The organism is Stenotrophomonas sp. MYb57 (assembly GCF_002966815.1).
In the GTDB taxonomy this organism is placed as follows: domain Bacteria; phylum Pseudomonadota; class Gammaproteobacteria; order Xanthomonadales; family Xanthomonadaceae; genus Stenotrophomonas; species Stenotrophomonas indicatrix.
Map to the genome: position 1 here is coordinate 426837 of NZ_CP023271.1, position 110377 is coordinate 537213.

105 protein-coding genes and 1 pseudogene (1 of these 106 running past the window's edge) are annotated in these 110377 nt (G+C 65.7%); 65 read left to right on the forward strand and 41 right to left on the reverse strand.

The window, feature by feature from the left end:
* Positions 1–673, forward strand: the final stretch of a protein-coding gene (locus CLM74_RS01945; RefSeq protein WP_105163316.1) for a VOC family protein. 689 nt of this gene lie to the left of the window's left edge; only the last 673 of its 1362 coding nucleotides appear in the window; its start codon lies off the left edge, out of view; the stop codon is at positions 671–673.
* A 128-nt stretch (positions 674–801) separates the two neighbouring features.
* Here CLM74_RS01945 and CLM74_RS01950 read toward each other — a convergent pair whose 3' ends face one another.
* A complete protein-coding gene (locus CLM74_RS01950) occupies positions 802–2316 on the reverse strand; it encodes an acetyl-CoA hydrolase/transferase family protein (protein ID WP_080150722.1) in 1515 nt (504 codons plus the stop codon).
* Between the two features lie 375 nt (positions 2317–2691).
* On the opposite strand from CLM74_RS01950, the gene glnE reads away from it, so the two are divergent.
* Entirely contained in the window at positions 2692–5487 is a 2796-nt protein-coding gene (glnE, locus tag CLM74_RS01955; protein WP_105163317.1) for a bifunctional [glutamate--ammonia ligase]-adenylyl-L-tyrosine phosphorylase/[glutamate--ammonia-ligase] adenylyltransferase, read from the forward strand.
* Between the two features lie 292 nt (positions 5488–5779).
* Here glnE and CLM74_RS01960 read toward each other — a convergent pair whose 3' ends face one another.
* From CLM74_RS01960 to CLM74_RS01985, 6 genes are all read right to left on the reverse strand, one after another.
* Positions 5780–6340 (reverse strand): queuosine precursor transporter, encoded by a 561-nt coding sequence (locus tag CLM74_RS01960; RefSeq protein ID WP_025878224.1) that lies wholly within the window; start codon positions 6338–6340, stop codon positions 5780–5782.
* Between the two features lie 74 nt (positions 6341–6414).
* Positions 6415–6930, reverse strand: a complete 516-nt coding sequence (locus tag CLM74_RS01965) for a hypothetical protein (RefSeq protein ID WP_025878222.1) — start codon at positions 6928–6930, stop codon at positions 6415–6417.
* A gap of 32 nt (positions 6931–6962) precedes the next feature.
* Positions 6963–7457, reverse strand: a complete 495-nt coding sequence (locus CLM74_RS01970; protein ID WP_105163318.1) for a hypothetical protein — start codon at positions 7455–7457, stop codon at positions 6963–6965.
* An 18-nt stretch (positions 7458–7475) separates the two neighbouring features.
* A complete protein-coding gene (locus CLM74_RS01975; RefSeq protein WP_099782573.1) occupies positions 7476–8324 on the reverse strand; it encodes a DUF2145 domain-containing protein in 849 nt (282 codons plus the stop codon).
* A gap of 57 nt (positions 8325–8381) precedes the next feature.
* Positions 8382–8600 (reverse strand): hypothetical protein, encoded by a 219-nt coding sequence (locus CLM74_RS01980; protein WP_032975596.1) that lies wholly within the window; start codon positions 8598–8600, stop codon positions 8382–8384.
* Positions 8601–8751: 151 nt separating this feature from the next.
* On the reverse strand, positions 8752–9711 hold the full coding sequence (locus tag CLM74_RS01985; RefSeq protein ID WP_025878217.1) for a mitochondrial fission ELM1 family protein: 960 nt from the start codon (positions 9709–9711) through the stop codon (positions 8752–8754).
* Positions 9712–9833: 122 nt separating this feature from the next.
* Here CLM74_RS01985 and CLM74_RS01990 point away from each other — a divergent pair, with 122 nt between their 5' ends.
* Both CLM74_RS01990 and CLM74_RS01995 read left to right on the forward strand, forming a co-directional pair.
* Positions 9834–10424 (forward strand): malonic semialdehyde reductase, encoded by a 591-nt coding sequence (locus CLM74_RS01990; RefSeq protein WP_025878215.1) that lies wholly within the window; start codon positions 9834–9836, stop codon positions 10422–10424.
* An 85-nt stretch (positions 10425–10509) separates the two neighbouring features.
* Positions 10510–11220, forward strand: coding sequence for a YceI family protein (locus tag CLM74_RS01995; RefSeq protein WP_025878214.1), 711 nt, complete (start codon positions 10510–10512; stop codon positions 11218–11220).
* Between the two features lie 285 nt (positions 11221–11505).
* Here the strand turns inward: CLM74_RS01995 and CLM74_RS02000 are convergent, their stop codons facing one another.
* Positions 11506–11907, reverse strand: a complete 402-nt coding sequence (locus CLM74_RS02000; protein WP_093820972.1) for a hypothetical protein — start codon at positions 11905–11907, stop codon at positions 11506–11508.
* A 260-nt stretch (positions 11908–12167) separates the two neighbouring features.
* Here CLM74_RS02000 and CLM74_RS02005 point away from each other — a divergent pair, with 260 nt between their 5' ends.
* Positions 12168–13001 (forward strand): hypothetical protein, encoded by an 834-nt coding sequence (locus CLM74_RS02005; RefSeq protein ID WP_105163319.1) that lies wholly within the window; start codon positions 12168–12170, stop codon positions 12999–13001.
* 73 nt (positions 13002–13074) lie between these two features.
* On the opposite strand, the gene CLM74_RS02010 is transcribed toward CLM74_RS02005, so the two are convergent.
* Both CLM74_RS02010 and CLM74_RS02015 read right to left on the reverse strand, forming a co-directional pair.
* Positions 13075–13872 carry a siderophore-interacting protein gene (locus tag CLM74_RS02010; protein WP_025878209.1) on the reverse strand — a complete coding sequence of 266 codons (798 nt, stop codon included), beginning with the start codon at positions 13870–13872 and terminating at the stop codon, positions 13075–13077.
* A gap of 59 nt (positions 13873–13931) precedes the next feature.
* On the reverse strand, positions 13932–14492 hold the full coding sequence (locus tag CLM74_RS02015; protein WP_025878208.1) for a PadR family transcriptional regulator: 561 nt from the start codon (positions 14490–14492) through the stop codon (positions 13932–13934).
* Positions 14493–15129: 637 nt separating this feature from the next.
* On the opposite strand from CLM74_RS02015, the gene aceE reads away from it, so the two are divergent.
* The 7 genes from aceE (at position 15130) to CLM74_RS02050 (ending at position 30686) form a co-directional block, all read left to right on the forward strand.
* Positions 15130–17817, forward strand: a complete 2688-nt coding sequence (gene aceE / locus CLM74_RS02020) for a pyruvate dehydrogenase (acetyl-transferring), homodimeric type (protein ID WP_025878207.1) — start codon at positions 15130–15132, stop codon at positions 17815–17817.
* Between the two features lie 163 nt (positions 17818–17980).
* On the forward strand, positions 17981–19297 hold the full coding sequence (locus tag CLM74_RS02025) for an ATP-binding protein (RefSeq protein ID WP_105163320.1): 1317 nt from the start codon (positions 17981–17983) through the stop codon (positions 19295–19297).
* Positions 19294–20013, forward strand: a complete 720-nt coding sequence (locus tag CLM74_RS02030; RefSeq protein ID WP_158684090.1) for a hypothetical protein — start codon at positions 19294–19296, stop codon at positions 20011–20013. Before CLM74_RS02025 ends, CLM74_RS02030 begins: the two co-directional genes overlap by 4 nt.
* 496 nt (positions 20014–20509) lie before the next feature.
* On the forward strand, positions 20510–21805 hold the full coding sequence (dcm, locus tag CLM74_RS02035) for a DNA (cytosine-5-)-methyltransferase (protein ID WP_105164918.1): 1296 nt from the start codon (positions 20510–20512) through the stop codon (positions 21803–21805).
* Between the two features lie 1297 nt (positions 21806–23102).
* The gene (locus CLM74_RS02040) at positions 23103–23822 is read left to right on the forward strand and encodes a hypothetical protein (RefSeq protein ID WP_105163322.1); all 720 of its coding nucleotides are present in this window, start codon (positions 23103–23105) and stop codon (positions 23820–23822) included.
* Positions 23819–25255, forward strand: coding sequence for a hypothetical protein (locus CLM74_RS02045; RefSeq protein WP_158684091.1), 1437 nt, complete (start codon positions 23819–23821; stop codon positions 25253–25255). Before CLM74_RS02040 ends, CLM74_RS02045 begins: the two co-directional genes overlap by 4 nt.
* Position 25256: 1 nt before the next feature.
* On the forward strand, positions 25257–30686 hold the full coding sequence (locus CLM74_RS02050; protein WP_105163324.1) for a DNA translocase FtsK: 5430 nt from the start codon (positions 25257–25259) through the stop codon (positions 30684–30686).
* 12 nt (positions 30687–30698) lie between these two features.
* Here CLM74_RS02050 and CLM74_RS02055 read toward each other — a convergent pair whose 3' ends face one another.
* Positions 30699–31085 carry a very short patch repair endonuclease gene (locus tag CLM74_RS02055; protein ID WP_325051199.1) on the reverse strand — a complete coding sequence of 129 codons (387 nt, stop codon included), beginning with the start codon at positions 31083–31085 and terminating at the stop codon, positions 30699–30701.
* A 207-nt stretch (positions 31086–31292) separates the two neighbouring features.
* Between CLM74_RS02055 and CLM74_RS21615 the strand changes: the two are divergent.
* Positions 31293–31497, forward strand: a pseudogene (locus CLM74_RS21615) (transposase); the annotation flags it as partial.
* 94 nt (positions 31498–31591) lie between these two features.
* Positions 31592–31774 (forward strand): integrase core domain-containing protein, encoded by a 183-nt coding sequence (locus tag CLM74_RS21620; RefSeq protein ID WP_059036081.1) that lies wholly within the window; start codon positions 31592–31594, stop codon positions 31772–31774.
* Between the two features lie 103 nt (positions 31775–31877).
* On the opposite strand, the gene CLM74_RS02065 is transcribed toward CLM74_RS21620, so the two are convergent.
* The 3 genes from CLM74_RS02065 to CLM74_RS02075 all read right to left on the reverse strand — a co-directional run bounded on the left by CLM74_RS02065 (position 31878) and on the right by CLM74_RS02075 (position 33512).
* Complete coding sequence (locus tag CLM74_RS02065; protein WP_234003409.1) at positions 31878–32240, reverse strand: hypothetical protein; 363 nt, start codon at positions 32238–32240, stop codon at positions 31878–31880.
* 158 nt (positions 32241–32398) lie between these two features.
* Positions 32399–32767, reverse strand: a complete 369-nt coding sequence (locus CLM74_RS02070) for a hypothetical protein (protein WP_105163327.1) — start codon at positions 32765–32767, stop codon at positions 32399–32401.
* Between the two features lie 523 nt (positions 32768–33290).
* Complete coding sequence (locus CLM74_RS02075; protein ID WP_105164919.1) at positions 33291–33512, reverse strand: hypothetical protein; 222 nt, start codon at positions 33510–33512, stop codon at positions 33291–33293.
* A 658-nt stretch (positions 33513–34170) separates the two neighbouring features.
* Between CLM74_RS02075 and CLM74_RS02085 the strand changes: the two genes are divergently transcribed.
* The 8 genes from CLM74_RS02085 (at position 34171) to CLM74_RS02120 (ending at position 41452) form a co-directional block, all read left to right on the forward strand.
* Positions 34171–34635, forward strand: coding sequence for a hypothetical protein (locus tag CLM74_RS02085; RefSeq protein ID WP_234003410.1), 465 nt, complete (start codon positions 34171–34173; stop codon positions 34633–34635).
* A gap of 9 nt (positions 34636–34644) precedes the next feature.
* Positions 34645–35583: an XVIPCD domain-containing protein gene (locus tag CLM74_RS02090; protein ID WP_105164920.1), complete on the forward strand. Its 939-nt coding sequence runs from the start codon at positions 34645–34647 to the stop codon at positions 35581–35583.
* 136 nt (positions 35584–35719) lie between these two features.
* Entirely contained in the window at positions 35720–36646 is a 927-nt protein-coding gene (locus CLM74_RS02095; RefSeq protein ID WP_105163330.1) for an XVIPCD domain-containing protein, read from the forward strand.
* On the forward strand, positions 36646–37272 hold the full coding sequence (locus tag CLM74_RS02100) for a hypothetical protein (RefSeq protein ID WP_105163331.1): 627 nt from the start codon (positions 36646–36648) through the stop codon (positions 37270–37272). The genes CLM74_RS02095 and CLM74_RS02100 overlap by 1 nt, the downstream gene beginning before the upstream one ends.
* 3 nt (positions 37273–37275) lie before the next feature.
* Positions 37276–38283, forward strand: coding sequence for an XVIPCD domain-containing protein (locus CLM74_RS02105; protein ID WP_059065804.1), 1008 nt, complete (start codon positions 37276–37278; stop codon positions 38281–38283).
* A 179-nt stretch (positions 38284–38462) separates the two neighbouring features.
* Positions 38463–39611 (forward strand): YncE family protein, encoded by a 1149-nt coding sequence (locus CLM74_RS02110; protein ID WP_105163332.1) that lies wholly within the window; start codon positions 38463–38465, stop codon positions 39609–39611.
* Between the two features lie 143 nt (positions 39612–39754).
* Entirely contained in the window at positions 39755–40330 is a 576-nt protein-coding gene (locus CLM74_RS02115; protein ID WP_105163333.1) for a hypothetical protein, read from the forward strand.
* Positions 40331–40366: 36 nt separating this feature from the next.
* Complete coding sequence (locus tag CLM74_RS02120) at positions 40367–41452, forward strand: hypothetical protein (RefSeq protein ID WP_105163334.1); 1086 nt, start codon at positions 40367–40369, stop codon at positions 41450–41452.
* A 62-nt stretch (positions 41453–41514) separates the two neighbouring features.
* Here the strand turns inward: CLM74_RS02120 and CLM74_RS02125 are convergent, their stop codons facing one another.
* Positions 41515–41913: an XVIPCD domain-containing protein gene (locus tag CLM74_RS02125; protein ID WP_223483326.1), complete on the reverse strand. Its 399-nt coding sequence runs from the start codon at positions 41911–41913 to the stop codon at positions 41515–41517.
* A gap of 186 nt (positions 41914–42099) precedes the next feature.
* Between CLM74_RS02125 and CLM74_RS02130 the strand changes: the two genes are divergently transcribed.
* Positions 42100–42606 (forward strand): hypothetical protein, encoded by a 507-nt coding sequence (locus CLM74_RS02130; RefSeq protein WP_158684093.1) that lies wholly within the window; start codon positions 42100–42102, stop codon positions 42604–42606.
* A 22-nt stretch (positions 42607–42628) separates the two neighbouring features.
* Here CLM74_RS02130 and CLM74_RS02135 read toward each other — a convergent pair whose 3' ends face one another.
* The gene (locus tag CLM74_RS02135) at positions 42629–43108 is read right to left on the reverse strand and encodes a DUF4440 domain-containing protein (RefSeq protein ID WP_105163336.1); all 480 of its coding nucleotides are present in this window, start codon (positions 43106–43108) and stop codon (positions 42629–42631) included.
* A 229-nt stretch (positions 43109–43337) separates the two neighbouring features.
* Between CLM74_RS02135 and CLM74_RS02140 the strand changes: the two genes are divergently transcribed.
* Both CLM74_RS02140 and CLM74_RS21625 read left to right on the forward strand, forming a co-directional pair.
* Entirely contained in the window at positions 43338–44150 is an 813-nt protein-coding gene (locus CLM74_RS02140) for an alpha/beta hydrolase (RefSeq protein ID WP_105163337.1), read from the forward strand.
* A gap of 24 nt (positions 44151–44174) precedes the next feature.
* Positions 44175–44345: a hypothetical protein gene (locus tag CLM74_RS21625; RefSeq protein ID WP_189487072.1), complete on the forward strand. Its 171-nt coding sequence runs from the start codon at positions 44175–44177 to the stop codon at positions 44343–44345.
* A gap of 4 nt (positions 44346–44349) precedes the next feature.
* On the opposite strand, the gene CLM74_RS02145 is transcribed toward CLM74_RS21625, so the two are convergent.
* Positions 44350–45066 carry a hypothetical protein gene (locus CLM74_RS02145; RefSeq protein WP_158684094.1) on the reverse strand — a complete coding sequence of 239 codons (717 nt, stop codon included), beginning with the start codon at positions 45064–45066 and terminating at the stop codon, positions 44350–44352.
* A 92-nt stretch (positions 45067–45158) separates the two neighbouring features.
* Here CLM74_RS02145 and CLM74_RS02150 point away from each other — a divergent pair, with 92 nt between their 5' ends.
* From CLM74_RS02150 to CLM74_RS02160, 3 genes are all read left to right on the forward strand, one after another.
* Positions 45159–45803: a hypothetical protein gene (locus CLM74_RS02150; RefSeq protein WP_105163339.1), complete on the forward strand. Its 645-nt coding sequence runs from the start codon at positions 45159–45161 to the stop codon at positions 45801–45803.
* Between the two features lie 56 nt (positions 45804–45859).
* The gene (locus tag CLM74_RS02155) at positions 45860–46405 is read left to right on the forward strand and encodes an RNA 2'-phosphotransferase (protein ID WP_105163340.1); all 546 of its coding nucleotides are present in this window, start codon (positions 45860–45862) and stop codon (positions 46403–46405) included.
* 88 nt (positions 46406–46493) lie between these two features.
* Positions 46494–47462, forward strand: a complete 969-nt coding sequence (locus CLM74_RS02160; RefSeq protein WP_105163341.1) for a polysaccharide deacetylase family protein — start codon at positions 46494–46496, stop codon at positions 47460–47462.
* 3 nt (positions 47463–47465) lie between these two features.
* On the opposite strand, the gene CLM74_RS02165 is transcribed toward CLM74_RS02160, so the two are convergent.
* The 4 genes from CLM74_RS02165 to dmeF all read right to left on the reverse strand — a co-directional run bounded on the left by CLM74_RS02165 (position 47466) and on the right by dmeF (position 50264).
* The gene (locus CLM74_RS02165; protein WP_025879203.1) at positions 47466–48308 is read right to left on the reverse strand and encodes an MnmC family methyltransferase; all 843 of its coding nucleotides are present in this window, start codon (positions 48306–48308) and stop codon (positions 47466–47468) included.
* A 76-nt stretch (positions 48309–48384) separates the two neighbouring features.
* Entirely contained in the window at positions 48385–48708 is a 324-nt protein-coding gene (locus tag CLM74_RS02170; protein WP_105163342.1) for a hypothetical protein, read from the reverse strand.
* Between the two features lie 75 nt (positions 48709–48783).
* Entirely contained in the window at positions 48784–49200 is a 417-nt protein-coding gene (locus CLM74_RS02175; protein WP_025879201.1) for a hypothetical protein, read from the reverse strand.
* 92 nt (positions 49201–49292) lie between these two features.
* Positions 49293–50264 carry a CDF family Co(II)/Ni(II) efflux transporter DmeF gene (gene dmeF / locus CLM74_RS02180; protein WP_105163343.1) on the reverse strand — a complete coding sequence of 324 codons (972 nt, stop codon included), beginning with the start codon at positions 50262–50264 and terminating at the stop codon, positions 49293–49295.
* A gap of 50 nt (positions 50265–50314) precedes the next feature.
* Between dmeF and CLM74_RS02185 the strand changes: the two genes are divergently transcribed.
* Positions 50315–50599 (forward strand): metal/formaldehyde-sensitive transcriptional repressor, encoded by a 285-nt coding sequence (locus tag CLM74_RS02185; protein WP_080150663.1) that lies wholly within the window; start codon positions 50315–50317, stop codon positions 50597–50599.
* Positions 50600–50675: 76 nt separating this feature from the next.
* Here the strand turns inward: CLM74_RS02185 and CLM74_RS02190 are convergent, their stop codons facing one another.
* Entirely contained in the window at positions 50676–51053 is a 378-nt protein-coding gene (locus CLM74_RS02190; RefSeq protein WP_025879198.1) for a MerC domain-containing protein, read from the reverse strand.
* A 70-nt stretch (positions 51054–51123) separates the two neighbouring features.
* Between CLM74_RS02190 and CLM74_RS02195 the strand changes: the two genes are divergently transcribed.
* Positions 51124–52449 carry a GTP-binding protein gene (locus CLM74_RS02195; protein WP_105163344.1) on the forward strand — a complete coding sequence of 442 codons (1326 nt, stop codon included), beginning with the start codon at positions 51124–51126 and terminating at the stop codon, positions 52447–52449.
* Between the two features lie 90 nt (positions 52450–52539).
* On the opposite strand, the gene CLM74_RS02200 is transcribed toward CLM74_RS02195, so the two are convergent.
* Both CLM74_RS02200 and CLM74_RS02205 read right to left on the reverse strand, forming a co-directional pair.
* On the reverse strand, positions 52540–54147 hold the full coding sequence (locus CLM74_RS02200; protein ID WP_105163345.1) for an ATP-binding cassette domain-containing protein: 1608 nt from the start codon (positions 54145–54147) through the stop codon (positions 52540–52542).
* A 166-nt stretch (positions 54148–54313) separates the two neighbouring features.
* The gene (locus tag CLM74_RS02205) at positions 54314–55213 is read right to left on the reverse strand and encodes a LysR family transcriptional regulator (protein ID WP_033830227.1); all 900 of its coding nucleotides are present in this window, start codon (positions 55211–55213) and stop codon (positions 54314–54316) included.
* A 228-nt stretch (positions 55214–55441) separates the two neighbouring features.
* Between CLM74_RS02205 and CLM74_RS02210 the strand changes: the two genes are divergently transcribed.
* Both CLM74_RS02210 and CLM74_RS02215 read left to right on the forward strand, forming a co-directional pair.
* Complete coding sequence (locus CLM74_RS02210) at positions 55442–56620, forward strand: serine hydrolase domain-containing protein (protein WP_105163346.1); 1179 nt, start codon at positions 55442–55444, stop codon at positions 56618–56620.
* On the forward strand, positions 56617–57801 hold the full coding sequence (locus CLM74_RS02215) for an MFS transporter (protein ID WP_099841818.1): 1185 nt from the start codon (positions 56617–56619) through the stop codon (positions 57799–57801). The genes CLM74_RS02210 and CLM74_RS02215 overlap by 4 nt, the downstream gene beginning before the upstream one ends.
* A gap of 198 nt (positions 57802–57999) precedes the next feature.
* On the opposite strand, the gene CLM74_RS02220 is transcribed toward CLM74_RS02215, so the two are convergent.
* On the reverse strand, positions 58000–59619 hold the full coding sequence (locus tag CLM74_RS02220; RefSeq protein WP_080150651.1) for an EAL domain-containing protein: 1620 nt from the start codon (positions 59617–59619) through the stop codon (positions 58000–58002).
* Positions 59620–59847: 228 nt separating this feature from the next.
* Here CLM74_RS02220 and cycA point away from each other — a divergent pair, with 228 nt between their 5' ends.
* Both cycA and CLM74_RS02230 read left to right on the forward strand, forming a co-directional pair.
* Positions 59848–61221 carry a D-serine/D-alanine/glycine transporter gene (gene cycA / locus CLM74_RS02225; RefSeq protein WP_105163347.1) on the forward strand — a complete coding sequence of 458 codons (1374 nt, stop codon included), beginning with the start codon at positions 59848–59850 and terminating at the stop codon, positions 61219–61221.
* A gap of 693 nt (positions 61222–61914) precedes the next feature.
* Positions 61915–62691: a lytic transglycosylase domain-containing protein gene (locus CLM74_RS02230; RefSeq protein ID WP_105163348.1), complete on the forward strand. Its 777-nt coding sequence runs from the start codon at positions 61915–61917 to the stop codon at positions 62689–62691.
* 7 nt (positions 62692–62698) lie between these two features.
* Here the strand turns inward: CLM74_RS02230 and CLM74_RS02235 are convergent, their stop codons facing one another.
* Complete coding sequence (locus CLM74_RS02235; protein WP_105163349.1) at positions 62699–64222, reverse strand: hypothetical protein; 1524 nt, start codon at positions 64220–64222, stop codon at positions 62699–62701.
* A gap of 174 nt (positions 64223–64396) precedes the next feature.
* Here CLM74_RS02235 and CLM74_RS02240 point away from each other — a divergent pair, with 174 nt between their 5' ends.
* Positions 64397–66478, forward strand: a complete 2082-nt coding sequence (locus tag CLM74_RS02240; RefSeq protein ID WP_105163350.1) for an SMP-30/gluconolactonase/LRE family protein — start codon at positions 64397–64399, stop codon at positions 66476–66478.
* On the opposite strand, the gene CLM74_RS02245 is transcribed toward CLM74_RS02240, so the two are convergent.
* The gene (locus tag CLM74_RS02245; RefSeq protein ID WP_049464203.1) at positions 66456–66863 is read right to left on the reverse strand and encodes a YciI family protein; all 408 of its coding nucleotides are present in this window, start codon (positions 66861–66863) and stop codon (positions 66456–66458) included. The genes CLM74_RS02240 and CLM74_RS02245 overlap by 23 nt on opposite strands.
* A gap of 723 nt (positions 66864–67586) precedes the next feature.
* Between CLM74_RS02245 and CLM74_RS02250 the strand changes: the two genes are divergently transcribed.
* The 13 genes from CLM74_RS02250 (at position 67587) to CLM74_RS02310 (ending at position 80242) form a co-directional block, all read left to right on the forward strand.
* The gene (locus tag CLM74_RS02250) at positions 67587–68003 is read left to right on the forward strand and encodes a YciI family protein (protein WP_032977081.1); all 417 of its coding nucleotides are present in this window, start codon (positions 67587–67589) and stop codon (positions 68001–68003) included.
* A 39-nt stretch (positions 68004–68042) separates the two neighbouring features.
* A complete protein-coding gene (locus CLM74_RS02255) occupies positions 68043–68465 on the forward strand; it encodes a VOC family protein (protein ID WP_025878381.1) in 423 nt (140 codons plus the stop codon).
* 37 nt (positions 68466–68502) lie between these two features.
* Entirely contained in the window at positions 68503–68913 is a 411-nt protein-coding gene (locus CLM74_RS02260) for a VOC family protein (protein ID WP_025878382.1), read from the forward strand.
* Positions 68914–68937: 24 nt separating this feature from the next.
* Positions 68938–69294, forward strand: a complete 357-nt coding sequence (locus tag CLM74_RS02265) for a DUF1428 domain-containing protein (RefSeq protein WP_025878383.1) — start codon at positions 68938–68940, stop codon at positions 69292–69294.
* 45 nt (positions 69295–69339) lie between these two features.
* Positions 69340–70602, forward strand: coding sequence for an RNA polymerase sigma factor (locus CLM74_RS02270; RefSeq protein WP_105163351.1), 1263 nt, complete (start codon positions 69340–69342; stop codon positions 70600–70602).
* 107 nt (positions 70603–70709) lie between these two features.
* Positions 70710–71906: a hypothetical protein gene (locus CLM74_RS02275; RefSeq protein WP_025878385.1), complete on the forward strand. Its 1197-nt coding sequence runs from the start codon at positions 70710–70712 to the stop codon at positions 71904–71906.
* Positions 71897–72997 (forward strand): hypothetical protein, encoded by a 1101-nt coding sequence (locus tag CLM74_RS02280; RefSeq protein WP_025878386.1) that lies wholly within the window; start codon positions 71897–71899, stop codon positions 72995–72997. The genes CLM74_RS02275 and CLM74_RS02280 overlap by 10 nt, the downstream gene beginning before the upstream one ends.
* A gap of 134 nt (positions 72998–73131) precedes the next feature.
* Positions 73132–73806 (forward strand): hypothetical protein, encoded by a 675-nt coding sequence (locus tag CLM74_RS02285; protein WP_025878387.1) that lies wholly within the window; start codon positions 73132–73134, stop codon positions 73804–73806.
* 16 nt (positions 73807–73822) lie between these two features.
* Positions 73823–75469, forward strand: a complete 1647-nt coding sequence (locus CLM74_RS02290) for a CsgG/HfaB family protein (RefSeq protein ID WP_025878388.1) — start codon at positions 73823–73825, stop codon at positions 75467–75469.
* 403 nt (positions 75470–75872) lie between these two features.
* The gene (locus CLM74_RS02295; RefSeq protein WP_032977069.1) at positions 75873–77522 is read left to right on the forward strand and encodes a M28 family metallopeptidase; all 1650 of its coding nucleotides are present in this window, start codon (positions 75873–75875) and stop codon (positions 77520–77522) included.
* Between the two features lie 323 nt (positions 77523–77845).
* Complete coding sequence (locus CLM74_RS02300) at positions 77846–79105, forward strand: histidine kinase (RefSeq protein WP_032977067.1); 1260 nt, start codon at positions 77846–77848, stop codon at positions 79103–79105.
* A complete protein-coding gene (locus CLM74_RS02305; protein WP_033830239.1) occupies positions 79095–79865 on the forward strand; it encodes a LytTR family DNA-binding domain-containing protein in 771 nt (256 codons plus the stop codon). The genes CLM74_RS02300 and CLM74_RS02305 overlap by 11 nt, the downstream gene beginning before the upstream one ends.
* Before the next feature lie 32 nt (positions 79866–79897).
* Positions 79898–80242 (forward strand): hypothetical protein, encoded by a 345-nt coding sequence (locus CLM74_RS02310; RefSeq protein ID WP_025878392.1) that lies wholly within the window; start codon positions 79898–79900, stop codon positions 80240–80242.
* 39 nt (positions 80243–80281) lie between these two features.
* On the opposite strand, the gene CLM74_RS02315 is transcribed toward CLM74_RS02310, so the two are convergent.
* Positions 80282–80896: a hypothetical protein gene (locus CLM74_RS02315; RefSeq protein WP_025878393.1), complete on the reverse strand. Its 615-nt coding sequence runs from the start codon at positions 80894–80896 to the stop codon at positions 80282–80284.
* Between the two features lie 309 nt (positions 80897–81205).
* Between CLM74_RS02315 and CLM74_RS02320 the strand changes: the two genes are divergently transcribed.
* Positions 81206–82135 (forward strand): oxygenase MpaB family protein, encoded by a 930-nt coding sequence (locus CLM74_RS02320; protein ID WP_105163352.1) that lies wholly within the window; start codon positions 81206–81208, stop codon positions 82133–82135.
* 134 nt (positions 82136–82269) lie between these two features.
* Here CLM74_RS02320 and CLM74_RS02325 read toward each other — a convergent pair whose 3' ends face one another.
* The gene (locus tag CLM74_RS02325) at positions 82270–84381 is read right to left on the reverse strand and encodes a M13 family metallopeptidase (RefSeq protein WP_105163353.1); all 2112 of its coding nucleotides are present in this window, start codon (positions 84379–84381) and stop codon (positions 82270–82272) included.
* 174 nt (positions 84382–84555) lie between these two features.
* Between CLM74_RS02325 and CLM74_RS02330 the strand changes: the two genes are divergently transcribed.
* Positions 84556–87618, forward strand: coding sequence for an EAL domain-containing protein (locus tag CLM74_RS02330; RefSeq protein ID WP_032952063.1), 3063 nt, complete (start codon positions 84556–84558; stop codon positions 87616–87618).
* Positions 87619–87853: 235 nt separating this feature from the next.
* Here the strand turns inward: CLM74_RS02330 and CLM74_RS02335 are convergent, their stop codons facing one another.
* Positions 87854–88735, reverse strand: a complete 882-nt coding sequence (locus CLM74_RS02335; protein WP_105163354.1) for a LysR family transcriptional regulator — start codon at positions 88733–88735, stop codon at positions 87854–87856.
* Between the two features lie 94 nt (positions 88736–88829).
* Between CLM74_RS02335 and CLM74_RS02340 the strand changes: the two genes are divergently transcribed.
* The 4 genes from CLM74_RS02340 to CLM74_RS02350 all read left to right on the forward strand — a co-directional run bounded on the left by CLM74_RS02340 (position 88830) and on the right by CLM74_RS02350 (position 91975).
* The gene (locus CLM74_RS02340) at positions 88830–89240 is read left to right on the forward strand and encodes a DoxX family protein (RefSeq protein WP_105163355.1); all 411 of its coding nucleotides are present in this window, start codon (positions 88830–88832) and stop codon (positions 89238–89240) included.
* Positions 89241–89283: 43 nt separating this feature from the next.
* Positions 89284–90093 carry a class III extradiol ring-cleavage dioxygenase gene (locus CLM74_RS02345; RefSeq protein ID WP_105163356.1) on the forward strand — a complete coding sequence of 270 codons (810 nt, stop codon included), beginning with the start codon at positions 89284–89286 and terminating at the stop codon, positions 90091–90093.
* Complete coding sequence (locus tag CLM74_RS21790) at positions 90090–90221, forward strand: hypothetical protein (RefSeq protein ID WP_263930282.1); 132 nt, start codon at positions 90090–90092, stop codon at positions 90219–90221. Before CLM74_RS02345 ends, CLM74_RS21790 begins: the two co-directional genes overlap by 4 nt.
* A 110-nt stretch (positions 90222–90331) precedes the next feature.
* Positions 90332–91975 carry a Na+/H+ antiporter gene (locus CLM74_RS02350; RefSeq protein ID WP_025878400.1) on the forward strand — a complete coding sequence of 548 codons (1644 nt, stop codon included), beginning with the start codon at positions 90332–90334 and terminating at the stop codon, positions 91973–91975.
* A gap of 81 nt (positions 91976–92056) precedes the next feature.
* On the opposite strand, the gene CLM74_RS02355 is transcribed toward CLM74_RS02350, so the two are convergent.
* Positions 92057–92305, reverse strand: a complete 249-nt coding sequence (locus CLM74_RS02355; RefSeq protein WP_025878401.1) for a DUF3297 family protein — start codon at positions 92303–92305, stop codon at positions 92057–92059.
* 90 nt (positions 92306–92395) lie between these two features.
* On the opposite strand from CLM74_RS02355, the gene CLM74_RS02360 reads away from it, so the two are divergent.
* Positions 92396–92938, forward strand: a complete 543-nt coding sequence (locus tag CLM74_RS02360; protein ID WP_025878402.1) for a hypothetical protein — start codon at positions 92396–92398, stop codon at positions 92936–92938.
* An 87-nt stretch (positions 92939–93025) separates the two neighbouring features.
* Here CLM74_RS02360 and CLM74_RS02365 read toward each other — a convergent pair whose 3' ends face one another.
* The 5 genes from CLM74_RS02365 to msrB all read right to left on the reverse strand — a co-directional run bounded on the left by CLM74_RS02365 (position 93026) and on the right by msrB (position 96323).
* Positions 93026–93301: a DUF4031 domain-containing protein gene (locus tag CLM74_RS02365; RefSeq protein ID WP_025878403.1), complete on the reverse strand. Its 276-nt coding sequence runs from the start codon at positions 93299–93301 to the stop codon at positions 93026–93028.
* 13 nt (positions 93302–93314) lie between these two features.
* Positions 93315–93824 carry a hypothetical protein gene (locus CLM74_RS02370; protein ID WP_032977057.1) on the reverse strand — a complete coding sequence of 170 codons (510 nt, stop codon included), beginning with the start codon at positions 93822–93824 and terminating at the stop codon, positions 93315–93317.
* A gap of 133 nt (positions 93825–93957) precedes the next feature.
* Positions 93958–94896, reverse strand: a complete 939-nt coding sequence (gene motB / locus CLM74_RS02375) for a flagellar motor protein MotB (protein ID WP_059065863.1) — start codon at positions 94894–94896, stop codon at positions 93958–93960.
* A 3-nt stretch (positions 94897–94899) separates the two neighbouring features.
* Positions 94900–95754, reverse strand: a complete 855-nt coding sequence (gene motA / locus CLM74_RS02380; protein WP_012509934.1) for a flagellar motor stator protein MotA — start codon at positions 95752–95754, stop codon at positions 94900–94902.
* Positions 95755–95855: 101 nt separating this feature from the next.
* Positions 95856–96323: a peptide-methionine (R)-S-oxide reductase MsrB gene (gene msrB, locus CLM74_RS02385; protein ID WP_025878406.1), complete on the reverse strand. Its 468-nt coding sequence runs from the start codon at positions 96321–96323 to the stop codon at positions 95856–95858.
* A gap of 138 nt (positions 96324–96461) precedes the next feature.
* Here msrB and CLM74_RS02390 point away from each other — a divergent pair, with 138 nt between their 5' ends.
* Positions 96462–96836: a classical arabinogalactan protein 4 gene (locus tag CLM74_RS02390; RefSeq protein WP_105163357.1), complete on the forward strand. Its 375-nt coding sequence runs from the start codon at positions 96462–96464 to the stop codon at positions 96834–96836.
* A 417-nt stretch (positions 96837–97253) separates the two neighbouring features.
* Positions 97254–97406 carry a hypothetical protein gene (locus tag CLM74_RS02395; protein WP_025878408.1) on the forward strand — a complete coding sequence of 51 codons (153 nt, stop codon included), beginning with the start codon at positions 97254–97256 and terminating at the stop codon, positions 97404–97406.
* Between the two features lie 57 nt (positions 97407–97463).
* Here CLM74_RS02395 and CLM74_RS02400 read toward each other — a convergent pair whose 3' ends face one another.
* A complete protein-coding gene (locus CLM74_RS02400; protein WP_025878409.1) occupies positions 97464–97943 on the reverse strand; it encodes an AsnC family transcriptional regulator in 480 nt (159 codons plus the stop codon).
* 149 nt (positions 97944–98092) lie between these two features.
* On the opposite strand from CLM74_RS02400, the gene CLM74_RS02405 reads away from it, so the two are divergent.
* Together CLM74_RS02405 and alr are read left to right on the forward strand one after the other, a co-directional pair.
* Positions 98093–99397: a D-amino acid dehydrogenase gene (locus tag CLM74_RS02405; protein ID WP_032976409.1), complete on the forward strand. Its 1305-nt coding sequence runs from the start codon at positions 98093–98095 to the stop codon at positions 99395–99397.
* Positions 99376–100446, forward strand: a complete 1071-nt coding sequence (alr, locus tag CLM74_RS02410) for an alanine racemase (RefSeq protein ID WP_099782682.1) — start codon at positions 99376–99378, stop codon at positions 100444–100446. Before CLM74_RS02405 ends, alr begins: the two co-directional genes overlap by 22 nt.
* A gap of 209 nt (positions 100447–100655) precedes the next feature.
* On the opposite strand, the gene CLM74_RS02415 is transcribed toward alr, so the two are convergent.
* Positions 100656–101222, reverse strand: coding sequence for a DUF3016 domain-containing protein (locus CLM74_RS02415; RefSeq protein ID WP_025878412.1), 567 nt, complete (start codon positions 101220–101222; stop codon positions 100656–100658).
* Between the two features lie 249 nt (positions 101223–101471).
* Between CLM74_RS02415 and CLM74_RS02420 the strand changes: the two genes are divergently transcribed.
* Positions 101472–103457, forward strand: a complete 1986-nt coding sequence (locus CLM74_RS02420) for an ATP-binding protein (protein ID WP_223483302.1) — start codon at positions 101472–101474, stop codon at positions 103455–103457.
* 44 nt (positions 103458–103501) lie between these two features.
* A complete protein-coding gene (locus CLM74_RS02425) occupies positions 103502–103792 on the forward strand; it encodes a DUF3247 family protein (RefSeq protein WP_025878414.1) in 291 nt (96 codons plus the stop codon).
* A gap of 202 nt (positions 103793–103994) precedes the next feature.
* Here CLM74_RS02425 and CLM74_RS02430 read toward each other — a convergent pair whose 3' ends face one another.
* Positions 103995–104258 carry a hypothetical protein gene (locus tag CLM74_RS02430; protein ID WP_025878415.1) on the reverse strand — a complete coding sequence of 88 codons (264 nt, stop codon included), beginning with the start codon at positions 104256–104258 and terminating at the stop codon, positions 103995–103997.
* Between the two features lie 156 nt (positions 104259–104414).
* Here CLM74_RS02430 and CLM74_RS02435 point away from each other — a divergent pair, with 156 nt between their 5' ends.
* From CLM74_RS02435 to CLM74_RS02445, 3 genes are read left to right on the forward strand one after another with little or no spacing between them, the layout of a single operon-like run.
* Entirely contained in the window at positions 104415–105485 is a 1071-nt protein-coding gene (locus tag CLM74_RS02435) for a class I SAM-dependent methyltransferase (protein WP_025878416.1), read from the forward strand.
* Positions 105482–106183, forward strand: coding sequence for a 16S rRNA pseudouridine(516) synthase (locus CLM74_RS02440; RefSeq protein ID WP_059065872.1), 702 nt, complete (start codon positions 105482–105484; stop codon positions 106181–106183). The genes CLM74_RS02435 and CLM74_RS02440 overlap by 4 nt, the downstream gene beginning before the upstream one ends.
* Positions 106180–106863 carry an HAD family phosphatase gene (locus CLM74_RS02445; protein ID WP_032976401.1) on the forward strand — a complete coding sequence of 228 codons (684 nt, stop codon included), beginning with the start codon at positions 106180–106182 and terminating at the stop codon, positions 106861–106863. Before CLM74_RS02440 ends, CLM74_RS02445 begins: the two co-directional genes overlap by 4 nt.
* A 259-nt stretch (positions 106864–107122) precedes the next feature.
* On the opposite strand, the gene fabB is transcribed toward CLM74_RS02445, so the two are convergent.
* On the reverse strand, positions 107123–108331 hold the full coding sequence (fabB, locus tag CLM74_RS02450; protein WP_025878419.1) for a beta-ketoacyl-ACP synthase I: 1209 nt from the start codon (positions 108329–108331) through the stop codon (positions 107123–107125).
* The gene (gene fabA / locus CLM74_RS02455; RefSeq protein WP_025878420.1) at positions 108331–108846 is read right to left on the reverse strand and encodes a 3-hydroxyacyl-[acyl-carrier-protein] dehydratase FabA; all 516 of its coding nucleotides are present in this window, start codon (positions 108844–108846) and stop codon (positions 108331–108333) included. Before fabA ends, fabB begins: the two co-directional genes overlap by 1 nt.
* A 191-nt stretch (positions 108847–109037) precedes the next feature.
* Between fabA and dinB the strand changes: the two genes are divergently transcribed.
* Positions 109038–110132 (forward strand): DNA polymerase IV, encoded by a 1095-nt coding sequence (dinB, locus tag CLM74_RS02460; RefSeq protein WP_080150135.1) that lies wholly within the window; start codon positions 109038–109040, stop codon positions 110130–110132.
* Positions 110133–110377 lie beyond the last annotated feature (245 nt).

Here is a 110377-nt window from a genome sequence, read left to right on the forward strand (position 1 = left end):
GCTGGACATCGACGCTGCGCAGGTGGCGATGATCGAGCACGGCATGGCCGCCAAGGCGGTGATCGAGGGCCCGCCGCGCCGCGCCTGCCCGATCCTGCTGCGGCAGACCAGCTTCAAGGCGCTGGAAGAGGCGGTGCACTTCCCGGGCAACGAAGGCGGCGACGCCGGTACCCATACCGCGCGCTTCGGCGAGATCGAGCAGCGTGGCCTGGCGCTGACCGCCAAGGGCCGCGCGCTGTACGACCAGCTGCTGACGCAGGCGCGCGATGCCGACGGCGCGGGCAGCACCGGTGGCGACTATGGGCAGCGCCTGCAGGCGGTGTTCGCCAGCTTCCCGGATGACCACGACACCCTGCGCCAGGAAGGCCTGGGGTATTACCGCTACCAGCTGACCGACGCTGGCCGCGCCGCGCCGGAGCGCGTGGCCGATCTGCCGGCCGAAGTGCTGGTTGCTGCGGGCCTGGCCACGGCCGATCCGATCGTCTACGAGGACTTCCTGCCGGTCAGCGCCGCAGGCATCTTCCAGTCGAACCTGGGCGGCGGTGAGCAGCGCGCGTACGCCGCCCATGCCAATCGCGAGGCCTTCGAACAGGCGCTGGGCGCGGCGGTGAACGATGAGTTCGAGATCTACGAGCGCATCCAGGCCGAATCGCTGGCGAGCCTGCGCACCTGATGCGGCACACCCGCCGGGCATGGCCCGGCGCTACCAAGGTGCGATGCGGAACACCGCCGGGCATGGCCCGGCGCTACCAAGTTGCGATGCGGGGTAGCGCCGGGCCATGCCCGGCGAACCGGCAATACTCAGGCTTTCATGGTGCCCGTATCCAGCCACCGCTGGTGCCACGACAGCGCCTCCGGCAGCAGGTGCGGGGTGTGCTTGCCGTAGCTCTCGCGGCTGGCGCGGTCGAAGTAGTCCTGCAGCTGCGCGCGGAAATCCGGGTGCGCGCAGTTGTCGATCAGCACCTGCGCGCGCTTGCGCGGGGTCAGGCCACGCAGATCGGCCAGGCCCTGTTCGGTCACGATCACCGACACGTCGTGCTCGGTGTGGTCGACATGGCTGGCCATCGGCACGATCGCCGAAATGGTGCCGTTCTTCGCCGTCGACGGGCTCAGGAACGCAGACAGGAAGCCATTGCGCGCGAAGTCGCCCGAACCGCCGATGCCGTTCATGATCCGCGTGCCCATCACGTGCGTGGAATTGACGTTGCCGTAGATGTCCACCTCGATCATGCCGTTCATGCCGATGCAGCCCAGGCGGCGCACCAGTTCCGGATGGTTGGAGATTTCCTGCGTGCGCATGATGATGCGCTCGCGGTAGAAATCGATGTTCTCCTTGAACGTCTCGTTGGCCTGCGGGCTCAGTGCGAAGCCGGTGCACGAGGCATAGCTCAGCACGCCGTCGCGCAGCAGGTCGAGCATGCCGTCCTGGATCACTTCGGTGAACGCGGCCAGGTCGCGGAAACCACTCTTGGCCAGGCCGGCCAGCACCGCATTGGGGATGTTGCCCACGCCCGACTGCAGCGGCAGCAGGTTGGCCGGCAGGCGGCCGCGTTTCACTTCGTGCTGCAGGAACTCGATCAGGTGCGCGGCAATCTGCTCGCTGGTCGCATCGATCGGACTGAACGGGCTGTTTCGGTCCGGGCCATTGGTGCGCACCACGGCCACGATCTTGTCCGGGTCGCAGCGCAGCGCGGTCTCGCCGATGCGGTCGTTGGCATTGACCAGCGGAATCGGCTTGCGGTGCGGCGGCAGCGCGGTGCCGTAGTAGATGTCATGCATGCCGTCCACGCCGGCCGGCTGCCACTCGTTGACCTCGATGATCACCTTCTTGGCCAGGTCCAGCCAGGTCTTGTTGTTGCCCAGCGAGGTGGACGGCACCAGCGAGCCATCCTCGCGGATCGCCGAGACCTCGACCACGGCGGTATCGATCTCGCCGTAGAAGCCGAACCAGACGTGCTGGGCGACGTGGCTGAGGTGGATGTCGATGTAATCCAGCTTGCCCTCGTTGATGCGGTTGCGCGCATCCGGGTCGCTCTGGAACGGCATGCGCATGGCGATGCCATCGGCCTTGGCCAGCGCGCCATCGAGTTCCGGCGCGGTGGAGGCGCCGGTCATCAGGCTGATCTGGAAGGGCAGGCCCTGGGCATGCACCGATTCGATGCGGCGGGCCAGCTCAACGGGAACGGCCTTGGGGTAACCGGAGCCGGTAAAGCCGCTCATGGCCACGGTTTCACCGGGCTGGATCAGCGCGGCTGCGGCCTCGGCGGAGACCACGCGGTCACGAAGACGCGCGTTGGCGATGCGATCAACAGTCATGACGACAGCGTTTCTGGGGGGAATCCCGATTATCGGCCATCCCCTGCCGTACGGGGGGTTCTACCTTCGTGGAATGGTGTTTCCGGCAAGGCCTCTCCCATACCCGTCAGTTTTGTTTTGCAGTGCAGCGTGCAAAGTACTTTCGTACACCGCACGATGGCCCTGCATCCCGACGTGGGGGAGGGAGCAGAGCCCGCTGGCAGTTCGCTGCAAGCGGGCTTTTTTATTGCCTGTCGCCCAAGATGAATGCGCGGATTCCATTTTCGGTAGTGCCGGCCGCTGGCCGGCAACCCCAGCAACCTTCGGCGATATCGCAGCAAGCGGTCACAGCCCTTCGCCGTTGGCAAAGGGATGCGACCCCGCGAGAATCAGTGCATGACCCTCGCCCCCGCCGAATTGCCCGCCACCCTGCAGCCCCTCGTCCACCGCGCGCTGGCGCGCCTGGCCCAGGCAGTGCCCGATCCCATCCCGGCCGAACTGCAGCCGCTGCTGGTGCAGCTGGCCATCAGCAGCGACTTCGCCCTGGACACCCTGGTGCGCCAGCCCGGCCTGCTGGCGCAGCTGGCCGCGCCGGGCTGCCCGCCGCTGCCGGCGCCGGTGCTCGACCCGCTGCAGCCCAGCGACTGGCCGGCACAACTGCGACGCTGGCGCACGGCGATGTCCACCCGCTTGATCTGGCGCGACCTGGCCGGGCTGGATGACGTGCCGCAGACTCTGGCGGGCGCTACCGCGTTGGCCGAGGACTGCCTGCGCTTGGCGCTGGACGCCCTGCAGCAGGAGTTCGCCCAGCGCCACGGGGTGATCACCGATGACCACGGCCAACCGCAGCAGCTGGTGGTGTTCGGGCTGGGCAAGCTGGGCGGTGGCGAGCTCAACTTCAGTTCCGATGTCGATCTGGTCTACGCCTACGTGCAGGGCGGTGAATCCGACGGTCCGCGTGCGCTGGCGGCCGAAGAGTACTTCGCCCGCCTCGGCCAGCGCTTGGCCAAGCTGCTGGATGAAACCACCGTCGATGGCTTCAGCCATCGCGTCGACCTGCGCCTGCGCCCGTTCGGTAGCGCGGGCCGTGTCGCGCTGTCATTCGCTGCGATGGATCAGTACTTCCAGCGCGAAGGCCGTGACTGGGAGCGCTATGCCTGGTTGAAGGCGCGTGCGGTGGCGGGCGATATCGCCGCTGGCGAGGCCTGGCTGCAGACCCTGCGTCCGTTCGTGTACCGCCGCTACCTCGATTTCACCGCGCTCGACGGCCTGCGCGAGATGAAGGCGGCTATCACTGCAGAAGTCGCCCGGCGCGAGATGCACGACGACATCAAGCGCGGTGCCGGTGGCATCCGCGAGATCGAATTCCTGTGCCAAGCGCTGCAGCTCATTCGCGGTGGCCGTGAGCCGGTGCTGCGTGAGCGGCGGTTGCTGGTCGCGCTGGATGCCCTGGTGGCTGCGGGGCAGATCGCCCGCGATGATGGCGCCGCACTGCGCGAGGCCTATCTGTTCCTGCGCCGGCTGGAAAACCGCTTGCAGATGCTGCGCGATGCGCAGACCCATGTGCTGCCCAGCGATGCGCTGGATCGCGAGCGGATTGCCGTCGGCCTCGGCTATGCCGATTGGGATGCGCTGCGCGACGCACTGCGTGTGCAGCAGCAGCGCGTCAGTACCGAGTTCGGTGCGCTGCTGGCACCACGCAAGGGCCAGGCAGCGCCGGATGCGCTGGCCAACTACTGGCGCAGCCTGCCCGAAGGCAGCAACGCGCCGCTGCTGGCCGAGGCCGGTTTCCTCGATGCCAATGGCGCCGATCAGTCACTGCGCGATTTCGCCCAGGGCACGGGCGTGAAGTCGCTGTCCGATGCGGCGCGTGCGCGCCTGGACCGCGTACTGCCGGCACTGCTGCACGCCGCCACCCGTTCACCGCAGCCCGATGCCGCACTCAAGCGCGTGCTCGGCCTGCTGCAGGCAGTGCTGCGCCGTACCAGCTACCTGGCGCTGCTGGACGAACAGCCCAGCGCGCTCGCGCGACTGGTCGACGTGCTGGCACGCAGCGCGCTGCTGGCCGAGCGCCTGGCCGCGTATCCGCTGCTGCTGGACGAACTGCTGGACGTACGCGTGTCCGGGCCGATGCCCGACGCCGCCGGCATGCTGGCCGAATGCCGGCAGGTGCTGCCGGTGGAAGATCCCGAATCGCAGCTGCGCTGGCTCAATGAAACTCGCCTGGCGTTGAGCTTCCGCATGGCCATGGCCACGCTGGATGGCCGCCAGGGCGCGGTCGACAGCACCCGGCAACTGGCCGAACTGGCGCAGGCGGTAGTCATCACCGTGTTGGCGATGGCCGAGGCCGATATGCACGCCGCGCACGGCGCTATCGCCGGCGGCCGCTTCGCGATCATTGGTTACGGCAGCCTGGGCGGCCTGGAGCTGGGTTTCGGCTCGGATCTGGACCTGGTGTTCCTGCACGATCACCCGCCGGGTGTGGAAGCCAGTGACGGCGCGCGCCCGCTTGAGCCGGGCCGCTGGTATGCGCGCCTGGCCCAGAAGGTGATGGCGCTGCTGGCTGCGGTCACCGCCGCCGGCCGCCTGTACGACATCGACGTGCGCCTGCGTCCGGATGGTGGCAAGGGCTCGCTGGTGTCTTCGCTGGCCAGCTACACCGAGTACCAGCGCGATCGCGCATGGACCTGGGAGCACCAGGCGCTGGTGCGCGCACGCGGCGTGGCCGGCGATGCCAGCCTGCTGCAGGATTTCGAACAGGTACGTGCGCAGACCCTGGGTCGCGAACGTGATCGCGCAACGCTGTATGCCGATGTGGTGAAGATGCGCGGACGCATGCGCACCGAACTGGACCGCAGCGATGCCGCGCGACTCGATTTGAAGCAGGGCGCGGGTGGCGTGGTCGACCTGGAATTCCTGCTGCAGACCGGCGTGCTGGCATGCAGTGCGCAAATCCCTGCATTGCTGCAGCCGCGTGCCACGCCTGCATTGATCGACGCGCTGGCGGCGGCGGAGTTCCTGCCCGAAGCCACCGCACAGGCCCTGCATCGCGCGCATGCCACGCTGCTGGAGGTCGGGCTGGCCTGCACGCTGGATCGCCGGCCGCGCTTGGCACCGACGACGCCGGCCATCGAAGAGGCGTGTGCGGCGATCCGCGCCGCGTGCATCGCCGCGGAGCTGCCGTTCGCCTGAGTTCTTGCAATGGCGGTAGCAGCTTTGGGTAGGTGCCGACCGTGGCACCCACCAGATCAATGGTCTGGCGATGGCTTTTCATTGGTAGGTGCCGACCGTTGGTCGGCACAATCCCTCAGCTGCGATGAACCCTGAAGAAGCGTGCCGACCAACGGTCGGCACCCACCGGGTTCAGAGAGTGCGCCAACCAAGGTTGGCAGCTACCGGGTTCAGAGAGTGCGCCGACCAACGGTCGGCACCCACCGGGTTCAGAGAGTGTGCCAACCAAGGTTGGCATCCACCGGTGAGGCGGTCAGCCCGCTGTACGCAGCGGCGCCATCTTCCACAGCAGCGCGCGGAACGGGGCCAGCAGGCACACGCCGATCGCCAGCTTCACAGCCAGGTCGCCCGCCGCCCAGCTCACCCACGGCAGGGTGGAACCGGCGAAGGCGATCGACCAGAAGATCGTGGTGTCCACCGTGGCGCTGCAGGTGGTGGCCACCATCGGTGCGCGCCACCAGCTGCCGCGGCGCAGGCGATCGAATACGGTGATGTCCAGCAACTGGGCCACGATGAAGGCCGAGCACGAGGCGATCGCAATGCGCGGCGTCGCCACCCACACCGACAGCAGCACCGCCACCGCAAATCCGATCCACGCCACGCGGCGGGCCGGGCCCGGGCCGAAGCGGCGGTTGATCAGGTTGCTGACCAGAAAGGCCACCGGGTAGCTGAAAGCACCCCAGGTCAGCCAGTCATTGATCGGGTACTGCACCAGCACGTTGGACAGCAGCACCACCGCGCCCATGGCCAGCACCGCCAGCACCAGGGCGCGGGCGGTCAACGGGGCAAAAACAGGCGCAGGACGCACGGACATGGCGAGCCAGGGGACAAAAGGGATCGCCCATTATCCGCCCGGCCCGCCGCAAAGCCAAAAACGGCCGTTCAGTTTTACAGCTGCTCGCTCAGCGCGTCGCCGGCGGCATAGGCGGTCGGCACATAGGCCAGGGCCTTGCCGTCACTGTTCTTCACTGTCCAGCCGGCACCGGCATCGGTCGGGTCGAAGCGCACCTGCTGGCCGACCACGAAACCGGCCACCGGGTCTTCGCCCTCGATCGCCGGCCACTGCAGGGTGGCGGTCTGGTCGGCCTTGTCCGGCACCTGCAGCTGCACCTGGCGCTCGCCAGCGGCGGTGGTCGCCACCTGCTTCACTTCCATCGGCGGCAGCGGTACCGCAGGGGTGCGCTCGGCCACCCGGCCATTGCGCTCGCTGGCCTTGAACGGCGCCTTGGACAGCGCGGCCAGGCCCATCGAGGTGGCCAGCGGAACCGACACCACGATCAGCGAAGTGACCAGCACGCTGGCCTGGCCGCTGTTGATGTGCGGGGCGGCACCAGCGTGCACGGTCGGCACCGTCAGGGCCGAGAGCAGCAGGGCGGCGGCGGGGGCGCGCAGGGAACGAAGCATGGTGACCTCCTGGTCAGGGTGAAGGCAGCGGCTCAGCGCTGCGTATCGAAAATGTCGCGCGGACCGGTGGCTTCGGGCAGGTATTCCAGCGGCCGGCCCTGGTTGTCGCTCACCCGCCAGCCGTTGCCCGATTCAGCAGGCTCGAAATTCACGGTCTGGCCCACGTTGAACTGCACGGCCGGGTCACCGGGGCGCTTGGGCCATTGCATGGACGCGGTGTTCTGCGGGTTGGCGGGGTCCTGCAGCAGCACTTCACGGCGGCCATCGACGGTGGTGGAGATGGCGCTGACCTGCATCTGCGGCAGCGTCACCCGCGGGCCCTGGCCGGGGGGCATGCCCCCATCGTTGGTTTCCCCAGCCGCGGCTGCGCGCGCCCGTTCCACCATCGGCGCGGACATCTCCAGGCTCGGCCCCTCGGGCACGCTGTTCTGGATGATCACGATGCGGCGCTCGGCATGTGCCGGCGCTGCAGACAACAGGCTGCCGCACAGAAGCACGGCCAACGCGGAAAACTGCAGGTTGCGCATCATCTTCTCCTTGTCAGGTCAGGGCGCAGCGGCGGCAGTGTCGGCCGTCGCATGCGCAATGGTCAGTTCCTGCTGCAGCTGGCTGCGCTGGTGCAGGAAGTCGAATACCGATTCCACCGTCACCACCGAGTAGTTGCCGGAAATGCGTTCGCTGGCCGGATGGTCGGTGGTGGTGGCGTTGGCCACGAACAAGCGCGCACCCACGCGCTTGCCCAGGCCGATATGCAGCACGCTGGGCTGGTACTTCTGCGCGCGCAGCCATTGCTGTGCCTGTTCGCGCTTGACGATGACCGGGCCCCCTTCGGCCTGCGCCATCGCTGCGGCCAGCACTTCCAGGATCCACTGGTTGGAATTCTGGAAGTCGGTAGCGAACGGATAGGCCACCACGTTGTAGTTCGATTCGTGCAGCGCCTTGGGCTGGATCGCCGGCGCTGCCAGCATCCGCTTCAGTGCAGCCTGCAACGCCGGGGGCGGCACGCCGATGCGCAGATCGGTATGGGTGCCGCTTTCACCGACGAAATTGCCCAGGCCCTCGCGGTACAGCTGCGAGCTGTCGGTCTTGCAGCGGTTGAGCAGGTGCATCGCACGCCAGCGGCCGTCGTCCTCGCGCAGCAGGAAGGCCAGGTGGCTGTGGCGCAGGCCGTAGCGGCTCAGGTCCTGGCCGCCACGCGCGGCGATCACCACGTCCACGTCGGGCAGCGCATCCAGGCGCTCGGCCGTGGTCCACGCCACATCGAACATCGCCGCCTGCGCGGCCACGCTGGGGTAGCGCTCGCGGCAGGTGCCGCTGTCGGCCCATGCCGGCACGGTGGCCAGCAGGCCCATCGACAGCAGCAGGGCGCAGCGCAGGCGATGCAGACGTTCCATGTATACCGCTCCAGACGCGGGCAGGCCCGCGCGCCGATCATACCCGCATCGCTGGAATCAGCGCTCCACGCCCTTGCGCCGCAGTTCCTTGTCGCACGCATCGCTGATCGGCGCGATCGGCAACGGCGGGCGCTCGTTGCGCGGATTGCGCAGGGCCGGCTGCTCGCGGTAGGCATCCAGTTGCTGCTGGCAGGCGTGCGAGAGCGGGTCCAGTTCGGTAGGGGTGGTGGAGCAGGCGGCCAGCAGGGCCAGCGGCAGCAGAAGCAGGGTACGCATGGGGGACGTCCAGTCCGAGGGGGAGGCTGGACTCTAACCGCGCTGCGGGATCGAAATGTTCAAAAAACGCTGGAGGGGGTCGTGCCGGCCGCTGCCCGGCAACCCCATGATCTTCGGCCACGTGCACCTGGTTGCCGGCCAGCGGCCGGCACTACCGTGATGCCAGGCGCGCTTTGACCTCGGCGGCAATCCGCGTGGTTTCGCGCAGCGGTTCGATGCGGTCGTACTGCCAGTCCAGCCAACGCGGCTGCAGACGCCCGCGCTCGCGCAGCTGCTGCTGGAAGCGCGCCAACCGTCCCTGTGCGGTATCGGCCAGGGCCACCATCACCGGCATGCGGGTGGCGCTGGCCTCGGACAACAGGTTCACCGAATCGGGCGACACCACCACCCGGTTGGCCCAGCCGAGCAGGCCGGCATACGGGTTCACGCCATCGCCGCCATCGCCCCAGATCACATGCGGCAGATCGGCGAACTTCGCGCGCAGGATCTCGGCCAAGGCCGGCGGCGTGCGCCGCGACGTCGTCGCCAGCAGGCTGCCGCCCTCGCTGCGGATCTGCTCGGCCAATGCTTGGAACACATGCACCATCGCGGTTTCGTCCCACGGCGCCAGCGGCGTCGGGCCACCCACCAGCAGCGCGGTGCGCGGGCCGGGCAGGGTGCTGAAGCTGGCGAACGCCGCGCGGCCCCAGGCCAGCCAGTCATCGTCCACCGGGTTCAGGCTGCCGATCAGGGTCAGCACGTTGCTGCCGCGCAACGCGTCATGTTCGGGCACCACCACCACGTCCCAGTGGCGGGAACCGATGCGCGGGTCGAGGATCTGCACCACCTGGCTGCCGCGCGCACGCAGTACGCGCAGCGCGCCGGCGGCCTGGCGGCCACAGCCGATCGCCAGCGCGGGCGCATCGGCGGCGAGGGTTGCCAGGGCTTGGCCGTAGCCGTGCACATCACCGGGCAAGCGCCGCGGTGCCAGCCAGCGCCATGGCGCCCGGGGCTGCAGGATCAGGGGGCGGTGGGTGCCTTGGCGCAGCGCCGAGGCCAGCGCGACCGCCTGCCGGACATTGCCGGCACGGCCGTCGGTGACCGTCCAAGGCGCGCTCGATCGTTTCACCATTGGCATTAATTCGTTTCAGCCCTGCTGGGTGTTGCAACAGTCGCGACACTCTACACTGCGGATCGACGTTTCGCCCCGCGCCGCCCGCGGGCACAGACCTTAGCCGCCCTGGAGATCCACCGATGTCCCACGCGCTCGACGCTGCTGCACTGGACCAGTTGTTCCGCACTGCCCGTACCCAGAACGCCTTCCTCGACAAGCCGGTCGAAGACGCCCAGCTGCACGCCCTGTACGACCTGCTGAAGTGGGGCCCGACCGCCGCCAACGGCAGCCCGGCGCGCTTCGTGTTCGTGAAGTCGGCCGAAGCCAAGGCCAAGCTGGCCCCGGCCCTGTCCGAAGGCAACCACAACAAGACCCTGGCTGCCCCGGTCACCGTCATCGTGGCCTTCGACCAGGACTTCCACGAGAAGCTGCCGTACCTGTTCCCGCACACCGACGCCAAGGCCTGGTTCGACGGCCCGCGCGAAGGCCGCCATGAAGGCGCGTTCCGCAACGGCAGCCTGCAGGGCGCTTACCTGATCCTGGCCGCACGCGCGCTGGGCCTGGATGCCGGCCCGATGTCCGGCTTCGACAACGCCAAGGTCGACGAAGCCTTCTTCGCCGGCACCAGCATCAAGTCGAATTTCCTGGTCAACCTGGGGTACGGTGACGATTCGGGCCTGTTCCCCCGTCTGCCGCGCCTGTCCTTCGACGAAGCGGCGCGCATCGCGTAAGTCGCTGTATCGGTTTCGGGCCCGCCCGCCGTGGCGGGCCATTGCTGCACTATGTTCCCACCCTACGATCCGGAGAGTTCCTGAGATGAGCGCCACCCGTAAACTGCTGCTGCCGCTGGCCCTGACCCTGGCCATCGCCGCCTGCTCCAAGCCGGCCGACACCGCCGCCCCGGCGGCCGATGCTGCTGCCCCGGCCGCCACCGAACAGGCTGCCACCACCCCGGCCGCCGATGCCGCTGCTGCCGCCCCGGCTGCTGCCGCCATCACCATCGCCTCGGGCACCTACAAGCTCGACCCGACCCACACCGACGTGCTGGCGCAGTGGAGCCACTTCGGCTTCTCCAACCCGAGCGCGCACTTCGGCAACGCCGAAGGCACCCTGGTGTACGACGCCACCGACGTCACCAAGTCCACCGTGGAAGTGAAGCTGCCGCTGAGCGGCCTGAACAGCTTCACCGCCAAGTTCGACGAGCACCTGAAGAGCGCCGACTTCTTCGACGCTGCCAAGTTCCCGGCTGCCAGCTTCAAGAGCACCAAGGTTGAATCGGCCGGCACCAACAAGCTGACCGTTACCGGCGACCTGACCATCAAGGACATCACCAAGCCGGTCACCCTGGACGTCACCGTCAACGGCGGCGGCGAGCACCCGATGGCCAAGGTTCCGGCCGCCGGCTTCGATGCCACCACCACGATCAAGCGCAGCGATTTCGGCGTCGGCGCCTACGCCCCGAACGTCAGCGATGAAGTGAAGATCCGCATCACCACCGAAGCCACCGGCGAGAAGCCGGCGGCTTGATCCCTCCCGCTCACTCGTCGTGAGAAGGCAGAAGGCCCGCTGAAAAGCGGGCCTTCTTTTTTGGCTGCGTCCTGGACGGGTCGCTCGATTGCCTGATTGGCCGATTGCCGAATCAATTGGTGGCCCGATCGTCTGGTAGTGCCGGCCGCTGGCCGGCATCTGCATGCATCCAACTACACCGAGGTTGCCGGCCAGCCGCCGGCACTACCTGGTAGGTGCCGACCTCGGTTGGCGCACGAGCTCTCCGCAGGCCAACCAAGGTTGGCCACTACCGGGTACGGGCGCTCAGCGCAGCGTACCCAGCCACGCCGCCGACGCTTCGCTCGGGCTCTGCTTGGCCTTCACCGCCAACCCGCTTGCACGCACGAACGTCTGCGCCGCCTGCGCCACTACCTGGCGGGCGATCAGCGCGGCCTGCTTGGTCGTTGCCTGCTGCTTGCGCAGCTGCACGATATGCACCGACGGGCGACCCACCGGCGCGTACTTCTGGTCGCGGCGCAGGATGTCGGCCACCTGTGCCACTTCGTGTTCGGCCTGCAGGTAGCGGTGCTGTGCCTCGACCAGCTCACGCAGCGGTGCGCGCGCCGCTGCCGGGTCGGCAAAGGCGGACAGCGCTGCATCGCAGGCGGCATCATCAGTGAAGCGGGTACGCAGCGTGTCCACGCTGGCCAGGGTCAGTTTGGCCATGTGGGCCTCGTTGCTGCAGGAAAGGAGTGCGATTGTCGCATTGCTTGCCGGGTCGTGCCGGCCGCTGGCGGGCGACTGCGTGGGGGAGTGCGGACCAACGGTCCGCACCCACCGGCGGACCAACGGTCTGCACCCACCGGCTGGCCGACGGTCTGCACCCGCCGGCTGTCCAACAGTCTGCACCTGCCGGCGGCAGAGAGCAGCCGAGCATCGGGTCGCGGTTACCATGGCGGCCGCACTGAACCACGGAAGGCAACACCATGCAGGAAGCGCAGTACTGGCTTGGCGAATTCTGGACCGGCCTGAGCGTGCTCGATCTGATCGGCGGCAGCGTGCTGGGCACGCTGTTGGGGCTGGTGCTGGGCATCTTCGTCTGGCGCGGGCTGCATCGACGCGGTTGGCTGCGGCGGCAGCGGCGTTGGCACCACGGGCTGCTGGCCTCGTATGTGGTGCTGCTGCCGTTGCTTGTCGCGTTCTTCGGCCTGCAACTGGGCTTCACCGCCGGCGCGCACCGCGCGCTGTTCAAGCAGCTCGACCACTTCCAGCCGCACCTGCAGACGATGGTGGAAGGGTGGAGCAGTGGCTTCACCGCCTCGCTGGAAGACGAACGCATGCGTGCCGCGCTGCAGAGCCAGGGCACGGTGGGCGACGTTGCCGATTCGCTTGCCGCGATCTACCTGCGCGAGCATCCGCTGCCCGGCGTGGATCGTCTGGGTAACGGCCCGATGGCGCGCGGCGTGGGCTGGGTGATCGGCAAGGTGCGCGCCGGGTTGCTGCGCGCGATGGTGGAAGACACGCTGATCGACAAGGCCGGCACTGTGGGCCTGGAGCCGAAGATGGTGCGTGAGGCGCTGACCATGCGCATGGATGAGCTGCTGCATACGCGCGGCGTGCTGCGGCTGGTGAAGGCGCAGATCAACGGCATGATGCCGGGTGTGTACCTGGGGTTGCTGCTGCCGCTGGCGATCATCGCGCTGCTGCTGGCGCTGGAGATCTGGGCCGCGCATCGGTTCGGGTGGAAGGGTGGGGCTGCGCCCCGGTTGGTAGTGCCGGCCGCTGGCCGGCAATTGCAGGATGCCGCCGAAGGGTCATGAGGTTGCCGGCCAGCGGCCGGCACTACCCGTAGAAGAGCGTGCGGACCAACGGTCCGCACCTACCGTTTTGCGGTCAATCGCCGTCCTGTTCGTCCGGGTGCGCCTTCCAGTAACCGGTCGAGCGGATCCAGTCGCGCGGCACGCCCAGGTGGCCTTCGATGAACTTGCGCATCATCCGCGCGCGGCGCGATTCGGTGGCGATCCAGTAGAACGTATCGCCCTCGGGCACCTCGAAGTCGGTCAGCATGTCTTCCAGCAGCGTGCTGCTGGCGGCCGGGAAGCCGTTGCGCTCCAGCCAATGGATGCGCACGTTCTCGTACTGCGGCAGATCCTGGCGCTCGTCCTCGTCGGCCACCTCGATGTAGGCCTGCACCTGCGCGCCTTCGGGCAGCACGTCCAGCCAGCGGGCGATGGCCGGCAGCGCGGTCTCATCGCCAATCAGCACGTAGGCGTCATAGCTGTCGGCCACCACGAACGAGCCGCGTGGGCCGCCGATCACCAGCGTGTCGCCGGCCTGTGCGCGCTCGGCCCACGGCCCGGCAATGCCTTGGTCGTGCAGCACGAAGTCGATGGCCAGCTCACCGGTTTCGTGGTCCCACCAGCGCGGGGTGTAGTCGCGTGCCGGCGAAGGCTGCTTGCCCTCGGGGTAGCTGCGGCCCTCGGCGGTCAGCACCGGCAGCACCATCTCGCCGCTGGCGTTGGGGAAGAACAGCTTGATGTGGTCGTCGGCGCCGGGCGAATCGAAGCCGGCCAGGTCGTCGCCGCCCAGCACGATGCGGCGCATGTGCGGGGTGACGGTCTCGGTGCGCAGCACCGTCAGTTCACGGAAGCGCACATCCAGGCGCAGGCGCGAGTTGTGATGTTCGGTCATGGGGGTACCTGTTGGAAGGTCGCGCGGGGGCGCGCGGCATGGGGGAGACCTGGCTGGAATCAGTCTGGCTGGGTCGTTGAAAAGGGAGCAGGCGCGTTGTCGCCCTGGCCGTTGATCAGCGCCGAGGCACGCGACAGCAGGGCCGCCACCTGCTCGGCTTCGCCGTCGGCCCAGCGCCCGTGGTGGTGCACCAGCGCCCGCTTGAACTCGCGCAGCGCGGCGGCCAGCGGCGCCGGCAGCGAGGCCTTGGTGATCTCGCGGGCGCGGTCGAATGCGCGCCGTTGTGCCAATCGCACCTGGCTGCGCTGCACCTTCAGCTCGAACTCGCCGGCGGTGGTGATGCGGAACACACGACGGCCGTCCACCTCTTCCGACGCCACCCAGCCGGCCTGCTCGAAGCTGGCCAACAGCGGGTACATGGTGCCGGCGCTGGGGGTGTAGGCCTGCATGAACATGGTGCTGATGTGCTGCATCAGCTCGTAGCCGTGGCGCGGCTGCTCGCCGATCAGCGCCAGCACCAACAGGCGCAGGTCACCGCGGCTGAGCACGCGTGGCTGGCCGTTGCGGCGGGGTACCGCGGCATCGTCGGTGCGGCTGCGGGGTGAGGGGGATCGGCCCATTTCGATATATCGGTAACGTGTATTGCAAACGATATATCGATAGGCCAAGCGCGGCAAGCGGGATTCCGGCCACAACGCTTGCCGGATCGGGCCACGCAGCCAGGTGGCGCAAGGGATGCAGGGGAAAGATGCGCGCGGCGCAAGCCACCGTTGCGCGGCCTGACATCCGTATCGGGCCACGCAACGGCGCTGCGGGTTTCCGCCCCGGGCAGGGGCGCAGCAGACGAGCGGCGAACCGCGGGAAGGGGCCTGCTCGCGGCCAACCGTGCGCAGCTGCCTCGTCCGCGTCGAGAGGCGCGCGCGACACGTTGTCGCGGGTTCAGCGGCGCCCCGTCAGACAACGCCGACATGGCGCCCGCCTTGCCCCACAACGGTCATCCATGGCGGTAACACTGCGTCCTGCGCATGGGCGCAGCAGGCCGCAAGCGACAGCTGGCGCAGCCCTTGCAGGCAGCCACAGCGGCCTGTTGCAGCGCGTTGTCCCGCGGGTGGACGTCCCGGGACAGGCCTTGCAGACATGGGTGGCCTGCATCCATACGCCAGCGTAGCCAAGTGACGAAAGCCCTTGGTGCGCTACACTTTGCGGTCTAGAAATCTATCAACAGTCGCGCGCGTGCGTGCGGTAATGGGAGCGCTAATGAACTGGTTGAACGAGGTGCTGAACAACGACCCGAATCCTGTGGAAACCCAGGAATGGATCGAGTCGTTGAAGGCCGTTATTGATGTCGAGGGCCCCGAGCGCGCGCATCAGCTGCTGGAAGGCATGGTGGAACTGACCCGTCGTTCGGGTGCCTATCTGCCGTTCTCTCCCACTACCGAATACGTCAACACCATCGAGCCGCAGCTGGAGGCCAAGAGCCCAGGCAACGCCGAACTGGAATGGCGCATCCGTTCGATCATCCGCTGGAACGCGATGGCCACCGTGGTGCGCGCCAACCGCAAGCCGGGTGACCTGGGCGGCCACATCGCCTCGTTCGCCTCCGGCGCAACGCTGTACGACGTGGGCTTCAACCACTTCTGGCGCGCCCCCAGCGAAAGCCACCCGGGCGACCTGCTGTTCATCCAGGGCCACAGCGCCCCGGGCATCTACGCGCGTTCCTTCCTGGAAGGCCGCATCAGCGAAGAGCAGCTGGACAAGTTCCGCATGGAAGTGGACGGCGGCGGCCTGTCGTCGTACCCGCACCCGTGGCTGATGCCGGAATACTGGCAGACCCCGACCGTGTCGATGGGCCTGGGCCCGCTGGCCGCCATCTACCAGGCGCAGTTCATGCGCTACCTGGAAAACCGTGGCCTGATCGAGAAGTCCGACCGCAAGGTGTGGTGCTTCATCGGCGATGGCGAGAGCGACGAGCCGGAAACCCTGGGTGCCATCGCGCTGGCCGGCCGTGAAGGCCTGGACAACCTGATCTTCGTGGTGAACTGCAACCTGCAGCGCCTGGACGGCCCGGTGCGCGGCAACGGCAAGATCATCCAGGAACTGGAAGGCGTGTTCCGTGGCGGCGGCTGGAATGTCATCAAGCTGCTGTGGGGCGGTTACTGGGATGCCCTGCTGGCCAAGGACACCAATGGCGTCCTGAAGAAGCTGATGATGGAAACCGTCGACGGCGAATACCAGAACTGCAAGGCCTTCGGCGGCGCGTACACCCGCGAGCATTTCTTCGGCAAGTACCCGGAAACCGCTGCGATGGTGGCCGGTCTTTCCGACGACGACATCTGGCGCCTGAACCGTGGCGGCCACGACCCGCACAAGGTGTACGCCGCCTATCACCAGGCCGTGAACACCAAGGGCATGCCGACCGTCATCCTGGCCAAGACCGTGAAGGGTTACGGCATGGGCAGCGCCGGTGAGGCACTGAACCCGACCCACCAGACCAAGAAGCTGGACGACGAAGCGGTGCGCCACTTCCGCGACCGCTTCAACATTCCGGTGACCGACGCGCAGCTGGCCGACGGCCAGGTGCCGTTCTACCACCCGGGCCCGGATTCGCCGGAAGTGCAGTACCTGCAGGAACGCCGTGCATCGCTGGGTGGTTACCTGCCGCAGCGCCGCCGCAAGGCCGAAAAGAGCTTCAACGCACCGAAGCTGGAAAGCTACGAGCGCCTGCTCAAGAGCAGCGGCGAGCGCAGCTACTCCACCACCATGGCCTTCGTGCAGAGCCTGAACATCACCCTGCGCGACAAGGAACTGGGCCCGCACATCGTGCCGATCGTGGCCGACGAAGCCCGTACCTTCGGCATGGAAGGCCTGTTCCGCCAGATCGGCATCTACGCGCCGTTCGGCCAGAAGTACAAGCCGGTGGACGCCGACCAGCTGATGTTCTACCGCGAAGACCAGAGCGGCCAGGTGCTGCAGCAGGGCATCAGCGAGCCGGGTGCGATCAGCTCGTGGATGGCCGCCGGTACCAGCTACTCGGTCAGCAACGTGCCGATGCTGCCGTTCTACATCTACTACTCGATGTTCGGCTTCCAGCGCGTGGGCGACATCGCCTGGCAGGCAGCGGACATGCGTACCCGCGGCTTCCTGCTGGGTGGCACCGCCGGCCGCACCACGCTGAACGGTGAAGGCCTGCAGCACGAAGATGGCTTCAGCCATCTGGTGGCCGGTGGCATTCCGAACGTGCGTAGCTACGACCCGACCTTCGGCTTCGAAGTGACGGTGATCCTGCAGCACGGCACCAAGGCCATGATGGAAGATCAGATTGACGAGTACTACTACGTCACCCTGATGAACGAGAACTACACCCACCCGGAAATGCCGGAAGGCGCGGCCGAAGGCATCGTCAAGGGCATGTACCTGCTGACCGACGCCGGCAAGCCGAAGAAGGGCGAGCTGCGCGTGCAGCTGCTGGGTTCGGGCACCATCCTGCGCGAAGCCATTGCCGCGGCCGAGCTGCTGGACAAGGACTTCGGCGTGACCGCCGACATCTGGAGCTGCCCGAGCTTCAACGAACTGCGTCGCGATGGTTTCGACGTGGAGCGTGCCAACCGCCTGCATCCGGAAGGTGAGCAGCGCAAGGCCTACGTGACCGAGCTGCTGGAAGGCCGCCAGGGCCCGGCGATTGCTGCCACCGACTACGTGCGTGCGTATGCGGACCAGATCCGCGCGTTCGTGCCAATGTCGTACACCGTGCTGGGTACCGATGGTTTCGGCCGTTCGGATACGCGTGCGAACCTGCGTCGGTTCTTCGAGGTTGACCGGTACTACATCGCGCATGCCGCGATTGCGGCGCTGGCGAAGGACGGGAAGATGACCGCGAAGGATGTGGCCCGGGCGATCAAGCAGTACAAGATTGATCCTGAGAAGGCTAATCCTGTCGGGGTTTGATGAAGAGTTGCGGTTGAATGCAGAAAAGGGGAGCCTCGGCTTCCCTTTTCTGTGTCTAAGGTCCCGCACTTCCAGAATATATGCTGTGCGGTGGAATGAGAATTCGCTGCTTGGCACCTCAGTATTGATGAATCCATAACTGTCATTCTCAAAGGAGGAGAAGATGGTTTCAATCAGAACGGCGGAGGTGAGGGGTTGCCAGCTTGATTTGTACGGGGACTACCTAGGCGACAATCGGGTTACGCTAGTCACAGGTCCCAATGGAGCAGGTAAAACCCACCTGCTTACATCTATAGCGGCACGCATCAAAAATGATGACTTCTCTACCGGTCAGATTGACGGAACGGTCGCGAGGCTGATCTGCCAAACATACAGTCCTTTTTCCAGATTCTCGAGTAAAGGGGAAAGGGGGATGAGTGTGGTGAGCTCATATCGCGACGGGGCTGACGATCTGTCATTCTATATTCCGCTTGGAGTTACGGCTGACAAGGCGTTCAGACCGAGGAGGGTGACGATCGATGTCCTCGAGCGAGCAATAATAGGCGTAAGTCAGAGTGATGAGAGGGCTGAGCACTTCTTTACCTTCTTGAAGGCTGCTGGGTTTCTCGAAAAATGCGAGCTCGCCTTCAATTTCCTCCCAAAGGCGCAGCAGTTCCTTGAAGCACTAAAGAGGGATCCTCAACAAACCAGATGGTTGTTGGAGTCTACCGATGCGTTTGCGCCCCTGCGTGAACTAAAGCGCCAATGTGCTGGCGATGATTGGGGGGAACTCGCGAACGTTATCCAAACGTCCGTCGATACACTTGGTGAAACGGTTCGTAAGGGTACCTTTACAGTCCAGTTCGGCAGAGATGTAGCCAGCTCCTCGCTGACATTTGCGAGGTTCCAATCCCTAGCCGTACTCCGGCGCTTGAAACTTGTGAGGGTGTCAAAAGCGGCGGTATTTAGGGGGAGCGGCGAGGCTCTGAGTGTTGCATCGGCGAGCTCTGGTGAGCAGCAGCTTCTTTGCTCTCTGTTGGGCCTCGCCGGAACACTGAGGAACAATGCTGTGGTTCTCATAGATGAGCCGGAACTTAGTCTTCACCCCAAGTGGCAGATAGACTACGCAAAGCACATGGCTCAACTGATGAGTATTGTTAAAGATTGTCATGTAGTGATCGCGACCCACTCTCCGCTAATCGCTCAAGGGTTCTCAAGCTATGGGTGCAGGGTAACCAAGCTTGGTAGTGGCAGGCATGGTGAGTCGGCTGACCATCAATTTGGCTCCGTTGAGAAGATATTGGTCGATGTTTTTGAGTCGCCCGTTCCATCTAGCTTGTTCCTGGCGGATGAGATCATGCGTGCTATTTCAGAAGCCGAAGAACGTCCGGCGGCGGCAACGGATGCTATCGATCGTCTCAAGGTGCTTTCAAAAACATACAGCGGAAATTACGAAGATCAAAGCCTAATCAATGAAGCGATAAGGTTGATGAAGCAATGAACAATGGACTAGTTCGGCCGCCGAGCGGAATGGACATTGGGCTTAGTACTGCCAAATACTTTGCATTAGTCTGCGGACTTACTGATCGGGTCCACTGGGAGGCGCCTCCAGCGCACTTGGAGGCGGACCTGCAAGCATTAAAGGCGAGCCTCAAGGATCATTTCTACTACGGGCAAGCACGGCGCTGTTGCTACTGCGGCATTGAGTTGCCTAATAACAAGCTTGCATACCAGCTGGATCACGTAATATCCAGGAACGATAGGGCGGACTTCATGGTCTGCTTGCTGAACCTGGCCGTCGCCTGTGGACCTTGCAACGGGGCAAAATCTAAGAAGGCAGCATTGGCGACCGGGATTGTTGCGGCCGAACTTGCCGTGGTTCCTATGTCGTCGGAGGCGTACGCAATTGTTCATCCCCAGTTCGACGAGTGGGGTCTTCATCTGAGGTTGGACGAGTTCAATCGCGTGCTGCATCGAACGGAAAAGGGGCGGTGCACGATCAGTATCTGTAGAATTGATAAACTGAATGCGGCTAGGCTCTCCGACCATTTCGCAGTTGGGGATCGGCCAAAGGTCGTAGACCTCGTGGTAAGGGTTGGTTCGTACAAGCAAAAGGGTCGGAAGATTGCGGCAATCCAGTTGCTCGAGAAGCTCGCTGGGCGGGGATCGCATAGGGCGCGGGTAGCCGTTGGCAGAATCTCGCTTGAAGTGATGTAACGTCTGAAGGCCGTTAGGGGCGCAAACCGTCCACGGCACTCCAGTGCGAAATGCAATCAAGTGCGACTTGTAGAGGTGCCAAGCTTTTTTGCTCCTAAGCAGGGAGTGCATAAAGCAACGAGGAAGCACGGAATCTCGTGCGTTATCGATCCGCGTTCCAGTCTGTATGCCTACAGGAGCTGAGCCGTCTTGGGTGAGGTCGTGGTGCGCCGCGCTCAGCTTGCGGCAGAATTGGGGAAAACAGCGGTCCGCGGGCGGCGGCTAGCTCTTAGGCCTGGGGCCTGTCAAAATGTCGGTGACTGCATCTAGCTAGCCTCGTGTGGGGTGGGGCGGGGCAGTACAAGTTTGTGCACCTAAAGGAGCAGCTTAGGTCGCAGCGGCACGAGGCTCTCCATTAGAGGCCCATGACATGCCGCGGGGCGAGCTGGCGAGGCCTTCTAGGAAAGTAATTAGGTTGCGCCAAGGTTGCCCCTTGGCGGGACGATTGGGGACGACCTTGCAAAAGAAATTCTTGAGCGTAGTAGATCTGTTCGCAGGTTGTGGCGGCTTCGGCCTAGGGTTGGAGGAGGCTGGCTTTACTCCGATCTTTGTGAACGAGCTCAACGACGACGCACGTAGTACGTACCTGGTGAATCGGCGCCAGCGTTACGAGCACTTTCGTCATGAGATGGACGAATCCCGCTGGTTGAATCCGTTCAGCTCCTCCGATGCGCGGAAGATGACAAAGAAGTCCTATCTGGACGAGCTCGAGGGTCGCTTCCATTCAGCGTTCGGTATCTCCCACGGCGAAATTGACCTTGTCGTGGGAGGCCCTCCCTGTCAGGGCTTCTCGGGAATTGGACATCGGCGATCGTACGCGGTGGACAAGCACGATGTGCCCTCAAACCATCTATTCAAAGACATGGCGAGCATTGTTCGCCATTTGCAGCCAAAGGCTTTCGTCTTCGAGAACGTGCGCGGTCTGCTTACAAGCCGTTGGACGCCCGACGGTGAGAATGGCGAAATCTGGCACGCGGTGAAAAGGTCCTTTGCGAGGATCGGAAACTACAGGCTTGCATCTCAGCTGGTGCATGCAAAGGACTATGGGGTCGCCCAGAATCGGCCCAGAATCATGCTGGTCGGCATTCGAGAGGATATCGGCGGTGCCGCTACGCGCACCAATGAGGTCGACTTCATCGACGACACTGCGGTCGGCCTTGGATTTCTTCCCCGGCCAAGCGGTGGCGCCCCAGATCTGATCGATCTGTTAGGTGATCTAGTAGATCCGTCCCATTTCAATGGTGGGCGAACCGATGTATATCCAAGGCCTGCACTGACTGATGTCCAAATTCAGTTGCGGACAAATCTCGCGGGTAAGCTGTCGGGAGTGGGCGAGCCAGTCACTGATCACGAGTACAGCAAGCACAGCGAGCAAGTCCGGGCAAAGTTCCAGGCGATGATCAACCAAGAGCACTACATCGGTACTAAGAAGTTCGCGCAGCGCCTTTTGCCGGCGACTTGGGGGCGAAATGGACCCATGATTACTGCAACGTCTTTGCCCGACGATTACGTGCATTTCAAGCAGCCGCGGACTCTGACCGTGCGCGAGTGGGCACGTTTGCAGGGTTTCCCGGACTGGTATGAGTTCCGTGGTAAGCGCACCACCGGGGGAATCCGAAGGGCAGGGAATCCGCTGGAAGGAATTCACTTCCGCGAGCTGCCTAAGTACACCCAGATTGGCAACGCAGTACCAGTGCCGCTTGCACGCGCAATTGGTAACAACCTGGCCGGAATTCTACGCTGCGATGGTTAGGTTGCGATGATTCGTCGCTCTTCTATGGACTGAGGAACAGGGAATTATGGGAACTCTTAGTGTTGATGCCGAACGAGGCGGGGATGAAGAGTCAGTTCGAGATGGGGTCAACCGCCTACAAAGGCGCGCATTCGGCGGAGAGGACGTAGCCGTCAGGCCGAGCACCGAAGATGACATTTGGTGGCCCCGGGCTCCGCTGGTCCCTGGGGTGCAAGAGGCGATTGATAGATTTATCGCGAACAGCGCTGCGGACACTGCGTTTGAAGTGATATTCCTTGTCGGCGGCGCGGGCAATGGTAAGTCATTTGCGGCGAGGTATCTGGGAGACCAGCTGGGTCTCAAGAGCCATCCTTCCGATCCCCTCGCGCACCGGATCTACTCAGGCTCAATCAAGGGCGCTGAGTTCCATCTTTTGAATGACGCCACGATAGCCCCCAGTAAAGACTACGGGAATCAAGATGCCGCGCTTGCGGAGGATTTGGCTAAGTGGTGGAGTACCTCCAAAGACACTCCGGTACGCAGTTTCTGCTGCGTAAATCGAGGGATAATCTCTGACGAAATTCGTGCATTGCAACAGATGGCCGGCAGTGCGGATCTGCTCTCCCTCTCAATCCTGCGTTGGCTTGCCAATCCTCAGGAGGGCCATTTTGAAGCACTTGGCGCAGAGGATCTTTGCTCCCCGGGAGCCGACGGTGGGCACGCTGCCCACAATATCGAATTCAATTTGGACGGAAGGCGGATTCGTTTAATCGCACTGGCAGTTGACTCACATTCGCTCTTCGCACCCGATGGATCCGAGACATCCCGCGCTCAGGTACTTTTTAGTGAGCTGATTAGTCGATTCGACGCCGTTCGCGGTCATCGCCCAGAGCTCTGCCCTATTCGTGCAAACATTGAACAATGGCAGACAGGCGAGGGTATTCACGCTTGGCAGGAGTTGCTGTCGTCCGCTGAGATCGCGTCTGGTCGACTGTATAGCTACCGGGACGTATGGGGGGCGGCGGCCCTCTCCGTGCTAGGCCCGCGGGTTGACTACGGATCAGTGCATGGAGAGTTGCTTGATCATGTAGATGAGCTGCTCGGGGTGGCGGCCGGAAATGGGGAGCTGAGCATACGGCTAGCAGCGCTCGTCCGACTCTCTCGACTCAGGGCTCACAGCGCTCTGTTCCGAGCTCCATCGCCCATAGTCGGGGCGATGGGGACAGAGTACCCGCCCGCGACTCCAATTCACGCCGGACTCGCTCTTGTAGATCCCGCCGTATGGAGATCTACGGACTCGCGGTCGGTGGAGGCTGCCATGCAGCGTGTCGCGATGGGCGATCTCCCTAGTGGGGATGCTCTCGGCCTCCTCTCCGGTTCGCTGGCATGGTCTCCGTTCGACGCCTACCTCGAGGAGACGCTCTTGGAGTTCTTGGAATCCCCGGGCTGCGGAGATATCGAGCGCCGCAGGCTGGTCTCCTGGTACGGGGCTTACGTGGCAAGGTTAGTGGGCATCGGCACGAGTACCTACGGCAATGCGGAGATCATCAAGCAGTGGCGTAGGTGCAAGCGTAGCTGTGCGAACAAGCCGGTTGCCTTGCCGAGCGACCTGGAACGATCGATACGCTCATTGATCTTCCCGCAGCACCCAGATGGACCAGCGAACAGCATGCTGATGCCAGCATTCTCTGTCCGTGCCGAGCCCATTTCATCCTTGAAGGATCAGGTTCACCCCCGGCTTGTTGGGGTCGTGCCAATCAGTGCTGTATCCCTCAGGGTTCGTACGATGGGTGGGCGCCTACTCATTGAGTGCTATACCTCGGAAAATGCGGGCGTAATTGGACAGCTCGCACTCGACTTCGCGCTTCTGCGCGAGGCGCAGTCGTTTAGCGAGGATCGCTCTGGGCAAACGGAGTCTACGGCGTACATTGAGCCGCGAATTGAGCGCTGTAGGTCATCAAGCATCGCAGCAATTGACCATGCGCAGCAAACACTGGCAGTGGTCGCGAATGGAAGGCATGAGGAGCTTGCGATATGAGCAGCATCTACTTCCCCGAGCTGAAGCGGCCGCAATACCCGTCTAGTCCCGAGATCCTACTCTCAGCCTTGGCATGGTCGGTAGTTGAACGTCCATCCAGCGCTCCGGAGGCTGGCCTCATTTATGTTCGCAAGGAAAGCAAGGCGAAACGTGGCGTACAGATCCGACAGACAAAGCCTAAAGATGGCGATGAGCTAGCGAGCTTCACCGCCGCGTTGCTAAACGCTGGCGTACGAACGAAAGACGGTGGACTTCCTTCGCTCGTAGTCGATGCCATAGCAGACTCGCTGGTAGGCGTTAGGTCAGATAAAGGGGTTGGATACACCTCATCAGCGATTGGCCTTTGCGGTGCGCTCCTTCAAGACCCGATTGGCGGCCTCGGTGCGGCAAATCCTCCGAATTTCGCTAACCTGCTTAATACGATGTATGCGTTGGGGGGAGGGAGCGGTTCGGCCGCGGAGCGCTGGTTCGACGTTGCGTCTCACTATGCCGGTGATCCAGTGCTCAGTCGCATTGAGGAGGCTCTCGCGAGCACTTCTCTGTCGGAGTATCTTCCCCAGGGGTGGCCTCAGGCTAAGGCGGTCTTGGCTGAAGGAGCCAAATCAACGACTTTGCCGGATTGGTGGACGGCTGACGTCTTGAACCAGCAGCTTGGCACGCCCTTCTCTTGGTTCCGCAATAGCTGGGACAGATTGTGTTCCGAGCAGTGGTACACCGCGCTGTCGCCACGGAAGTGGTCAGCCTGGGCGGTGTGTGTGCTGCGCAATGCGCTTGGCTTCGCCTTTCTCTGGGAGGCAAACTTCTTCGCGGAGCTTGCCCGTGGAGTCCGAGATGGCAGTCGCGACGCCGCTAATGTGGCGCGACTCTCCTTGCTGCCAAGCCGGCCTTTAATCCCGTACCAAAAGGGCAGCATTGCCCAGATGGACGTCATGCCAAGCATGAGGCAGAGCCTGATTCATGGTTCGACCTGTCGCAAGGCAATCGAGGCTGTGCTGAAGGACGAGAAGGCAGGTTGCAAGCAGCTCGCTGACGTCATCACCCTGCTGCGAACCAAGCATTCGAATGAACTGAAGGAGCGGCTGGAGGTATTTGATGACTCGGGCACCACCAACCTTGTAGAGACAGTGAGGTACTCGCTGATCGCACGTACGGGATCTGACGTTCCCGACCACTATGCATTCCTCAGGCGAGTCAACCGCAACTTCACGCACGTATCGCCCGGACCCGAGTGGATCGTTGTCATGGCGGCAATGTCGTCGAGTTCACCAGGTAGTGAGCTTCGGTTGGGTGATGTGCAGCGGCAACTGGACGCGCTAGGCTTGAAACCGCGAATCGATTTCCTGCTGTCAGAGCTCGAACGCGCGGGTCTCTGCGCGGGCGCCGCTGACGGGGACGAGGGAATCGAGATCAATCTTGGAATCGGGGGGAAGTAACATGCCATTGATCGGCAAGGCCATTGCGATTGTCGCTGCAAAAATGGGCGGACAACTCATGCTTGAGTTGCCCGATGATCTGCCGCCTGACTTCATCAATGATGTCCTGCAGGGCGCGAATTCGACTTTCCACCAGGTGCCTAGTTTCGCGATGCTCGTGCACGAGAAAGTGGACGATCTCGTGGGAGTTGAGCCTCGAGTAGACTTCCGCGAGTTGGCGATGTATCGGCAAGGGCAGCATCTTGCGGTGACGTATGCCAGCAAGAATCGAGGTATGGCCACCTACAGTAGCGTCTATCCTCTTCTACTGAGTGCTGGATTCCCGTCTACTCAGTCCGGCGAGATCGGCGCAGGCGTCGCCACGCTTGTTGATCTGTCGGCCGCTATTGCAGCCGTGTTGCTAGAGCATTGCGCCGAACTGGAGATCGAGGTCGAGGAGCTAGATTCCGTAACGCAGGAGATCCTGAAGTTCTTGGCTGACGTCTACGAGATCACTAGCGGCGGTCAATCGAGCGTTGCTAAGGATTGGTGGATCCACGTCGAAAGCTGGGTGGATAATGTGATCGCCCATGCCCGTAATCGTGGGTCGGATACGGCCGCGTTCCTCTACGGCGCAGCCGGGCTGCCAAATCCTGGCCGCAAGAAGACGCTGGGCATCAAGCCAAAGAACTACGTCAAGATCTTGCAAGACCGATGGGTGGATGCTGATGGCATCAGTGCAGAACTTGCACGGCTGCAAACCGGGCTTGGGGAAGACCAAGAGACGAGTCCGCTCGACCGGATTGACTGGGCAGCGACGGTTGAGCACGCTCAGTACGATAGTGATTCGGCAGTAGCTAGAGTCGCGCTAGCCTCGCGAGCCGACCAGAAGTTGAAGACAGAAGGATGGGCCGCACTCGACCAGACCGCGTTCAGTGCGCCGGTGGTCGACGATCGTGCTCAACTCATCATCCAACGAACTGGGGTCCCATTGCCACGCCCGTTTCCGCAGTCTCCCCCGGTGCTGGTAGCGACGGCCGCTGATTTCCACGATGAAATCTCCCGTCAGTCCATCTATGTTGGGGTGGAGCTCGTTGTTCCCTTGGAGCAGGATAAAGAAATTCCTGATTCACTTAGGGATGGGAAGGGGGTTCCGCGAATTGAGGTGTCGGGCGTGGGTACTTGCCGAGCCTCACTTGAAGTCAAGAAATATGAGGTCACTGCAGGAACCATTACTCTGGTTGGCGATCTAACGCTAACCCCTAGCAAGGCAAAGCCAAACAGCTTGGCGATCACGGTGAAAGGTCCGGAGTACGTGCGGGCAGTAGAGCCGCTCATCTTGGTCCAGGTACGCCCGGACGAATGTCTTTTTTGGGCTAGAGAAGAGTCGGCTGGCCGAGGCCGTAGCCGCGCGCTTGGACCTTGGGTTTGTAAGGCCCGGGCAAACGAGTCGACGGTTGCGTTGATTAATAAACCGTCTCGGTACGAGATGTACGCCGCCTGGGGTAGCGATCTGGAGCTTAGTCAAACTGGCTGGTCGCTGGACGGCCAGCCGATGGAGTGTCTGGCGTGGGGTGGGACTAATGGCCAGTTCGCTAGTGCTATTGAGGACCTCACCTCCTCCGTGGACCTCAAGGCGAACTCCAACATCTGCTTCGCGCTAGACATTGCGTCCACCAGTAGTAGACCGATATCGCCCTTTACCGCAGCAGCGAGCGGTGCGCGACCCGCGACGGACAAGCTACTTGAACCCTCAGTTTTGGGCCAGCTCGAGCTGGAGATGCAGCATATCCTCACGGAGCTTGGGCCTTGGCATGCACTGGGAGCCATCTCCGCGACCACCTCCAAGCAGGCGGAAGCGTATGGCGGTTCAATTCCAGGGTGTAAGTCCGCAATTAGCCTACAGGATAGGCTGGATCTTTACCCAAGTGCCCCGAGTGGCGATCTCCTTAACCTGCCGGCGTACGCCTCTCTCAGAAACGCGTACCAAGATCTAGGCGTGTTCGAGCTAGTTACCACAATCGAGCAGCGAGAGCGATCTGGCGAGCTCACTGTCTCTCGGATTCCGCTTGATGCTCTCGACAAGAAGCGTGTGCACGCTGTTCTTGCCGCTTACTCAGTGCTTCTCCGATCCATAGCCGAACTTTCTGCATCGGATCAGTTCTGGGCACGGAATCCATTCAGTGCCGTTGCGTTCTCCGAGAAGAGCGGCCTTCAGAGCGCATCTGCGGTACTACTCAGCCCACTCCATCCCATTAGGCTTGCATGGGCGTGGAAGGTTCAGGTGGGTCTGAGAGAAGCATATGCTGACGGCGCCTTGCCCGCGGCTACGCTGTCCCTACTCGACGGAACGAATTTTCCTGCATTGGTGGCGGCACTGGACGTTTTCGATCAAGAGACCCCGTTCTTGCCCGTTCCCGTGGACGCGCGACCAAAGGATTTATACATCGGTTGGCACGTAAGCGTTCCGATCCTGGACGGGTCTCCAGTGATTCCTGACTGGTTGCAGGGTGAGCGGTTTCCGGCCGAGGGCCTGTCGACGCTGACTCCTTCGTCCATCTCGTCTGCGGTCGACGACTTTTTGCGTGTCTCTCCAGAAGTGCAGACACTGCAGATTGCCCTAACAAGCTCGACACAGTCCCGTAGATCCGCTGCAATGGACGAAGGGTTAATTGTAAAGCTGAAGGACCTCGCTGCTTCGAGCTCAGAGCTTGCAGGGGTAGCGGGGGTCACGATTAGAGACTCGAAGCACCGACTGGGTGATATTCCGGCGCTCGGCAGGCTCGACGAGGGTCTCCTTTCAGCGAGGCCGGGCTTCAATCTCACGTGGCGCTCCGCCCCAGATGGCGACACCAGCGAAAGCCATATCACGTTTGTTGAAGGTGGCGCCGCAAAGGCGGTGCTGGTTAAAGGCGGCCGCTCGCAGGGTTGGTTGCCGAGCCTTCCGTTGCGACGTACGCCCATCAGAAGAAGCCCCGGTCGATTCACCACACTGGACTACAGTCTTGAGCACAGTGACGAAACAGACTCTGATCTCTCTACCTTGTTGACCTGCTACGAAGGAGCTATGGGTGAGGCCTACATGGTCAACGTCATGGCGAACTTCGCAGTGGGTAAGGCAAATCCCAATTGGCTAGTCGCTGGAGACTTTGGGGTGGACCCCCAGGCACTCGCACTTGCTGCGTCCAGCCATGTCGGTGGTAGTTATGTTCTATGGGACTGGAGGCCAGCAACCACGGTAGGTGCATTCCGCGGTGAAGAGGCGCGGGTCCAGCCCTATTTCGTTCTCGCTAACGTCCCAGCCGCGCTCAGTGGAGCTATACGAGAGCGGCTTAAGCGTCTCAACCCTGCGGCGACGAACGGGGAGATCGATTCAAGGGCTCGGCTTCTGGTGTCAACTCTCGCGAGGCGAGCAATCGGTCTCAATACTTTGCTGTCAATCGGTCATCATCAGGCGACCGGGGCCATAGGGTTCTTCTTTGCCCTCAGATCGCTGCAGCGATGGGTAGATGAAGCGCCTCCAGGCGAGCTGCGGCTGATCGTGCCTGTAGACGCAGTGGATCCGTTCTTACGGGATACCGTTGGCTACGCGCGAGGTGACAGTAGGCGGCGCGCTGACTTGCTGGGAATAAGCGCGGTTGGCAGCGACGATGGCTTTTCGTGCGTCAACCTTATTCCAATTGAAATAAAACACTACGGCCTAGTTAAGTCCGAGGTCGAGACGGCGTTTCCAAAAGCCGGCGAGGAAAGCCTAAGGGAGCATGCCGAACAGCTGAGGGACTACAGCAAGCAGCTAGTGGAGCTGTGCTCAAACATCAGTTCGGCGGCAGGAAGCAAAGCGTCCATTCTTGGGCAACGTCTTCTGGCCGTGCTTGACGCCGGCCTTCAGCTGAATAGCAAGAGTAGCGAGCACGCAGTTGGCATCCTTCGTTCTGTAGCCGAAGGAAAGGCAAAATTCGCCACTGGCATGGGAATTCTGATTTGGTATCAGGCTTGGGCGAGGACCGAACAAGGCGAAAGCGCATCTTGGGATGAGTTTGGCGGAGAGTACGGTGACGAAGGCGATCGGCGAATTGAAGTTCGGATTGACCCTGCCGCGTACGATGCAGTGCTCTGGGGGGAGGAAGGCGGGGACGCTGAGTGCCATAAAGTTGTGGTAGCTGCTCTGGCACATTCAGTTGAAGACTTGTGCTCCCAGGGAACGAGTCCAAGTGAGCTTCAGACTGACGTGAAAGAGATGTCAGAGGGCAAACCTGCGCGTCTCGGTCAATCGAAAGTTAATCAGGACGTTGACTCTGGAGCAGATCCGGTTCTGAACTCGGACCCCGTTCACGCGCCGGAAGAGCTTGTCCCCGAGGTAGAGGCTGCAACCCCGCAATCATCTCCGTCCAATAAGATCGATCAGAAGACCCTCGAGCAGCGATATGACAAGCTGATTTCCTACTTGTCCGAGTTTCACGTAAAGGTTAACCGGCCAAAAGCCGAGTCGCCCTACAAGGAGGGCCCTGCTTTCGTTGAGTATGCGGTAGTTCCGGCGTACGGAGTCTCAGTGAGCAAGATTGAGGCGCAGGTCCAGAACCTGAAGTTGAGGATGCGCCTTGCTGCAGACATGCAACTTGGTTGCTCCACTCACAATGGCAATGTTGTCATCACAGTACCAAAGGCTGACTCTGAACGTTACTTCGTGGACGCCGAGGAAATGTGGAATAGGTGGCAACGACCCTCTAAGGGGTTCGCCGTTCCGGTGGGCGAGGACTCTTCGGGGGAGATCGTTGAAATTGACTTCTCCAGCTCAAACTCCCCCCATCTGCTAATGGCTGGTGTAACGGGAAGTGGTAAGTCCGAGGCTCTCCTGACCATCCTTCATGGTGCTGCACACTTCTATTCGCCAGAGGAGTTGAGGCTGAAATTGATCGATCCGAAGGGTACGGAGCTCAATTCATTGGAGGACCTTCCGCATACGGATGGCCCTATCGGCACTATGGCCGAGGATGCAATTGCATTGCTGGAGGAGGGCGTTCAGGAGATGGAGCGCCGATATGCCTTGTTCAAGTCGGCGTCTGGAAACGTGCGTAGCATTGCGGAGTACACTGCCTCCGGGAAGATGCTGCCGCGGTGGATCATAGTCTTGGACGAGTACGCGGATCTGACGAATGACGACGACGAGCGGAAGAAGGTCGAGTCGAATTTGAAGAGGATCTCCCAGAAGGCCAGGGCTGCGGGAATACACTTGATCGTCTCGACCCAGAAGCCAGTTGTGACCGTTGTTAATACCGTGGTTAAGGGCAACCTGCCAGGTAAGATCGCCCTAAGAGTGAATACGCTAGCCGAGAGTCGAGTTGTCTTGGACGAAGGCGGAGCGGAACAGCTCGTCGGCAAAGGAGACGCCCTCATTAAGACGGGTAGTGGAAAGATCCGTGTCCAATTTGCGAGGTACAGCCTCGATGCCTAGGTAAATAACGGGTCATTGCTGAGTGGCGCGCAGTAGGCGCGCCACCTTGGCGATTGACTTCTCACGAAGCGCGGGAGTGCTCAGGTGACACTCCCAGATCTTGAAAACCCTCCAGCCATCTTTCCGGAGTGCTCGGGCTACACGCACATCCCGCCTTCTGTTGTTCAGGAACTTCTCTTTCCAAAACGCAGAATTCGTCTGAGGAACGCGTCCTTGTTGGCAGCGGTGTGCGTGCCAAAAGCACCCATGCACGAAAATGACTGCGTGATACTTCGGAAGCACAATGTCCGGTTTGCCGGGCAAGGTTCGCGCGTGAAGTCGGAACCTGAATCCCAACTTGTGAAGGTCTCGCCTCACAGCCAATTCCGGCTTTGTGTCACTCCCCTTGATTAGAGACATGCGCTCGCTACGCAGCACTTTCGTCAATGTATCGGCCACCCTTCACCTCCCATATCGCGATGATTGGAGTATCCAGCTGGGGGCGTGAGGGGGCCGCATAATCGCTATCAACATGCCGTGGCTGGTGCAGCGATCCATGCGACGTCCCCACGAGATCGAGTAGCGAGCCGGTTTGGAGTCCAATCCTCAATGACAAGGTGATTGGACGTGAAGGAGCGCTTCACCGAAGAACAGATCATTTGCTTCCGCGCGAAGCTGAGGCCGGCATGCCCATCAAAGACCTGTGCCGCCAGCACGGCTGCAGCGAGTCATCGTACTACGTGTGCGCAGCAAGTTCGGCGGCATGAGCGTGCCCGGCGCCAAACGGCTCAAGGGCCTGAAAGCTGAGGACACGCGCCTAGAGAAACTACTGACAGGTCTTCACCAGCCGTGACTACACGCGGCTGGTGCGGAGCTACGGCCTGAAACAGGAATTCATTACACCCCACTGCCAGCAGCAGAACGGAATGGTGGAGCGCGTCATCCGGACACTCAAGGAGCAATGCGTGCATCGCCACCGCTTTGAGAGCCAAGTCGATGCCCTGCGGATCATTGGCGACTGGATTGGCTTCTACAACCAACAGCGCCCACATCAGGCGCTGAAGATGATGACCCCGGACGCGGCTTATGCCGCTACGTTAACCGCATGACCTGAGCAGAAACCGGTGGGTCATTACAGTCGAGGCGTCACTAGTTTCGATTCCGCCTCGACAGTCGGCCACGAGGCATCGCCTTGACGGCACCAAATGCCACTCACCAAACCTCCTGCGCAGGATCACACTTGCTACGCCACGCATCCTGCAGCAACCTCAGACCATCAAGGCCTCTCACACCACCACTGAAGGTAGTGATCAACAACTGCCCAGTCGTGTTGTCCACAACAATCGTCGGCTCGGCGCCAACACTCAACTCAAAGAACATTTCCCGGTCGTGGCCCAGGCTGATCGCGGCATCTCCCCCAGCCTCACGCGCAACGCATGCAGCCTCTGCCCGCAGATCAGCGAACTCAGCAGCAGACATCGCAGGAAATTCCTGGAACACAAGCCCAACCCCCGGCGGGCGCCCCTCCCCAAAGAGCGCGCCCAGCCCCGCACCTACCAGCGCAACAACAAACATCAACGTCCTCATCCGATCTCCTCCCTGCAAGCCCTGACGACAGCAAATGCGCCCCTGCGGCTGCTTGCCGGTCGCGCGCAACGTCACCTGCGATCAATGGCTGTTTGAAGGCCCGCGTCCCCACGCAGGCCGTCATACGGCTGACTGAAACGCCACCGCTACCCGTCAGTCTGCAACCGCCCCACCACCTGCGCGGTCAGCGCCACGCACGCCATCATCAGGCCCTCCATCACCCGATCCCCCAGGTACTCCTCGGGCGCGCCGTTCTGTCGAGTGCGCTCGGCCGCCAGCAGCACTTCCTGCACCACGCGCAGCCCGGCCAGCGCGCAATCGGCGTCGGCCAATTCCATGCAGCGTGCGGGCATCGGATGCCGCTCGGGCCAGGGCTGGCCGTCGGCGGCGGCGCCGCTGCCAACGCGGTGCAGCGTGGCAACAAAGGCGTTGGGGTCTGCGGTCGGTTCGCGCTCGGGCTCGGCCTTGGCCGGGTCGCGGGTAGCGTGCAAAGGGCGTAATTTCGGTGCGTTCATGGCAGTGCTCCGTGCAGTACAAACGGCAGCGCCACCGATAGAGGTGGCGGACGGTGCGTGGCTCGAAAACCGGTGAATACCTAAGCCGGCGGGCCCGAAGGCCCCCACGCACCGCCCGCCATTGAACGCGAACGGATTGCCAGCCGGCGCCACGCAGAGGTGACGCCGGCTGACAAGCGTAAAGCACTAGGTATTCAAATGGGTTTTCGAGGCCCGCGCCACCGGTGCTAGGTGGCACGCCAAGGTGTACCCGTGCAGCTGCGAAATGCCAAGAATCCGCAGGCCAGAAAGGCCGCAAGTGCTGACGCTTACGGCATTGTCGCATAGCCGCCGATGCAGGAAAGTCTTGCGCGACAAAGGTTCTGACGAATTCGATTGTGTTTGCCATTCGCAGGTCGAGAGCGGCGACGCGCAACAACACGACAGATCAATTACGACAGATTGACGCCGGGGCGAGCGTGCGAAGCAGCAGACGCGAAACCAGCGCGGGCATCTCAAGCACAAGAACTAAAGCAGTCTTGATTCATGGGGCGGGTCTGATGCACCGCCCCGGTCGCGGCCACAGCGCATCGTCGCGCTCCAGGTCGTAGTCGCTACCGAACGCCAGCGCCGCCTCGCGCGGCGGCAGGTCTGCGTAGCAGCCGAGCAGATAGTCGTCCATGCCGGCATCGCTATGGTCGATGGCAAACAGGTGAAGAAGTTCTTTGTCGAAGGCGTGCAGCCACTCGGTACTAAAGGCGGTCATGGGAGCCCGCAGCAGGGAAACGATTTGGAAACATCTCATACGCTCGTACAAGGCGGCCCCGCTCCAAGCTGGGGCCGCCGCCCATGTCGCACTTGGCCAAGATCAGCTGGTATGGCACGCCGCAGCGCAGGTCGCGCAGCCGTTCGACTGTCGGTACAACCTCTGTGCAGCAACAACAGCGGACCTGCAGCCGATATGCAGACCCAGGTCTTGGGTGGAATGGGCACGTGCAAGCCAATAACACCCCTGCTTGTGTACCTCATGGTCCCCGCTGGCCTGCGGTATCCTGTTCACAAAGTAGCGGTCCATTTACTACCCCCTACAAAATAAGCGCACCATTGCGCGTGATCGACTATGAACAGCCTCCGTCGCAAAACCTGAGATGGTGTGATGTTCATCGCAGCCTCTACCGGTGGGGCGGTGTATAAACGCAGTTGCTGTCAGGCAAGGCCTATTCAGGCTTGAGCCGAACTTGGGAGAACCGATGCGACAACAAGGAAGACTGCTGCTATGTATGGCCCTATGCACGGGAGCCTTGCTGTTGACCAGCTGCCAAGCGCCAACGAATCGGGCAACTGAGTCGCCTGGTTCTGGGGCCCTCACGGACATTGCGCCCTTTGTCCGCCAGCTACCGGTGCTGCCAATGTCAGAGCCCATGATGGTTGAGTTTGATTTGCAGCCTCCTCCCAAAAATGCTGACCCCACGTTGTTCCTGGGTATCCGCGTGAATGGAGAGGATGGCTTGAAGTCATTGGAGGCTGCGGAAGAAATTCGCAACTCGGGACTGAAGGCTCAGCTGTTGTTGAAGCGAGTAGATCTGAAAGGATCCGTCGCAGTGCCCCTGGTGGCGGTGGAATCATCTGTGGGCGCGCCCGCGAGGATTTCGGCAATTCCCGCGACCGGACACGTCGTCGGCGGATGGTTGGACGAGGTGGATACTTTGTCCATGCGCTCATCGGGCTTGGAGAGCGCAGAAAGCCATTACACGCACTTGGCGTTGGCCTGGGCCCAGAGCGTTCCGCCTGGGAAGTACCAGTTGAGCATTCGGCTGATCGACCCTCCCGCAAATTTGGTGTCAACCAAGGCCGAGCTTCTGGTCGCCTATCGACACAAATCAAAGTAGGAAATGTTCATGGATGATAAGTACACAGTTACTGTCTACGTGGCTGCGCCGGGCACGCCTCTTCTCGCTGGAGGGACGTCGGCTGCCGGCCACGTTTACTACTCTGTTGCGCACGGTAAGGAACAGACCAGCTTCGGATTCGCGCCCATTGAACACGGTGTTGTGACAGGGCCGGGCAAGGTGTATCTGAATGATGCGGAGCAGTACAAGGACCCCTTCTATCAACGCACGATGGAAGTCAGCAAGGAGCAGTACGAAAAGTTGAAGGAGTTCGGCGCGAAGCCCGGCGAGCACGGCTTCAACACCGACTACCACGGTGCAAGCAACAGCTGTATCGATTACACGTGGGGCGCGTTGAACCACGCTGGCTTACACCGTACCAACGCGATTTTCATGCAGGACAAGGATTTCCAGGGGGGGCTCAAGCCACTCAGTAACGTCGAGTACATCCGAAGCATACGTGCCCCGTTTCCCGAAAGTGAGCTGAATTCCGAGCATTACAACCGCATGCCGGATCGCAATTGGAAGCAGCGCCTCATCAGCGAAGAGGAATTGCCGGGGAAGGATCGTGACATGCTTGATTCAATCCGTAAGGGCGTTGCGAACGTTGATGAAAGACATGGCCGCTCTTATGACGAGACCAGTGAGCGTATCTCTGTAGGCTTGTTGGCTACCGCCAAGGAAAACGGGCTTGAGCGCGTCGATCATGTTGTATTGGGAAATACGCCAGCTGATGGCTCAGCACAGCGATTGTTCGTAGTGCAGGGAGAGCTCAACGACCCTGCGCAGGTGCGAGGCTCCATGACGGCAGAGGAAGCAGCCCGAACGCCAGTGGAGCAGTCGTTCGCCAAGGTGGAGCAGATTTCGCAAAGCCAGCAGGAACGCGCCTTGGCGGCACAGCAGGAGCCCGTGCTGGAGCAGAGCCGGGCACCCATGCAAATGGGCTGACCCGGGCCGAGTACTGCATGGTAGATCACAGTTTCGGGGGCTTCGGCCCCCGTGCTGCTTTTCTCTCCACCTGCCCGCGAACCCACCTATGCGATCATCCGGCCAGGACCGCAGTACCCAACAAGGCTGAGCAGGCATGGAGCAAGCAACACGCTACACGGTAACCCTCTTTCTAGCCGCCCCCGGCACCCCGCTGAACAGCGGCGGCAGCTCACCGCGCGGGCACATGTATTTCCAGACCGCGACAGGCGAAGAAGCACACAGCTATGGCTTCGCACCGCTGCGTCTGCCGCCCGATGAGGCCGCTGCCGGTGTGCAGTACGCCGAGGTCGTACACGACGATGCCGATGAGCACCGCGACCCGTACTACAGCCGCACCCTGGAAATCAGCGAAGAGCACTACGGCTGCCTGCGCGATTTCGCCGAGGAGCCGGCCGAGTTCGGCTTCGATGTGGATCGCCCGGCCACCATCAACCGCTGCAGCGATTTCGTCTGGGCCGCGCTGCACTATGCCGGCCTGCATTCGCAGCCGGTACCGCTGGACGGCGGCAGCAACCTGGGCGAGTTCGCGGTGCTGTTCAACCTGCCGGAAATCCAGTGCATCGCTGCGCCATTCCCGGCCAGCGAGCTGAATGGCGAACAGCACCACCCGATGCCCGAACGCGAGGCCGAGCTGCACCGCGAAGGCGGTCGCCCGAGCCACGAACCGCCGCCCAGCCCGATGGAAGTGGCCGGCACGCTGCTGGACCCCTCGCACCCGGACCACCGGCTGTTCGCGCAGCTGATCCAGAAGGTGGCCGAGCTGGACGCTGCACACGGGCGCACCTTCGACGACACCAGCCAGCGCATCAGCGCCAGCCTGCTGGTGCTGGCCAAGCAGAACAACCTGTCGCGCGTGGACCACGTGCTGCTCAGCCGGCCTACCAAGAGCAGCCACGAGGCGGAGAGCATCTTCATCGTGCAGGGCGACCGCGATGATCCGGGACACCGCCGCGCGAGCATCGCTACGGAAGTAGCGGCACAGACCGATGTGGCCGATTCGCTGCGGTTGAAGGAGCAGTGATGCGGGTGGTGCTTGCGGTTGTTGCGTCGGTGGTACTCGCCTTGCTGGTGGGCTGCGGCAGTACTTCGTCACCTGAAGCCCCGAAGCTGTTGACCCGGGCCGAGGCCGACGCACGGACCGTGGTGCCATTCACGCGAGGCGTGCGGTTGGACAAGGCGGGGCGCATCGTGGACGTGACCTTTGACTTGCCGCCTGCGGTACCTCCCGCGATTCCAAGTCTGAAGATCGGGTTCCGCCTGCAAGCACAGGAGGTCAAGCCACTGCTTGCCGAGGCCGAGCGGATAAGGGACGTCGGTGTCTCCGCGCGCGTTCGTCTGGAGTGCCTGGACGGCGACCACGCTACATCGGTGCGACTGATGACCACGGCCCCGGGAGGCCGCAGCATGGAACCTCTTCCGCCTGACGGCCACGTCGGCAAGTTGGTTCAGGGGAAAGTTGAAAGCGGGATGCTGATTGAGGCTGGACTGTACTCGCAGGATGTTTCCTACCACATGCTGCAACTGGCCGATGCGGGCCTGCTGGATGCCGGCAGATACCATTTGACCGTGGACCTGCTGGAGGATCGACCCCAGCTCAATGACATATCGGCCGAGCTTATTGTCGGCTTCCAACTACTGGGAAAATGAGAGATGCAGAAGGACACTGCAGAGCGTTTCACCGTCACGATCCATGTGGCTGCTCCAGGAACGCCTCGCTGGGGCGAAAGGGATTCCGTGCCAGTACGGCTCGAGAACTCGTCCGTGGGGCACATGTTCCTCACGATCGATGATGGCAGCGGACGCGATCCAAAAAGTTACGGATATACGCGCGCGCCCACGCCAACCAACCCGGACGCAGGTGAAGTTGATACCTACGACAATCTGGTCTATCGAAATCCGCGCTACGAGCGCACGATCGAAATCAGCAGGGAACAGTACGACAAGATCATGGAGTTCGCTGAAGCCCCGGAAAAGCACGGCTTCGACAAGAACAACTACAACCTGGTCACCAATGCCTGCACCGACTTCGCCTGGGGTGCGTTGAACCACGCTGGTCTGCGCCCGGTAGGACTGGCCGGTGAGATCAGGAACTACGAAGGCTCGATAAAGGTGTTGGACAACATACCCGCGATCAACGCTATCCCACAGCAGGTCAAGGACAGCGAGCTGGACAAGGTGAAGTGGAATGACATGCCGACGCAGACCTTCGGTCAGTGGTGGATTTCGCAGAATGGCGAGCGGACGCAGGATGCCCATCCCTTGAGCGGAACCCCCGCTGATCCATCCCACGCCGATCACACTCGCCTCAATCAGCTTCACCAGCAGGTGGCCGACCTCGGAGCCTTCGGCGCCCAGAACGGCAACGTCAGCGCCAGCCTCTTGGCGCTCTCCAAGGAGCAGCAGTTCACGCGCGTAGACGATGTGCTGCTCGGCGAGCGCCGTGGCGATGCCGCCCCCAACCTTTTCATCGTGCAGGGCGACCGCAGCGACCCGGCGCATCAGCGCGCCAGTCTGCCGGCAGACGTCGCCGCGCAGACGCCGGTGGCAGCCTCGTTCGAGCGCATCGAGCAACTGGCGCAGGCACAGCCGCAGCGTGATGCCCAGCGTCAACAGGAAGAGCAGCAGCTGGCCCAGGCGCACGCCCCGCGCATGGTCTAGGCGTCCAGCGCCGAGCAGCGCGTCCGCCATGCATCCGCAGGCGGACGCCACGGCCCCTACCTGCTACCATTCCCGCGCTACCCAGCCAGCCCACCCCGCGCAGACAGATGCAGGGCCGGGCCGTCGAAGAACGGCCCCGCGAGCCAGGACACCCTCCGTGCCCATTGAAGGACGCTCGCATGATCCGCAATTCCCTTTTCCGTTCGGCCGCGCTGGCCGTCGCCGTGTCGCTGAGCCTCGGTGCCCCGACCGCCTTCGCCGCTGAAGCCGCCGCTGCCACCAGCCCCGCCACCGCCGTGCAGCGCCAGGCCATCGCCCAGGGCCTGTACGAGCTGGCTTACAGCCCCAAGCAGAACGCCGTGTTCGTTGCCTCGTCCGGTGGCTTCGGTGACAACGCCGGCCCGGCCCAGGTGCTGCGCCTGAACCCGACCACGTTGGCCGTGGAAACCCCCATCCCGCTGGAGCGCAAGGCGTTCGGCGTGGTGCTGGATGACGCCCACAACCGCCTGTACGTGGGCAACACCGTGGACCTGTCGGTAACCGTGGTCGACACCGCACAGAACAAGGCCATCGGCACCGTGCAGCTGATGGAGAAGAAGACCGGCAAGGACGGCAAGGCCGCCTACACCCACGACCTGCGCGAGCTGGTGGTCGACAGCGCCGCCAACCGCCTGTACGTGACCGGCCACAGCAGCCAGCCCGATGTGAGCAGCGTGCTGTTCGTGATCGATACCAACACCCTGAAGGTGCTCAACACCATTCCGGGCCTGGGCAATGCCAAGGCGCCGGGCCTGGCGTTGGATGCTGCCAACAAGCGCGTGTACACCAGCAATCTGCTCGCCGATCTGGTGGTGGTCGGCACCGACTCCAACAAGGTGGAGGCCCAGCACAAAATTGCCGCCGAGCAGCCGATGAACATCGCGCTGGACCCAGCCGGCAAGCGCCTGTTCGTGACCGACCAGGGCTCGGAAATGCTGCGGGGTTACCAGGCCAAGAGCAGCGGGCTGGTCAGCAAGCACCCGGGCCAGCGCGTGCTGGTGCTCGACCGCAGCAATGGCAAGGAACTGGCCAGCATCCCGACCGACGCCGGCCCGCTGGGCATCCTGCTGGATGCACCGCGCAAGCGCCTGTACGTGACCAACCGCGAAGCCGGGACGGTGACCGCGTACAACAGCGACAGCTACCAGAAGGTGGCGACCTACGCCGTGCCGACGCACCCGAACAGCCTGGCGCTGGATGCGAAGAACAACGTGCTGTACGTGAGCATCAAGAACGGCGAGAAGGATGCCAAGGGCTCGGACGAGAGCGTGGCGCGGATCCAGCTGTAAGGGATGATGCCGGGTCATGCCCGGCAGCTGGCTGCTGGAAAGAGGCAGGGCTTTTTGCCCTGCCTTTTTCTTTGCCCGGTTGCGGTCCCCACCGCCAACCCGCTAGGGTTGAAACCCATGGCAGGGAGCCAAAGGATCTGAACATGCTGGGTGTCCACCGCTGGCTGCGCGTTGGCCTGTTGATCATTGTGGCGGCGGTGCTGGGTGCTTGCACCAGCCCTGACCCTGCGCCACCCGAACCGCTGGATCTGGCACAGCCGATTGCGGCAGATCAGTCCGGTCAGGAAGCGCGTTTCGAATTCGCGATGAACGCGCGCAACTACATGCCACATCGCACCTATGCAGTGGAGCTGGAGTTGCGGCGCCAAGGACCGCAAAGGAGCGACGAGCCTGACGTGGGCACATTGAGGGTCCCGTTCGAGGTGAACCTGCAGCAATGGGCCGCTGATGCTTGGAAAGACGTTCCCACCTACGACAGCTACCAAGCCGGGGTGCTTAATGCAGGCGAGCCGCTTCCAGAATGGCATGCATCCAGCGAATGGCGCTATACGTCGCCGCACATGGGGAGTGATGGCCAATACACGCTGAGCCTGGTTGCTCTGCCGGTGGAGCCGGATACGCGCTATCGCGTACAGATTCGCACTGTTCAGGCCACGCCGGAGTTACAGCATTACTCGGCTCAGTTGCGGGTTCATGCAGCCCGGCCACCTGGCAAGTAATCAACCTCACCACGGGAAGGAACGAAGGATTAACTTATGGACAAGCCACGCTATACCGTAGAGATCGTTATCGCTGCACCTGGCACACCGCTGATCGACCCCAGGACGCACAAGCAGGCTGTCGACGCTGAGGGCATTCCGCAGACCTCCTCGCCCGGCCATATGTTCTACGTGCTGCATGCATCAGGCGAGCCCGCAAAGAGTTATGGATTTGCTCCCAAGGAGCACGGAAGCGTGAATGGCCCTGGCACCATCATGGACGATGACGCAAAGGTCTATAAAGACCCGCGCTACACCCGCACCCTCGAGATAAGCGAAGAGCAATACAAGAAGCTTGAGGCCTTCGGCTCGGATCCGGAGAAGTTCGGCTTCAGCAAGCACTACGAGGACGTGCGCCACAACTGCGTGGACTTCACCTGGGGAGCGCTGAACCACGCTGGCATCGAGCGGAAAAGAAGCATCGACGTGAATGCTTTTGGAGGTCCCGCAGGGCAGCTCTTTCCGGATGTCCGCATTCCCCTGGACAGCAAGGGCGCGGGCAAGGACGGTTTTCGCCCGCTGCGCAACATCCACGGCGTGGACAGCATCGAACCGCCGTTCCCGAACAGCGATCTCAATCGTACGAAGACCAACCCGATGCCCGAGCGCACGTGGAAGCATCGCTTGCTGAGCGAGAACGACGACATCGGTGAGCGCAGCGGTGAGCGGTTGGCCAACGACGCACGTGTACCGGGTGACACATTGCATCCGCTGGACCAGCGGGTGCGTGCGGCGCTGGGGGAAGCGGCCGAGCGCCAAGGGTTGCCGCCGGGACAGCAGCCCGAGCTGTTGGCGGGCCACCTGACGCGATTGGCGGTGCAGGGGGGCTACACCGAACGCGATACCTTGCAGGTGGCTTTCAGCAGTGGCGGTGCGGCGGACTCGCCGGGCTATGTCTTCCTGCAGCGCACGGGCGACACCGCCTCACCGGACCCTGCAGCGAACCGCCAGCGTCTTTCGCTGGCCGATGCCCAGCAGGGCACGGTTGAAGAGGTGTACCAGCAAGCCTGCGTGCAGCATCAGGGCCGTGAGTCCAGCCGCGTCGCGCAGGAAGATCTGCTGCAGCAGACGCAGCACGCTTAGCCCCGAATGGGCTGATACCGGCCCATGCGACAGGCGTCGACGGCATCGACGCCTGACGGCATTCACCCCATGCGATGCGCAGGGTTCTGCTGCTGATCCTGCGCCTGTGCATCCAGCGTCTGCTGCTCGGCCTGCACCGGCTGCTGTCCGCCCAGCCCCAGCTTCTGCAGTGACTGCTCGGCCGGCGTCTGCGCGGCCACGGCGGTCGGCAGCATCGCCCGCAGGTGCGCCGGGTTGGCCGGGTCGCCCTGCACCACGAAGATGTTGTGCCCGGCCGGGAGGTTGGCCGTGGCGTTGCTCACCACCACGTGGTCGGCGCGTTCCAGACCCTGTTCGCGGGCTTTGACGGCCAGGCTGGCGGCCACGTTCTCGCTGGTGGCGTCGAACGCACGGCCATGCTTCTCGTCCAGTGCGGCTACGTTCTGGCGGATCTGCTGGTGCAGGGAATCATCAGGGGTCATTGGGGGCTCCATGTGGCCGCTACCGTGTGGCCGGATGTGGCCAGTGTAAAACGGTCGCGGGCTGCGCCGGTAACCGCTTTGTTGCTAGCCTGTGGCCCGGGGCGCAGGGGATGGCGCCCGGCTGCAATGGGATGGAGGGAGAAGGTGGTGCACGGGGAGACAAACCGGATACGGGGGCAGGCGGCTGTGCGGTTGCTGCTGGGCATGGGGCTGTGGGCCTGCGCAGGTGCTGCGGCGGCTGACACGCCCGTGGCGGCGGACGATCCCGCTTGCCCTTCGCAGGACTTCACCCATTTCCTGCAACGCTTCGCCGACCCGGCCGATGACCGGGTGCGCCTGCGTTACACCTCCGACCCACTGGAGTACGAGGTGCCGATGCACACCGTGCGCGATGACCACGAGGGGCTGGCGCCCACACACATCGTGCTGGAGCAGGGTGCCGCGCGGTTGAAACGTTTCAGCTACCGCTACCTGGCCGCGTTCAATCTGTTCGTGCCCTCGCCGGTCAGCCGCGATCCGGCCGCGCTGGAGCGCATGCGCGCCGGCACCTACAACGCGCCCACACGCATCGAAGCGATCGATGACAACGGGCAGCGCGTGACCTTCGGCAGCGACGCCGAGCGCGACGCCTATACCTTCGCGCGCCGCTACGGCTGCTGGATGCTGACGCGCGCCAGCAACCTGCGCGACTGAGCGGGCGCTGCGGCGGTGATATTTATTTGTCTGCCGGGTGGTGGTCGTAACTGATAACCCGCTCGGCCTGCCATTGACCGTTCACGCGGCGCCAGACCTGGATGAAACGGGCCTGGCCGGTCCAGCGTTCAACGCCATCGGCGCCGCGCTCATGGAAGCGGTGATCGCCCATTTCCAGGGCGCGATCGTCGTGCAGCGGAAAGACCTGCAGTGAGCTCTCCACCAGCTCGCGCCGCAGGTGCCAGCCCCCCTTGCGCGCGTTGTCGCACAGGGTGGCCACGCTGCGGCGGAAGTCCTCGCGGCTGTTGGCGGACTTGCCGTCCTTGTCATGGAAGAACTCCATGTCTTCGGTGGTCATCGCGGCGGCCCTGTCGGCATCGCAGGCATCGAAGGCCACGGCGAACAGCTGCGTGTCGGCCGCGCGGATCTGCTCGCGCAGGGTGTCGCTGGCGGGGGAGGTGCCGGCGACGGCGGCGGCGAGCAGGGGCAGGGCGAGCAGCATGGCGTGGCTCCATTGAGGACCGGCGCAGACTGGCATGGGCGATGGCGCACGGTAACCGGGGCATGACGAAACCGGTGCAGGGCCCGACCAATGCCGTGCTGGCAGGTGCGAACCGATGTGCCGGCTGACCGGTGCCCGTGTACGCGATGTCATGGCCTGAGCCGGATCCATCACGGGCGGCTCCGGTGCGATTGCCTAGGCTGGGTTCCTCTTTCCCCCGGGAGTTCCCATGGCTACCTCCTCCGTCCGACTGCACATTGAAGACACCGGCGGCACCGGCCGCCCGGTCATCCTGATCCATGGCTGGCCGCTGTCTGCCGAATCCTGGAAGGCGCAGGTGCCGCTCCTGCGCGATGCCGGTTACCGGGTGATCAGTTACGACCGTCGCGGCTTCGGCCGCTCGGACAAGCCCGCCGATGGCTACGAGTACGACACCTTGGCCGCTGACCTGACCGGACTGATCGACGAGCGCGACCTGCGCGATGTCACCCTGGTCGGCTTCTCGATGGGCGGTGGCGAAGTGGCGCGCTACATCGCCAACCATGGTGAAGACCGCCTGCACAGCGTGGTGTTCGCTGCGGCCGTGCCGCCGTACCTGTTGAAGGGCGCGGACAATCCCGAAGGGCCGCTGACCCAGGAAAAGGCGGATGAGATGCGCCAGGGGCTGGAGAAGGACCGGGAGTCGTTCTTCGACGGCTTTACCCGCGATTTCTTCAGTGCCGACGGCAAGCTGATGGTCACCGAGGACGAGCGCCAGGCCGCCATCGCGCTTGCCCATCAATCTGACCAGACCGCTGCGCTGGGGTGCATGAAGGCGTTCGCCACCACCGATTTCCGTGCGGACCTGAAGAAGGTGACCGTACCGACGCTGGTGCTGCACGGTGACAGCGATGCGACGGTGCCGTTCGAAGGTTCAGGCAAGCGCACGCATGCGGCCATCGCCGGTAGCGATGTGGTGGTGCTGAAGAATGCGCCGCATGGCTGCAATACCAGCCACGCCGATGACTTCAATCTGGCGTTGCTGGAATTCCTGAAGAAGTAACACCGACTACGGCATCATCCGCACATGGCCACTGCCCGCACGCCGCCCTGGAAGAAGCCCAACCCGAAGGGCCAGAAGACGCAGCCGCTGACGGAGGCGCAGAAGGCGGCGGCGCGGCAGCGCGCAGAGGAGAACGGGCGCCGTTACCCGAACCTGGTGGACAACATGTGGGCGGCGAAACTGCCGCGCGGTTGAAGCCTTACTGGCTGTTGCGCCCCGGCCACGGCTGCCAACCCCATTCCCGCCATGGCGCGACGGTGCGCGGCTGTATCGTCAGCGTAACGTTGGACGATGCGCTGCACTTGTACAGTGCGTCGCGCAGCAGGGCCGCATCCACCGGCTGCGCCGTGGCCACCTGCAGCAGCGTGCCGCGGTGCCGCACCTGCACCGGCAGCACTCCGTGCACCTCGACCGGATTGCCGGTGCGGGCTCTGCGGTAGCGCATGGTGATGGGGCGGACAGTGCGGTGCAGCACAGGTGCGCAGGCGTCCAGCAGGTGCAGCTGCTGCTGCATGGGCGCGCGGACCTCGATGACGGTGGAGGGATATCCCAAGGTGCTCTCGACCAGCACCTGGAAGCGGGGGCCATCGGGCATCAGGTAGACGGTCAGGCCCACCGTGCCGATGAACGCCATTGCCGCGAGCAGGACCCAGCTGCGCGGTACCTTGGGTGGCACGGTGAAGCTCTGCAGATGCGGTCTGCGGCGACGTAGGCGGCGATAGCGTCGCTGTGCGGCGGGGCTGGGCAGCAGGCTTTCATCCGGCAGCGCAATCACGCGCGGCGGAAGGCGGGCCAGCCGCGCATTGATCACGCGTGCGCCGAGCATCGCAACCAACCCGCCAAGCAGAACCGGCAGCAGGGTACGCACGAGCAGATACAGCCCTACCATCGCCAGCTCTCCTGAAGGAGTGGACATGATCGCGCATCCTCCAAGGTCGTGTCGCATCTGCCAGCCGACAGCGGCCGTTGGCTTGGCTAGCATGCGCGTCACTCGCTGGGACTACGTCGATGACCGCCTTCACTGCCCGCCTCGGACGCTTCTTTGGCGCCGGCCTGATGTTGTTGCTGCTGCAGGTGCTGGCGCTGCTGTCGGTGGGCTTGGCCGCAGGCCATTTCCACCAGCGCGTGGCCCTGCTGCTGGAGCCCCTGTCTTTGGCCTGCGGCGGCGCCGATCCTGCTGCCCGGATGCTGGTTGCCGAGCAGCTGTTGGCACGTGCCGGCGCGCTGGACGACTGGCAGCCGCTGTGCTGGCTGCCGATGGCAACGCTGGTGCTGGCCCTGCTGGGTACGCTGCTGGTCTGCGTGCACTGGCTGCGCCATGTGGATGCACCGCTGCGCCGCAGCGCTTGGGGCCTGCTTGCCCTGCATGCGGCGACGCTGCTGCTGGCGAGCGTGATGCTTCGACTGTATGAGCATGTCTGGGCGGGCATCACCACTGCGCTGCCTGCAGCATGCATGACAGACCTGACACCAGACGGACATGCGCTCCCGTCCTCGATGCGGCGATGGCTGTTGCAGATCTTCGCCAGGGCCGACCTGATGCCGCCGCACGCGCCTGACGCGCTGGCGATCATCCTGTGTGGACTGCTGCTGGCCGCGATGGTGGTTGGGCTCTGGCTGTGGCGCACCACCTCGCAGCTGACCCGGTTCTGACGCCAGCGCGGGCCGCTGACTGGCATCGACCGGTGCTTCTGCGGCACGCTATGCGGATGAATACGGAAACTTCATTCAAGCAGACCAGCAAGTTCCTCAGCCTGGTGCTGCGCCATGAACCCGGGAAAATCGGGTTGATCCTGGACGGCCAAGGCTGGGCCAACGTCGACGAACTGCTGCAGAAGCTGGCTGCACACGGGCAGGCGCTCGACCGTGGCGGACTGCAGCACATCGTGGCGAGCTGCAACAAGCAACGCTTTGCACTGAGCGATGATGGCCAGCGTATCCGCGCAAACCAGGGGCATTCGGTCGCGGTCGATCTTGGACTGGTGCCGGTGGCGCCGCCGCAGTGGCTGTACCACGGCACGGTTTCGCGCTTCGTCGGCTCGATCCGCGAGCAGGGCCTGCATGCGGGCGAGCGCCATCACGTGCATCTGTCACTGGACCGGGAGACGGCCCACCAGGTCGGTGCTCGCCGCGGTGCGCCGGTGATCCTCAGCGTGCATGCCGGGCGCATGCATGCCGATGGGCACGTATTCCACCGCTCGGCCAATGGTGTCTGGTTGACCGACCACGTGCCGCCGCAGTACATCGCCGACTGACCCGCTCTGGCGCTGCGGCCGGGTCCACACTCGGCGGCAAGGGCCAATCGCGTTACAGTCGCTGCATCCTGGTCCCATGGATGTACCGATGCGTCTGTTCCTGCGTGCGTTGCCGTTGCTGTTGTTGTCATTGACTGTCCACGCTGCCGAAGTCGATCGGCGCATCGCGGTGACCATCGACGATCTGCCGTGGGCGCGCCTGGATGAGATCGTGCCGGCCGATCTGCAGGCACGCCATGCCGCACTGATGGCGCAGCTGCGCCAGGCCGATGTGCCGGTGGTGGGCTTCGTCAACGAAAACAAGCTGGAAGTGGATGGCCAGGTGCAGCCGGCGCGCGTGCAGATGCTGCGCGACTGGTTGGATGCCGGCTACGAACTCGGCAACCACACCTGGTCGCACATGGACCTCAACGCCAAAGGCGTAGCGGCATTCCAGCAGGACTTCCTGCGCGGCGAGCAGGTGCTGCGGCCGCTGCTGGCCGAGCGTGGGCAGACGCCGCAATGGATGCGCCACCCTTACCTGCGTGCGGGCCGTACGCCGGAAGACCGCGTGGCGATGGACGTGTTCTTCAAGCAGCACGGCTACCGCGTTGCGCCGGTGACGGTCGACAACGGTGAGTGGGTATGGGCCTTCGCCTATGCCAACGTGATGAACGAGCAGCCCGATTCACCGCAGCGCGAGGCGACGCTGGCGAGCCTGCGCAAGGGCTATGTGCCTTACATGCTGAACAAGGTGGATTACTACGAGCAGCAGTCACAGGCGCTGCTGGGGTATGCGGTGCCGCAGGTGTGGCTGATGCATGCCAACGAGCTCAACGCGGCGACGTTCGCCGAGCTGGTGGCGGCCACCAAGCGCCGTGGCTATCGCTTCGTGTCGCTGGAAGAAGCCGTGCGCGACCCCGCCTATGCGCGCGGCGCCGAGGGCTACAGTGGTCGCTATGGGCCGAGCTGGCTGCACCGCTGGGCGATGGCCGAGAACAAGCCCAAGGCGTTCTACGCCGGCGAGCCGGAAGTACCGAAGTGGGTGATGAAGCTGGCCAAGGTGGAAGGCGAGTGAGCCTCAGCGCTTGACGGCCAGCACGCCATCGAGCGCCAGCTCGGCCTTGAAGCCGGCCTTTTCCAGGCGCTTGGCCACTTCGCGCGGCACGTCGCGGCCGCTGGTCAGCTTGTTCGGCGCGCCGGTGTAGTGGAACAGGCGGCCACCCTTGCGGATGACGCGGGCGAGATGGTCGTAGAACACCTGCGAGTACAGTTCGCCGGCAATGCCGAAGCGCGGCGGGTCGTGCAGGATCGCATCGACGCTGTTGCTGGCGACCTGTTCGATCTGCTGCGAGACGTCGCCGTGGCTGAAGTGCAGGCGGCCGCCCGCGGCGGCTGAGTCAGGATCGGGCGACCACGGATTGAGCGTGCGCAGCCACATCACGTCGGCGTTCTTCTCGAACGAGCGGATCTGGCCGACGCCGGCCTCCAGTGCGCAGGCGGCGAAGTAGCCAAGCCCACCGCAGGTATCGAGGAGGCTTTTGCCCGCCGGGGCGACCAGCTCGACCTTGCGGCGCGCGTCCTCGAACGGCGACAGCTTGGAGGTCGGCAGCATCTTGATGCCGTCGATCTCGAAGGTCGGTGCGCCCCACTCGGTCGGCACCAGCTTGATCAGCGAGCCGCTGAAGCGGGAGATGGAGCAGAACTCCTCGCCATCCCAGTAGTACAGCGTGCGGTCCTTCAGCTTGCCCGGCCACGGATAGTGCTGGCCGCGGAAGGTGAAACCCTCGGCATCCAGCTGTACCGCCGCTTCGCTGCGGCCCAGATCGAGCGAGCCCGACCACTCGGTGGCGCCCTTGTCGTGGGCACGGCGCAGGATGTCAGCGCTGTCGCGGGTCAGCAGGGGGCCGGAGTAGTGGGGCACGGTGGGTAGCGGGAGGATTCGGGGGAGGGCATGGTACCGCAGGCGCTGTGCAGCCGAGCCGAACATGGGCGCGGCGCTACCGCAGGTCGGTGCAGCTGAATCCGTGGATGGTTCCCTCTCCTGAGATCATGTTGATGCCTCGTGAGGGGCGCATTCCCCGCAACGCGCACGAACGGCGATGGACATCCTGGGTGGCGCCTGGCTGCCGGTCGAAGTCGTAGCGCATGCTGCCGTCTTCCTGCAGCAGCCAGTGCACGGTTACGCGTTCGGCGCGTTGCCCCTCGATCTCCCAGTCGAAGGTACGCATCACCACGATCTCGCCATCAGCGGTCTCACGCACCTCGTCGTAAGCACCCTGGGTCTTTGCAACGATTGCGGCCAGCAGGAGAAGAACGGTCATCGGAATTCCTCCTCGAAACCGGCAGCGTGTGCCAGCGGCATCGCTGAGGCCATGGGAAGAATTGCAATGTGGCCGCTACTGGCACTTCACCGCATACACCGGCCCGGCGCCGATCAGCAGCAGCGCCATGTAGTCGCTGTCGCGTGCCCGGGCCTTCAGCGTGGCGCCGTCCTTGACGCGGAAGATGCCGAAGCCGCCGGCCATCCGGATCAGTGCGCTGTCGATCTGGTCGGCGTCGTCGCGGAAGTACTGCTGGATGTCGCTGCGGCTGGCTTTGTACAGCGCATTGGGTTCGCGCTGCCAGTGGCCATCGCGTTCGAACGAGACGAAGTATTGGCTTGCTTCCTTTTCGATGCGGAACTCGGCGGACTTGCGCGGGCTGGTGGCGAAGCAGCCGAGCATCGGGTCGGAGGAGAACGGCAGCTGGGTGTCGCCGGAACAGGCCACCAGCAGCAGGAGGGCACCGGGCAGCAGCAGGCGGAGCGTGCGCATGGGATGTCCCGACGGGGCAGGTGCGGCCAGTGTAGGCAGCACGCAGCCGTGGCCGGTACAGATTTTCGGCAAGAACCACCGCCCTGCTGGCGTCACGCGCTGCGGTGGATCTCCACGGTGACATGCACCAGTTCCTCGTGGATCGCCAGCGCCTGGCGCACGGTATCCGGATCGAGCGTGGCATCACTGGTGACCACGCTGGCGGCGACGGCGTACTTGCCGCGCCCCACCTGCCACACGTGCAGGTCGGCCAGGCGTGCCGGCCACGGACCCTGCTCGATCACTTCGCGTACCTCGGCCACCACCGGCGCATCCATCTGCGCGTCGAGCAGGATGCGGCCGCTGTCGCGCAGCAGGCCGATTGCCCAGACGGTGACCAGCACCGCGCCGACCAGGCCCATCACCGGATCCAGCCAGGTCAGGCCGAGCAGCTTGCCGCCCAGCAGGGCGACGATGGCCAGCACCGAGGTGGCGGCGTCGGCCAGCACGTGCACGTAGGCCGACCGCAGGTTGAGGTCGTGGCCGTGGGAATGGTCGTGATCGTGGTGACGACCATGATGATCGCCATGGTCGTGCCCGTGTCCATGGTGGTGATGGGCGTGGCCCGGACTGTCGTGCAGCCACCACGCGCACAGCAGGTTCACACCCAGGCCGACCGCGGCGATGGCGATGGCTTCGTTGTAGTGGATGGGCGCGGGCACCCACAGGCGTTCCAGCGATTGCACGGCCATCAGCGCGGCGACGCCGAGCAGGGCGATGGCGCTGGTATAGCCGGCCAGGATCTCGATCTTCCAGGTGCCGAAGGCGAAGCGCGGATCGTGCGCGTAGCGCCGTGCGCAGCGGTAGGCGAACACCGACAGGCCCAGTGCCAGCGCGTGCGAGCTCATGTGCCAGCCGTCGGCCAGCACGGCCATGGAGTTGAACCACCAGCCACCGACGATCTCCACCAGCATCATGCCGACGGTGAGCCACATCGCGCGGCGGGTGTTGCGTTCGGCCAGCGGATTGCCGTCGTCGAAGCGGTGCTCGTGGCGACGGGCGGCGGCGAGGGCGTCCAGGTGCATGGCGGCGGTCAGGCTTGGGTGGATACCCCCATAGGGTATATGATCCTGCCATGGCCCATGTACACAGAAATCGAAAGCAGCTGCTGACCCGGGTGCGCCGCATCGGCGGGCAGGTGGCGGCGCTGGAACAGGCATTGAACACGCCCGAGGGCGAGACAGGCGACTGCGCCGACGTGCTGGTGCAGGTGGCGGCCGTGCGTGGCGCTGCCCACAGCCTGCTGATGGAACTGCTGCACGAGCATCTGCAGGAACACGTGGTGGGCGCGGAAGACCCGGCGCAGCGGGCGGCCGAAGCCGAGGTGCTGGTGGAACTGCTGCGGCGTTACGGCAAATAGCTGGGTAGTGCCGGCCGCTGGCCGGCAACCTCATGACCTGCGGACGATGCCTGCAGTTGTCGGCCAGCGGCCGGCACTAGCTTCTGCGGTGCCGGTGCTGCGCGTTCCACAGGTGCGTGGCGGCCAGCAGCAGGCTGCCGGTGACCGTCAGCGGGGTCTCCCAGGCGTGCGAGGGCAGTGCCAGCGCCCCGGCCATCAACAGCGCCAAGCCCATGCCCGCGCTCAGCCATGCCAGCGCAGGCAGCGGCTGGCGGCGTTCGGCGCGCCACAGGGCAAAGCCGGTCATCGGCAGCGCGATGGCGACGAAGACCAGATGCACCCATTCCGCTTCGGCCCAGACGCCGAACAGCGGAAGCGCGGCCGCCAGCAGGGGCAGTGCCAGGCAATGCAGCAGGCACAGGCTGGACAGGGCGACGGCGCCGGCATCAAGCAGGGCGGCAGAGGGCGACTTCATGCGGGGAGGATTCCTTGCGCGACAATTGTTATACAGTAACACTTCCATTCCGCAGCCAGCCCGCTCCGACATGAACACTGTTTCCCGCGCCGACCGCCGCCTTCCGGTCACCGTGCTTTCCGGCTTCCTCGGTGCCGGCAAGACCACCCTGCTCAACCAGATCCTGCGCAACCGCGATGGCCTGCGGGTGGCGGTGATCGTCAACGACATGAGCGAGGTCAACATCGATGCGCAGCTGGTGCGCGATGGCGGCGCCGAACTGCGTCGCACCGAAGAGACGCTGGTGGAGTTCAGCAATGGCTGCATCTGCTGCACGCTGCGCGATGATCTGCTGCAGGAGGTCAGGCGTTTGGCCGACAGCGGCCGCTACGACTACCTGCTGATCGAATCGACGGGGATCGGCGAGCCGATGCCGGTGGCTGCCACCTTCGCGGTGCGCGATGAGCACGGCTTCAGCCTGAGCGATATCGCACGGCTGGACACGATGGTGACGGTGGTGGATGGCAGCGCCTTCCTGGCCGATTTCGGTTCGACACTGCGCCTGGCCGAGCGCGGTCAGCAGGCGGGGCCGGATGATGACCGTGGCGTGGTCGACCTGCTGTGCGAGCAGGTGGAATTCGCCGATGTGATCGTGGTCAGCAAGGTGGACCAGGTGGACGACGAAGTGCTGCAGGACACGCTGGCCGTGCTGCGCGGGTTGAACCGCGACGCGAAGCTGCTGCTGTCCCGCTTCGGCGATGTCCCGCTTGCCGAGCTGCTGGATACCGGTCGCTTCGACTTCGACCGCGCGCAGCAGGCCCCCGGTTGGGTGAAGGAACTGCGTGGCGAGCACATGCCGGAAACCGAGGAGTACGGCATCGGCAGCTTCGTCTATCGCTCACGGCGGCCGTTCCATCCCGCTCGCTTCGCGCGCACATTGCAGCACGGCATGCCCGGGGTGATCCGCAGCAAGGGCTGGTTCTGGCTGGCCAACCGCATGGACTGGGTGGGTGAGTTGAACAGTGTGGGCGCGGCCACACGCACCCAAGCGGCGGGCTTCTGGTATGCGGCGCGCGAGCGGGTGCGCGCCGGCCAGGAGGACACCACGCCGCTGCTGCCGCCAACACCGCTGCCTTACAGCGATCTGGGCTGGGCCCGGCAGCAGGCCGACTGCTGGAGCGCGCCGCTGCCGGATGCAGGGGAATTTCCGGACGCGGCCGCGCACTCGGCGATGGCAGGCCTGTGGCATCCGCTGTGGGGTGACCGCCGGCAGGAACTGGTGGTGATCGGCGTGCACATGGACGAGCGTTTGGTGCGCGCCACACTGGATGCGTGCCTGCTCAACGACACCGAGCTGCAGGCCGGGCCCTTGCTGTGGCAGCAGATGCCGCAGGCGTTCCCGGTGTGGAAGCGTTGATGCGTCTGCGCCACGCGTGGATGAGAGGCTGGCAGTAGATCCACGCCATGCGTGGATGAATGCCTGCAGGAGCCGAGCACCTGCTCGGCCCTACAACGCATCGCGCCACTGCCAACCTGCATCACCGACCTGCAGCACCTGCGTTGGCCGCAGGGCCTGCAGCAGGTGGGTGTCATGGCTGACCATCAGCAATGCGCCCGGCCACGCCGCCAGCAGTTCTTCCAGCGCCTGCAGCGCAGCAAGGTCCAGCGCGTTGCCCGGCTCGTCCAGCAACAGCAGCTGCGGGGCAGGATCGGCGTACAGCACGCTGGCCAGCGCACCCTTCACCCGCTCGCCATCGCTGAGGCTGCTGGCCGGGCGTTGGACGCGCTGCGCATCCAGGCCCAGCAGGGCAAGACGCGTACGCAGTTCACCCGCATCGGCCGCGGGATTCGCAGCGCGCACGGCATCGAGGATGCTCTGTTCACCTGCAAGCCCCAGCAGTTGCTGGTCGAGCAGGGCCAGCGGCGCATGCCGCTGCACCTGACCGCTGCGCGCCGCCAGCTGTCCGGCCAGTACGCGCAGCAAGGTCGACTTGCCGCTGCCGTTGTCGCCCACGACGGCGATGCGCTGGCCGCGCCGGATCTCCAGCTGCAGCGCCGCGTTGCAGCCATGCGGCAGCACCAGATCGTGCGCCTGCAGCAGGCGGGCCTGGCCACGCTCGCCTTCGCCACTGAACAACGCCAGTTCTGGTGCCACGTGTACTGCCGCAGCGGCGGCGCGCACCTGCGCTGCGCTGGCCTGCAGGCGATCACTCTGGATCTGCTGCGCACGGCCGTGGCTGGCTTCGGCGCGCTGCTTCTGCCGACCGAGCAGGATCGGTGCCTGGTTGGCCTCGCGCGCTTCGCGGTTGCCACGTGCCTGCCGCTGCTGCTGGCGCTCGTTCTGTTCGCGCGCGCTGCGTTGCTGCTGCCGGTGCTGGGCACGGGCATGCTCCAGCTGCGCGGCGGCGGCCTCGCGTTCGGCGGCGCGTGTGTCGGCATAGTGCTGCCACGGTCCGCCGTAACGATGCAGGCCGTGCGCGTCCAGTTCGACGATCTGCGCCATCTGCGCGAGCAGGCCACGGTCGTGGCTGATGGCCAGCAGGCCGCCCTGCCACTGCTGCAGCTGTGCGTACAGCTGGTGGCGATGACGGGCGTCGAGATGATTGCTCGGCTCGTCGAGGATCAGCCAGTCCGCGCCGCTGGCCCACGCGCCGGACAGCGCCACCTGCATCGCCTGGCCGCCACTGAGCCGGGAGGCGGGCTGCGCCGGATCAAGGTCGGCCGGCAACTGCATCGCCTGCCACTGCTGCTGCAGGCGTTCGCGCAGGTTCCAGTGGTCGCCCACGCAGGCGAAATCGGCTTCATCGATGCTGCCTGCTTCGATGCGCGCCAGTGCCGCCAGTTCGGCGCCGACGCCGGCCAGTTCACCCACCGTGCCACGTGGCGGATAGCCCGGCGTAGGCAACAGGAACACCTGGCCACTGCGGTGCACGCGGCCATCGTCGGGCGACAGCTGGCCGGCGAGCAGGCGCGCGAGCACGCTCTTGCCGGTGCCATTGGCGCCGACCAGCCCGGTGGCCACCGGTTCGAAGGAAAAGGACAGATCGGAAAACAACGGACGGCCATCGGCCAACCGATACGACACGCGATCGAGCGTGAGGGAATGCGAAGTCATGCGACCTCCATGGATGCCTGGTTCTCCCCTGCGCGCAGGGGCGGGAAGAGTCGGGCCGTCTAGTGCGAAGACGGCGGCATCACTGGCGCATTGGTCGCGAGCCTCGGTGGGGAATGAGCGCTCAGTATAGCGCCGCGAGCTGAATGGTCGCGGCCGTGGCGCGGGGTCAGGGCACCGTGTCCAGCCGTGCGCCGACGAATTCGATGAACACCCGCAGCTTCGGCAGCACGTGGCGGCCGGAGGGCCACAGCAGGTGGAAGATGCCGCAGGAATGCACGTGCTCTTCAAGCACGGTGACCAGCCGGCCATCGGCCAGTGCATCGCGCACCGAATGCACCGGCACGAACGCCAGGCCCCCGTCGCGCAGCGCCAGTGCCACCCGCGCTTCGATGGTGTTGGCGACCAGATGCACCGGCAGATCCTGTGCCGTTTCGCCTTCGGGCCAGAGGATCGGCCATGGCTCGAGCTTGCCGGTGCTGGGGAAGCGGTAGTGCAGCAGGCGGTGCTGCAGCAGGTCGGCCGGCGTGCGTGGAACGCCATGCCGTTGCAAGTACGCCGGCGATGCAACCACGCGGCGTGGGAACACCCCGAGGCGGCGTGCGGTGAGGCGTGAATCGCTGGGCTCGCCAACGCGCAGCACGGCGTCGAAGCCTTCCTCGATGACATCGACCAGGCGATCGCAGAAATCCAGCTCCAGCCGGATGTCCGGGTAGGCCGCCATGAATTCGGCCATCAGCGGCAGGGTCAGGTCGCCCACCAGCGGCAGGCTGATGCGCAGGGTGCCGCTGGGGGTTGCATGTTGCTGGGCCAGTTCGGTGCGTGCGGCATCGCGTTCGTCGAGGATGCGGCGGCAGCGTGCCAGGAACAGCTGGCCCTCGGCCGTGAGGGTGATGCTGCGCGTGCTGCGGTGGAACAGGCGCACGCCGAGTGCGTGTTCAAGCCGGGCCACGCACTTGCCGGCGGCCGAGGCGGAGATGCCCTGCACGCGGCCGGTGTCGACGAAGCTGCGGGTGTCCGCGGCGTGGACGAAGGTCTGCAGGTTGGCCAGGTTGTCGAGGACGGACATGGGGAAGGTCGCTGCGAAAGTGGGCAGGGTAGGGCGCGGCAGTCCGGCCCGCTGACGTGGCCCGCGCAACACTGCGGTGCGCGGGCCTGGAGGGTCGGTGCGGCCCAGTGGTTCCGGGCATCATGCCGATTGCGGACCTTGCGGTCCATGATGCACGGAGCCCCGCCCCGCTTTTTGCCGGCGCCGGAGCTGCCTACCGTGGCGGGCCTCTCCCCACGGATCACCCCGATGACACTCGCCCTTCCTGTTGATACCGCACCGGCACTGCCCGCGGTGAGCGCGCTGCTGCGGGCCGTGCATCCGCAGCGCCTGGTCGGTGCGGTGGTACTGGTGCGCGAGCACGGCGTGCTGCGCCACGCCAGTGCCAGTGGCCTGGCCGACCGTGAATCGAACACGCCGATGCGCCGCGACCACCTGTTCCGGCTGGCCTCGGTGAGCAAGCCGCTGCTGACCACGGTGATCCTGCGCCTGGTAGCCGAGGGGGGGCTGGACCTGGATGCGCCGGTGCAGCGCTGGTTGCCGGCGTTCCGCCCGGCACTGGCCGATGGCAGCCGCCCGCCGATCAGCCTGCGCCAGCTGCTCAGCCACAGCAGTGGGCTGGGCTACCGCTTCCTGGAAGCCGATGCCCAAGGGCCCTATGCCCAGGCGGGTGTGAGCGATGGCATGGACGCGAACCCGGTGACGCTGCAGCAGAACGTGCAGCGTATCGCGCAGGCGCCGCTGTTGTTCGCGCCGGGCAGCCAGTGGCTGTACTCACTGGGCGTGGATGTGGCGGGCGCCGTGGCTGAAGCGGCCACCGGCGAAAGGTTGCAGGTGTTGTTCGACCGGCTGCTGGCGCAGCCGCTGGGCCTGCGCGACACCGCGTTCGCCACCGCCGAGGGCGCTCGTCTGGCCACGCCGTATGTCAGTGACACGCCGCAGCCGCATCGGTTGCGGGAGGGCGAGGTGGTGCCTGCGTTCGAGGGCTCGGTGGGCATCGAGTACAGCGTGGCGCGGGCGACCGACTCACACCGCTATCCGTCGGCAGGCGCGGGGCTGGTGGGCAGTGCCGATGAGGTAATGGCCGTGCTGGAAGCGTTGCGCGATGTGCGCGCCTCGCAGCTGCTGCCGGACAGCTTGGTTGCACAGATGGGAACCCCGCAGGTCGGCGAGCTGGGACCGGTTGATCCGCCAGGTTGGGGCTTCGGCCTCGGCTTTGCGGTGCTGCGTGATGCAGCGGCCAGCGGCACACCGCAGACCGCAGGGACATGGCGTTGGGGCGGTGCTTACGGCCACAGCTGGTTCGTGGACCCGGCGCGTGGCCTGAGCGTGGTCGCGCTGACCAACACGCTGTACGAAGGCATGCATGGCGCGTTTGTCGATGAACTGCGCGATGCGGTGTACGCCGATCTGGAGACGGTGCGATGAGCGGCCACGCAATTGATGCAGGGGCTCCGGCGGGTGAAGCAACGCGCCTGCCGTGGCGCGGGCTGCTGGCACTGGCCGGTGGTGGCTTCATCACCCTGCTGACCGAAACGCTGCCAGCGGGCGTGCTGCGGCCGATGGGCGAAAGTCTCGGCGTCAGCGATGCGGCCGCAGGGCAGTTGGTGAGCGTGTATGCACTGGGCTCGGTGCTGGCTGCGTTGCCGATGACCGCGCTGACCCAGCGCCTGCCACGTCGTCCGCTGCTGCTGGCGGCGATTGCCGGCTTCATGGTGGTCAACACCGTGACCGCGCTGAGCCACGACTACGTGCTGACCCTGGTGGCGCGCTTCCTGGCGGGTGTGGGCGCGGGCCTGCTGTGGTCGCTGGTGGCCGGCTATGCGGCGCGCATGGTGGTGCCGGAACTGCAGGGAAGGGCGATCGCGGTAGCGATGATCGGCTCGCCGCTGGCGCTGTCGCTGGGAGTGCCGGCCGGCACCTTGCTGGGCCAGCAGATCGGGTGGCGCTGGGCGTTCGCGTTGATGAGCGTGTTGGCGGTGCTGCTGCTCGGCTACGCCCGATGGGCGCTGCCCGCGTTGCCGGCGGCCGGTGCAGGCCGGCGCATGTCGCTGGGCTCGGTCTGGCGCATGCCCGGCATCCGCAGCACGCTGCTGGTGATGGTGCTGTACGTGCTGGCGCACAACGTGCTGTACACCTACATCGAACCGTTGGCAGTGCAGGCCGGCGCCGGGGCGTGGCTGGACCGGCTGCTGCTGGCATTCGGCATCGCCGCGATCGTGGGTATCGCCATCGCCGGCTGGGGCGTGGACCGCCACCTGCGCGCGCTGGTGTGGGCCAGCGTGATCGGCTTCGTGATGGCGGTGGCTTCGCTGCTGCTGTGGCCAGGCGTGCCGGGCGTGCTGCTGCTGGTGACGATCCTGTGGGGCGTCGCGTTCGGTGCGGTACCCACCCTGTTCCAGACCGCCCTGGCGCGCCGCGCCGGTGCCGCCGCCGACCTGGCGCAGTCGATGCTGGTGACCGGCTGGAACCTGGCCATCGCCGCCGGCGGCGTCGGCGGCGGCCTGATGCTGCAGGCCAGCGGCGCCCAGCACCTGGCCTGGCTGCCGTTGCTGCTGCTGGTGGTGTGCGGCCTGTGGGTCTGGGCGCGGCCGAAGGCCTGGGCGTAGGCGTCGATCAAGGATGACGGGGTTGCCGGCCAGCGGCCGGCACTACCCCGGCCGAAGCTCAACAGCGTGCGCGAGCGCAGCGACCCGCTGTTGCTTTTCTCTTCTCTATTTACGTGGTGGAACGCCGCAGAGATCTGTCCCGGCCAGCCCACGAACCGCTCTTAGCGACCCACCACGAGGGGCGGCGCCGTTCGCCGGTTACTCCCCCGCCTGCTCGCGCTCGAACGGCACGCTGCGCGGATTCTGCATGTGCTCCCGCGCCGCGCCGTACTGCTGCTGGCGCTTGCGGTGAAAGGCGATGAACTCATCGCGCGGCAACGGCCGCGAGAACAGCCACCCTTGGCCGAACTGCACGTGCTGGCTGTGCAGGTAGGCCAGCTGCGCTTCGGTTTCCACGCCTTCGGCCACCACCCACAGGCCCAGCTCGCGGGCCATGCCGATGATGTGCGGCGTGACCGGGCTGGTCGCGCTTTCGGTGCCGATCGCATCGACGAAGGACTTGTCGATCTTCAGTGCATCCAGCGGCAGCTGCTGCAGGTACTGCAGGCTGGAATAGCCGACGCCGAAGTCATCGATCGCCACGCTGTGGCCCGCGCGCCGCGCCGCGGCCAGCATGGTGCGGGCACGGTCGATGTCGAGGAAACCATGTTCGGTGGCCTCCAACCAGATCTGCTGCGGCAGGATGCCGCTGCCGGCCATGCGCTGCGAGATCACCTTCAGCGCCCGTCCGCTGCTGATGTCCTCGGCCGCCAGGTTGATCGCGATGTGTGCACTGCGATCCTCGGCCAGCAGCTCACGCATGTCGGCAACCACGTTCTCGATCACCAGGTCGGTGATGGCGGCGATCATTCCGGCTTCTTCGGCCAAGGGAATGAACAGGTCCGGACGCACCTGCGTGCCGTCGGGGCGCTGCCAGCGCACCAGCGCCTCGGCGCCGACACAGATGCCGGTGTCCAGTTCGATGATGGGCTGGTAGTGCAGGTAGAGTTCGCGGCGGCGGATGGCGATGCCCAGTTCGCCGCGCATCGACAGCCGTCGTCGCGACAGCCAGATCACCAGGCCGGCACCGGCGGCGGCCATCAGCAGGCCCAAGGGCACGAACAGCCACGCCTGCTGCCGGAACGTGGCCGCCAGCGCGGTGCGCGGCGCCGTGGCGATCGCCAGCCATTCACCGCTGCGCGCGCTGGCATACAGGGTGTCGCGGTCCAGGCCTTCGCCGGGCTCACGCAGCAGGCGCTGCAGCAGCGCCTGGTCCATGCCATCCTGCTGGGTCAGCAGCCGTCCATCCGGACTTGCCAGGGCCAGCCGCACGTCCGGATCGACGATGACGTCGACGAAGCGCCGAGGGTCGACCAGCACGTCATAGGACCCGTACATCATGGACAGCATCGGCCGCCGGCCAGCCGCCTCGGGGCGCACGTTGACGGTGATGCCGGCACCATCGCTGGTGACGTGGTCCGGCGTGGGCTGGTCCACATCCTGCTGGAACGGCCCCCACGACGTGCAGCGCAGCTTGCCGCCCTCGAAGTAGCCCATCTGGTCCGACGACGGCGTGGTCATCACCAGGGTCTGCATGCGCTGGATGTGTTCGGCCCCGCAGGGCGGCAGCACGGTGGCCTCGGCCGACTTCAATGCCGCCAGTGCTTCCTGGTAGGACACTTCGGTACGGCGCAGGCTGCGCTCGGCGATGGCATGCAGCCGCTGCTGTTCGACACTTACGGCACGGTCCCAGGTGGCATAGACCATGACCGCGATCGGCACTGCAGCGGCCAGCACGGCCAGGACGGTGCCGCCGATGATGACCCGCAGTCGGCTCATGACCGGGGCTCCAGAGAGGTGTGCAGGGCTGGGCACATGGGCGGGGCCGGTCCTTGGGCGATGGCGGTATATGAACACGGCGCAGGGCTGGGCGGAATGGGACAAAGGCGGTAACGGGTCACATTGTGGTGAAAGTGACACTTGCTGACGGCCCTGGGCCGTCCGGCGCTGGCGTTGTGGCAGCGGGAGGACTACCGTCGAACGCTTCACCCGCCCCTTCCCGCGCCCATGACCGAGCCCGCCACGCCCCCCGAGCACCTGCGCCGCAGCCTGTCCAACCGCCACCTGCAACTGATCGCCATCGGCGGTGCCATCGGCACCGGCCTGTTCATGGGTTCGGGCAAGACCATCAGCCTGGCCGGCCCGTCCATCGTATTGGTCTACCTGATCATCGGCGCGATGCTGTTCTTCGTGATGCGGGCGATGGGCGAGTTGCTGCTGTCCAACCTGCAGTACAAATCCTTCATCGATTTCTCCACCGATCTGCTCGGGCCGTGGGCCGGGTTCTTCTGCGGGTGGACGTACTGGTTCTGCTGGATCGTCACCGCCATCGCCGACGTGATCGCCATCGCTGCCTATGCGCAGTTCTGGTTCCCGGGACTGGAAGCGTGGAAACCAGCCCTGGCCTGCGTGATGCTGCTGCTGTCGTTGAACCTGGTGACGGTGAAGCTGTTCGGCGAAATGGAGTTCTGGTTCGCGCTGATCAAGATCGTGGCGATCTGCGCGCTGATCATCACCGGTGCTGGACTGGTGGCCTGGGGCTTCACTTCGCCCAGCGGCCACACCGCATCGCTGTCGAACCTGTGGAATGACGGCGGCATGTTCCCGATGGGCCTGGTGGGTTTCTTCGCCGGTTTCCAGATCGCGGTGTTCGCCTTCGTCGGCATCGAGCTGGTGGGCACCACCGCTGCGGAAACGGCTGACCCGGAGCGCAACCTGCCCAAGGCGATCAACTCGATCCCCGTGCGCATCATCATCTTCTACGTGCTGGCGCTGATCGCGATCATGGCGGTGACCCCATGGCGCCAGGTGGTGCCGGACAAGAGCCCGTTCGTGCAGCTGTTCGTGCTGGCCGGCATTCCCGCCGCCGCCAGCCTGATCAACTTCGTGGTGCTGACCTCGGCCACGTCCTCGGCCAACAGCGGCATCTTCTCCACCAGCCGCATGCTGTACGGCCTGGCCGAGGAAGGCCACGCGCCACGTGGCCTGTCCAAGCTCTCGCGCGCTGCAGTGCCGGCACGGGGCCTGCTGTTTTCCTGCCTGTGCCTGCTGGGCGGCACCCTGCTGATCTACCTGATCCCCAACCTGGTGACCGCCTTCACCCTGGTGACGACCCTGGCGACGGTGTTGTTCATCTTCGTGTGGTCGCTGATCCTGGTGGCCTACATGGTCTACCGCCGCCGCTATCCCGAGCGCCACGCGGCCTCGATCTTCAAGATGCCCGGTGGCGTGGCGATGTGCTGGGCCTGCCTGCTGTTCTTCGCCGCCGTGCTGGTACTGCTGAGCCTGCAGGCCGACACCCGCCAGGCCCTGATGGCCAGCCCAGCGTGGTTCGTGCTGCTGGGCGCCGGTTATTGGCTGCGGCGGAAGATGGCGAGATAGTCAGCAAGACCCTCGCCAACAGATCCAACGGCCTCGGTGAGCCCCATCCACGCATGGGGCGTGGATCTACGTGTCGACCAAGGTCGACACCCACCAGCAGCCGCGGGAGATGGCGCAGTAGTCAGCAAGACCCTCGCCAACAGATCGAGCGGCCTCGGCGAGTCCCAACCACGCATGGCGTGGATCTACACGTGTCGACCAAGGTCGACACCCACCAGAAGCCGCGTGGTCGACATCCTTCAGCCGCCGCGGGAGATGGCGCAGTAGTCAGCAAGACCCTCGCCAACAGATCCAACGGCCCCGGTGAGTCCCATCCACGCATGGCGTGGATCTACACGTGTCGACCAAGGTCGACACCCACCAGAAGCCGCGTGGTCGACACCCATCAACAGCCGCATGGTCGACACCCACCAACAGCAGCACAGAACACCGTTCCCAGATCGCGGAAATCTGTCGAAGGCGGGGTGGGTTCGGTTGCGGGGGCGTGAGCCGCATGGATGCGGCGACCGAGCCTACATGGACGTATTCACGGCGTCCCCCGCAACCGGACCCACCCCGCCTACCTTCAGGAAACCAGCTTCTGCTGTTGCTTCGGCTGTTGCTGCGGCCGTTGCTTCTGCGGGTGCCGGGCGCCGCCCGGCCGAACCCCCATTCACTCAGTGTTAGCGGCCGCAGCCGGATCATCCCGCCGCCATGTCCCTCCGTCCCGCCCTCGTCGCGCTGTTGCTGCTGTCTGGCCTGTGGCCAGGGCTGGCCGCTGCGCGCACGGTCTACCGCTGCGTGCAGGGCAACACCGTCAGCCTGGCCACCGCACCGGAGCCCGGCTCGCGCTGCACGCCGAAGGAGATCGAGGACAGCGCCGTGCAGACCCCCAACCTGTGGGGCAACATGGGCGTGTTCAGTGGCGTGCTGTACGAGCGCGAGCAGGACGGCAAGCTTGTCTATTCCACCCGCAACCTGCCCGGCTCTCGGGTGTTCCTGAAGTTCACCGTGGCCACACCGCCGGGCGAACCGGCGCACGAAGGCCTGGGCAAGGTCGGCAAGCCCCAGCTGGCCCAGCACGCAAAACAGTTCAAGGCGGCGGCCAAGGCCACCGGCGTGGACGATGCCTGGTTGCGGGCGATCGCCCACGCCGAAAGCAATTTCGACGCGCTGGCGGTGTCCAGCAAGGGCGCGCAGGGCGTGATGCAGCTGATGCCGGACACCGCGCTGGAATACGGCGTGCGCGACCCGTTCTCGCCGCAGCAGTCCATCGACGGCGGCGCCCGCTATATGCGCGCGCTGCTGCGTCGCTACAACGGCGACCGTCCGCTGGCAGCGGCGGCCTACAACGCCGGCATCGGTGCGGTGGCGCGCTACAAGGGCGTGCCACCGTATGCCGAAACCCTGGCCTACGTGGACAAGGTGATGGCCCTGTATACGCGCTACCGCGAAGCGATGGGCGTCCGTATCGAAGTGCCGGCAAAATGACCGGCGATCAGCGCGATGTGGAAATGCTGTAGAGAGGGTAGCGCTCAATCCGGCCGACGCGGTTGATCGCGGCACGCACATCGGCACGCTGTTTCAGTTCGCGCCAGCGTTCGTCGGCCACCCGCTCCGCGGGCAGCGAGGGATACACGCGCATGTCCTGCAGGCTGAGCAGTGCGTCGGTGCGATCCTCTGCGGATTCCAGTTGGCTTATCAGCGCGGCTGCGGCGGCCTCCATGTCGCCTTCTTCAATCAGCAGCTCCATATGGATCTGGGGTGCGTCCTTGCGGTGGCTGACGATTTCCGCGCGGGCCGTCGCCGCTGCCGCCGGATCGTTGTTCTCGCGCGCATGCACGAAGGTCAGGTAGGCGCGCGCCGCCAGCCCGAAGGGCGACAGCCCGTCCATGCCGGCAAGCAGGGTGTCGCTCTCGCGTTCGTGGCCAGTGGCAGACAGCATGAAGGCCAGGTTCATGCGGTGCTCGGCCGCGTCCGGGCCAAGGGCACCGACCGCATCGGTCAGTCGTGCGGCCGCCACCGAGTCGTCGATGCGATCCAGCCGGCGCAGTGCCAGCGTGCGGTAGTCCAGCAGCCACGCCAGCCACGTTGCCTCCTGACCCGCAGGACGCTGGCCGGCACTGACCATCCGCGCCATGTCATCGGTGAACTGCACGATCTGCTCGTTCTCGCCCACCATCAGCTGGATGAAGCCGAACGCAGCCAGCTTGGCATTCAAGCGGCGGTCGAGCAGGCCCGACACGCGCAGGTCATCCAGCTTGCGCTGTGCCACCTGCTGGGGATCGAACCGCGGATCGCGGCGATCGACGTAGCGGTCGAAGCGCTTGTCGCTGCGCAATGCGATCACCTCCAACGGTGTATCGATGCGGGCAATCGTGGCAGCTGCCTCTGCGCTGTGGCCGTGCTCGACCTGCAATGTCGCCAGCACCAGCCAGAGGCCGGTGGGTTCAACGCCATCCCCCGTCCACTGGTTGTCGAACAGGCTCTTCAGCAGGGCCATGCGTTGAGCCGGCTGCGCACGCAGCGTGTACTGCAGGTAGCTGACGGTCTGCGTATCAACCTGCACGGGGGCATCTGCATGGGTGGCCGCTTGCAGCAGGTGGAGGGTTGCGGCGGCGGTATTGTCCTCGGCCAGTTCCACCGATACCAGGGTGGCCAGCGTGGGCGGGTCGTTCGGCAGCGCGGTCAGTGCCTGCTGCAGGTAGCGGCGGGCAACGCCGGGGGCATCCTGCATCAACGCGGTGGCACCGGCGATCTGCGCGTTGCGCCCACGCACGGCGGGCTCGAGACGGGCGAACAACGGATCGTCCATCAGCCGTTCGAACGCGATCATGGCACCCAGCATGTTGCCGCTGCCGGCCATCATCAACGCCGACTCCCACCGTTGCTGGTAGGCGGAAAAGGGGGTATCCGCAATCTCCTGCGCTGGCGCCTCGGGATGGGGCTCGACGGCGTGTGCAGATGCTGCCGCCAGCACGGTGAGCAGCAGGGCGGCGAGAGGCAGGGTAGGTCGGGACATGACGGCATCCATCCTTGGAAAGTGCGTTGATTTGAATGCGAAGTGCGTTGATTTGAACCCGCAAAGGGCTGCCACCACAAGCACCCTCGCATTTGCAGCGGCGCGGCCTTGGCAGCCGGGAGTGCAGCGACTATCGTCTGACCCTCTTCACGGTCTGGCAGGCGAACAGGAACGATGGCACGGCGGCATTGGATGGCGGCAGGCGTAGTGGTGGCAACAGCGGTGGCGCTGGCGGCAACCTGGTGGGAGTTCCCGGCATCGGGCCCGACAGTAGCGAGCGGCCCGGCCGCCACGCCGCTGGGCTGGACCGCACAGATCGAGCTGCTGGCCGGCGACGGTCATCCGGGTGATCGCGATGGCGCCTCGGCGCAGGCACGCTTTGCCGACCCCTACGCGCTGCTGGCCAGCGCCGATGGCAGCGTCTACTTCACCGATGCCGGTGACAACAACCGCATTCGCCGCCGCCTGCCCGATGGCCGTATTGAAACGGTAGCGGGGCAGAGCGAGGGTCGTGTTGATGGGCCTGCCCTGCAGGCAAGTTTCAACACGCCTTCGGGTATTGCCGCCGATGCGCAGGGCAACCTGTATGTGGCCGACACCGGCAATCATGCGATCCGGCGCGTCAGTACCGATGGACAGGTGATGACGCTGGCCGGTGGCCAGCAAGGCTTCGCCGATGGTCCTGCCGCGCAGGCGCGCTTCGATGGGCCGATGGGCATCGCCGTGGATGCGCAGGGACAGGTCTATGTGGCTGATACCTGGAATGACCGCATCCGGGTGATCGGTACCGATGGCAACGTGCGTACGTTGGCCGGCGGCGACCGCCCGGGCTTCGCCGATGCGCTTGGCGCTGACGCTCGTTTCGATACGCCGGTGGCGCTGGCCTTCGATGCGCACGGCGCACTGCTGGTGGCCGATCTGTTCAACAACGCAGTGCGTCGCGTCGGCACCGATGGCATGGTCAGCACCGTCGTTGGCCGCGGGGAGGTCATCAATGGCCCGCTGTCACTGGCCACCACGCATGACGGCGTGCTGTACGTGGGTGACCTGGATGGACGCATCGTGCAGGTGACCCCGCAGGGGCATCAGCTGGCACTGCTGGGCAATGACCGCCTGCCACGCCTGGCGCGCCCCAGCGGTCTGGCGGTGGAGGCCGACGGCACCCTGCTGGTAGCCGATTCCGCGGCTTATCGCCTGCATCGCCTGCGCCCGTTGCCGGTGGGTGAACTGCCCGCACCGGCGCTGGTGGGCCCGGCCTCGGATGCGGCGCTGCCGGACAGTGGCGGGCGCTGGCCACTGGCACCGCAGGATGGCTGGCACGAAGTGGTGGGCACGCTCGGCGAGGTGCGCGGCACCTTCCAGGGTGAGAGCCGCCACCACCTGCACGGCGGCTTCGATGTGCGCGGCGATGTCGGCCAGACCGTACTGGCGATCGCCGAGGGCAAGATCAGCAGCCCGATTGCCGCCTGGAGCCTGGGCGGACAGGCCGAAGGCCTGGCCGTGGACCGGTTGAAGTACATCCACATGCGCGTCGGTCGTACGCCACGCGGCGAACCGTTCGACGCGCGCTGGCAGCCGCTGTACGCCGAAGACGGCACGCTGGAGCGCATCCGCGTGCGCCGTGGTACACGCATCCACGTCGGCGACCGCCTGGGCAGCATCAACAACCAGGCGCACGTGCACCTGGCCGTGGGCAATGGCGGTTTCGAGACCAATGCGGTGGCGCTGGGGTTCAAGGGCTATGCCGACCACTTCGCGCCGCGCATCACGGATGTGGCGCTGCTGGACGACAACGACCAGCCACTGGCCGCCGGCAGCGATGGCGTGGTGATGCTGGCCCGGCAGGGACGCGGCGTGCAGATCGTGGTGGAAGCCTGGGACCAGGTGGACAACAACCTGCCACGTCGCCGGCTGGGGCCGTACCAGGTGGGCTACCAGATCCTCGATGCCGCTGGTCAGCCGCTGCAGGGCTACGAGCAGCCGCGCTGGAACATCGTCTTCAACCGCATGCCGCCGCAGAAGCAGGCGGTGAAAGTGGCTTACGCACCCGACAGCGGCATCACCGTGCATGGCAGCGCGGTCACCCGCTTCCGTTATCTGGTGACCAACACCGTGCGCGATGGGCTGATGGAAACCGGGCGCTGGCAGCCGGCGGCGTTGCCGCCGGGCGAGTACATCGTGCGTGCCAGTGCGCGCGACTACAGCGGCAACGAAGGCGTGGGCCCGCGCGACATCAGGGTACGGCTGCTGCCATAGCCGCGGCCGGGGCGCCGCAGCGTTCGCGCTCGGCGTCCATGTCTTCCAGCGGCCGCACCTCGATGCTGCCGAAGCGGGCCCACGGGAAGCCCTGGGCGATACGCATGGCCTCATCGCGGTCACGGGCGACGATCAGGTTGAAGCCGGCCAGCAGTTCGCGGGTTTCGGCGAAGGGGCCATCGAGTACCCGGCTGTGGCCATCGCGCACGCGCAGGGTCTGTGCTGATTCGATCGGCTGCAGTTTCTGCGCGGCCAGCAACGTGCCTTCGGCCTGCAGTTTGTCGGCATGGGCGAGGCAGTCGCGCATCAACGTATTGAAGTCGTCGATGGGCAGTGTGCGCAGCAGTGACGGGTCGATGTAGATCAGAAGCAGGTACTGCTGCATGGCGGAGTCCTGGCGGGGGCGGGGGTCCATGATCGCGCAGGTTTGCGCGGGGGCATGCTGCACTGCGAAAGGCAGAGCGGGAAGCGCGCCTTCGGCGGGGATCGGCGAACGGCGGGGCCCCTCCGTGGTGGGGTTGGTCGTGAAGAGCTGCATCTCTGCGGGTTGGCCGGGCAGGTGGGCTGCGCAGGGGACGCCGTGAATACGTCCTTGTAGGCTCGGGCGCGCCATCCATGGCGCTTACGCCCCTGCGCAACCCACCCGCCCGGCCACGGACAGGTTCCTGCGGCGTCCACCACGGGAAATCACAGGAAAAGGCAAACGCGGGTCGCTTCGCTCGCAAAGCGAAGGCTGCCAGCCAACCGCTTTTGCTGTTGCTGTTGCTTCTGCCTTTTTTCTTGATCTTCCCGTGGTGGTTCGGCCACCGGAATCTGTCTGGGGCTGGGCGGGTGGGGTTGGCGGGGTATCCGCGCCATGGATGGCGCGGCTAAGCCTCCAGGGACGGATTCACGGCGTCCCCGCCAATCCCACCCGCCCAGCCTTCACTCGGAAACCCAGCTTTCAGCGACCAACCAACCCCACCACGGAGGGGCCCCGCCGTTCGCCGATCCCCGCCGAAGGCGCGCTCTCCGCAGGAAAAATAATTTGCACGGCGGTGTCGATCCTCGCGCCCCTGGTTCGTTGTAAGAGGGAAGGGCACGCACCCGCAGCCCAGCGGAGACCGCAATGAAAGTGATGGTGATCGTCAAAGCCAACGCCGATTCCGAAGCCGGGCGCATGCCCAGCGAACAGGAACTGGCCACCATGGGCGCCTACAACGAACAACTGGTGGCCGCCGGCATCATGCTCGCCGGGGAAGGCCTGCATGCCACCCAGCGCGGCCGGCGCGTCCATTTCGGTGGTGGTACGCCCCGGGTCGAGAGCGGCCCGTTCGGCCCGGCTGGCGAGCAGATCGCCGGGTTCTGGCTGTGGGACGTGCGCTCGCTGGACGAGGCCACCGAATGGGCCAGCCGTGCGCCCTTCGGCGCGGGCGGTGCCCTCGAACTGCGCCCGTTGATCTCCGCCGAAGACTTCGGCGAAGCCTTCACCCCTGAATTACAGCAGCAGGAACAGCGTCTGCGTGAGCAGCTCGACCGTGCCTGAGCACGGCCGCGCATTCATCCCATCCTACGGAGCATTCCCATGAAACTGATTCCCTTCCTCGGCTTCAGCGGCCAGGCCCACGACGCAATGGCGTTCTATGCCAAGGCACTTGGCGGCCAGGTCACGTCGGAGATGAAGTACCGCGACATGCCGCCGTCCGACGGCTCGCCGGGCTGCAATGAAATGCCGGCCGACACCCTCGACCATGTGGCCCACAGCCAGCTGGAGATCGGCGCGGCGATCCTGATGGCAGCCGATGGTCCCGGCGGCGGCGAGGGTGGCTCGACCACCATCAACGTCGACGTGGACAGCATCGAAGAAGCCGAGCGCGTTTTCGCGGCGCTGGCCGAGGGTGGCCAGGTGCAGATGCCGATCGCCGAAACCTTCTGGGCCCACCGCTGGGGCATGTTGACCGACCGCTACGGCAAGCCGTGGATGGTCAACTGCATGAAGCAGCCCTGATTTTCCTTTTCTCCATCCATCGCAGGGAACCGCACCGATGAGTACACCGCAACCGCAGATGATCTTCGTCAACCTGCCCGTGCAGGATCTGGAAAAAGCCAAGGCGTTCTTCGCCGCGTTGGGCTACAGTTTCAACCCGGCCTTCACCGACGAGAACGCCGCCTGCATGGTGGTCAGCGAGAGCATCTTCGTGATGCTGCTGGTCAAGCCGTTCTTCCAGCAGTTCACCACCAAGGGCATCGCCGATGCGCATGCGCAGACCGAGGTGATCACCTGCCTGTCGGCTGACAGCCGCAAGGCGGTGGACGCCATGGTGGACAAGGCGCTGGCCGCCGGTGCCAGCGAACCGCAGCCGGCGCGCGACTACGGCTTCATGTACCAGCGCGGCTTCCAGGACCTGGATGGGCATCTCTGGGAAATCGCACACATGGACGGCGAGCCGGGCTGAGCGGCCGCCGCAGGGAGAATCCCCATGGCTTACGTGGATGCTTACGTATTGCCGTGCCCGCAGGACAAGGTGGCGGCCTATCGCCGCCTTGCCCGCCAGGCCGGCGCAGTGTGGAAGGACCATGGCGCGCTGCAGTACATGGAATGCGTGGCCGATGACGTGCAACCCGGGAAATCGACCTCGTTTCCGCAGGCGGTGAAGCTCAAGCCGGGCGAAACGGTGATCGTGGCCTTCGTGGTGTTCCGCACGCGTGCCGCGCGCGACCGCATCAACAAGAAGGTGATGGCCGACCCGCGGCTGGCGCATATCGGCCCGAAGGACATGCCGTTCGATACCAAGCGCATGTTCTGGGGCGGCTTCAAGCCGATCGTGGAAGCGTGAACGCCGGCGCTTGTGCGGGCCGGGCCCGCATGCTGTGATCGGCGCATGCACGAGCCCGCCCTGAGCCAGCGCCTGGACACCCTCTGGCGGATGGAATCGCCAGTGTTGATCGCGCGCCTGGCGCGCCTGCTCGGCGGCGATGTCGGTCGTGCCGAAGAGCTGGCCCAGGACACCTGGCTGGCCGCGCTGGAGCGTTGGCCGGTGCAGGGCATCCCGGACAATCCTGGAGCCTGGCTGATGACCACCGCGCGCAACCGTGCCATCGATGTGCTGCGCCAGCACCGTCGGGTGGCGCAGCAGCATGCGCAATGGGGAGAGGAACTGCATCCGGCCGCATTGCCCGCGCCGGACGACAGCCAGGCGCTGGAAGACGACATCGGCGATGACCTGCTGCGGCTGATGTTCGTGGCCTGCCATCCAGTCCTGCCTGCCGACGCGCGGGTAGCGCTGAGCCTGCGCCTGCTGGGCGGGCTGACCACGACCGAGATCGCCCGCGCGTTCCTGCAGCCGGAGCCGACCATCGCCCAGCGCATCGTGCGTGCCAAGCGCACGTTGGCGCAGAAGCAGATCCCCTACGAAGTGCCGCGTGCCGATGCATTGCCGGAGCGACTGGCCTCGGTGCTGGAGGCGATCTACCTGGTGTTCAACGAAGGCTATGCAGCCAGTGCGGGCGACGACTGGATGCGACCGGCGCTGTGCACCGAGGCGCTGCGGCTGGCGCGCATCCTCGCCCATCGCATGCCGGTGCCGCCGGTACTGGGTCTGTTGGCGCTGATGGAACTGCAGGCCTCGCGCGCGGCGGCACGGGTGGATGCGCAGGGTGCGCCGATCCTGCTGGACCAGCAGAACCGGGCGCGCTGGGACTGGCTGCAGATCGAACGCGGCCAGCAGGCACTGGCGCGTGCGGTGTCGGCGGGTGGCGGCGATGACCCCTATGTGCTGCAGGCGCGGATCGCTTTCTGCCATGCCAGTGCGCGGCGTGCCGAAGACACCGACTGGGCGCGCATCGCTGCACTGTATGCGCAGCTGCTGCAGGTGATGCCATCGCCGGTGGTGGCATTGAACCGGGTGGTGGCGGTGTCGCGCAGCGAAGGCGCGTTCGCGGCATGGGCACTGTTGCAGCCGCTGCTGGATGAGCCCCGCCTGCAGGGCTACGCACCGCTGATGGTGGTGCGCGGCGAACTGCTGCAGCAGCTGGGACGTGAGCAGGACGCGCGTGACGCATTCGCCTCGGCAGCGGCGTTGAGCCAGAACCAGGCAGAGCGGACCCTGCTGCGGCAACGGGCCGGCCTGCCGCAGGAAAATTGAAGCCGACAAGGTCAGCACTTGTCGGTTTGCCCCGGAGCGGCTATGTTTCGCGCCCAGCGGGCGTGTTCGCGCCTGTCATTCGTGTGTCGTGACCGAGGAGCGGTTGGATGTTTTCAAGGACGAAGAGCGCACCGCGCGCTTTTGCGCGCCTGCTTGCCTATGCCCTGTGCCTGGCCGTATGGCCGTTGGCCAGCCAGGCCGCAGACAAATCGCAGCAGGCCTACTGGGCCGGCTTTGCCTATACCGCTGACGCCGCCGCCGTACAGGCGACCACCCCGCATGCGCATGCCGTGCTGGAAAAGCGTGGCCTGATTCCGCTCAACCAGACCCTGGCACAGGCGCTCAAGCGCCGCGCACCGGCCAACCTGGAACTGATCGACCAGCCGGTGGCGATGCTCGATGGCACCACCAGCGCCGTGGTGCTGGCCGCTGCGCTGGACCGCGAGCTGGTATCGGTCGAACCGATCGGCGACCAGTACAAGGTGCTGGTGGAAGTGGCACTGCAGGCGCTGTTCTTCGATTTCCGCGAGCGCCAGGTGATCGCCTCCTATCCGCTTACCCTGCAGCGCATCGACGTGCAGGAGTACCGCCCGGACAGCGACGATATCGATGCGATCGTCGCCGATCTGCTGTACGGCGGTGCCGATACCAGCCTGTCGCAGGTGCTGGCCACCACCCTGGCCCAGGCCAAACTGCCGGAAGCGGCCACGCGTCGCCTGCAGGTGGGTGCGGTGACCTTGTCCGACGCCACGCTGGCCAAGCTGCCCGACCCGAAGTGGGCCGGTCCGCTGCGCGCCACGCTGGCACACGAACTGTCCAAGACGCTGTCGTCCAATACCGGTGTCGGCCTGCTGCCGCCGGCCTCGGGCCAGGCGATCGGCGGTGCCATGGCCGCGCGCTTTGCCGACGGCAAGGTCTACCAGCTGAAGATCCCCGAGGCCGACTACGTCATCAGCCTGCAGGTGGATGCGCTGAAGAACGGCGTCATCAGTGAAACGCCGGCGATGAAGACGATGCTGTTCGGCGCGTTCTTCACCGCCAAGGTCACCGAGCCGTTCTCCGGCAAGGTGTACTTCGAACAGCCGCTGCGCAAGGGCGCCACCAAGGTGGTGCCGGTCACGCAGTGGCAGGTCGACCAGTGGTCGGCCAGCTACGAAACCCTGCTGGCCGGCTTCGATGCCTTCGCCGGCGCCGCCGCCAAGCGCGCCGACTCGCGCGCCTGGCTGGACGAGCAGAAGCCCGGCGGACGCCCGCTGCAGCAACAGACCCAAGCCCTCCAGGAGTTGATCAAATCATGTCGCTGATGCGTACCATCCTGCTCATCCTCATCGCCCTGGCGGTGGCCTCGCCGGTCGCCGCGCAGACCGCCAGCTCGCGCGGTACCGGTTCGGCCAGCTACAGCCTGCGCCTGAGTGCCGATACCCGTGCGCAGGCCCTGAACAAGGCCAAGGCCAATGCACTGGAGGCGTACATCGCCGAATCCGGTGCGGCCAAGCTGCGCCTGTTCGAATCGCGTCGCGCCGAGTTCCTCGGTGAAATCGACCGCTACGTGCTCAGCGCCGTGCAGCTGTCGGACAACGAAGACAAGAAGGCCAAGACCTACAGCGTCACCGTCCGCGCCGAAATCAACACCACCCTGCTGCAGACCAAGCTGGACGCCGGTTCGGCCGTGGCCGGTGCCACCGCCGCACAGCGCTCGCTGCTGACCTTCCTGTTCATGGCGCGCTCGCAGGACACCGTGCAGTCGTTCCAGGACAAGGAGTACCGCCGCGTCGACGCCAGCAGCAGCTACAGCGAGAACACCCGTGAGGGCGACAGCTTCCGCGGCAACTCGGTCAGCACCAACGGCAGCATCAACCAGAACGGCTCGGTGTCGGTCACCAGCGGCGGCAGCACCACCGCCCGCAGCGACAACATCAGCTGGAAGGTGGCCAACGCCGCCGAAGTCAACACGGCCATGACCGGTGCCTTCAGCGCCGCCGGCTACGAAGTGGTTGAAGCCGAATACGTGGAAGGCGAGTCGCGCGGCCTGCTCAGCATCGAGCGCATCCGCAAGGACTTCAGCACCGGCAACGATCTCTCCGCGGCCACCCTGCGCGATACCGCCAACGGCATCCGTGCGGCGAACATCCCGTACATCGCCGTCGGTACCCTCGACGTCGGCATGCGCGACCGTGATCCGGCCAGCGGCAACACCCGCGTGTTCGTCACTGTCACCGGCAAGGTGCTGGACGTGACCGGTCGCTTCCCGCGCACCGTGTCGTCGGTGGGCCCGGTGCAGTTCTCCGGTACCGGCCCGAACGAAACCGTCGCCCGTACCAATGCACTGCAGCTGGCTGCCGAAAAGGCCGCCCAGCAGATGATCAACGAACTGAACGTCAAGGCGGTCCGCTGACGTTACCGCTGCGCTCGCCGGGCATGGCCCGGCGCTACCGGCCCTGGTGGGTGCCGAGCGTGCTCGGCACCGACCCGCTGCTATCCCCGATCCCGCGCGCCGCATTGCGGCCGTCTCTCCCAAAGGACTCTTCCATGATCCGTAATACCGCTCTCGTCGTGGCCATCGCGGCCGCCACCCTGTCGATGCCGGCCCACGCCCAGTTCGGCAAGCTGAAGGACCTGGCCGGTGGCGCCACCGGCAGCTCCAGCAGCAGCGCCAGCGCTGCCGCCCCGGACGAAGCCGCGCAGGAAGCGCTGGTCCGTCGTTTCGTCAGCTCGCAGTCGCACTCGCTGCAGGCACAGACCTCCTTCGCCCGTGCCTTCGGCCTGGCCGAGCAGGTGCAGCTGCTGGAAGCCGAGCGCCAGGCGCTGTCGTCCGGTTCGGTGAACGTCGATGCGATGAAGAAGTCGGTGTCGGTCAGCGAAGCCGCCCAGGCCGCCATCGACGAGCGCCAGGCCGCACAGCCGGAACTGAACGCTGAATCCAAGCAGCACTACGCCGAAGGCCTGGTCTCGCTGCTGGCCTCGGCTGCCGAAGCACAGAAGCTGAGCGGCGAAGCCAGCGGCTTTGCGGCCGGCATGAAGAACCTGGGCGCCACCCAGATGGCCACCGTTGGCCGCAAGCTGGCCGCCGGTGCCTGGGTTGCCAAGGAATCGCCGGGCTTCATCAAGGGCCTGTACGGCTCGACCAAGTCGGCTGTGACCTTCGCCAAGAAGAGCAAGGTGAAGGTGCCGTCCAACGCCGATTCGATGCTGGATTCGCTCTGATACGAGGCAGCTCCGCATGCGTACGACGACTCGATTGATCGGCCTGGGCCTGGCAGCGGCCCTGCTGGCAGCCTGCGGCAAGCAGGATGCACCGGCAGAAACCGCTCCGGCCAAGGACAAGGCTGCCAGTGCACTGGCCAGCAATGCGCCGGTGCAGGAAGCGCCCCTGCGTGGCACGCCGGATTTCGGCGGCACCACCCAGGTCGCGCGTGAAGCCGACGGTATCGGCAGCACCCCGGAACTGGCGGTGCTGGCGGCATTGCAGTCGGCCGTGGCCCAGGTCAACGGCGTACGCGTGGCCAGCCAGATGCAGAGCCTGCGCGCAGGCCTGCATGTGGACGTGGATGGTGAACACGTCGGCGATATCCGCGCCGACGCGTTCTCCCAGCAGATGATTGCCGGCTCGCAGGGCGCGGTGCTGGGCTATGAAATCCTCTCGCAGGATGAAGTGAGCCAGCTCGATGAAGAAACCATCGCCCGCGTGCGCGCCAGCGACGAAGGCTGGAGCTTCAAGGGGTCGGCCTCGGCCAGCGCTTCCGGCGAAGCCTCCGCCAAGGGCGGCTCGGCGTCGGCCAGCGTCAAGGAGAACTACGAAGAGCAGGTCAAGGTAGACGCCAAGCGCGGTGCCAGCTCCTTCGATTCGGATGTCACCCGGCGCAGCATGCGCAGTTACTGGAAGGTGCGTGTACGCGCGCAGATTGCCCAGTACCGCGCACCGGACGAAGAAGGCAAGCCGAAGATCGTGGTGGCCCTGCCGCGCACCAAGTCGGGCAGCTATGCCGTTGGCGATGGCCGGGTGAACGCCGACGAGGTCGCCCAGGCGATCCGCGCGCGGCTGTCCGACACGCTTACCCAGACCCAGCGTTTCATCGTGCTGGACCGCGAGTTCGGCGACGAACTGCAGGCCGAGATCGACCACATCAACAGTGGCAACGTGCGCCTGCAGGACACCGCGCGCGTTGGCCAGCAGCTGGCGACCGACCTGATCCTGATTCCGACCATCGAGCGGTTCGAGTACCCGCGCAGCGTGCGCAACCTGCGCATGTCCGATCGCCAGGTGACCTCGTATTCCGGTGGCGGCCGCATCACCCTGCGCCTGGTCAACGCCACCACCGGCCAGGTGGTGATGTCCGACAGCTTCGACCATCAGTTGGCCTCGACCGGCCCCAGCACGCTGCCGCGCGTGGTCAATGGCCGCAGCATGGCCGCCTCGATGATGGACTCGCTGTCCGGGCAGATCGGCAGCACGATCGTCACCACGCTGTTCCCGGTGTCGGTGGTGTCCGTCGATGGCGACCAGGTGGTGCTGAGCCAGGGCGGTGACACCGTGCAGGTCGGCCAGCGCTGGCAGGCCGTGCGCCTGGGCGAAGAGCTGAAGGACCCGCAGACCGGCCGTTCGCTCGGCCGTAGCGAGCATCCGTGCTGCACCATCCGCATCGACCGCGTTGCCGCGCAGACGTCCTACGGCACCCTGGAAGAGGGCGTCGACGCGATGCGCGGTGGTTTCCGCCCCGGCCAGATCGAACTGCGCCAGAAGCTGGGCAGCAAGCCCAAGGCCGCCGCCGGCGCAACCGCATCGGCCGCCCCGGCCGCCGCAGCGCGCCCGGCCAGCAAGCCGAAGCCCAAGCCCGCCGCCGCCCCGGCCGAAGACCCGAACTGGTAAGACACCTCGGTAATGCACAGATGGGGTCAGAGCCCTTTCCCGCCGGGAAAGGGATCTGACCCCTTCTTGTTGCGTGTCGACCAAGGTCGACACCTACCAAGAGCATCACAGAACGCCGTTCCGACAGATCGCAGAAATCTGTCCAAGGCGGGGAGGGTCCGGTTGCGGGAGTGTCCGCGGCATGGATGCCGCGGCCAAGGCCCCAAGGATGGGTTTACGGCGTCCCCCGCAGCCGGACCCTCCCCGCCATCCCACGGAATGCAGCTTCTGCTGTTGCTTGGGCTGTTGCTGTTGAGGTTGCCGGCCAGCGGCCGGCACTACCGCGGCTGCCGGGTGCAGGGCGCAGCCCTGCCGAACCTCTTACCCCTTACACTCCAGAACGATTTCCCTGCTGGAGAGAGCAATGAAGCGAGTAGTACTGGGCGTGCTGGCCCTGTCGGTGTCGAGCGCACTGATGGCGGCCACCCCGAAATTCGATGGCGCGCGGATCTCCGCCGACGTCAAGGAACTGGCCTCCGACGCCTACGAAGGCCGCTCCCCGGCCACCGCCGGCGAACAGAAGACCATCGCCTTCCTCAGCAAGCAGTTCGCCGACGCCGGCCTGCAGCCCGGCGGCGACCTGAAGGACGGCAAGCGCCTGTGGACCCAGGCCGTGCCGCTGCGCAAGGGCGACATCGTCGGCACCCCGCAGCTGTCGCTGCAGCAGGGCGGCAAGACCATCGCGCTGGAGCAGGGCAAGCAGATCGCCGTGCGTGCAGCCATGAACGGTGCGACCAGCGTGGACATCAGCAAGGCACCGCTGGTGTTCCTCGGTTACGGCGTAAAGGCGCCGGAGCGCAACTGGGACGACTTCAAGGGCGTGGACCTGAAGGGCAAGATCGCCGTCGTGCTGATCAACGACCCGGACTTCGAAACCGGCAAGGGCGACTTCGATGGCAAGGGCATGACCTGGTATGGCCGTTGGCCGTACAAGTACGAAGAAGGCGCACGCCAGGGCGCACTCGGTGTGCTGATCGTGCATGAGACCGCCCCGGCGTCGTATGGCTGGGCCACGGTGGCCGGCTCCAACACCAACACCATGTTCGACGTGGTGCGCGACAATCCGGCTGACAGCCATCCGCTGCTGGAAGGCTGGATCCAGCGCGATCTGGCAGTGGAACTGTTCCGCTCGGCCGGGCAGGATTTCGAGGCGCTGAAGAAGAAGGCGCAGCAGCGTGACTTCACCCCGGTGCCGCTGACCGGCGCCAGCCTGGATGCGAAGTACGCGGTGAAGACCGAAGTGATCACCTCGCACAACGTGGCCGCGCGCCTGGAAGGCAGCACGCATCCGGACGAGACCGTCATCTACAGCGCGCATTGGGACCACATCGGCGTGGGCGAGCCCGACGCACGCGGCGACCGCATCTTCAACGGCGCGCTGGACAACGCCAGCGGCACCGCCTCGCTGATCGAACTGGCACGCGGCTTCGCCAAGGCGCCGCGTCCGCAGCGTTCGGTCGTGTTCCTGGCGGTAACCGCCGAGGAGAAGGGCCTGCTGGGTTCGGAGTACTACGCAACGCACCCGCTGTACCCGCTGGAAAAGACCGTGGCGATGATCAACATGGACGGCATGGCGCCGTTCGGCCCGTCGCGCGATTTCGGCATCTACGGCGCGGCGCGCTTCGAGCTGCTGGACCAGCTGAAGGACGTGGCCAAGGGCTGGGACATCCGCTACACGCCGGACCCGAAGCCGGAAGCCGGCCTGTTCTTCCGCTCCGACCACTTCCCGTTCGCCAAGCGTGGCGTGCCCGCGCTGTCCTGGTCGGCCGGGCAGGACTGGGTGGACGGTGGCGTCGCGGCGGGCAAGAAGGCGTCCGAGGACTACACCGCCAAGCGTTACCACCAGCAGGGCGACGAGTGGCAGCCGGACTGGGTGTTTGCAGGCGCTGCGCGCGACCTGGAAGTGCTGTACACCCTGGGCAACCAGCTGGCCAATTCGCGCAGCTGGCCGAACTGGAGCAAGGACGAGGCGTTCCGCGCCGTCCGTGACGCCAGCGCCGACCAGCGCAGATAACGGAATGCGCCGGGCTCACCCGGCGCCTCCCCGGTTGCCGGCCGCTGGCCGGCAATCCGGTGATGCCTGGTAGTGCCGGCCGCTGGCCGGCAACCCGGTGATGTCTGGTAGTGCCGGCCGCTGGCCGGCAACCCGGTGATGTCTGGTAGTGCCGGCCGCTGGCCGGCAACCCGGTGATGCTTCCGGAAGCGATGGGGAGCCGGCCAGCGGCCGGCACTACCAGAACCGGTTCCATCCACCCTTTCCCGGCCTTCGTCGCACATCGCTTGTTTGCCCGAAGGGCCGCTCTATGCTCGGCTCACCCCTTCCACCAAGGCGCCGCCGTGATCGCCAGCTTCTCCCTCATCATCCGTCATCTGCTGGCCTGGGCCGCGGCGCTGTTCGTTGCCGGCATGGTCTGGAGTGGCATCTTCAGCGGCATGAACGACGGCCCAGGCTGGGTGTTCGGGCTGCTGGTGATGTTCCTGATGATTTCCGCGCTGGGCAGCGCGATCACCCACGTGCGCCGGGTCTGGCTGGTGGCCGGTCGCCTCGATGGCGCCACCTTGTCCGGCCGCCAGCGCCGGCAGATCGAACTGCCGATGGATGCCGGCCAGGCCTTCGCAGTGGTCGAGGCTGCCGTCGGCGAACTGCCGCGGGTGGAAGAGGTGGAGAGTTCTGCTGGCAGTCTGCAGGTACGTGCCTATGTGCGGCGCGTCGACCTGTGGAACGGCCGGCAACCGTCGCGCTGGAACCTGCCGGCGCGGCTGGCGATCAAACGCAACAGCGTGCTGGCCACGGTAACGCCGGGGCAGGGCACCAGCACCGTCACCCTGCTGTTCGAACCGGACGCCGGCTGGTGGGCCGATCTGCTGGCACTGGATGAAGGCAGCAACTATGAGAACGCCGAAGCGGTGACCCGTGCGATCAGCCGCCGCGTGGCCGACCAGCGCCGCGACGAGCAGGCCGCTGCCGAACAGACCCAGGTGGAAAAGGAACTGTCGGTCGCGCGCTTGAACCTGCTGCACGCGCAGGTCGAGCCGCACTTCCTGTACAACTCGCTGGCCAATGCACAGGTGCTGACCCGCACCGACCCGGCACGCGCCGAGCAGATGCTCGGCCACTTGATCCAGTACCTGCGCAGTTCGCTGCCGCAGGTGGATGAATCGGTTTCCACGCTGGGCGTGGAGCTGGAACGTACCCGCGCCTATCTGGAAATCCTGCGCATCCGCATGGGCGCACGGCTGGCGGTGGAAGTGCAGGTGCCCACCGAGCTGCACGAAGTGAAGATGCCGGCGATGGCGCTGCAGACCCTGGTCGAGAATGCGATCAAGCACGGCCTGGAGCCCAAGCCCGGCGGCGGCACGATCTGGATTCTCGCGCGTGGTTTCGATGACCATGTCACCGTGACGGTCGCCGACGATGGGCTCGGTTTCGGACAGGGCACCAGCGGCACCGGCATCGGCCTGAAGAACCTGCGCGAGCGCCTGCGGCTGACCTGCGGCGAGCAGGCCGGAGTGGCGATCGTGGCCAATTTCCCCAGTGGTGTAGCCGCTACCATGACCCTGCCGCAGTCGGCCAAGGAGCCCAGCCATGCCGCTTGAAGCGCTGATTGCCGAAGACGAGGAGCTGCTGCGGCACTCGCTGGTCGAGCAGCTCGGGCGGCTGTGGCCGGAGCTGAAGCTGGTGGCCGAATGCGAGGACGGTGCCAGTGCGCTGGAACAGCTGGCCGAGAAGCAGCCGGACATCGCCTTCCTCGACATCCGCATGCCCGGCATCAGCGGCATCGAAGTGGCGCGGTCATTGGCCGAACTGAGCCCGCGCACCCAGGTGGTGTTCGTCACCGCCTACGACCAGTACGCCATCGATGCCTTCGAGCAGGGCGCGATGGATTACCTGCTCAAGCCGGTCAGTGACGAACGGCTGCTGGCCACGCGCGATCGCATTCTTTCGCGGCTGCCATCCACGCGCCAGGACGATGCGGTGCTGGAGCGCCTGCTGCAGCGCCTGGGTGCAGGCCCGGCCGCCAACGACCGGCCGCCCCTGGCCTGGATCACCGCCAGCAACGGCCGCGATACGCAGCTGATCATGCTCGACGATGTGATCTATTTCCGTGCTGACAACAAGTACACCACCGTGGTCACTGCCGCCGGCGAAAGCCTGCTGCGCACACCGCTGCGCGAGCTGCTGGAAGTGCTCGATCCGCTGCACTTCCGCCAGGTACATCGCTCCACCATCGTCAACATGAAGGCGGTGGCAGCCGTCAGCCGCGACGATACCGGCCGTGGCGTGCTGCGCCTGCGCCAGCGTGCCGAGACCCTGGTGGTCAGCCAGCCGTTCATGAGCCTGTTCCGCGGCATGTAGCCGCAGCCATTGCCATCCACCGAGGAACGAACATGCGCCGTATCCTGCTTGTAGGTCTCGCCGTGCTGGCCATCGCCGGCTGCGAAAAGTCCAGCAACACGTCGATCACCCGCACCAATGCCAATGGCGTGGACACGCTGTACAGCAAGAGCACGGTGGTCGATGGCGTGGCGCGTTTCGAATGCATCGCCAGCAGCAGTGGCCAATGCCATTACCTGGTGCTGGCGCCGGGCTGCAGCACCGACACCGCTTGCGCGACGCCGCCGCTGCGCCGGTTCGCGGTGGCCGCAGGCAAGACCGAGCAGGTCAGTGGCCTGCCGAAGGACTTCCGCCAGTGCGTCAGCGACGTGCAGAAAGAACAATGCCACCGTGACTGAGCACGGTGGCATTGTGGCTCCCCCCGGATTGCGTTCGGCTCAGTAAGCCGGCTGCAGCGTCATGTCGTGATGGTGTTCGGTTTCACCGACATGATTCAGGCGACCCACCAGTTCGGAGTGCTGCTTCATGCGCCCGATCTCGGTCATGATGCGGATGTCCTCGTGGCGCAGCTCGCGCTTGGCGGTGACCGCCTGCTTGTAGTCCAGCACTTCCGGATAGTGTTCAGCCAGGTCCAGCGCTTCGGCCACGTGCTCGACGCTGTCGGCCTTGGAGGTGATGCGCGCGCGGCTGTTGAAGGCCTTCATCCAGCGTTCGAAGCCCGCTGTGCGGTCGAACATGTTGGCCATGAACCAGATCACGAACAGGATCGAGATCCACGAGCCGAACACCACGACCACGCGGGTGAAGGTGATGTGGTAATCGTCGCGCCACAGGTAATTGGTGATCAGGCCGAGGATCAGCAGCGAAGCTGCCTGCCATCCGACGATCGAAGTGATCAGCCATTGGCACTTGGCCTGGGCCAGCACCGCCACTTCATCGCGGATCTGCTGTTCGCTGAGGCTGCGCCAGTGCGCGACCTGTTTTTCGAACGGGCTGCTGTAGAGCTCGTTGTCGCGAAGCAGTAATCCCAAACCCTTGAACAAAGCAATCATGGCTGGCTCCTTGTGGAACGTGCGGCGATCTGCAGTGGACGGTGTGGCGGGTTCAGTTCTAGCACTTCCAGCGAGCGGTGCAATGGCCTCAAGGCCACGCGGCACAAGGGCTCAGCCTGAACAGGTGAATATTGTTGCGACGCAGCATTGCCCGCATGGCCTGCGACAGGATGTCGCAGGGTGAAATGTGCTGCGCGCGCACATGAAACCGACGCTGAGCGGATGGGCTCGCTGTGTCGGTCGTGATCGACCAGAATCGGGGTGGACCGCGCAGGACGTGGTCCGTCCCTCCGCCGATCTGGACCCGTGATGCCGCCGTTGCTGCACCGTCTTTCCCGCCCCGTCACCGCGCCGATCCGGCGCTGGGTCCTGGATGCGTTTCCGCGTGGCCAGAGCGGCATCGACTACGACCATCCACTGGGCGATCCCGGCTGGTTCGGGCCGAACAGCGTCACCTGGCGGATGCACGCTGAGCTGCCCTCGATGCTGGCCGGCGGTCTGTGTGCGCTGATGCTGCAGACGCTGCATCCGCGCGCGCTGGCCGGTGTCTACGATCATTCCAATTTCCGCCAGGACCTGGTCGGCCGCCTGCGCCGTACCACTGCTTTCGTGGCCGGCACCAGCTACGCGCCGGCGCGCGAGGTGGAAGCGCTGGTGGCCAAGGTGCGGCGCATCCACGCGCAGGTCCGCGGGCATACCGCGCAGGGTGAGCCGTATGCCGCCGATGATCCGCACCTGCTGACGTGGGTGCACGTGACCGAGGCCTACGGCTTCCTGCAGGGCTATCGTCGCTACGGGCGCGAGGTGCCTGCCGCGATTGCCGACCGCTATTACGACGAGTACCGCTGCGTGGCCGAAGCGCTGGGCGCGGTGGACGTACCACGCAGTGCAGCGGAAGTGGATGCGTATTTCTGCGCACGGCAGCCGGAGCTGGTGGTGGACGAACGCTCCCGCGAAGTGTTGCAGGTGCTGTCCGGCGTGCGCCTGCCGGTGCCGGTGCCCGGCCTGTCGCGCGAGATCTTCCTCGGTGCCGGTGCCGCGCTGCTGCCGGACTGGGCCGAGGGCATGCTCGAGCGCAGCACGCGCCAGCGTGCGCAGGCCGCAGCTTCGGCGAAGCTGATGCAGGGCATGGCGCCGCTGTTCCGCCGCGCGCTGCCCGACGGCCTGGCGAGCCGCGCCTGCGCCCGCGTGGGTGTGCCGGTGGAATCGTTGCGCGAGTGGCCGGCATTGCCCCGGTAGGCGCCGACCTTGGTTGGCGCGCCTTGCCGCGGTGCCCATCCATGCCACGTGTGGATGGCGAAAAACTGCCAACCGAGGTTGGCGTCTACCCATGGAAATAAAACGGGCGCCTTTCGGCGCCCGTCTGCGTTACATCACCACACCTTGACCCGCTTGTCCGGGGCCAGGTACAGCTTCTGGCCTTCCTTCACTTCAAACGCCGGGTACCAGGCGTCGATGTTGCGCACCGTCAACGCGCGGAACTGGCCCGGTGCATGCACGTCGGTCAGCAGCGAATTGCGCAGCGCCTGCTCGCGGCTCTTGCTGCGCCAGGCCTGGGCGAAGCCGAGGAAGAAGCGCTGGTCCGGGCTGAAACCTTCCAGGGTCTGGCCCGGCTTGCCCTGCAGCGACAGCTGGTAGGCGTCGTAGGCGGTACCCAGGCCGGCGACATCGGCGATGTTCTCGCCCAGCGTCAGCTTGCCGTTCACATGTACACCCGGGAACGGCTCGTAGCTGCTGAACTGCGCGGCCAGTGCATCGCCGGCTGCGTTGAACTGCTTGAGGTCTTCGGCCGTCCACCAGTTGTGCAGCTTGCCGGTGTCGTCGAACAACGCACCCGCGTTGTCGAAGCCATGGCTGATTTCGTGGCCGATCACCGCGCCGATCGCACCGTAGTTCACTGCGTCGTCGGCGGCACCGTCGAAGAACGGCGGCTGCAGGATCGCCGCCGGGAACACCAGGCGGTTTTCCAGCGGCACGTTCATCGCGTTGATGGTCTGCGGCAGCATCGCCCACTCGCTGTGGTCGACCGGCTTGCCCAGCTTGGCGATGTTGCGCTGGTACTCGAACAGCTCGGCGCGCTGCGCATTGCCCAGCGGATCATCACGACGGATGTCCAGGCCGGTGTAGTCGCGCCACTTGTCCGGATAGCCCATGCCCACGGTCAGGCCGGCCACCTTGGCCTTGGCGCTGGCCTTGGTCTGCGGTGACATCCAGGCCAGTGCATCGATGCGCTTGGCGAAGGCGGCGATGATGTTCTTGGCCATCTCGTCGGCACGTTCCTTGGTCTTCGCATCGAAGTGCTTTTCGACGTAACGCTTGCCGATGGCCTCGCCGACGGCATGGTTGGCGTCATCCACGGCACGCTTCCAGCGGTCGCTCTGCTGCGGCGTACCGCTCAGCGCGGTGCCGTGGAAGGCGAAGCGCGCATCGGCGAACTTCTTCGGCAGGTAGGCAGCGGCGCGGTCCAGCGCGTGGAAGGTCATGTAGTCCTTCCAGGCATCCAGCGGCTCGGTGGCCACCAGCTTGGACAGGCCGGCCACGGCCTTGGGCTGCCACACGATGAAGTCCTGCTGCTGGCCAAGCTTGGCGGCGTCCAGGAACGCGGCCCAGTCCATGCCCGGGGCCTTGGCGTTGAAGTCGGCCTGGGTCCAGGGGTTGGCGCCCTTGGTCACGTCATTGGTTTCTTCCTGCGTGGCATGCGCCTGGGCGATCTTCGTTTCCAGGGCGAGGATGCGCTGCGCCTTGCCGGCCGGGTCGGCCACGCCGGCCAGCTGCAGTACCTGCGCGATGTAGGCCTGGTACTGCTTGCGCAGGTCGGCCATGCGGCCACCGCCCAGGTAGAAATCGCGGTCCGGCATGCCCAGGCCGCCCTGCACCAGGTACGGCGCGGTACGGTCCGGCTGCAGCAGGTCCACCGACACCCACAGGCCGAACAGGCGGTCGGTATAGAAGTTGGTGGCATTGAGCAGGTCGACGTCGGCGCGCATGTCGCCGCCGAGGGCGCGGGCCAGGCCGGCCTTGTCGGCGATCGCATCGATGTTCTTCAGCTGCGGCTGCACCGGTGCCAGGCCGCGCTGCTCGATGCCGGCCTCGTCCATGTAGGCGGCGTAGTAGTCGCCGATCAGCTTGTCTTCGCCGCTGGCCTGGGCGTTGCCGGCAGCGCCTTCCAGGATCGCGCGGGTGTCGGCCTGGGTCTTCTCGGCAATCACGTTGAAGCTGCCGAAGCGCGAGCGGTCGGCCGGAATCTCAGTGTTCTTCACCCAGCTGCCGTTGGCGAAACCGAAGAAGTCGTCACCGGCGGCGATGCTGCGGTCCATGCCACTGGCATCGAAACCAAAACTGCCCAGCATCGGCTTGGCGGCAGCGGGTGTCGCCTCGGCCGGTGCGGCGGTGCCGGCGGCCGGATCGGCCGGGCGGTCGCAGGCGGCCAGGGACAGGCTGGCAACGATGGCCAGTGCCAGGGTGGGGCGGCGCAGCTTGGACATGGACTTCTCTTGCGGCGGAAAACTCCAAGTCTAATCCGCTGCGGGCCGGCTGGACGTGCTCGACAGGGCCAGCACTGTGCGTGATCTGGCTGAACACGCCGCAGCGATCTTCACGCGGTCACCGGCGTGGTGCATGCTGCGGGCTGGATGTCTGCAGCACCCGGGGGAGGGCGCATGCAGGACGGGTCGAGGCGTCAAGAATGGCGTCCGCCGGCCGTTGAGGTCGGGGATGTGGAGGAATCGTTCGCGCATGAAGCCAGCCGACTGCACAGGGAAGACCGACCGATGCCGGCGCTGAGACACGCGCTGGCCCGGCCGTTGCGTGCCATTACCTGGGGCGGCGTGGTGCTGGGCGTGCTGCTGGCGGCAGGGCTGGCCGCGATGCTGGCCAACGATTACCAGCGCCGGCTGGAAGCCGCGCAGCGGCAGAGCCGGGCGCTGGCGATAGGCAGCGAGCGCCTGCTGGCACTGGAGCTGCGCAACCTGGAACGGGCGATGGCCGGCATCGCTGCCGATGCGGCCGAGCTGTTCCGCACGGTGCCTGCGCAGGCGCCCGCGCTGCTGGACGCCGCCATAGCCGGCGTGCTGCGCCGGCACGCCGAACTGCACAGCATTGTCGTGCTCGATACCTATGGCCGCGCCCTGACCGCCGGCAAGGGCGACCTGCAGCTGCCACTGTGGACCGATCCGCAGCGAAGGGGGCAGGGCAGTGCGCTGTACATCGGGCCGCCGCAGCGTGCCAGCGACGGTGGCTGGGTGGTGCCGCTGGCGCTGCCGATGGCTGGCGATCGCTGGCTGCTGGCACGGCTGCGCTGCGGCGAACTGCAGCGGATCGTGGGCGGTCTCGATGTGGGGCCCAGTGGCCTGGCCTCGATCAGCGACGCCGATGGCTACATGCTGGCCCGTGTCCCCGATCCGCACGGCACCGTCGGCCGCCGTTACACGCTGCCGGCACGCACGCTGCTGGGCCGGCAGGCAGTGGTCGAGCTGGGCAGCATTCCCGGCGCGGTGGACCAGATACCGCGCATCTCCACCATCAGCACCCTTGAGCGCAGTCCATTGGCGGTGCAGGTCGGTCTGGCAAACGAAGATGTGCTGAAGCCGTGGTGGCCGTATCTGCAGGCGGCGATTGCCATCATGCTGGCCTACGTGGCGCTGCTGCTGGTGCTGCTGTATGCCGTGCGCCGCAGCACGCACCGGCAGCAGTCGATGGCCGAAGAACTGCGGACCGGCCATGCCGAGCTGCGCCTGGCCCATCAGGTGGGCCGCGTATGCACCTGGTATGTCGACGAAGACGCTGCGCTGCTGCGCTGGTCACCGCTGGCGCGCGAGATCTTCGGTGTGCAGACCGATGCGCTGCCGGTGGCCGAATTCTTCGCCCGCGTGCACCACGATGACAGCGCACGCATGCAGCAGGCCTTCGATCAGGCCTTCGCCGGCAACGCTGTACTCGACGAAGAATTCCGCCTGGTGCTGCCCGGCGGTGCCGTTCGCTGGGTTGCCGCGCGTGGCCAGCGGGTAGCGGTGGTCGATCGGCAGCGGCGCATGATCGGCGCACTGACCGACCTCAGCGAGCGCTACCAGGCACGCGAGCAGATGCGCCAGGTTGAACGCCGCTTCCGCCTGTTGTTCGATCGCAACCCCGCGCCGTTCTGGGTGTTCGATCCGGACACCTTGCGCTTCATCGAGGTCAACGAGGCCGCCGTGCAGCAGTACGGCTACAGCCGCGATGAATTCCTGGCGATGAGCATCCTCGACATCCGCCCACGCGAGGGCTGGGACGAGGTCAAGGGCGCGATCGCGCAGGTGCGCAGTGGTGAACTGCAGGACGCTGCGGTGCGCCTGCACCAGCGCAAGGATGGCACGGTGTTCGAAGTGCGCGTGCACCTGTCGCAACTGGATTTCGATGGCCAGCCCGCGTGCCTGGTGCTGGCCGAGGATGTCAGCGAGCGGCTGGCCTACGAGCGCGACCTGGCCTATCACGCACGCCACAACCCGGCCACCGGCCTGCTCAACGTGCGCGCACTGAGCGAACAGCTGGACGAGCAGGCCGGCGCCTACACCATCGCCTATGTGCAGCTGCGCGGGCTGCAGCTGGTGGCCGATACGCTGGGCCGCGAGATCGGTGATGCGGTCCTGCAGTCGATGGCCTCGCGCCTGGGCGGGCTGGGCGCGCGCTTCGGCCTGCTGGCGTTCCAGCCGGCGGAGGATTTCGTGCTGGCGATCGCGCCGGAACACAACACCCAGCGCGTGCTGGACGATCTGCTGCAGATCGTCTCGGCACCGATGCGCGGCCAGGATTCGCTGCACCAGTTCGAACCCCGCATTGGTGTGGCCGTACATGACGCCGATGCAGGCCACAGTGCCGAACAGGCGATCGGCATGGCCGCGCAGGCGGCGCACGCGGCCCGCGCCGAAGGCAACGTGGTGGCCTGGTTCGATGCGGCGGTGACCATACGCCTGGCCGACCGCCTGCGCCTGGCCGGGCGCATCCACGCGGCCATCGACAACGAATTCCAGCTGTACTTCCAGCCGATCCGGCACGCCAGCGATGGCAGCCCGGCGTCGCTGGAGGCGCTGCTGCGTTGGCCGCAGGCCGATGGCAGCTTCATCCCGCCCAGCGAGTTCATCCAGTTGTGCGAGGACACCGGCCTGATCCTGGCGTTGGGACGCTGGGTGATCCGCGCGGCAGCACAGGCGCAGCGGCGTCTGGTCGAAGCGGGGTGGGGCGAGCTGTCGATCGCGGTCAATGTGTCGGCGGTGCAGTTCTTCAACAGCGATCTGGTGGCCGAGTTCGCCCGCGCGCAGCAGGATTTCGGCCTGGCCCGTGGTGCGCTGCACGTGGAACTGACCGAGAGCAGCCTGATGCGCAAGCCGGCACAGGCGATGCAGACCATGCAGCGCCTGCACGAGCAGGGCATCCGCGTGTCGCTGGACGATTTCGGTACCGGCTACTCGAGCATGTCCTACCTGCAGCACCTGCCGCTGGACGTCCTGAAGATCGATCGCAGTTTTGTGGCCGACGTGGAGACCAATCCGCGCAACGCATCGATCTGCCGGGCACTGCTGTCGCTGGGCCACAGCATGGGGCTGACGATCATCGCCGAGGGCGTGGAAACGCCGGGGCAGCTGGACTGGCTGGCCGCGCATGGTTGCGACCAGGTGCAGGGCTACCTGCTGGGACGGCCGGCACCGCTGGAAAAGATCATCGCGCAGCTGGATGAGGTTGTCGCCTAGGCCGCGCTTCGCGCTCGCCGGGCATGGCCCGGCGCTACCGTGTCATGGGCGCGCTTCGCGCTTCGCCGGGCATGGCCCGGCGCTACCGTGTCATGGGCGCGCTTCGCGCTTCGCCGGGCATGGCCCGGCGCTACCGTGTCATGGGTGCGCTTCGCGCTTCGCCGGGCATGGCCCGGCGCTACCGTGTCATGGGCGCGCCGCGGGTAGCGCCGGGCCATGCCCGGCGGACGCACGCTTACACCCCGGTTTCCACCAGGTAGTCGATGAAGCTGCGCACCTTGGGGGCGAGATGGCTGCGGCTGGTGTAGACGGCGAAGATGCCGATCGGCTCAGCTTCCCATCCGGGCAGGATGCGCATCAGGCGGCCATCGGCCAGGGCCTCGTGCAACAGGAAGTCCGGCTGCAGGATCACGCCCATGCCGGCAATCGCCGCTTCGCGCAGGACGTCGCCATTGTTGGCGCGCAGCAGGGTGGTCACTGCAACCTTCACTTCGCCACCCGGTCCCTGCAGGGGCCAGTGGTCGCCGGCGGCCCAGTAGCTGTAGCCGAGGCAGGCGTGGGTCTGCAGATCCTCGGGGGCCTGCGGTGTTCCGTGTGCGGCCAGGTAGGCCGGTGCGGCACACAGGCTGATCCGCGATTGGCCCAGGCGCCGCGCGATCAGGCTCGGGCCCGGTTCGCGGGTGATGCGGATGGCCACGTCGTAGCCTTCTTCGACCATGTCCACCAGGCGGTCGGACAGCGCCAGGTCCAGTTCGACCTGTGGGAAGCGCTCGCGGTAACCGGCCAGCAACGGACCGAGGCGGGCGATGCCCCAGCTGACCGGTGCGTTGATGCGCAGCGTGCCGGACGGCTCCAGCGCCTGTGCGCCGATGCTGGCCTCAAGCGCATCGAACTCGGCCAGCAGGCGCACGCACTGCGCGTAGTAGGCGGCACCGGCGCTGGTCGGGCTGACCCGGCGGGTGGTGCGGTGGAGCAGGCGGGTGGACAGGCGCTTTTCCAGTGCGGCGACCTGGCGGGTGACACCGGCCGTGGACATGTCCAGCGCCTGTGCGGCGGCGCTGAAGCCGTTGCGTTCGACCACCGCGACGAACACGCGCATGGCATCCAGGGTGTCCATTGTTGCGCCTTATGAAATAAATACGGTCGATCCATCGTATTTATCGGCAATCGAGGGCGCAATAACCTGTGCCCTGTCCCAACCGAGGTGCCCAATGAACGCGACCCCCACTCCCCTGTCCCCGCTCGCCCCGTACGCCGCGACCCTGCTGCGGTTGGCCCTGGGCGTGTTGTTCCTGGTCCATGCGCTGACCAAACTGCTGGTGTTCACTCCGGCAGGTACCGCGGCCTTCTTCGAGTCGCTGGGCCTGCCCGGCGTGTTGGGCTACATCACCATCGCCGTTGAACTGGCGATTTCCGCAGCGCTGCTGCTCGGCATCTACGCGCGCTGGATCGGCCTGCTCGGTGTGCCGCTGCTGCTGGGCACCATCGTGACGGTGCACGGCGCCAACGGTTTCAGCTTCGCCAATGCTGGCGGTGGCTGGGAATACCCGGCGTTCTGGGCGCTGGCCCTGGTCGTGCTGTTCCTGCTGGGCGATGGCCGCTGGACCCTGCGCTCGCGCTGAACGTCCCCCGGCCCGCTGCCTGTTCCTGTCATTGGAGAAGATCATGTCCCGCCTGCCTTCGCTGTACATCTCCCACGGCTCGCCGATGACCGCCCTGCATCCGGGCCAGGTCGGCGTGCGGCTGGCCGAGCTGGCCCGCGACCTGCCAACGCCGCGTGCGATCGTCATCGCCTCGGCGCATTGGCTGGCCCGGCAGCCGCTGGTAGGCAACCATCCGCAGCCGCCCACCCTCCACGATTTCGGCGGCTTCCCACGCGAACTGTTCGCGCTGCAGTACCCGGCGCCCGGTGATCCGGCGTTGGCTGAAGAGGTGGCGGGCCGCATCGCCGCCGCCGGCCTGCCGGTGGCACTCGATCCGCAACGTGGCCTCGACCACGGCGCGTGGGTGCCGCTGCGCCTGCTGCACCCGCAGGCCGACATCCCGGTGGTGCCGGTGTCGATCCAGCCGATGCTGGGCCCGCAGCATCAGTTCGCGCTGGGCCGTGCGCTGGCGCCGCTGCGCGAACAGGGCGTGCTGCTGATCGGTTCGGGCAGCATCACCCACAACCTGCACGACTGGGGCCACTACCAGGACGGCAAGCAAGCGCCCTACGTGCGCCCTTTCATCGACTGGGTGGAGCAGCGGCTGGCCGCCAATGACCGCGATGCCCTGTTCGACTACCGCCGACAGGCACCGTTTGCCGAGCGCGCGCATCCCACCGATGAGCATCTGCTGCCGCTGTACTTTGCGATGGGTGCGGCGGGGGAGGGGGGCTTCGGTGCCAAGCGCATCGATGCGGGTGTCGATGCCGGCTTCCTGGCGATGGACCTCTATCGCTTCGATGGTGAGGACCGCGCTCAGGACGCGGCATGACCCCACCGCTGCTGCCAGGGCTGGAACGCCCTGCACAAGGACGCGTGCAAGGCCGGTTGGCAGTGGTGCATGACGACGTGGCCAGCACGCCGGCCTGGATCGGGCGGCGCTTGCTGTCGCGGTCCTGACGCGCATTCAGATGGCTGGGCGCAGTGGCGGCCTGCTGTGTTAAGTTTTTTCCCGTCCCCCGGCGCACTCCGGTTTTTCCGGCCCCACGCGCCGCTCCTGTGGAAGAAGCATGCACACCATCGAAGTCGTCCTGGCGATGCTGGTGGCCGTTGTCGCCAGCGGTTACCTGGTTCGCGTCCTGCCATTCTCGTTGCCGTTGCCGCTGGTGCAGATCGGCCTCGGCGCGGTGATCGCCGGCGTATTCAACCGCGGCCATGCACTGGAACCGGAAGTGTTCTTCCTGCTGTTCCTGCCGCCGCTGCTGTTCCTCGATGGCTGGCGCATTCCCAAGCAGGGCCTGTTCCGCGACAAGGGCGCGATCCTCGAACTGGCGTTCGGGCTGGTGGTGTTCACCGTGATCGGCGCGGGCCTGCTGATCCACTGGATGATTCCGGTGATGCCACTGGCGGTGTGTTTCGCGCTGGCCGCGATCGTGTCACCGACCGACCCGGTGGCGGTCGGCGCGATCGCTGCCAAGGCACCGATCCCCAAGCGCCTGATGCACATCCTGGAAGGCGAGTCGCTGCTCAACGATGCCTCCGGCCTGGTCTGCTTCCGCTTCGCGGTGGCGGCGGTGATGACCGGTACCTTCTCGTTGGCGACCGCCTCGCTGACCTTCGTGTGGGTGGCGGTGGCCGGCCTGGCCGTCGGCGTGGCGGTCACCCTGGGCGTGTCCACGTTCCAGCGCTGGCTGTGGCGCCGTTTCGGCGAAGAGCCGGGCGCGGCGATGCTGGTCAACCTGCTGATCCCGTTCGCGGCGTACCTGCTGGCCGAAGAGATCAATGCTTCGGGCATCCTCGCTGCGGTCGCAGCGGGTATTTCGATGAGCTACGTGGAAATGACCGGCCGTGTCTCCGGCAGCATGCGCGTGCAGCGCGCCGGCGTCTGGAACATGCTGCAGTTCAGCTTCAACGGCATCATGTTCGTGCTGCTGGGCGAGCAGCTGCCGGGCATCGTCGAACGCGCCACCACCACCATGAACGAGAGCGGCCACCAGAGCGCGTGGTGGCTGCTGGTGTACGTGCTGGTGATCAACGCGACGTTGATCGCGCTGCGCCTGCTGTGGGTGTGGCTGTCGCTGCGCTGGAACCTGCTGCGTGCGCGTCGCCGCGGCCTGGAGCGTGGCGAGGCACCGAACTGGCGCATCGTGGTGGCCACCTCGGTGGCGGGTGTGCGTGGTGCGATCACCTTGGCCGGCGTGCTGACGCTGCCATTGTTCCTGCCCGATGGCAGCCCGTTCCCGGCACGCGACCTGGTGATCTTCCTGGCTGCTGCGGTGATCCTGTGCTCGCTGGTCGGCGCCAGCGTGGCGCTGCCGCAGCTGTTGAAGGGCCTGCAGCTGCCGGCCGATTCGGGTGAGCGCAAGGAAGAGGATCTTGCCCGCAAGCTGTCCTCGAAGGCCGCGTTGGCGGGCGTGGAGCGCATGCGCCAGCAGCTGGTGCTGAACCAGAACACCGAGAACGTGCAGCTGTACAACGACGCCGCATCGCGGGTGAGCCTGCTGTATCAGCGGCATCTGGACCGCGACAACCCCGACGTGGACCCGGAGAAGGTGAACCGGATGGAGATGGGCTACCGCCAGCTGCGCAGCGCCGGCCTCAATGCCGAACGCGAGGAACTGTTCCGGCTGACCCGCCGCGGCGTGGTGTCGGACGAGATCGCACGGCGGTTGATCCGCAACCTCGACCTGCTGGAATCGCGCAAGCGCGAGTGAACGGTATGCCGACCGGGCTGCCGATCGGGGTCAGATCCCTTTCCGCAGGAAAGGGATCTGACCCCGCCCCGGGACGGCCGGTTACTCCGGCTTCTGTTCCAGGAAATACGCCTCGACCTTGCCCTTGACCTTGATGGTCATCGGATTGCCGCGACGGTCACGGGCCTTGCCGGCCTGCACGCGGATCCAGCCTTCGCTGACCGAGTATTCCTCGACGTTGTCGCGCTCGACATCGTTGAAGCGCACGCCGACGCCGCGCTCCAGGGCCTGCGCATCGTGGAAGGGGCTGGCCGGGTTGATCGCCAGGTGGTCGGGAGGGGTATCGCTCATCGCTTCATTCACAGTGACGGCCACCACGGCCGGCTTCAGCGGTACAGGATAAACCGTAGAATGCCCCCCTGCTCCCGAGGACGTTCCGCCATGCCTGACAACAGCGACTATTTCGACTTCGAGGAAGACGCCCACGATTTCGACGAGGACGACTTCGAGGCGCGGGTCTGGAACCTGCTTGTGCTGATCAACCCCGGTGACGAAGAGCTGGCCCTGCAGCAGTTCAACCGCTGGCGCGAGCATCTGTCCGAGGACGGCCAGCCGCTGGAGGCCGACAGCGACTGGCTGCCGGCGCTGTTCACGGCCATCGCCTGGCAGTCGGGCTTCGAGGTCGAGCGTGATGATTTCGATTCGCTGCAGTCGGCGGTGAACGAGCTGTCGGCGCGCTTCAACCTGCAGCTGGACTGGGGTGGCGACCTGGACGACGAGGATTTCGCCGCGGACCTGGATGGGGTGCAGCTGATGAGCACCGCCTTCGACCGCCTGCGCGAGCACAACTACACGCTGTGGAGCGTGGATGCCGGCAACGACGGCTTCAGTGGCTGGATGGCGCTTACCCGCGATGACGACGCCCTGCTGGCGCTGTGCTCGCTGCTGAACGTGGAAGTGCGCCTGGGCAGCGACCCGTTCTGAGATTCACCGGTAGCGCCGGGCCATGCCCGGCGGCTTCCCGCCGCGCTGCGCGCTCACCGGGCGCGGCCCGGTGCCACCTGTACCATCCTAGGGCTGGTACTGCGCCCTGGCGTTGGCGATCACCGCCTTCACCTGCGCCCGGTCCACATGCCGGGAGATGGCGACCGCACCCAGCGCGAGTGCCTGCGCACGCAGCTCGGCGGTGACATCGTAATGCGCCCCGCTGGCCTTGTTCTGGAAGGCCCGTGGAGGAATGCCGAGCTGCGCCGCCATCGCGTGCAGCTCGGCCAGGGTGTCGGCCATCAGGTGCGCCCAGCGCTGACCGCGCCAGGGATGCACCGCGTCATCGACGTAGACCGACACCGCCGCCGCCGGATCAGGCCTGCGGCTTGCCGTCGGCGTCGGCGGCCGGAGTGGCCTCGGCGTCGGCAGCGCCTTCGGCGCCGGCAGTGTCTGCAGCCGCTTCATCGGACGCTTCGCCTTCAGCGGCTGCATCTTCAGCCTGCTCGCTGGCGAACTCGGCCACCAGCTTGTCCAGGTACTCCTCGGCGGTCTGGCCCGCTTCTTCGGCCAAGGTATCGAGCAGCTTCTGCATCAGCTCGGAATATTCCAGGGTGACCTTGCGGCCTTCGGCTTCCTGCACGTTGGACAGGTGCTTGAGCATGGCCAGCATCGGCACCGGGTTGTCGGCGTTGCCCATGGTCTGGCCGCCGATGGCCAGCAGCCACTCGCGGCCCTGCAGGCCGATGGCGGCCACGGCCTGGCCGTCCTCGTTGACCAGCACGGCATGGTTCTGCACCTGCTGCTGGGCGTTCAGACGGAGGAACGGACGCTTGGTCTGCTGCTTCTTGCGCTTGTCGCGCTTGGCCTTGGACAACTTGGACATGGGGGTGTGATCACCTGGAGTCGGAAAGACCGCCATTGTAGCGGCCGCGCGTAGGTGGGGTCAGATCCCTTTCCATGGGAAAGGGATCTGACCCCGGTTCAGCGCTGTGCGGACCAGGGTCCGCACCCACGGATTACTTTCCTGACCCCTGCGCGGCCTGCACGTCCGGGTCCACGGTGGTTGCCGACAGGCCTACCTGCGGCCCGGCGCCGGCCAGCGCAGCTTCCTCGGCGGCCTTGGTCATCACCACGATGCTGATGCGGCGGTTGATCGGGTTCTGCGGATCGGCCTTGTCAAACAGCACCGACGAAGACAAGCCGACCACGCGGGTGATCTTGCTGTCTTCCAGGCCGCCATCGATCAGCGCGCGGCGCGCGGCATTGGCGCGGTCGGCGCTCAGTTCCCAGTTGCCGTAACCGCGTGCGGCCGAATAGGCGGTGATGTCGGTGTGGCCGGTCAGGCTGATCCGGTTCGGCACGTGGTTCAGGTACTCGGCCAGCTCGTGCAGGATCTGCTGGGTGTACGGCTTCAGGGTGGCGCTGCCGAGGTCGAACATCGGCCGGTTCTGCTTGTCCACGATCTGGATGCGCAGGCCTTCCGGGGTCAGGTCCAGCAGCAGCTGGTCCTTGAACGGTTCCAGCGCCTGGCTGCGGCTGATCGCTTCCTGCAGTTCCTTCATCAGCGCTTCCAGCTGCTGCTTGTCGCGCTGCTGCTCGTCCACCGGCTGCGGTATCGACTTCTGCTGGTTCTGGAAGGGATCGTTGCTGTTGCCGCGCGAAACATCGGTGGCGCCGCCGAGCTTGATCATCGAGGTGCTGGCACCGCCCGGCCCGGCCATGCCCGGCGCCGGCGTCGCGCTGGAGCCGACCAGCGGGCTGGGGTTGCGGAAGTACTCGGAAATGGCTGCGCGCTCGGGCTTGCTGGTGCTGGCCATCAGCCACAGCACCAGGAAGAAGGCCATCATCGCGGTCACGAAGTCGGCATAGGCCACCTTCCACGAACCGCCATGGTGGGCGGCGTGGCCGGCCTTCTTGACCCGGCGGACGATGACGGTGGGCTTGGTCTCGGCCATGGCTTACTTGACCGTCTTCAGGTGCTGCTCGAAGTCGGAGAACGCCGGGCGCACGTTCGACGGCAGCGTCTTGCGGGCGAACTCCAGCGCGATCTTCGGGTTGTAGCCGCGCAGGCAGGCGAGCAGGGCGGTCTTCACCGACTCGTAGATGCGGCTGTCCTGCTCGGCACGGGCTTCCATCGCCGAGGCCATCGGGCCGACGAAGCCATAGCCAAGCAGGATGCCGAGGAAGGTGCCGACCAGCGCGCCGGCCACGTGGCCACCCACTTCGACGATGTCGCCGCCGATCGAGCCCATGGTGATGACGATGCCCAGCACTGCCGCCACGATGCCGAAACCGGGCAGGCCGTCGGCGACCTTGGTCAGCACCTGCGACGGCGCCATCGCTTCGGCGTGGTGCTTTTCCAGCTCCAGCTCCAGCAGTGGCTCCAGCTCATGCGGCTCGATGTTGCTGCCGATCATCAGGCGCAGGCAGTCGGTGATGAAGTCGATCAGGTGGTGGTCGGCCTGCACCTTCGGGTAGTTCCCGAACAGCGCGCTTTCGGCCGGGCGCTCGACATGGTCTTCCAGCGCCATGAAGCCTTCACGGCGGGCCTTGTTGAGCAGTTCGTAGACCAGACTGAGGACGTCGATGTAGTCCTGCTGCTTGTAGCGCGGGCCCTTGAACACGCCGACCATGGCCTGCAGCGTCTGCTTGACCGTCTTGGCCGGGGTGCCGACCAGGAACGCACCCAGCGCGGCACCGCCGATGATGACCAGTTCGTAGGGCTGCCACAGCGCCCCAAGGCGGCCGTGTGCGCCGAGGTAGCCGCCCAGCACGCTGATGATGACGACCAGGAATCCAACGATGATGAGCATGGCGCGACGCAAGGAGGGGGGATATCTCCTTGTCGGCCTGACACCGGTGTTTCTGAAGAGGGAATTCTGTGAAGTCGGTCAGCGGGGCCTTGCGGCGCGTGTCAGCCCGCCACGCCGGCCTCCGCGCCGCCACGCTGCAGCGGATCGGGCCACGGCTCGCCGTTGCCGGTGAATGAAAGTGAGACCGAGTTCAGGCAGTGGCGCTCGTAGGTGGGCGGCGGACCGTCCGGGAACACGTGGCCCAGATGGCTGCCACAGCGGGCGCAGGTGATCTCGGTGCGGACCATGCCATGGCTGGTGTCGCGGATCTCGCGCACGTGCGACGGGTCGAACGGGGCGAAGAAACTGGGCCAGCCGGTGCCCGAATCGAACTTGGTGCTGGAGCGGAACAAGGGCAGGGCGCACAGCCGGCAGCAGTAGACGCCCTCGCGCTTGTTGTCGAGGAATACCCCGCAGAACGGCGCCTCGGTGCCGTGCTGCAGCAGCACGCGGCGCTCCTCGGCGCTGAGCCCGGCGACCAGGGCGTCGGTCTGCGTGGCGGTGGGGGGCGTCAGATCGAAAGCGCTCATGCCGGCTCTCCGTGGGGTTGTGGCCTGGGATGCCAGCAGACGTGGGGGTGTCGGCACACGCTTGCAAGTGTGATGGCCGTTCATGGCCGGCACACAGGGGCAGGCGCAGGGTAAGGGTGGCCCACCCTGGAGCGCGCGATGAAACCCCGCCTAGTCCTGTTGCTGTCGGCCCTGTTGCCTCTGCTTGCCCAGGCGCAGGTTCCCACCGGCAGTCCGACCGCCACCCGCAGCAGCGCGACGGTGGCACCGCCGCCTGTCGCCCCGCGACCGCAGGCGTCGCGCCCGCAGCCGCAGGTGCTGCCCTCGCCGCAGCCGGCACAGCCGATCCGATCGACCGGCCCGGCCCAGGTGACCCCCACGCCCGCGCCGGCGCTGCCGGACAAGGTCTACGACCGCAACGGCCGCATCGTTCCCGGCGTCAAACCGGTCGGCCCCAACCGCGTGTTCGACTCGCGCACCGGCCGCTACTACGACAGCGTACCGACCGGCGACGGCCAGCAGATCAAGCGCTGACCCCAGCGCCCGCAACCAATCGCGCAACCCAAAGAGAGCGCAGCGACCCGCTGTCGCTCTTTTTTTTTTCTTTTTCCGTGGCTGGCGCCCGCATGAACCTGTCAGAGGCCGGGCGGGTGGGGTCAGGCGGGGTGTCCGCGGCATGGATGCCGCGGCCAAGCCCCCAGGGACGGGTTCACGGCGTCCCCGCCTGACCCCACCCGCCCGGCCCACTCGCAGCACCGCACCCGGCCCCAGCCACGAGGGGCTCAGCCGTTGGCAGGAAACCCGCCACCCACATGAACGCCGGAAAACAGCCCCTACCCTGCACACCCCGCATCACCCGTTTTTCGCCTGCGATTAACCGTGCCAGGACCACGGTGGACCTGCGCCGGCATCCCTGTCGTCGCGCTTCCCTCGTCCCCTTGGAATACGATCATGGCCAACCAGCAGAACCGTCATCCCGGCAAGGAACAGCAGGGCAAAACACCGCAGGAACAGCAGCGCCAGCAGCAACAGCAACAGCAGCCGAACGAGCAGCAGAAGAAGAATCCGCAACAGGGTTCCATGAAGAACCCGCAGCAGCGCTGATGCAGCCAGGGGCCAGAGCCCGCGTTGCGGGGTCTGGTCCCGCTGCCGCCGGTCGGTTCAATCCGGAATCGGCAGCGCCCAGGTCTCCTTGACCTCTTCCATCACGATGTAGCTCTTCGACTCACGCACATGTGGCAGGGTCAGCAGGGTGCTGCCCAGCAGCTTGCGATAGGACGCCATCTCGCTGATCCGTGCCTTCAGCAGGTAATCGAAATCGCCCGACACCAGATGGCATTCCAGCACGTTGGGCAGCTTCAGCGCCGAACGCCGGAACTCCTCGAAGATGTCGCCGGACTTGTAGGCCAGGCTGATCTCCACGAACACCAGCAGGCTTGCTTTCAGCGCGCTGGGGTCCAGGTGCGCGTGGTAGCCGGTGATCACCGCTTCGCGCTCCAGCCGGCGCACGCGCTCGGTGCACGGGGTGGTCGACAGGCCGACCCGTTCGCCCAGCTCGGTGAAGGAAATGCGGCCTTCGGCCTGCAGGATGCGCAGGATCTTGCGGTCGATCTTGTCCAGCTCGCGGGGACGGGTGGCCATGGGCGTCAAGCTCGGGGAATGAATCACAGGGAAATATCCTGACTGCATTGCTGAAATCAGGCAAATCATCTGGATACGGAAGAATATACTTCCCCGATTATGGCCCCTGCGCACGCAAATGCAGGGAATGATCGGGTTGGAGAATTCCCATGCGAGTCCTAGTCCTCGGCAGCGGCGTGATCGGCACCACCAGTGCCTGGTACCTGCGACAGGCCGGGTTTGAAGTCACGGTCGTCGACCGCCAGCCCGGTCCCGCGCTGGAAACCAGCTTCGCCAATGCCGGCCAGCTGTCATTCGGCTACACCTCGCCGTGGGCTGCCCCGGGCGTGCCGAAGAAGGCCATCGGCTGGCTGTTCGAAAAGCACGCACCGCTGGCGATCAAGCCGGGCATGGACCTGGCCCAGTACCGCTGGCTGTGGCAGATGCTGCGCAACTGCACCCACGAGCGCTACGCGATCAACAAGGCGCGCATGGTGCGCATGTCCGAGTACAGCCGCGACTGCCTGAACGAGCTGCGTGCGCAGATCGGCATCGATTTCGAAGGGCGCGACCTGGGCACCACCCAGCTGTTCCGCACCCAGCAGCAGCTGGATGCATCGGCGCAGGACATCGAGATCCTGGCCCAGTACGGTGTGCCGTACGAAGTGCTGGATCGCGCCGGCATCATCAAGGCCGAGCCTGCGCTGGCCCACGTTGATGGCCTGGTGGGTGCGCTGCGCCTGCCGCGCGACCAGACCGGCGATTGCCAGCTGTTCACCCGCCGCCTGGCGCAGATGGCGGCCGAAGCGGGGGTCGAGTTCCGTTACGACCAGGACATCACCGGCGTGGAATCCGACGGCGACCGCATCACCGGCGTGCGCATCGGCGGCAAGCTGGAAACCGCGGACCGCTTCGTGGTCGCACTGGGCAGCTATTCGCCGGGACTGGTCGCGCCGCTGGGCATGCGCCTGCCGGTGTATCCGCTGAAGGGCTATTCGCTGACCCTGCCGATCACCGACCCGGCGATGGCGCCCACCTCGACCATCCTCGATGAGAGCTACAAGGTGGCGGTGACCCGCTTCGACAACCGCATCCGCGTCGGTGGCATGGCCGAGGTGGCCGGTTTCGACCTGTCGCTGTCGCCGCGCCGCCGCGAGACGCTGGAGCTGGTGGTGCGCGACCTGTACCCGAAGGGCGGTGACCTGGCCAAGGCCGAGTTCTGGACCGGCCTGCGCCCGGCCACGCCGGACGGCACGCCGGTGATCGGCGCCACGCCGTTCCGCAACCTGTTCCTCAACACCGGCCACGGCACGCTGGGTTGGACCATGGCCTGCGGCTCGGGCCGCTACCTGGCCGACCTGATGAGCGCGCGCCAGCCGCAGATCAGCACCGAAGGCCTGGATATCTTCCGCTACGGCCAGTACCGCCACGCCCCGCAACATGAGAACCGCACATGCGTCCTGCCCGCGCGCTGATCGACCTGGGCGCACTGCGCAGCAACTATCGCCTGGCCCGTGAACTGGGCGGTGGCAAGGCGCTGGCGATCCTCAAGGCCGATGCCTATGGCCACGGTGCGGTGCGCTGTGCGCAGGCACTGGAAGGCGAGGCCGACGGCTTTGGCGTGGCCACCATCGAAGAAGCGCTGGAACTGCGCCAGGCCGGCATCCGTGCGCCGATCCTGCTGCTGGAAGGTATCTTCGAGCCCAGCGAAATGGCGCTGGTGGCCGAGCATGACCTGTGGTTCTCGGTCGGTTCGCCGTGGCAGCTGGAAGCGCTGGTCGCGTTCGACAGCCCGCGGCCGCTGACGGTGTGGCTGAAGCTGGACAGCGGCATGCACCGGCTGGGCCTGGACGTTCCCGGATTCCGCGCCGCGCACGCGCGTTTGTCTGCACTGCCGCAGGTGGCGCGCATCGTGATGATGACCCACCTGGCACGCGCCGATGAACTGGACAGCGAGCGTACCCGTGAGCAGGCCGCGACCTTCGTCGAGGCCATCGATGGTCTTGAAGGCGAGACCAGCATCTGCAATTCGCCGGCGCTGCTGGGCTGGCCGGACGTGCGCAGTGACTGGGTGCGCCCGGGCCTGATGCTGTACGGCGCCAATCCGCTGCCGGACAACAGTGAACTCACCGCGCGCCTGCGCCCGGTGATGACGATGCAGTCCAAGGTGTTCGCCGAGCGCTGGATCGAAGCCGGCGAGCCGGTCGGCTACGGTGCGCGCTTCGTGGCCAAGGCGCGCACACGCGTGGGCGTGGTCGCACTGGGCTATGCCGATGGTTATCCGCAGTTCGCCCCCAATGGCACGCCGGTGCTGATCGATGGCCAACCCGGTGGGCTGATCGGCCGCGTGTCGATGGACATGCTGACCGTGGACCTGACCGCGCATGCGCAGGCCGGTGTTGGCAGCGTGGTGGAACTGTGGGGTACGGCGCCGACGCTGTCCGAGCTGGCGCCGCGCTGCGGTGTCAGTGCCTACCAGCTGCCGTGCGGCGTCAAGCGCGTGGCACGCATCTACCAGGACTGACCGGCTCTGGTAGCTGCCGACCTTGGTCGGCGCTGTGGCTGCGTGTCGACCAAGGTCGACACCTACCGGATCGGATCAGCGCTGCGCACGGCTCTGGTAGCTGCCGACCTTGGTCGGCGCTGTGAATGTGTGCCGACCAAGGTCGACACCTACCGGATCGGATCAGACCCTGGTCGGCGCTGTGGCTGCGTGTCGGCCAAGGTCGACACCTACCGGGCAGCGGTAACGCGTGAGGTCAGCTGGCGCTTCACCCAGTCATCAATCAGGCGCTTTTCATAGCGCAGCGGATCGGTATCGCTCTTCAGGCCGATGTTGTGCAGGTAGCCGCTGTCGCTCAGGCGGGCGTCGCCTTCATCGATGATGCGCCCGCTGGCGTCCTTCAGCGTGTACTGCAGGGTGATCCGCGGCGGGTAGATGTCGCGCATGATCCGGATGTCGCGGCCACGCGGGCCGTGCCAGGGCTCGTAGTCGCCTGCGCGCTTGACGTCCACCAGGGTTACCTCCAGCGTCTGCCCGGCCTGCAGGGGCTTGGCGGCGCTGGTCTGCACGTAGCGTGCCAGCTGCTGCACCCAGTCCCCGCGTTCGGCCTCGAAGCGGTTGGTGCTCTGGCGGATCTCGGTGAACTTGGCCGGATCATTCCACTGCACGCTGACTGGGCCGTCGGCCTGTAGTGCGCGCGGCGCATCGGGCGCGGTTACCGTCCGCGGCGCGGCGGCCACGCTGCCCACGGCAAGCATGCCGGCCAGCAGCAGGGCGGTTGAAAGCGAACCTTTCATGGCGGTCTCCTGCGTCCCCGAAGCGGGGAGGATGATGATCTCGGATCGAGTGTGATCCCGCCGCGCGGCCGCAGCAATGGCCAGTAGCGTCAAATGCGTCAACAGTTGCCGCCAATTCATGGTCGTCAACCGTGACTGACGGCGCTTGACGCTGTGAATACGCACTCTGGAAGATGCTGTACCTCCATCCGGTCTTTTCCTCCCACGCCCTTGTCCACACTGCCGCCCCTCGTGGAGCGCTCACCCTTGATGGTGCCGACGCCCGAAACCGACCTGCACCATGGCGTGCTTGAGCGCATCCACGCAGGTTTCTGTGTGATCCAGGTGCTGTTCGATGGCGACGAGGCGATCGACTACCGCTTCCTCGAGGTCAACGATGCCTTCGAGCGCCACACCGGGCTGAAGGATGCCTGTGGCAAGCGCATGAGCACGCTGGAGCCACACCACGAAGGTGACTGGTTCCGGATCTACGGCGAAGTGGCGCGGACCGGGCGACCGGCCCAGTTCGAAATGGATGCCCGTGCTCTGGGGCGCACGTTCGCGGTGGATGCCGTTCGGGTTGGCCAGCCGGGCGAGGACAAGGTCGGCATCCTGTTCTTCGACGTGACCGCGCGCAAGCAGATGGAAGTGGAACTGGGCGAGAGCGAGGCCCGTTTCAGTGCGTTGGCCGATGGCCTGCCGATGCCGGTGTGGGTACTGGACGAGCGCGGCCACGCCCGCTTCGTCAACAGTGCCTTCAGCGAGTTCTTCGGCGGCGACGAGAACCGTGTGCCGGAAGATGTCTGGCGCGGCCTGGTGCATCCCGACGATGCGTCGGTATTTGAATACGAACTGCAGGAAGCACTGAAGGCGCAGCGTTCGATGCATGCGTTGGTGCGTGCGCGTCGTGCCGATGGGCAGTGGCGCTGGCTGGAAATGAACGCACGTCCGCGCTTCTCGCGGATGGGCCGTTTCATCGGCCTGGCCGGCAGCAGCCCGGATGTCACCGAGCGCCGCGAGATCGAACTGGCGCGCGAGGAACTGCTGCAGTCCGAGCGTGCCGCGCGCAGTGCGGCCGAAAACATGGCGCGGCTGAAGGATGAGTTCCTGGCCACGCTGTCGCACGAGCTGCGCACACCGCTGACCACGATCCTGGGCTGGAGTGAACTGCTGCTGCAGCGCGTGGATTCCACCAGCCCGCTGTACAAGGGCCTGGGCGTGATCGCCAACAGCGCGACCGCGCAGAAGCGGTTGATCTCGGACATGCTCGACCTCAGCAGCATGCTGCTGGGCAAGGTGCAGCTGGAAGTGGAAGTGCTGGACCTGCGCGACCAGTTGAACGAAGCGATGGGCGCACAGGAGCTGGTGGCCGAGGGCAAGGCGCTGGACGTCACCCTGCAGCTGCCGGCACAGCCCTGCCAGGTGCTGGGCGATGCCACCCGGCTGCAGCAGGTGTTCTGGAACCTGTTGTCCAACGCGATCAAGTTCACCCCGGCCGAAGGCCGCATCGACGTGCAGCTGCAGGCCGATGGCAACTATTGGACGATAACCGTGCGCGATACCGGCGACGGCATCGCGCCGGAGTTCCTGAACCATCTGTTCAGCCGCTTCCGCCAGGCCGACGGCACCACCACCCGCCGCCATGGCGGTCTGGGCCTGGGCCTGGCCATCGTGCAGCAGCTGGTCGAACTGCACGGCGGTTCGGTCAGCGCGGCCAGCGATGGCCACGGTCACGGCTCCACCTTCACCGTGCGCCTGCCGCAGCATCTGCCCGATGCCGAACGGCGTCCGCTGCGTGAGGTCGTCAGCGGTCCTATCCTGGAACCGATGGTGGTCGAGCCGTACCCGCTGCGCGGCCTGCATGTGCTGGCGGTGGAAGACCAGCCTGAAGTGCTGGAGTACCTGCGGCGCATGCTGGAAGAGCAGGGCGCGAGCGTGTCCGCCGCCAGTTCGGCGGGCGAAGCGCTGGCGCTGCTGGCCGACAATGGCCACCTGCAGTACCAGGTGCTGCTGACCGACATCGGCATGCCGGGCATGGATGGCTATGGCCTGGTAAGCACGTTGCGGCAGGACCTGGGCGTAGACGCGGCAGCGCTGCCGGCGGTAGCGGTGACTGCGCTGGCGCGTGCCGATGACCGTCGCCGTGCGTTGGCCTCGGGCTTCCAGGAGCATGTGGCCAAGCCGTATTCGGTGGCCCAGCTGGTGGGCGTGGTGCGGCGCGTGCAGGCCACGCGCGGGGACAGCCTGCTGCACTGAGCATTCACGGACGATCGGCGACCCTGCAGTTCAGGAGGTCGCCGATGTCCCGTATTGCTCCCCGTATCCATACTGATTCCGCGCAGATCGCGCGCCTGGAAGCCCTGTTGCCGCAGTTGCAGGGGGAAACCGAGGTGCAGCTGACCCTGCACGATGGTCGACGCCTGCTGGGCACGGTTGCGGTGCAGCCGACGCTGCAGCAGTACCGCAACGACGCCGGCGACGAAGGCAGCAATGGCCAGCTGCGGCTGGACGATCTTGATGCGCCGGTGCAGCAGCATCACGTGTGGCTGGATGAAATCGCCAGCATCCGCAGGTTGCCGCCGAGGCTCTGACGGCAACTGCAGATGGCTGCATCCACGCATGGCGTGGATCTACTGTAGAGCCACGCCACGCCATGCGTGGCTGCGATGGTCATTCGAACAGTAGAGCCACGCCATGCGTGGCTGCGATGGTCATTCGAACAGTAGAGCCACGCCATGCGTGGCTGCGATGGTCATTCGAACAGTAGAGCCACGCCATGCGTGGCTGCGGCGGTCAATGTTCGAACAGCGTTGCCGTCGCTTCGAACCTGCGCGCATACGCGCGCTCCTCGGCTACCCGGGTCACTTCATCGTCTGCCAGATCCGGCGCGCCATAGACGGCGTAGGCCACGCTGCCATCGGCGCCGTGGCCAACCTGGTGCAGGCGGTAGCGGGAATGGCCGCCGCCGGTGTCCTCCGGGTAATGCACGGGGGGATGGCTGCCTTCCAGGTCCATTTCACTGTTGTCGACGACACCTCCGACGAACAAGGCACGCATGCAGGATCTCCAGGGGTTGCGGGGGAGCTTCTACCCTGAACGCTGGCATGTTGCTGCGGCATCAAGGCAACGTTGAAGTTTCGCAAAGCGGTGGTCGGGGCCGGGCCGGACAAGCCGGTACAATGGACGGCCCTCACGCTTCCAGTACCCGCGCCGATGGCATCCAGCGACGACGCCCCCCTGCAGACCCTGTTCCTGCCGTTCTCCAGCGGCGCCCTGCGCTGGCCGGAGGGCCCGGTGGCCTTCCTGCGCGCCCGTGACGGCTGGCCACTGCGCGAGCAGGCCGGCGGCCGCGAAGTCGACTGCGAGCAGAGCTTCGCCCCGTTCGCGCAGCCGCTGCAGCAGGCCGCTGGCTGGACCGTCAGCGGGCAGCTGGATGATGTTGCCGGCCGCGGCCGTTACCCGCTGGTGCTGGTGCTGCCGCCGCGCCAGCGCGAGGAAGCCCGCGCGCTGTTCGCCCGCGCCCTGGCGCTGGTCGCCGAGGGTGGCCGCATCGTGGCCTGCCAGCACAACAACGAAGGTGCCCGCTCCGGCGAAGGCGACCTCAAGCAGCTGGCCGGCCTCGGCGGCAGCCTGACCAAGAACCACTGCCGCGTGTTCTGGACCGCTCCGCTGCAGGGCCAGCACGATGTGGACGTAGCCAAGCGCTGGGGCGCGCTGGACGCGGTGCGGCCGATCGTCGGCGGCCGTTTCCTCAGCCGTCCGGGCGTGTTCGCCTGGGACCGCATCGACCCGGCGTCGGCCCTGCTGGCCGAGCATCTGCCGGCCGACCTGGCCGGGCGTGCAGCTGACCTCGGTGCCGGTTACGGCTACCTGTCGCGTGAACTGCTGGAGCGCTGCCCGAAGATCACCGCGCTGGACCTGTACGAGGCCGAGAAGCGCGCGCTGGACCTGGCCGAACTCAATCTGGCGCCGCCACCGCGTCCCGTGCCGCTGCGCTTCCTGTGGCGCGACGTCACCGCCGGTATCGAGCCGGACTACGACGTCATCATCAGCAACCCGCCGTTCCACACGCCCTCGCGTGCGGATCGCCCGGACATCGGCCAGCGCTTCATCGCCGTGGCCGCGCAGGCGCTGCGCCCGGGTGGGCGCCTGTACGTGGTGGCCAACCGCCACCTGCCCTACGAGTACACGCTCAACGAGAGCTTCGGCGCGGTGCGCGTGGTTGCCGAGCGCGATGGCTTCAAGCTGGTCGAAGCGGTGAAGGGCAAGGGGAAGGGCCGGTGAAGCTGGTCAAGCACATCGCCAACCTCGGCTACGGCAGCCGCAAGCAGGTGCAGTGGATGTTCCGCGAAGGCCGCGTTACCGACGCCGACGGCGAGGTGCTCTACGCCGACGACCAGGTGGCGCATGAAGCGGTGCGGGTGGACGGCGAGCCACTGGACCCGCCGGTGGGCCTGTCGCTGGCGATGTACAAGCCGGCCGGCTACACCTGTTCGACCAAGGACAAGGGCCGCCTGATCTACGACCTGCTGCCGCCGCGCTTTCGCGACCGCGACCCGGTGCTGTCCACCGTCGGCCGTCTGGACCGTGAGACCAGCGGCCTGTTGCTGCTGACCGACGACGGCAACCTGCTGCATCGGATCATTTCGCCGAAGTCGAAGCTGCCCAAGGTCTACGAAGTGGAGCTGGCCGAAGACCTGCGTGGTGACGAGGTGGCGCTGTTTGCCAGCGGCACGCTGATGCTGGAAGCGGAGAAGACGCCCCTGCTGCCGGCTGAACTGCAGGTGCTCGGGCCGCGCAAGGCGCGCCTGGTACTGCACGAAGGCCGCTACCATCAGGTACGCCGCATGTTCGCTGCCGCAGGCAACCATGTGCAGGCACTGCATCGCAGCCGTGTTGGTGGCCTGGACCTGCAGGGACTGGCCGAAGGGCAATGGCGGCTGCTGACCTCCACCGATCTGGATACGTTGTTCGCTCCATGACCTCCATCGCTGCGCTGCCGTTCCTGCCCGACGCCGTCATCTTCGACATGGACGGCCTGATGATCGACAGCGAGCGTGTGTCGCTTGCATGCTGGAGCGAGGCGGCGGAGGAATTCGGCCTGCCCCTGGATGCCAGCTTCTTCGTGCGCATGGTCGGCCTTGGCGACCGCGACAGCCAGGCGCTGCTGCGCCAGCAGGGCATCGAAGACAGCATGATCGAGGCCATGGCCGCGCGTTGCCATGATCTGTACGAGGAGCGCACGCAGACCGGGCTGCCGCTGCGGCCGGGCATCCTGGAACTGCTGGAGTTGTTGAAGGCGCACGCGGTGCCGCGCGCGGTGGCGACCACTACGCGGCAGCCGCGGGCCAACCGCAAGCTGGCTGCAGCCGGGCTGCTGCCATACTTCGATGCGGTGATCACCAGTGGCGATGTGGCGCGGCCGAAGCCGGCGCCGGACATCTACCTGCTGGCCGCGCAGCGGCTGGGACAGGCGCCGGAACGTTGCCTGGCGCTGGAGGATTCGCCGGCCGGCACACGAGCCGCGCTGGCCGCAGGCATGACCGTGATCCAGGTACCGGACCTGGTGCATCCCGATGAAGAATTGCGCGCGCTCGGCCACCGCATCGTCGGCTCGCTGGTGGACGCGCACGCCTTGCTGCTGCCGCTGCTGCCGAGGTAACGGTGGGGGATGGTGGGTGATGGTGGGTGCCGACCGTTGGCCGGCACGCTTCACCGTTCTCGCCGCGCATGGCCCGGCGCTACCGCCCTGGTGGGTGCCGACCGTTGGTCGGCACGCTTCACCGTTCTCGCCGGGCATGGCCCGGCGCTACCGCTCTGGTGGGTGCCGACCGTTGGTCGGCACGCTTCACCGCTCTCGCCGGGCATGGTCCGGCGCTACCGCCCTGGTAGGTGCCAACCTTGGTTGGCACGCTTTCAGATCACACCCTGCCGAACACCAGCGCCGCGTTGGTGCCACCGAAGCCGAAGCTGTTGGACATCACCGTATCCAGCTTCTGCTCGCGGCTTTCGCGCAGGATCGGGAAGCCTTCCACCCTCGGGTCCAGCTCGCCGATGTTGGCCGAGCCGGCCACGAAGCCATCGCGCATCATCAGCAGGCAGTAGATCGCTTCATGCACGCTTGCAGCGCCCAGCGAATGGCCCGACAGCGCCTTGGTCGAGGACAGCGGCGGAATCGCATCGCCGAACACCTCGCGGATCGCACCCAGCTCGGTCACATCGCCCAGCGGGGTCGAGGTGCCGTGGGTGTTGAGGTAATCCAGCGGACGGTCGACGTTCTGCAGCGCCATCTTCATGCAGCGCACGGCGCCTTCGCCGGACGGCGCGACCATGTCGGCGCCATCGGAGGTCACGCCATAGCCGATCAGCTCGGCATGGATGTGCGCGCCACGTGCCACCGCGTGGTCGTAGTCTTCCAGCACCAGCATGCCGCCACCGCCGGCGATGACGAAGCCATCGCGGTCCTTGTCATACGGGCGCGAGGCGCTGGCGGGGGTGTCGTTGAAGCTGGTGGACAGTGCGCCCATTGCATCGAACATCACGCTCATCGACCAGTGCAGGTCTTCACCGCCGCCGGCGAACATGATGTCCTGCGCGCCGTGGCGGATGAGGTCGGCAGCCGCACCGATGCAGTGCGCCGAGGTCGCGCAGGCGGCCGACAGCGAGTAGCTGACACCCTTGATCTGGAATGCGGTGGCCAGGCAGGCCGACACGGTCGAGCACATCGTGCGCGGCACCATGTACGGACCCACCTTGCGCACGCCACGGCTGCGCAGCAGATCCACCGCACCCACCTGCCATTCGCTGGAGCCACCGCCGGAACCGGCGATCAGGCCGGTGCGCAGGCCACTGACCTGTTCCGGAGTCAGGCCCGCATCGGTGATGGCATCGGCCATCGCCAGGTAGGCGAAGGCAGCGGCATCGCTCATGAAGCGCTTCTGCTTGCGGTCGATCAGCGCATCCAGGTCGAGGTCGACGCGACCGCCGACCTGGCTGCGCAGGCCGGCTTCGGCGTGGTCGGCCAGCGCGGTGATGCCGGCGCGGCTTTCACGCAGGGCGGCCGAAACGGTATCCAGATCATTGCCGAGGCAGGACGTGATGCCCATGCCGGTGATGACGACGCGACGCATCAGAAGCTCCCGGTTTCGGTGAACAGGCCCACGCGCAGGTCGCGGGCGTTGTAGATCTCGCGGTCGTCCACGTACATGCGTGCGTCGGACTGGGCCATCACCAGCTTGCGGTTGATGACGCGGCTGATGTCGATCTCGTAGCGCACCAGCTTGGCATCAGGCAGCACCTGGCCGGTGAACTTCACTTCGCCGCAGCCCAGGGCGCGGCCCTTGCCGGGGGCACCCAGCCAGGTCAGGAAGAAGCCGGTCAGCTGCCACATGGCATCCAGGCCCAGGCAGCCGGGCATCACCGGGTCGCCGATGAAGTGGCAGCCGAAGAACCACAGGTCCGGGCGGATATCCAGTTCGGCGCGTACCATGCCCTTGCCATGCGGTCCGCCGTCCTCGCGGATTTCGGTGATGCGGTCGAACATCAGCATCGGGTCGTTGGGCAACCGGCCGGCGGCAGCGCCGAACAGTTCACCGCGTGCGCTGGCCAGCAGCTGGTCGCGGTTGAACGCGTGGAGACGAGTCATGGAAAGCGCAATCCTGGAAGCGAAAACAAGGCAACGAATTCCCGAGGATGCACGACGGATCAGGCGGATATCAAACCGCGTCTCCGTACGCGTGCGTAGTGTTTTCAGCTGAAACCACGCATCCCGTTGATGCACAACGACCATACTTCGGCGTCTGGACCGGTACGGTGCGGGTATCATGTGGGCCAACCATGAACGCACTGCGCAAGATCATCCACGTCGACATGGACGCCTTCTACGCGTCGGTGGAGCAGCGTGACGATCCGTCACTGCGCGGCAAGCCGGTGGTGGTGGCATGGCGCGGTGCGCGTTCAGTGGTGTGTGCCGCTTCGTACGAGGCGCGCGTGTTCGGCGTGCGTTCGGCGATGCCGGCACTGCGCGCCGAGCGCCTGTGCCCGGACGCGGTCTTCGTGCCACCGGACTTCGCGCGTTACAAAGCGGTGTCGCGCCACGTGCGCGAGATCTTCCTGCGCCATACCGACCTGGTCGAGCCGCTGTCCTTGGACGAGGCCTACCTGGACGTAACCGAGCCGAAGAGTGGCATCGAACTGGCCACCGACATCGCCCGCACCATCCGCGCGCAGATCCGCGAGGAAACCAACCTGACCGCTTCGGCCGGGATCGCGCCGAACAAGTTCCTGGCCAAGATCGCCTCGGACTGGCGCAAGCCCGACGGCCAGTTCGTGATTCCGCCACAGCGGGTGGACGCATTCCTGCTGCCGCTGCCGGTGAACCGCGTGCCCGGCGTGGGCAAGGTGATGGAAGGCAAGCTGGCGGCGCGCGGCATCGTCACCTGCGGCGACCTGCGGCAATGGACGCTGCCGGACCTGGAAGACGCCTTCGGCAGCTTCGGCCGCAGCCTGTACAACCGCGCACGTGGTGTCGACGAGCGGCCGGTGGAGCCTGACCAGCAGGTGCAGTCGATCTCTTCGGAGGACACCTTCGCCGAGGACCTGCTGCTGGAAGACCTGAGCGAGGCGATCGTGCAGCTGGCCGGGAAGACCTGGCAGGCCACGCGCAAGACCGAACGCATCGGCCACACCGTGGTGCTGAAACTGAAGACCGCGCAGTTCCGCATCCTCACCCGCAGCTTCACCCCCGAACGCCCGCCCGAGTCGATGGAAGAACTGCGCGACATCGCACTTTCATTGCGCGCCCGCGTAGATCTACCCGCCGACACCCGCTATCGGCTGGTCGGCGTCGGCCTCGGCGGCTTCCGCGAAAAGGAAGCCGTGGTGCAGGGCGAACTGTTCGAGCACACAACGAACGATTCCCCACGGACCTGATACATGTGTCGACCAAGGTCGACACCTACCAACAGCCGCGTGCCGACCAACGGTCAGCACCCACCAACAGCAGCGTGCCGACCAACGGTCAGCACCCACCAACAGCAGCGGGAACCTGTCGAAGGCGGGGTGGGTCCGGTTGCGGGGGTGTCCGCGGCATGGATGCCGCGGCCAAGCCCCCATGGACGGGTTTACGGCGTCCCCCGCAACCGGACCCACCCCGCCTACCCACGGAATGCCTGCTG

What these genes read in the sequence shown, in the direction of transcription:
- CLM74_RS01950 (WP_080150722.1), bottom strand. Translation starts at nt 2,316, where the DNA reads ATGACTGTTGATCGCATCGCCAACGCGCGTCTTCGTGACCGCGTGGTC.
- glnE (WP_105163317.1), top strand. Translation starts at nt 2,692, where the DNA reads ATGACCCTCGCCCCCGCCGAATTGCCCGCCACCCTGCAGCCCCTCGTC.
- CLM74_RS01960 (WP_025878224.1), bottom strand. Translation starts at nt 6,340, where the DNA reads ATGTCCGTGCGTCCTGCGCCTGTTTTTGCCCCGTTGACCGCCCGCGCC.
- CLM74_RS01965 (WP_025878222.1), bottom strand. Translation starts at nt 6,930, where the DNA reads ATGCTTCGTTCCCTGCGCGCCCCCGCCGCCGCCCTGCTGCTCTCGGCC.
- CLM74_RS01970 (WP_105163318.1), bottom strand. Translation starts at nt 7,457, where the DNA reads ATGCGCAACCTGCAGTTTTCCGCGTTGGCCGTGCTTCTGTGCGGCAGC.
- CLM74_RS01975 (WP_099782573.1), bottom strand. Translation starts at nt 8,324, where the DNA reads ATGGAACGTCTGCATCGCCTGCGCTGCGCCCTGCTGCTGTCGATGGGC.
- CLM74_RS01980 (WP_032975596.1), bottom strand. Translation starts at nt 8,600, where the DNA reads ATGCGTACCCTGCTTCTGCTGCCGCTGGCCCTGCTGGCCGCCTGCTCC.
- CLM74_RS01985 (WP_025878217.1), bottom strand. Translation starts at nt 9,711, where the DNA reads ATGGTGAAACGATCGAGCGCGCCTTGGACGGTCACCGACGGCCGTGCC.
- CLM74_RS01990 (WP_025878215.1), top strand. Translation starts at nt 9,834, where the DNA reads ATGTCCCACGCGCTCGACGCTGCTGCACTGGACCAGTTGTTCCGCACT.
- CLM74_RS01995 (WP_025878214.1), top strand. Translation starts at nt 10,510, where the DNA reads ATGAGCGCCACCCGTAAACTGCTGCTGCCGCTGGCCCTGACCCTGGCC.
- CLM74_RS02000 (WP_093820972.1), bottom strand. Translation starts at nt 11,907, where the DNA reads ATGGCCAAACTGACCCTGGCCAGCGTGGACACGCTGCGTACCCGCTTC.
- CLM74_RS02005 (WP_105163319.1), top strand. Translation starts at nt 12,168, where the DNA reads ATGCAGGAAGCGCAGTACTGGCTTGGCGAATTCTGGACCGGCCTGAGC.
- CLM74_RS02010 (WP_025878209.1), bottom strand. Translation starts at nt 13,872, where the DNA reads ATGACCGAACATCACAACTCGCGCCTGCGCCTGGATGTGCGCTTCCGT.
- CLM74_RS02015 (WP_025878208.1), bottom strand. Translation starts at nt 14,492, where the DNA reads ATGGGCCGATCCCCCTCACCCCGCAGCCGCACCGACGATGCCGCGGTA.
- aceE (WP_025878207.1), top strand. Translation starts at nt 15,130, where the DNA reads ATGAACTGGTTGAACGAGGTGCTGAACAACGACCCGAATCCTGTGGAA.
- CLM74_RS02025 (WP_105163320.1), top strand. Translation starts at nt 17,981, where the DNA reads ATGGTTTCAATCAGAACGGCGGAGGTGAGGGGTTGCCAGCTTGATTTG.
- CLM74_RS02030 (WP_158684090.1), top strand. Translation starts at nt 19,294, where the DNA reads ATGAACAATGGACTAGTTCGGCCGCCGAGCGGAATGGACATTGGGCTT.
- CLM74_RS02040 (WP_105163322.1), top strand. Translation starts at nt 23,103, where the DNA reads ATGCAGCGTGTCGCGATGGGCGATCTCCCTAGTGGGGATGCTCTCGGC.
- CLM74_RS02045 (WP_158684091.1), top strand. Translation starts at nt 23,819, where the DNA reads ATGAGCAGCATCTACTTCCCCGAGCTGAAGCGGCCGCAATACCCGTCT.
- CLM74_RS02050 (WP_105163324.1), top strand. Translation starts at nt 25,257, where the DNA reads ATGCCATTGATCGGCAAGGCCATTGCGATTGTCGCTGCAAAAATGGGC.
- CLM74_RS02055 (WP_325051199.1), bottom strand. Translation starts at nt 31,085, where the DNA reads ATGTCTCTAATCAAGGGGAGTGACACAAAGCCGGAATTGGCTGTGAGG.
- CLM74_RS21620 (WP_059036081.1), top strand. Translation starts at nt 31,592, where the DNA reads ATGGTGGAGCGCGTCATCCGGACACTCAAGGAGCAATGCGTGCATCGC.
- CLM74_RS02065 (WP_234003409.1), bottom strand. Translation starts at nt 32,240, where the DNA reads ATGTTTGTTGTTGCGCTGGTAGGTGCGGGGCTGGGCGCGCTCTTTGGG.
- CLM74_RS02070 (WP_105163327.1), bottom strand. Translation starts at nt 32,767, where the DNA reads ATGAACGCACCGAAATTACGCCCTTTGCACGCTACCCGCGACCCGGCC.
- CLM74_RS02075 (WP_105164919.1), bottom strand. Translation starts at nt 33,512, where the DNA reads ATGACCGCCTTTAGTACCGAGTGGCTGCACGCCTTCGACAAAGAACTT.
- CLM74_RS02085 (WP_234003410.1), top strand. Translation starts at nt 34,171, where the DNA reads ATGGTTGAGTTTGATTTGCAGCCTCCTCCCAAAAATGCTGACCCCACG.
- CLM74_RS02090 (WP_105164920.1), top strand. Translation starts at nt 34,645, where the DNA reads ATGGATGATAAGTACACAGTTACTGTCTACGTGGCTGCGCCGGGCACG.
- CLM74_RS02095 (WP_105163330.1), top strand. Translation starts at nt 35,720, where the DNA reads ATGGAGCAAGCAACACGCTACACGGTAACCCTCTTTCTAGCCGCCCCC.
- CLM74_RS02100 (WP_105163331.1), top strand. Translation starts at nt 36,646, where the DNA reads ATGCGGGTGGTGCTTGCGGTTGTTGCGTCGGTGGTACTCGCCTTGCTG.
- CLM74_RS02105 (WP_059065804.1), top strand. Translation starts at nt 37,276, where the DNA reads ATGCAGAAGGACACTGCAGAGCGTTTCACCGTCACGATCCATGTGGCT.
- CLM74_RS02110 (WP_105163332.1), top strand. Translation starts at nt 38,463, where the DNA reads ATGATCCGCAATTCCCTTTTCCGTTCGGCCGCGCTGGCCGTCGCCGTG.
- CLM74_RS02115 (WP_105163333.1), top strand. Translation starts at nt 39,755, where the DNA reads ATGCTGGGTGTCCACCGCTGGCTGCGCGTTGGCCTGTTGATCATTGTG.
- CLM74_RS02120 (WP_105163334.1), top strand. Translation starts at nt 40,367, where the DNA reads ATGGACAAGCCACGCTATACCGTAGAGATCGTTATCGCTGCACCTGGC.
- CLM74_RS02125 (WP_223483326.1), bottom strand. Translation starts at nt 41,913, where the DNA reads ATGACCCCTGATGATTCCCTGCACCAGCAGATCCGCCAGAACGTAGCC.
- CLM74_RS02135 (WP_105163336.1), bottom strand. Translation starts at nt 43,108, where the DNA reads ATGCTGCTCGCCCTGCCCCTGCTCGCCGCCGCCGTCGCCGGCACCTCC.
- CLM74_RS02140 (WP_105163337.1), top strand. Translation starts at nt 43,338, where the DNA reads ATGGCTACCTCCTCCGTCCGACTGCACATTGAAGACACCGGCGGCACC.
- CLM74_RS21625 (WP_189487072.1), top strand. Translation starts at nt 44,175, where the DNA reads ATGGCCACTGCCCGCACGCCGCCCTGGAAGAAGCCCAACCCGAAGGGC.
- CLM74_RS02145 (WP_158684094.1), bottom strand. Translation starts at nt 45,066, where the DNA reads ATGTCCACTCCTTCAGGAGAGCTGGCGATGGTAGGGCTGTATCTGCTC.
- CLM74_RS02150 (WP_105163339.1), top strand. Translation starts at nt 45,159, where the DNA reads ATGACCGCCTTCACTGCCCGCCTCGGACGCTTCTTTGGCGCCGGCCTG.
- CLM74_RS02155 (WP_105163340.1), top strand. Translation starts at nt 45,860, where the DNA reads ATGAATACGGAAACTTCATTCAAGCAGACCAGCAAGTTCCTCAGCCTG.
- CLM74_RS02160 (WP_105163341.1), top strand. Translation starts at nt 46,494, where the DNA reads ATGCGTCTGTTCCTGCGTGCGTTGCCGTTGCTGTTGTTGTCATTGACT.
- CLM74_RS02170 (WP_105163342.1), bottom strand. Translation starts at nt 48,708, where the DNA reads ATGACCGTTCTTCTCCTGCTGGCCGCAATCGTTGCAAAGACCCAGGGT.
- CLM74_RS02175 (WP_025879201.1), bottom strand. Translation starts at nt 49,200, where the DNA reads ATGCGCACGCTCCGCCTGCTGCTGCCCGGTGCCCTCCTGCTGCTGGTG.
- dmeF (WP_105163343.1), bottom strand. Translation starts at nt 50,264, where the DNA reads ATGCACCTGGACGCCCTCGCCGCCGCCCGTCGCCACGAGCACCGCTTC.
- CLM74_RS02185 (WP_080150663.1), top strand. Translation starts at nt 50,315, where the DNA reads ATGGCCCATGTACACAGAAATCGAAAGCAGCTGCTGACCCGGGTGCGC.
- CLM74_RS02190 (WP_025879198.1), bottom strand. Translation starts at nt 51,053, where the DNA reads ATGAAGTCGCCCTCTGCCGCCCTGCTTGATGCCGGCGCCGTCGCCCTG.
- CLM74_RS02195 (WP_105163344.1), top strand. Translation starts at nt 51,124, where the DNA reads ATGAACACTGTTTCCCGCGCCGACCGCCGCCTTCCGGTCACCGTGCTT.
- CLM74_RS02200 (WP_105163345.1), bottom strand. Translation starts at nt 54,147, where the DNA reads ATGACTTCGCATTCCCTCACGCTCGATCGCGTGTCGTATCGGTTGGCC.
- CLM74_RS02205 (WP_033830227.1), bottom strand. Translation starts at nt 55,213, where the DNA reads ATGTCCGTCCTCGACAACCTGGCCAACCTGCAGACCTTCGTCCACGCC.
- CLM74_RS02210 (WP_105163346.1), top strand. Translation starts at nt 55,442, where the DNA reads ATGACACTCGCCCTTCCTGTTGATACCGCACCGGCACTGCCCGCGGTG.
- CLM74_RS02215 (WP_099841818.1), top strand. Translation starts at nt 56,617, where the DNA reads ATGAGCGGCCACGCAATTGATGCAGGGGCTCCGGCGGGTGAAGCAACG.
- CLM74_RS02220 (WP_080150651.1), bottom strand. Translation starts at nt 59,619, where the DNA reads ATGAGCCGACTGCGGGTCATCATCGGCGGCACCGTCCTGGCCGTGCTG.
- cycA (WP_105163347.1), top strand. Translation starts at nt 59,848, where the DNA reads ATGACCGAGCCCGCCACGCCCCCCGAGCACCTGCGCCGCAGCCTGTCC.
- CLM74_RS02230 (WP_105163348.1), top strand. Translation starts at nt 61,915, where the DNA reads ATGTCCCTCCGTCCCGCCCTCGTCGCGCTGTTGCTGCTGTCTGGCCTG.
- CLM74_RS02235 (WP_105163349.1), bottom strand. Translation starts at nt 64,222, where the DNA reads ATGTCCCGACCTACCCTGCCTCTCGCCGCCCTGCTGCTCACCGTGCTG.
- CLM74_RS02240 (WP_105163350.1), top strand. Translation starts at nt 64,397, where the DNA reads ATGGCACGGCGGCATTGGATGGCGGCAGGCGTAGTGGTGGCAACAGCG.
- CLM74_RS02245 (WP_049464203.1), bottom strand. Translation starts at nt 66,863, where the DNA reads ATGCAGCAGTACCTGCTTCTGATCTACATCGACCCGTCACTGCTGCGC.
- CLM74_RS02250 (WP_032977081.1), top strand. Translation starts at nt 67,587, where the DNA reads ATGAAAGTGATGGTGATCGTCAAAGCCAACGCCGATTCCGAAGCCGGG.
- CLM74_RS02255 (WP_025878381.1), top strand. Translation starts at nt 68,043, where the DNA reads ATGAAACTGATTCCCTTCCTCGGCTTCAGCGGCCAGGCCCACGACGCA.
- CLM74_RS02260 (WP_025878382.1), top strand. Translation starts at nt 68,503, where the DNA reads ATGAGTACACCGCAACCGCAGATGATCTTCGTCAACCTGCCCGTGCAG.
- CLM74_RS02265 (WP_025878383.1), top strand. Translation starts at nt 68,938, where the DNA reads ATGGCTTACGTGGATGCTTACGTATTGCCGTGCCCGCAGGACAAGGTG.
- CLM74_RS02270 (WP_105163351.1), top strand. Translation starts at nt 69,340, where the DNA reads ATGCACGAGCCCGCCCTGAGCCAGCGCCTGGACACCCTCTGGCGGATG.
- CLM74_RS02275 (WP_025878385.1), top strand. Translation starts at nt 70,710, where the DNA reads ATGTTTTCAAGGACGAAGAGCGCACCGCGCGCTTTTGCGCGCCTGCTT.
- CLM74_RS02280 (WP_025878386.1), top strand. Translation starts at nt 71,897, where the DNA reads ATGTCGCTGATGCGTACCATCCTGCTCATCCTCATCGCCCTGGCGGTG.
- CLM74_RS02285 (WP_025878387.1), top strand. Translation starts at nt 73,132, where the DNA reads ATGATCCGTAATACCGCTCTCGTCGTGGCCATCGCGGCCGCCACCCTG.
- CLM74_RS02290 (WP_025878388.1), top strand. Translation starts at nt 73,823, where the DNA reads ATGCGTACGACGACTCGATTGATCGGCCTGGGCCTGGCAGCGGCCCTG.
- CLM74_RS02295 (WP_032977069.1), top strand. Translation starts at nt 75,873, where the DNA reads ATGAAGCGAGTAGTACTGGGCGTGCTGGCCCTGTCGGTGTCGAGCGCA.
- CLM74_RS02305 (WP_033830239.1), top strand. Translation starts at nt 79,095, where the DNA reads ATGCCGCTTGAAGCGCTGATTGCCGAAGACGAGGAGCTGCTGCGGCAC.
- CLM74_RS02310 (WP_025878392.1), top strand. Translation starts at nt 79,898, where the DNA reads ATGCGCCGTATCCTGCTTGTAGGTCTCGCCGTGCTGGCCATCGCCGGC.
- CLM74_RS02315 (WP_025878393.1), bottom strand. Translation starts at nt 80,896, where the DNA reads ATGATTGCTTTGTTCAAGGGTTTGGGATTACTGCTTCGCGACAACGAG.
- CLM74_RS02320 (WP_105163352.1), top strand. Translation starts at nt 81,206, where the DNA reads ATGCCGCCGTTGCTGCACCGTCTTTCCCGCCCCGTCACCGCGCCGATC.
- CLM74_RS02325 (WP_105163353.1), bottom strand. Translation starts at nt 84,381, where the DNA reads ATGTCCAAGCTGCGCCGCCCCACCCTGGCACTGGCCATCGTTGCCAGC.
- CLM74_RS02330 (WP_032952063.1), top strand. Translation starts at nt 84,556, where the DNA reads ATGCAGGACGGGTCGAGGCGTCAAGAATGGCGTCCGCCGGCCGTTGAG.
- CLM74_RS02335 (WP_105163354.1), bottom strand. Translation starts at nt 88,735, where the DNA reads ATGGACACCCTGGATGCCATGCGCGTGTTCGTCGCGGTGGTCGAACGC.
- CLM74_RS02340 (WP_105163355.1), top strand. Translation starts at nt 88,830, where the DNA reads ATGAACGCGACCCCCACTCCCCTGTCCCCGCTCGCCCCGTACGCCGCG.
- CLM74_RS02345 (WP_105163356.1), top strand. Translation starts at nt 89,284, where the DNA reads ATGTCCCGCCTGCCTTCGCTGTACATCTCCCACGGCTCGCCGATGACC.
- CLM74_RS21790 (WP_263930282.1), top strand. Translation starts at nt 90,090, where the DNA reads ATGACCCCACCGCTGCTGCCAGGGCTGGAACGCCCTGCACAAGGACGC.
- CLM74_RS02350 (WP_025878400.1), top strand. Translation starts at nt 90,332, where the DNA reads ATGCACACCATCGAAGTCGTCCTGGCGATGCTGGTGGCCGTTGTCGCC.
- CLM74_RS02355 (WP_025878401.1), bottom strand. Translation starts at nt 92,305, where the DNA reads ATGAGCGATACCCCTCCCGACCACCTGGCGATCAACCCGGCCAGCCCC.
- CLM74_RS02360 (WP_025878402.1), top strand. Translation starts at nt 92,396, where the DNA reads ATGCCTGACAACAGCGACTATTTCGACTTCGAGGAAGACGCCCACGAT.
- CLM74_RS02370 (WP_032977057.1), bottom strand. Translation starts at nt 93,824, where the DNA reads ATGTCCAAGTTGTCCAAGGCCAAGCGCGACAAGCGCAAGAAGCAGCAG.
- motB (WP_059065863.1), bottom strand. Translation starts at nt 94,896, where the DNA reads ATGGCCGAGACCAAGCCCACCGTCATCGTCCGCCGGGTCAAGAAGGCC.
- motA (WP_012509934.1), bottom strand. Translation starts at nt 95,754, where the DNA reads ATGCTCATCATCGTTGGATTCCTGGTCGTCATCATCAGCGTGCTGGGC.
- msrB (WP_025878406.1), bottom strand. Translation starts at nt 96,323, where the DNA reads ATGAGCGCTTTCGATCTGACGCCCCCCACCGCCACGCAGACCGACGCC.
- CLM74_RS02390 (WP_105163357.1), top strand. Translation starts at nt 96,462, where the DNA reads ATGAAACCCCGCCTAGTCCTGTTGCTGTCGGCCCTGTTGCCTCTGCTT.
- CLM74_RS02395 (WP_025878408.1), top strand. Translation starts at nt 97,254, where the DNA reads ATGGCCAACCAGCAGAACCGTCATCCCGGCAAGGAACAGCAGGGCAAA.
- CLM74_RS02400 (WP_025878409.1), bottom strand. Translation starts at nt 97,943, where the DNA reads ATGGCCACCCGTCCCCGCGAGCTGGACAAGATCGACCGCAAGATCCTG.
- CLM74_RS02405 (WP_032976409.1), top strand. Translation starts at nt 98,093, where the DNA reads ATGCGAGTCCTAGTCCTCGGCAGCGGCGTGATCGGCACCACCAGTGCC.
- alr (WP_099782682.1), top strand. Translation starts at nt 99,376, where the DNA reads ATGCGTCCTGCCCGCGCGCTGATCGACCTGGGCGCACTGCGCAGCAAC.
- CLM74_RS02415 (WP_025878412.1), bottom strand. Translation starts at nt 101,222, where the DNA reads ATGAAAGGTTCGCTTTCAACCGCCCTGCTGCTGGCCGGCATGCTTGCC.
- CLM74_RS02420 (WP_223483302.1), top strand. Translation starts at nt 101,472, where the DNA reads ATGGTGCCGACGCCCGAAACCGACCTGCACCATGGCGTGCTTGAGCGC.
- CLM74_RS02425 (WP_025878414.1), top strand. Translation starts at nt 103,502, where the DNA reads ATGTCCCGTATTGCTCCCCGTATCCATACTGATTCCGCGCAGATCGCG.
- CLM74_RS02430 (WP_025878415.1), bottom strand. Translation starts at nt 104,258, where the DNA reads ATGCGTGCCTTGTTCGTCGGAGGTGTCGTCGACAACAGTGAAATGGAC.
- CLM74_RS02435 (WP_025878416.1), top strand. Translation starts at nt 104,415, where the DNA reads ATGGCATCCAGCGACGACGCCCCCCTGCAGACCCTGTTCCTGCCGTTC.
- CLM74_RS02445 (WP_032976401.1), top strand. Translation starts at nt 106,180, where the DNA reads ATGACCTCCATCGCTGCGCTGCCGTTCCTGCCCGACGCCGTCATCTTC.
- fabB (WP_025878419.1), bottom strand. Translation starts at nt 108,331, where the DNA reads ATGCGTCGCGTCGTCATCACCGGCATGGGCATCACGTCCTGCCTCGGC.
- fabA (WP_025878420.1), bottom strand. Translation starts at nt 108,846, where the DNA reads ATGACTCGTCTCCACGCGTTCAACCGCGACCAGCTGCTGGCCAGCGCA.
- dinB (WP_080150135.1), top strand. Translation starts at nt 109,038, where the DNA reads ATGAACGCACTGCGCAAGATCATCCACGTCGACATGGACGCCTTCTAC.